This window comes from Pseudomonas sp. Eqa60, from assembly GCF_018326405.1.
GTDB lineage: Bacteria > Pseudomonadota > Gammaproteobacteria > Pseudomonadales > Pseudomonadaceae > Aquipseudomonas > Aquipseudomonas protegens.
The window spans coordinates 6,426,276-6,537,865 of sequence record NZ_AP024342.1 but is presented as its reverse complement, the minus strand read 5'-3'; the positions used below and the strand labels follow the sequence as shown (position 1 = coordinate 6,537,865).

The window sequence follows — 111,590 nt, the reverse complement described above, 5'->3', positions numbered from 1 at the left end:
AGGTGTGGGGCGGAATCCCCGTAGCCCGGCGAAACACCCGGGCGAAATGGAACGGTGACAGGTTCACCGCTGCTGCCAGTTCCTCCAGTGAAGGCGGCGCCGCCAGCTGCGAGCGCAGCAACTCCTTGGCCTGGACGATGGCCCGGTGTTCCTGCCCGGGTTCACCTGGTGCCCGCACTCCGGCGTGCCGTTGCAACAGCAACAGCAGCATTTCTCGCCATTGGGTCTGTTGTTGCAGGGCCGTGGCCGGGCTTTCCAGCAGGTGGTGCAGGCGGGCAAAACCCTGTACCAGGTCCGGATCGCGGTACAAGGTGGCGCCGAAGGCCGGCAGGCTGCCGCTGGGCAGTTCCAGTTCATCCAGCAGGCCGAATATCTGCTGGTTCTCCGGGTAGAAGGCGCGGTACAGCCAGCCGTCTTCCACGCCCTTGGCCCCGGTGTGCAGCTCGTCCGGGTTGATCAGCACCAGGGTGCCGCTGCCCGCCAAATGCTCGGCTCCGCGATAGCGGTAGCGCTGGGCACCGGCCATGATCATGCCGATCACATAGCCCTCATGCACATGGGGCACGAAACGCTGCTCGATGTAACGCGCGGCCAGCAACTCGACCCCGGCCAGGGGCGCACTCTGCCAGAAGCGGATCGATTCCCGGGCTGGCTTATCCATGGCGATCCAGGCCAGCCAACCACTGCGGGATCCGCCGCTCCAGGTAATAGCCGGGGTGTTTCAGGCTGCCGTCGACAAAACCCACATGGCCACCCTTGGCCTGCAGCTCGAACTGGGTGCTGGCGGATAGCTCGCTGGCTTCGGGCAGGCTGTGACGGAATACGAAGGGGTCGTCCGCGGCCTGGATGATCAGGGTCGGGGTGCGGATTTGCCCCAGGAAATAGCGGCTGGAGGCGCGGCGGTAATAGTCCTGGGCATCGGCAAAGCCGTGCAGCGGCGCGGTGACCCGGCCGTCGAAGTCCCAGAAGGTGCGCATCTTGGTCAGCGGCCCCAGTTGCGCCAGGGTGGCCAGGCCTTCGTGGCGGCCGTCGTGCTGGAACTGGCGCTGCTTGTCCTTGATGTAGGCCAGCATCTCGCGCATGAAGTGCGCCTGGTAGACCTTGGAAAAACCCTGGCCTATGCGATCGGCGCACTGGTCCAGGCGAAACGGCACCGACACCGCCGTGGCGCCTTGCAACGGGCTGTCGCTGCCGCTTTCCCCTAGGTATTTGAGCAGCACATTGCCCCCCAGGGAGTAGCCCACCGCATAGAGCGGCGCCTGGGGGCGCTTGGCCCGCAGGTGAGCGATGGCTGCAGCCAGGTCTTCGCTGGCCCCGGAGTGGTAGCTGCGGGGCAGCAGGTTGGGCTCGCCGGAACAGCCGCGCCAGTTTAGCGCCGCGCTGGCCCAGCCCCGGGTTGCCAGGGCCTGCTGCAGGCCGGCCACGTAAGGCGAGTTGGAAGAACCGGTCAAACCATGCAGCACCAGCACCAGGGGCGCGTCGGCGCTATGGGGGCCGTGCCAGTCCAGGTCGAGAAAGTCGCCGTCGTCCAGCCACAAGCGTTCGCGCTGGCGCTCAAGATGAGTGGTCGGGCGCCACAGCGGGCCCCACAGGGTCTGTAGGTGCGGGTTGCCAAGGCCGAAGGCGGGGGTGAAGCGATCAGGCGAGTCGGGCACGGGGAGGGTCTCGATGCAGCGGCGCGCAGCCCGGGCGGGCTGCGTACCTTGTTCCGGTCGGCTTGAGAGCCTGACTACGATCTGCTGCGCGGCTCGGGCCTGAGCGTTGCTCGCGAGGTCGTGATCAGGTTCTAGGCGACGTTGTCTGCCATACGTTGCCACAACGAGTAATACACCTGCCCGGATTTTTGTTCACGGTGCAGGCGCCAGCTTCCGGGGAGCCCCAGGGTCGATGGCGCGGTTTCGCTTTCGGTGTAGATCCAGGCGTCGTCCGCCAGCCAGCCGCACTCTTCCAGCAGGGCGCAGGCGGCGGGCAGCAGGTTCTGATTGAACGGCGGGTCGAGGAAGGCCAGGTCGAACGGCGTGGCCGGCTGGGTTTCCAGGTAGCGCAGGGCGTCGGCGGTCTGGGCCTGGCCGACGGTGCAGCGCAGGGTCCCCAGGTGCTCGCGCAGGCTGGAAATGGCCACGCTGCTGCTGTCCAGGGCCAGGCCCGTGGCGGCGCCACGGGACAGGGCTTCGAGGAACACCGCACCGCTGCCGGCGAACAGGTCGATGACCTTGGCCCCGGCCACATAGGGGGCCAACCAGTTGAACAGGGTTTCACGCACCCGGTCCGGGGTCGGGCGCAGCCCCGGCAGGTCGGGGAAGCTCAGCTTGCGGCTGCGCCATTCGCCGCCAATGATGCGCAACTGGCCCACGCCATTGTGCTGGTTGTGGACGGGTTTCTTGCTGGGACGGGCTGGACGGGCCATTAATGCTCCGGAACCCCGAGCGGCTGCTCGGCGGGTTTATCAGTGGGGGGCGGCAACGGCTTTTGCGCGACGGTGGGGCCGGCGCTGACGATGACCATCTTGTCGACATTCAGGTGCTTGTTCATGGCGGCCTTGACCTGCTCCACCGTCAGCTCCTGGGATTGACGCATGAAGTCTTCCAGGTAGCTCAACGGCAGGTTGTAGAAACCCATGGCGCCCAGCTGGCCGACGATATCGGCGTTGCTGGCGGTGGACAGCGGGAAGCTGCCAGCCAGTTCACGCTTGGCGTCGTCCAGTTCTTTCTGGGTCGGGCCGTTCTTCAGGTACTCGGCGAACACGTCCTGCACCAGCTTCAGGGTGCCTTCGCTCATTTCCGCGCGGGTCTGCAGGTTGATCATGAACGGGCCGCGGGCCTGCATCGGGGTGAAACCCGAGTAGACGCCGTAGGTCAGGCCGCGCTTCTCGCGCACTTCGCTCATCAGCCGGGTGCCGAAGCCGCCGCCGCCGAGAATCTGGTTGCCCAGGGAGACAGCGGCGTAGTCCGGGTCGTCACGGTCGATGCCCAGTTGCGCCAGCATCAGGCTGGTCTGGCTCGACGGGAACTCGATATGGCCGATGCTGGCCTTGGGTTCGGCAGGTTGCTCGATCTTCGCCAGCGCCGGGCCTTTTGGCAGGGCGGCGGAGACTTGTGCGGCAATCGCCTCGGCATCGCTGCGGGACAGGTCGCCGACCAGGGCGATCACCACGTTGCCTGCGGCATAGGCCTTGGCGTGGAAAGCCTTGAGCTGGGCCAGGGTGATCGGCGGGATGCTCTTGGCATCGCCGTCGCTGGCATGGGCGTAAGGGTGGGTGCCATACAGGCGCTTCATCAGCTCCAGGCTGGCCAGCTTGCCGGGGTTCTGCTTCTGGTATTCGAAGCCGGCGAGCATCTGGTTCTTGATCCGCGCCAGGGAGTCGGCGGGGAAGGTCGGCTTGCCCACCACTTCGGCGAACAGCTTCAGCGCCGGTTCGCGCTTATCCACAGCGCTCAGGCTGCGCAGCGAGGCCACGGCCATGTCCTTGTAGGCGCCGTTGCCGAAATCCGCACCCAGGCCTTCGAAGCCCTGGGCGATGGCGCCTACATCCTTGCCGGCCACGCCTTCGTTGAGCATGGCGTTGGTCAACAGGGCCACGCCCGGCGCGTTGCCGTCCTGGCTGCTGCCGGCGGCGAAGATCAGGCGCAGGTCGAACATCGGCAGCTCGCGGGCTTCGACGAACAGCACCTTGGCGCCTTCGGCGGTGCTCCAGGTCTGCACATTGAGGTTGCGGTGGCTGGGGGCCTTGCCATCCAGCTCGGCCAGGGATTGGAGCTTCTGGCTGGTCTTGGCGTTGTCCAGGGCCTGGCTGGCATTGGATTCGCCGGAACGCGACAGGTACAGGCCGCCGGCGGTGAGCAGGGCCACCAGGGCCAGGCCCAGCAGGACCGGCGAGGCATTCTTGCGCTTACTCATGAGCGGACTCCTCAGGCAGTACATGGGCCACGCTCATACGTTCCCGAGTGAAATAGGTGCGGGCGGCTTTCTGGATGTCTTCCGGGGTCACGCTTTGCAGTTCCGCAAGCTCGGTGTCCATCAGCTTCCACGACAGGCCGACGGTTTCCAGCTGGCCGATGGCGGTGGCCTGGCTGGTGATGGAGTCACGTTCGTAGACCAGCCCGGCGATCACCTGGGCTCGCACCCGCTCCAGTTCCTCGGCGGATGGCGGGGTGGTCTTCAACTGGTCCAGCAGGCGCCACAGCCCGGCTTCGGCCTGGGCGATGGTTTTCTTCTTCTGGCTGTTGGGGGTGGCCGAAAGCATGAACAGGCTGTCGCCCCGGGTGTAGGCGTCGTAGCTGGTGGAGCCGCCGGACAGCAGCTCTTCGCCGCGCTCCAGCTGGGTCGGGATGCGAGCGCTGTAGCCGCCGTCCAGCAGGGCCGCGGCCAGGCGCAGGGCGTTCACCGCGCGTTTGTCCTCGGCGGTGGCGATGCTCGGCACGTTGAAGGCCAGCATCAGGCTCGGCAGTTGGGTCTTGACGTGCAAGGTGATCAGGCGCTCGCCGGGCTCGGCCAGCTCCATGGGGATCTTCGCCGGTGGCACGTCACGCTTGGGGATCGCGCCGAAGTAGCGTTGGGCCAGGGTTTTCACCTCGTCCGGGGTGACGTCGCCGACTACCACCAGGGTGGCATTGTTCGGCACGTACCAGGCCTGGTACCAGTGGCGCAGTTCCTCGACCTTCATCCGGTTCAGGTCGGCCATCCAGCCGATGGTCGGCGTGTGGTAGCCGCTGGCCGGGTAGGCCATGGCCTTGAAGCGCTCGTAGGCCTTGGACATCGGCTTGTCGTCGGTGCGCAGGCGGCGCTCTTCCTTGATGACCTCGATTTCGCGGCTGAACTCGTCGGCCGGCAGGCGCAGGCTGGCCATGCGGTCGGCTTCCAGCTCCAGGGCCACGCCCAGGCGGTCGCGGGCCAGGACCTGGTAATAGGCCGTGAAGTCGTCGCTGGTGAAGGCGTTCTCTTCGGCGCCCAGGTCCCGCAGGATCAGGGAGGCCTCGCCGGGGCCGACTTTCTCGCTGCCCTTGAACATCATGTGTTCCAGGGCGTGGGACAAACCGGTCTGGCCCGGGGTTTCGTAGCTGGAGCCGACCTTGTACCAGACCTGGGACACCACCACCGGCGCGCGATGATCTTCGCGGACCACGACCTTGAGGCCGTTGTCGAGGGTGAATTCATGGGTGGGTTGAGGGTCGGCAGCCAGGGCTGCAAGGGGCAGACAAACTGTGCTGAGCAGCAGGCCTGCGGCGCGGCGGGCTAGAGCATTCATTCGTTTTTAAACCTGTTGGGCTGCCCGCTTGGTCTTAGCCTGTGCGGGCGAGGAGGTGCTAGGATACTGATCCGTTTTACTGGCGGCCACGCCTATCAGGTCTTCGCGGATCAGCATGTACTTGAGCAGGTTGTATGAGTTACCGGCAAGAAGCCCTGATTTACCAGCTAGACTTCGACTTTTCGCCGATTTTGCCGTTCCAGTCCTTTAGTAAAATCGCTCCTTGAAGTGCTTTTGGGCATTTCGACAACATGTTGCGCGTGAACAAGCTGGATGAAACACAGTCTGTTCTGCATCGAATATTTATTTACCGAGGCGCCCAGTGGCGCATCGCTACCTTGAGATAGCCGTCTCCATGTTTGGTTCCAACGACGACAAAAAGACCCCAGCCGCGGCTGGCGAGAAGAAAGGCCTGTTCGGATGGCTGCGCAAAAAGCCGCAGGAACCCGTCGTCGAACAGCCGCAAGTGCCTGCCGAGCCGGCACCGACCCCGGTCATCGAACCTGCCGCCAGCGTAGCCCCGGCCGAGCCGGTGGTGCTGCCAATGGCCGAGCCGGTGCTGCAACCGCACATCGCGCCTGAACCGGCGGCCCCCGCGGCCCCCGACCTGCCGCTGGCGCCAAGCGCCGAGCACAAGCCCTGGTTGACCCTGCCGGTGGCGGAAGAACCCGTGGCCCTGGTGGAAGACGCCCAGGCCGAGCATGTGGCTCCGCCGATTCCGGCTGTTGCCGTGCACCCTGAGCCGGTGGTCGAAGCCCCGGTGGTTAGCCCGGCTCCCGTGGTCGAGGTGCAAGCCCCGGTTGCCCCGGTATTCGTCGCCCCTGAACCTGTTGCTCCTGCTCCTGCTCCTGTAGCCGAGCCGGTTGTGGCGGCGGCAGAGCCCGAGCCTGTGACCGAGCCCGTCCGTCCCGCCGAAGAGAGCAAGATCGGCTTCTTCGCTCGCCTCAAGCAGGGTCTGTCCAAGACCAGCGCCAGCATTGGCGAAGGCATGGCCAGCCTGTTCCTGGGCAAGAAGGCCATCGATGACGAATTGCTGGAAGACCTGGAAACCCGCCTGCTGACCGCAGACGTCGGGGTTGAGGCGACTTCGGTGATCATCCAGAACCTGACCCAGAAGGTGGCACGCAAGCAGCTCACCGACTCCGATGCGCTGTATGCCTCGCTGCAGGCCGAACTCACCAGCATGCTCAAGCCGGTGGAACAACCACTGCAGATCGTCGCCCAGAACAAGCCGTTCGTGATCCTGGTGGTGGGCGTCAACGGCGCCGGCAAGACCACCACCATCGGCAAGCTGGCGAAGAAGCTGCAGTTGGAAGGCAAGAAAGTCATGCTGGCCGCCGGCGACACCTTCCGCGCCGCGGCAGTGGAGCAGCTGCAAGTCTGGGGCGAGCGCAACAAGATCCCGGTCATCGCCCAGCACACCGGTGCCGATTCGGCCTCGGTGATCTTCGATGCGGTGCAAGCGGCCAAGGCCCGTGGCATTGACGTGCTGATCGCCGACACGGCGGGGCGCCTGCACACCAAAGACAACCTGATGGAAGAGCTGAAGAAAGTCCGTCGGGTCATCGGCAAGCTCGATGCCGACGCCCCCCACGAGGTGCTGCTGGTGCTGGACGCCGGTACCGGCCAGAACGCCATCAACCAGGCCAAGCAGTTCAACCAGACGGTGCAGTTGTCCGGCCTGGCCCTGACCAAGCTCGACGGTACCGCCAAGGGGGGAGTGATCTTCGCCCTGGCCAAGCAGTTCGGCCTGCCGATCCGTTATATCGGCGTCGGTGAAGGCATCGACGACTTGCGTACCTTTGAAGCCGAACCCTTTGTCCAGGCATTGTTTGCCGAGCGGGAGCGTTCATGATTCGTTTCGAACAGGTCGGTAAGCGCTACCCCAACGGTCACGTTGGCCTGCATGAGCTGAGCTTTCGCGTGCGTCGCGGCGAATTCCTGTTTGTCACCGGCCATTCCGGCGCTGGTAAGAGCACCTTGCTGCGCCTGCTGCTGGCCATGGAGCGTCCCACCACCGGCAAGCTGCTGCTGGCCGGGCAGGACCTGGGGCAGATCAGCAATGCGCAGATCCCGTTCCTGCGGCGGCAGATCGGCGTGGTGTTCCAGAACCACCAGTTGCTGTTCGACCGCACCGTATTCAACAACGTCGCCCTGCCGCTGCAGATCCTCGGCCTGTCCAAGGCGGAAATCGCCAAGCGGGTGGACTCGGCCCTGGAGCGCGTAGCGCTGTCGGACAAGACCGATCTGTACCCCGGCGACCTGTCCACCGGTCAGCAGCAGCGCGTGGGCATCGCCCGGGCCATCGTCCACCGCCCGGCTCTGCTGCTGGCGGACGAACCCACCGGTAACCTCGACCCGCGTCTTGCGGCGGAAATCATGGGCGTGTTCGAAGACATCAACCGCCTGGGCACCAGCGTGCTGATCGCCAGCCACGACCTGGCACTGATCGCCCGCATGCGCCACCGCATGCTGACCTTGCAACGCGGACGCTTGATCGGCGACGGGGAGGCCGGCGTATGAGTGCTACACGTACCCCTAAAGTGGCGGAGCGCGTAGCGCCCAAGGCTTCCGAAGCACCACCGCCGAAGAAAAAGCGTGACGAGGACGACGGCCCGGATTTCGGCACCCTGCTGCACGCCTGGATCGAAAGCCATCGCGCCAGCCTGCTGGACAGCCTGCGGCGCCTGGGCAAACAGCCCATCGGCAGCTTCTTTACCTGCCTGGTGATGGCCGTGGCCTTGAGCCTGCCCATGGGCTTGTCGCTGTTGCTCAATAATGTCGAGCGCCTGGGCGGTTCCTGGCAGCGCGCGGCGCAGATCTCGCTGTACCTGGATCTGGGGGCTTCTGCTACCGAGGGCGAGAAGCTCAGTGAAGAGATCAAGGGCCTGCCCGGTGTGGCGGATGCCGAGTTCATTAGCAAGGAAAAGGCCCTGGAGGAGTTCCAGCAGCAGTCCGGGCTGGGCGAGGCCTTGCGCGAACTGCCCCATAACCCGCTGCCGGGTGTAGTGCTGGTCACACCGAACGAAGTGGACAAGGCGACCCTGGAAGCCCTGCGCCAGCGGTTGTCGGAAATGCCCAAGGTGCAACTGGCGCAACTGGACCTGGTATGGGTCGAGCGGCTGGCGGCGATCCTCAAGCTGGGGGACCGCTTTGTCTTCGGCCTGACGGTGCTGCTGGTTTCTGCATTACTTTTGGTGATAGGCAATACCATTCGTCTTCATATTGAAAACCGCCGCACCGAGATAGAAGTGATTAAACTCGTCGGCGGCACGGACAGTTATGTTCGTCGGCCCTTCCTCTATATGGGGGCGCTGTATGGTTTCGGCGCGGGGATCCTGTCCTGGGGTGTATTGGCGTTTGGCCTGAACTGGCTGAACGATGCGGTAATCGGTCTGGCTGGCTTGTATGGCAGCGATTTTGCCCTCGCGGGGGTGCCGGTTGCCGATGGTCTGTCGCTCTTGCTAGGGGCGGTGCTGTTGGGTTATATCGGTGCGTGGATTGCGGTGGCCCGTCACCTGAGGGAACTGGCACCGAAGTAATATCTTTTTGCTTGTATTGACCTTTCAGCATTTTTGGGAACTTGTTTCGCGGTTTCCGGTCAATTTTCGCAGTGCTGAACGGCACGAGTTATGTGAGTCGGAGGTTTTTTCGTATGACCACTTCTTTGCAACCTGCTTACGCATTGGTTCCAGGCGCAAACCTGGAGGCTTATGTGCACACGGTGAACAGCATTCCATTGCTGACACCCGAGCAGGAGCGTGAACTGGCCGAGAGTCTCTACTATGAGCAGGATCTTGAGGCGGCTCGGCAGATGGTGCTCGCCCACCTGCGTTTTGTCGTACATATCGCCCGTAGCTATTCCGGCTACGGGTTGGCCCAGGCTGACCTGATCCAGGAAGGCAACGTTGGCCTGATGAAAGCCGTGAAGCGCTTCAACCCTGAAATGGGTGTGCGCCTGGTGTCCTTTGCCGTGCACTGGATCAAGGCGGAAATTCACGAGTTCATCCTGCGTAACTGGCGGATTGTGAAGGTTGCTACCACCAAGGCGCAGCGCAAGCTGTTCTTCAACCTGCGCAGCCAGAAGAAGCGTCTGGCCTGGCTGAACAACGAAGAAGTTCACCGCGTGGCGGAAAGCCTGGGCGTGGAGCCTCGTGAAGTGCGGGAAATGGAAAGCCGGCTGACCGGCCAGGACATGGCCTTCGATCCGGCTGCGGAAGCGGACGACGACAGCGCCTTCCAGTCGCCAGCCAACTACCTGGAAGACCACCGCTACGACCCGGCGCTGCAACTTGAGGATGCCGACTGGAGCGACAACTCCACCAGCAACCTGCACGAAGCCCTGGAAGTGCTGGACGAACGCAGCCGTGACATCCTCTACCAGCGCTGGCTGGCCGAAGAGAAAGCCACGCTGCACGACCTGGCGCAGAAGTACAACGTTTCGGCCGAGCGGATTCGCCAGCTGGAAAAAAGCGCGATGAACAAGCTGAAACTGTCCATCGCCGCTTAAGCCTGAAGCGTCATGCAAAACGCCCCGATTACCTCGGGGCGTTTTTGTTTGTGCGGTTGGCGTAGGAGCCGGCTTGCCGGCGAATCCCCAGCCCAGCACCCATCTCGAACATGCTCAAGAAGAACCGGCGCAAAGCCAAATCCGGGTTACTCCGCCCAAGGCGCCCTGCGCGACTCGTTCAGCCGATTCAAGTAATCGGCTCCACCCAACTGGCTCATCTGCCGCCGAACCCAGCCCGCCCGCTGCATCACATAAGTGCTGGGACGTGCTGCGCTCCACACCCTTGGATTGGGCAGGACAGCGGCTAGCAGGCTGGCTTGCTGGCGTGACAGATTGGCCGCGCTGACGCCGAAGTGATGGCGCGCCGCGGCTTCTGCCCCGAACACCCCTTCATCCCATTCGACACTGTTGAGGTAGACCTCAAGAATCCGCTGCTTGGGCCAGAACACTTCGATCAGCGCGGTGAACCAGGCTTCCAGTCCCTTGCGCAGGTAGCTGCGGCCGGACCACAGGAACAGGTTTTTCGACACTTGCTGGCTCAGGGTACTGGCGCCACGGATCGAGCCGCCCCTTTCGTTGTGGATCAACGCTGCCTGGATTGCATCGATATCGAAGCCCCAGTGCTCGGGGAATTTCTGGTCTTCGCCGGCAATCACCGCCACCTTGAGGTTGTCGGAGATTTCATCCCAAGGCTTCCAGGTGCGCTGCAGGTCGATGGGGTCGTTGTCGACCCAGGATTCGATCTTGCGCTCTACCATCAGGGCGGTGCCCGGTGGCGGTACGAAACGCAACAGCAGCACCAGCAGGACGCTGCCGACCATGAACCACATCAAGGCTTTTACAAGACGACGAAACAGATAACGCAGCATAGAGATGGCTTGGCCGAACCCGTTGAGCGCGCCATTATACAGACCCTTTGTGCTGAATCTGACTGGAGTTCCTCATGTTGCGTGGCTTCCTGATGCTGGCCGCCTTCTTCGGTTTCACCGGGGTTGCCCTTGGCGCTTTCGCCGCCCACGGTCTTAAAAACCGCCTGAGCACGGACTACCTGGCTATTTTTCATACAGGTGTTACCTATCAACTGGTGCATGCCCTGGCGTTGTTCGGCGTCGCTTTGCTGGCGGCTCATATTCCCGGGCGGCTGGTGACCTGGGCCGGCGCTGCCTTCACCCTGGGCATCCTGCTGTTCTCCGGTAGCCTGTACCTGCTGACCCTGACAGGCACCAGCAAGCTGGGGATCATCACCCCCTTCGGCGGTGTGGCCTTCCTGGTCGGCTGGTTCCTGCTGGGGCTTGCCGCCTGGCGCCTGCAAGTCGCCGGCTGACGCTTGTAGCTGACCTTTAGGTCATGATCGGGCTAGAATGCTGGCCCCTAAAAATGATGGCGGCCTTGGCATGCGCATTCAGTTGAACGGTGAATCCTTTGAACTGCCCGACGGCTCGACCGTTGCGGCCCTGCTGAGCCATCTGGAACTCACCGGACGGCGGATCGCGGTGGAACTCAACCTGGATATCGTTCCGCGCAGCCAGCACGCCGAAACCGCCCTCAACGAAGGCGACCAGGTTGAAGTGGTCCACGCCATCGGCGGCGGCTAGTCACTGGCTTCAATAGCGCTGCTGTCCATCTGCGCAGCGCCCTGGCCCGGCTCCGGGCCCTCTCATGGACGACATGCTTTCACCGGCCCCGGATCGAGGGTCACCAGCGCCCCGGGCCTGATAAAGAATTCTGCAAGAACCTCACCCCAACAGAGGATTTCCGATGAGCAACGTTCGTAGTGACAAGCCTTTCGTCCTGGCCGGTCGGACGTACCAGTCGCGTTTGCTGGTAGGCACCGGCAAGTACCGCGACATGGAAGAAACCCGCCTGGCCATCGAGGCCTCGGGTGCCGAGATCGTCACCGTCGCCGTGCGCCGGACCAATATCGGCCAGAACCCGGGCGAACCGAACCTGCTGGATATCCTGCCGCCGGATCGCTACACCATCCTGCCCAACACCGCCGGCTGCTATGACGCGGTCGAGGCCGTGCGCACCTGCCGCCTGGCCCGTGAGCTGCTCGATGGCCACAACCTGGTGAAGCTGGAAGTCCTGGCCGACCAGAAGACCCTGTTCCCCAACGTGCTGGAAACCCTCAAGGCCGCCGAAGTGCTGGTCAAGGAAGGTTTCGACGTGATGGTCTACACCAGCGACGACCCGATCATCGCCCGCCAGCTGGCGGAAATGGGCTGCATCGCGGTCATGCCGCTGGCCGGGCTGATTGGCACCGGGCTGGGGATCTGCAACCCGTACAACCTGCAGATCATCCTTGAAGAAGCCAAGGTTCCGGTACTGGTGGATGCCGGTGTCGGTACCGCTTCCGACGCCACCATCGCCATGGAGCTGGGGTGTGAGGCGGTGCTGATGAACTCGGCCATTGCCCACGCGCAGCAGCCGGTGATGATGGCCGAAGCCATGAAACACGCAATTGTCGCGGGCCGCCTGGCGTACCTCGCCGGTCGCATGCCGAAGAAACTCTATGCCAGCGCCTCTTCGCCGCTGGATGGTCTGATCAAGTAAGAGCCATTGATGACTGAATCAAACGACACGCCAATCCAGCCGGAAGCCGGCGACGAGCGCCAACACCGCCGCATCAAGAGTTTCGTGATGCGCGCCGGGCGCATGACCGAGGGCCAGCAGCGCGGCCTGGATCAGGGCGCGCCGCTGTACGTGCTGCCCTTGGCCGACGCCCCGGTGGATTACGACCAGGTATTCGGCCGCTCGGCGCCACGCTCCCTGGAAATCGGCTTCGGCATGGGTCACTCGCTGCTGGAAATGGCGGCGGCGGCTCCGGAACAGGATTTCATCGGCGTTGAGGTTCACCGCCCGGGTGTCGGCGCGCTGCTCAATGGCGTGCTGACCCAGGGCCTGACCAACCTGCGGGTCTACGATTGCGACGCCATCGAGGTGCTCAACCGCTGCATCGCCGACAACAGCCTGGACCGGCTGATGCTGTTCTTCCCCGATCCGTGGCACAAGAGCCGGCACCACAAGCGCCGCATCGTCCAGGCTTCCTTCGCCGAGCTGGTGCGCAGCAAGCTCAAGGTTGGCGGCATTCTGCACATGGCCACCGACTGGGAGCCCTATGCCGAATACATGCTGGAGGTGATGAACGTCGCCCCGGGTTATCGCAACCTGGCCGAAGACGGCAAGTGTGTACCGCGCCCGGCCGAACGCCCGATCACCAAGTTCGAGCGTCGCGGCGAGCGCCTGGGCCACGGCGTGTGGGATTTGAAGTTCGAAAAGCTCGCCTGAGCCCCGCGGACACGCTGCTGTAGGAGCTGCCGGGCGGCGTTCCGCTTGCCAGCGAAGAGGCCTTCAAGGTCGCCTTCGCCAGCCAGCTGGCTCCTACAGGGCTTTGATGAAGCCGACCGGCACCTGGTTGGTCAGCCACACCCCATTCTCTGCCTGATAGAAGGTGAAACCCTGGGCCTGCATGGCCTGGGCGTCGATCTGCAGGATCACCACCTTGCCATAGCGCTGGCCCACGGCCCGGGCGGTGTCGATTTCCTGGGACAGGTGCACGTGGTGCCGTGAACCCGGGATCAGCCCCTTTTCGTTGATCGAATCCATGAAGCGCGTGGCGGTGCCGTGGAAGAGCACGGCGGGCGGTTGCTTTGCCTCAAGCTGCAATTGCACGGCCTTGTTGGAATGCCCCTGAACGGCACGAATCCGCCGGCTGTCAGCCGAGAGGGCGAAGCGCTTCTTGTCGTTGCCTTCGACCACCAGCTCGATCAGTTCCCGGCTCAGTTGCCGGCCGTTCTTGGCCGCACCGCTGATCAGCGCGTCGATATCGCCCCAGCCTTCGCTGTCCAGTTCCAGGCCGATGGCCTGGGGCTCGTGGCGCAGCACATAGCTGAGGAACTTACTGGTGTCCTCGATGACTTTCTTGCTCATGTTCTTCCTTGATAACGGGGGCAGCCGTTGGATTGCGTTCGCCGGCTTGGTGTAGGAGCCGGCTTGCCGGCGAAGGGGCCCTGCGAATTAACGACGATCAGCGACCACGCCAATCAGCACCAGTACCACCAACAGCACTGGCGCCAGGCTGTAGTTGTTGAACTGGCTCAGGCCGCGGACGATCCACGGTGTGGCGTAGATCAGCGCCAGGCCGCTGCCCACCATGCACAGCAGGGCCATCAGCGGTACGCGCAGGGCGCCGGCGATGCCGCCCAGGCGCTGTTCGACCCAGCCCTTGATGTCCGCGCCGAACAGCACCAGCAGGCAGCCCACCAGTGCCAGGGCGATTTCCGAGAGGTTGCTGCGACTCCAGCGGGACACGGTGGCGAGCAGGTCGAGTACCAGATCCATGTGATTTCCTTAGATCAGAAAGTATTGCAGCAGGTCATTGAGAAAAAGTTGCCCGCGGGCCGTGGCCGCCAGGCGTGACGGTTCGACCTGCAACAAGCCGCTTTGTTCGGCCTGGCGCCGGCCTTCGGCGAGGCTGCCCAGGTCCAGGCCGGTGCGTTGGGCGAACAGCGCAGCGTCCACGCCATCGGTGAGGCGCAGGGCGTTCATCAGGAACTCGAACGGCAGCTCTTCGTTGCCCAGGGCCTTCTCGCCCGCCTTGAACTGCTTGGCCGGGTTCAGGTAGTCCTTGGGCAGGCGGGTCTTCCAGGTGCGCAGGATGCGCCCGTCCGGGTGGCTGAGTTTGCCGTGGGCACCGGCGCCGATCCCGATGAAGTCGCCAAAGCTCCAGTAGTTCAGGTTGTGCCGCGCCGCGCGCCCGGGCTGGGCGTAGGCCGAGACTTCGTACTGGGCATAGCCGTGCTCGGCCAGCAGGGCCTGGCCGGCTTCCTGGATGTCCCACAGGGTGTCGTCTTCCGGCAGTACCGGTGGCTGGTTCCAGAACACCGTGTTGGGCTCCAGGGTCAGCTGGTACCAGGACAGGTGGGTCGGCTTCATCGCAATGGCCTGGCGCAGGTCGCCCAGGGCATCGTCCAGGGACTGGTCCGGCAGGCCGTGCATCAGGTCCAGGTTGAAGTTGTCGAACCCGGCCTGGCGCGCCATGCCAGCGGCGCGAATCGCTTCATCGCCGTTGTGGATGCGGCCCAGGGCCTTGAGCTTCTGTTCCTGGAAACTCTGGATGCCGATGGACAGGCGGTTGATGCCCAGGGCGCGGTAGGCGGTGAATTTTTCCTGCTCGAAGGTCCCGGGGTTGGCTTCCAGGGTGATTTCGATGTCGGGGGCAAACCGGATGCGCTGTTCCACGCCCTTGAGCAGCCGACCCAGGGCTTGGGCGCTGAACAGGCTCGGGGTGCCGCCGCCGAAGAAGATCGAGCTCAGCTCGCGACCGTGCACGGCGTGCAGGTCCTGGTCGAGGTCGGCCAGCAGGGCGTCGACGTACTCCTCTTCCGGTAGCGTCGGGCTGGCCGCGTGGGAGTTGAAGTCGCAGTAGGGGCATTTGCGTACACACCACGGGATGTGGATGTACAGCGCCAGGGGCGGCAACTGGGGCAGCGCCGCCCGGGGCGTATGCGCGCCGCCGAGAATCAGCGGCGACGCGGAGGGCTCGTGGCTCATTTCAGGCCCAGGCGTTGCCGCAGAATGGCCATGGCGCGGGCGCGGTGGCTGAGCTGGTTTTTCTCCTCGGGGCCCAGTTCGGCGCTGGAGCAGTTGCGTTCCGGCACCCAGAACAGCGGGTCGTAGCCGAAGCCGTGCTCGCCGCTGGCGGCGGTAAGGATGCGCCCGTGCCACAGGCCTTCGCAGAGGATCGGCAGCGGATCGTCGGCGTGCCGTACCAGTGCCAGGACGCAGACGAACTGCGCACCGCGCTCGGCTTGCGGGACATCCTTGAGGGCTTCGAGCAGCTTGGCGTTGTTCGCCGCGTCGCCCTGGCCGTCGGCGTAGCGGGCCGAGTAGATGCCCGGGGCGCCACCGAGGAAGTCCACTGCCAGGCCGGAGTCGTCGGCCAGTGCCGGCAAGCCGGAAATGCGTGCGGCATTGCGCGCCTTGAGGATGGCGTTTTCGACGAACGACAGGCCGGTTTCTTCCGGCTCGACGCTGCTGAACTCGCCGATCGAGCGCAATTGCACCGAAGCGCCGAGCATGGCCTGGAGTTCTTTGAGTTTGCCGGCGTTATGGCTGGCCAGTACGAGTTGCGTGAGGTTCATTATTCGCCCGGGAATAGCTCTTGGTTGAAGCTGAAGCTGTTGGTGTCACCGCCAGTCTGCACATTGATGGTGAACGTACGGTTTTCCTGCTGCTCCACCGGGAACTGGGCGATGTAGTAGATCGCGCCCTGCTCGGTGATCTGGCGGAATTTCAGCGGGATGCTCTTGCTGGTCAGGTCCTTGACCGTGCCACTGACCTGGCCGACCAGCGGCTTGCCGTCCTTGATCAGGGAAACGTTGATCACGCCCTGGTTCTTGCTGCGGACCAGCTCCGCCGCCCTGGCGATATCAGGCTGCAGGTAGGTGGAGTTGAAGGTGTTGTAGTGCACGGTGATGTCACCGAACACTTCCTGGCGTTCGCCCTTGATCGGGTCCGCCGCCAGGGCGCTGACGCTCAGGCAGGCAGCCAGTAGAAATGTAACCAGACGTCCCATGATGGTTCTCCTCGATGCAACGTGGTTTATACCGCGACCTTGTGATCTTGCAGGCCGGGACTGCTGACGCGGTAGATGCCGATCTCTCCTAAGAGATTAGGCCATAGCTTACTGGCCCACCCATGGCGGTGTTGTTGATCGACGGCAAGGCGGTTGATCACCCGGGCTTGCCGCTCGCGGCACAGTTCTTCGAAGTCCTCGAAGGTGCAGAAGTGGATGTTCGGCGTGTTGTACCAGGTGTACGGGAGGAACTCCGAGACCGGCATCCGCCCCTTGCTGGCCAGGTACCAGCGGCAGCGCCAGTGACCGAAATTGGGGAAGGTGATGATGCACTGGCGGCCGACCCGGAGCATTTCGTCGAGGATCTTGTCCGGGTAGTGCACGGCTTGCAGGGCCTGGGTCATGACCACGATGTCGAAGCTGTTGCTGGCAAAGTTGCCCAGGCCCTTGTCCAGGTCCTGCTCGATCACGTTGATGCCCTTGGCCACGCACTCGGCGATGTTGTCCGGGTCGTTTTCCAGGCCATAGCCGGTGACCTGCTTGTGCTCCTGCAGCCAGCTCAGCAGCTCGCCGTTACCGCAGCCCAGGTCGAGGACGCGGCTGCCGGCGGGGATCCATTCCTGGATGATTTCCAGATCGGCTCTCATCGTGTCCTCACAAGGTAATGCGGTTCATGTAGTGGCTGAACGCCTGCAGGTAGCGCGGGATCGGGATCAGGAAGGCGTCATGCCCCTGCGGTGCGTCGATCTCCAGGTAACAGACGTCCTTGCGCGCGGCCATCAATGCATCCACCAGTTCCCGGGAGCGGGCCGGGGAGAAGCGCCAGTCGGTGGTGAAGGACATCACGCAGAACTTGGCGGTGGCATGGGCGAAGGTCTTGGCCAGGTCGTCGTCGCAGTTGGCCGCCGGGTCGAAGTAGTCCAGGGCCTTGGTCATCAGCAGGTAGGTGTTGGCATCGAAACGCCCGGAGAACTCCTCGCCCTGGTAGCGCAGGTAGCTTTCCACCTGGAACTCGACGCTGTGGAAGTCGTAGTTGAGCTTCTCGCTCTTGAGCCCACGGCCGAATTTCTCGCCCATGGAGTCGTCGGACAGGTAAGTGATGTGGCCCACCATTCGCGCCAGCATCAGCCCGCGCTTGGGGATCACCCCCTGTTCCTGGAACGAGCCGCCGTGGAATTCCGGGTCGGTGAGGATCGCCTGGCGCGCCACTTCGTTGAAGGCGATGTTCTGCGCCGAGAGCTTGGGCGCCGAGGCGATGGCCAGGCAGTGCCGTACACGGTCCGGGTAGGTGATGGTCCATTGCAGGGCCTGCATGCCGCCGAGGCTGCCGCCGATCACCGCTGCCCACTGGTCGATGCCCAGGCGATCCGCCAGGCGCGCCTGGCTGTGTACCCAGTCTTCCACGGTAAGCACCGGGAAGTCGGCGCCGAACGGCTTGCCGGTGTCCGGGTTGAGGCTGCTGGGACCGGTGGAGCCGTTGCAACCGCCGAGGTTGTTGAGGCTGACCACGAAGAACCTGTTGGTGTCGATCGGCTTGCCCGGGCCGATGCAGCTGTCCCACCAACCGGGCTTGCGGTCGTCGACGCTGTGGTAGCCGGCGGCGTGATGATGGCCGGACAGGGCGTGGCAGATCAGCACCGCGTTGCTGGCGCTGGCGTTGAGCTGACCGTAGGTTTCGTAGATCAGGTCGTAGGCCGGCAGCGCGCGCCCGCAGGCCAGGGCCAGGGGTTCGCTGAAGTGCGCTATTTGTGGCGTGACCAGACCAACAGAATCGGGGGGAAAGGCAGTTGGCATCGACCCTGCTCTCATTTAAATGAGGCGTAAGTCTAAAGACCGCTGCCCCCAGCGGCAAGCAAAGCCCGGGGCTGTGTTTCGTTGCGGGAAATGATGTGGGAGGTTCGCTGGCAAGCCAGCTCCTGCAGTGAACATGGGGCGCAGGAGCCGGCTTGCCGGCGAATCAGGCGGGGCGAGCCAGCCCCGGCAGGTCCGGCAGCTTCTTCGGCGCTTGCAGGCGCACCCGCTTCTGCCGGTTCAGTTCGCCGCTGACCAGGCTGATGTTGCTCTTGGGAATGCCAAAGGCCTTGGCCAGGAACGCCATCAGGTGCGCATTGGCCTTGCCTTCCACTGGTGGCGCGGTGAGGCGGATCTTCAACCGCTCGCCGTGCAGGCCAGCGAACTCGTCGCTGCTGGCCTTGGGTTGCAGGTGGCAATCGAGGATCAGATCGTCACCGTCCCAGCGGTAATAACTCATGCAGGCCGCCCGGGTCAGATCAGCAGGCGCAGGATGTCCGGCATCATGGTCATGGCCGCCAGGTTGTTGATCACCAGCATGTCCAGCAGCTTGAGCACCATGAATGCCAGGATCGGCGAGATATCCAGGCCGCCCATGCTCGGCAGGATGCGACGGAACGGGGCCAGGGCGGGTTCGCAGATCTGGTTCACCAGTTCGGCGCCGGGGTTGTGGCTGCCAGGGGCGACCCAGGACAGAATCACGCTGATGATCAGGGCGAAGAAGAAGATCTTCAGGAACAGCGCGGTGACGCCGATGATCGACCAGATCAGCAGTTGCAGCGGGTTGCCGGTGGTGCCGTAGGTCAGCAGCAGGGTCAGGGCCATCAGGGCCAGTTGCACCAGGATCGCCAGCAGCAGCGAGGACATGTCCAGGCCGCCGATGCTCGGGATGACCCGGCGCATCGGCTTGAGCAGCGGCTGGGTGGCCCGCACGATGAACTGGCACAGCGGGTTGTAGAAGTTGGCGCGCACCAGTTGCAGGACGAAACGCATCAGCACGATCAGCAGGTACAGGCTGCCCAGGGTTTGCAGCACATACACCGCAGCGGTGTTCAATCCAATCATCATTGGCTCCTTATTGGCCCAGTTGTTCGGCCATTTCGGCCGAGCGGTGCGCAGCGGCACCCAATGCTTTTTCCACCAGAGCTTCAAAGCCACCGGCCTGGAACGACTTGATGGCCGCTTCCGTGGTGCCTGCCGGTGAAGTCACGCGGCGGCGCAGCTCGGCGGCGTCAACGTCACTGGAGACCGCCATGTGGGCGGCGCCCAGGGCGGTCTGCAGAGTCAGCTGGGCGGCGGTTTCCCGGGGCAGGCCGAGCTTCTCGCCAGCAGCGGTCATGGCTTCGATCAGCAGGAAGAAATACGCCGGGCCACTGCCGGAGACGGCAGTCACTGCGTCCAGTTGCTGCTCCTGGTCCAGCCACAGGGCGATACCCACGGCGGACAGCAGCGCCTCGGCCTGCTGGCGTTGCTGGGCGCTGACTTCGGCGGTGGCGTACAGGCCGCTCACACCCTGGCGCAGCAGTGCCGGGGTATTGGGCATGCAGCGCACGATGGGCTGGGCGCCGAGCCAATTGTTCATGCTCGAACAGGTGATACCGGCGGCGATGGACACCACCAGCTGTTGCGGCTTCAGGCTCGGGCGCAGGGCTTGGCACACGGCTTTCATGGCCTGGGGCTTGACCGCCAGGACGATCACGTCGACGCCTTCGATGGCCTCGGCGTTATCGGCAAATACCTGGATGCCATGTTCGGCCGCTACTTTCGCGCGGGTCTGCTCGCCCGGGTCGCTGGCGCGGATCTGCGAGGCCTCCAGGCCTTTGGCCCGCAGGCCGCCGATGAGACTGGCCGCCATGTTGCCGGCACCGATAAAAGCGATACGAGTCGTGTTCATGACAGGTCCTTACAAGAGGTCGGGGTCAGTCGCATCAGGACTGACTGTAGTCGCGGGCACCAAACAGCGCGGTACCGATCCGCACCCAGGTGGCGCCTTGGGCAATGGCCGCTTCGAGGTCGTGGCTCATGCCCATGGAAAGGGTATCCAGGGGCAGGTTGAGGCTGTCCCGCAGGTCGTTGTTCAGGCGTTGTACCGCGGCGAAGGCGGCGTCCTGGGCAGCGCGGTCCTCGGTAGGCTCGGGAATCGCCATCAACCCCCGCAGTTGCAGGCGTGGCAAGGCACCGATGGCGCTGGCCAGGGCCGGCAGGTCGGCCGGGGCGCAGCCGGACTTGCTGGCTTCGCCACTGACGTTCACCTGGATGCAGATGTTCAGTGGCGGCAACTCGGCCGGGCGTTGTTCAGACAGGCGTTGGGCGATTTTCAAGCGATCCACGGAGTGCACCCAGTCAAAATGCTCGGCAATGGCACGAGTCTTGTTCGACTGAATGGGGCCGATGAAGTGCCAACTCAAGGGCAGGTCGGCCAGTTCCTGCTGTTTGCCCAGGGCTTCCTGCAGGTAGTTCTCGCCGAAATCCCGCAGGCCGGCGGCATGGGCCTCGCGCAGGGCGGCGGCGGGCTTGGTCTTGCTCACGGCCAGCAGCTGGACGCTGTGCGGGTCGCGCTGTACGGCCTGGCAGGCGTTGCGGATGCGCTCGGCTACCTGGGCAATGTTGTCTGCTATCGTGGACATTCGATTTCGTCTCAAAAGTACCGGCGGCCCTGGCCACCGGCTGCCGCGTGAATCCACCAGACCTCGATTCTCCGCCGGCCCGAGCCACGCTCAAGGGTCGCGCCGGGCATCGTCCGCGGCCTGGCCATTGAATCTGCCAGGCGCGGGCGGGTCTGAAGCTCGCGGCATTCTACTGGAATTGGGGGGCACTATGGACATCACCGAACTCTTGCGCTTGAGCGCTTCCCGGGGCGCTTCGGACCTGCATCTGTCCGCCGGGCTGGCGCCGATGTTGCGCATCGATGGCGATATTCGCCCGCTGCCGGGCCCGGCCCTGGAAGGGCCAGAGGTGCTGGCGCTGATCCATGAACTGATGAGCGAAGCTCAGCGCCAGGCATTCGCCGCCTGCAATGACCTGGATTTCGCCCATGAACTGCCAGGTGTGGCGCGGTTTCGGGTCAATGCCTTCCGGCACGCCCGGGGCGCCGGTGCGGTGCTGCGCCTGATTCCCGCGCGGGTACAGAGCCTGGAGGAGCTGGGGCTGGGGGAAGTGTTTCGGCAGATTACCGAGGCGCCCCGCGGGCTGGTGCTGGTGACCGGGCCCACCGGCAGCGGCAAGTCCACCACACTGGCGGCGATGATCGACCACCTGAACCAGCGCCGCCAGCAGCACATCCTGACCATCGAAGACCCTATCGAATTCGTGCATCCGCAGAAAAACTGCCTGGTGCACCAGCGCGAAGTGCAGCGCGATACCCAGAGCTTCGCCACGGCCTTGCGTGCGGCGCTGCGGGAAGATCCCGACGTGATCCTGCTGGGCGAACTGCGGGACCTGGAAACCATCCGCCTGGCCCTGACCGCCGCGGAAACCGGGCACCTGGTACTGGCCACCCTGCACACCTCGTCGGCGGCCAAGACCATCGACCGGCTGGTGGACGTGTTTCCGGGGGAGGAAAAGGCCCTGGTGCGCTCGATGCTGGCCGAGTCGCTGCAGGCAGTGGTCGCGCAAGTGCTGGTGAAGAAGGTGGGCGGTGGCCGGGTAGCGGCGCACGAGATCATGCTGGGCAGCCCGGCGATCCGTAACCTGATCCGCGAGGACAAGGTGGCGCAGATGTATTCGGCGATCCAGACGGGTGGCGCCCAGGGCATGCGCACCCTGGACATGAGCCTCAAGGCATTGCTCGGGCAGGGGTTGATCAGCCGCGATCAGGCGCGGGAGCAGGCGCGGATGCCGGAGAGCTTTTGACGGGGCTGGAAATGCATTCGCCGGCAAGCCGGCTCCTACAGGTGGGTGCAGGAGCCGGCTTGCCGGCGAAGCGGGGTATCAGCGTTGCACGACCCGCAGGGGCGCGTGCTCCTTGGGCAAGACCCGCTTGGCAACCACATAGTGGCTCTGCCAGTAGGGCTTCTTCAGGGTATCGATGGTCACTGCCTTGCCGCGCCGCGGGGCGTGGATGAAGCGGTCTTCGCCCAGGTAGATGGCGACGTGGTTGACCTTGCGGCTCTTGATGTTGAAGAACAATAGGTCGCCCGGCTTCAGGTCCTTGCGCTCGACCTTCTGCCCGTGGCCGCTGGCCATGGCGTTGGAGGTGCGTGGCAGGTCCACGGCGGCGACATCGTTGAAGGCGTAGCGCACCAGGCCGCTGCAGTCGAAGCCTTTGCTTGGGCTGCTGCCGCCCCAACGATAGGGTGTACCGAGGACATTGACCGCGCGGCTGAGAACCGTGGTGCTCGGCCGGCCGGCGTTGTTGGCCACCAGCTTGCTGTCGGCCTTGCTCAGGCGGGTGGGGTGCTTGATGGTGCTCTTGTTCTTGGCGGTGACCGTCGAAACGTGCGGTTTCGGGGTGTAGCCATTAACGTTGGGAAGTCGTTGCTCACGGTTGGTGGCGTGGGCGGCCAGTGGCATTAATAGGCAAATGGTTAGCCATGTCTTGAAAAATGGACGCATTAGGCAAGGCTCTTATTGGTTAGCGCGCAACTTTATAACAGCTTTCAGGTCACTTCCGTGGCCGTTTGTCGATTCAACCTTGGGGTCAACTTCGGCAAAGAGGTGGCAACTTGACGCAGAAAACCGTCAGAAGTCAGGCAGTACAAGGCTTTGGCGGAACAGAAGGTAACATTGCCCGCACGTCGAATGCCTGTAAAAAAGTCACAAAGTTTTTAAGAATATTTATCTATCACCTGCAAAGAGGCACTTAATGAACACCTATCGTCAGGATGCATCCACCCATGACACCCACAGCAAGGTGATCGGTTACCTGTTGTGGATTTTCGGTTTTACCGGGGCCCACCGCTTCTATTACGGCAAGCCGGTGACCGGGACTATCTGGTTCTTCACCTTCGGTCTGCTGGGCATTGGCTGGCTGATCGACTTGTTCCTGATCCCGTCCATGGACCGGGAAGCGGACCTTCGCTTTACCGCAGGTCCGGTGGAATACAGCGTGGCCTGGATTCTGCTGACCTTCCTCGGGGTTTTCGGCGTGCACCGCATGTACCAGGGCAAATGGCTGAGCGGGGTGATCTACCTGTTCACCGGCGGCCTGTTCTTCCTGGGGGTGCTGTACGACTTCTGGACCCTGAACGATCAGGTATCGCTGGAGAACGCCAAGCGCCGTTGATCCCGTCATCGGCGCAGGCGGTGATGGCGCAGCCTGTAGCCACTGCCGCAGGGCGCCATCAGGAGCGGCGGCTCCTTCGGCGCCGTTCGCAGCCTGCGGCAGTGGCTACAGGGTGTTTGCCAGGCGATCAGCCCTGATAGCTGATATGCCCGTCCACCAGGGTGTAGCGCACCGCGCCCGGCAGGCTATGGCCGAGGAACGGGCAGTTTTCGCCCTTGGAGAGCCAGCGCTCGCCGGCCACGGTGGAACTGGCCGGGTCGAACAGCACCAGGTCCGCCGCACCACCGGCTGCCAGCTTGCCTGCCGGCAGGCGCAAGGCCGCGGCGGGGCCGGCACTCAGGCGTGCCAGCAGGGTCGGCAGGTCCAGCAGGCCGTCCTGCACCAGGGTCAGGGCCAGGGGGAGCAACAGCTCGACGCTGCTGATGCCCGGCTCGGTGGCGCCGAACGGCGCCAGCTTGGCGTCCCGCTCATGGGGCTGGTGATGGCTGGAAATGGCTTGCACCACCCCGGACTTCACCGCTTCGCGCAGGGCATCGCGGTCGGCCCGCGAGCGCAGCGGCGGCTGCACGTGGTACAGGCTGGAGAAGTCGATCAGCGCCTCGTCGGTCAGGATCAGCTGGTACAGCGCCACATCGGCGGTGACCGGCAGGCCGCGGGCCTGGGCCTGGGCGATCAGCTCCACGCCGCGGGCGCTGGTCAGCTGGCTGAAGTGGGCGCGCACGCCGCTCTGTTCCACCAGCAGCAGGTCTCGGGCCAGGGCCACGGTCTCCGCGCTTTCCGGGATACCCGGCAGGCCGAGGAAGCTGGCGGTGGCGCCTTCGTGGGCCAGGCCGCCTTCGGCCAGGTCGCGGTCCTGGGAGTGGAAGATCACCGTCAGGTCGAAGGTGGCGGCGTATTCCAGGGCGCGGCACAGGGTGCGGGTGCTGCGGAAACCTTCCAGGCCGTTGCCGAAGGCCACGCAACCGGCGTCACGCAATGCGATCAGCTCCGCAAGCTGCTCGCCTTCCAGGCCCTTGCTCAAGGCGCCAATGGGGAACACTTTGCTGTTGCCGGCCTCGCGGGCGCGGTCGAGGATCAGTTCGGCCACCGCCGAGGTGTCCAGTACTGGCTTGGTGCGCGGCGGGCAGCACAGGCTGGTGACACCGCCGGCGGCTGCGGCGCGGGTTTCGCTGGCAATGCTGCCCTTGCGACTGTAGCCCGGCTCGCGCAGGGCGACGCTCAGGTCCACCAGGCCGGGTGCGGCCACCAGGCCCTTGGCGTCGATGGTGGTAACGGCATTGAAGCCGCCAGGCGCGGCGCCGATGGCGACGATCTTGCCGGCTTCCAGGTGCAGATCGGTGGTTTGATCCAGGCCGCTGCTTGGATCGATGACGCGGGCGCCGAGAATGCTGAGCTTCACTGGGCGTTCTCCTGCTCGAATTGTCGCTGGGCGGTCTGCCCGCTCATGGCCATGGACAGTACCGCCATGCGCACTGCAATGCCGTAGGTCACCTGGTTGAGGATCACCGAGTGCGGGCCGTCGGCTACCGCCGATTCGATCTCCACGCCGCGGTTGATCGGGCCCGGGTGCATGACGATGGCGTCGGGCTTGGCCCCGGCCAGGCGCGCGGTGGTCAGGCCGAACAGGCGGTAGAACTCGCCTTCGCTGGGCAGCAGGCCGCCCTGCATGCGTTCACGCTGCAGGCGCAGCATGATCACCACGTCCACGTCCTTCAGGCCTTCGGTCATGTCGGTGTAGACCTTGACCCCGTACTGCTCGATGCCGATGGGCAGCAGGGTTTTCGGTGCGATCACGCGAATGTCCGGGCAGCCGAGGGTCTTGAGCGCCAGCATGTTGGAGCGCGCCACCCGCGAGTGCAGGATGTCGCCGACGATGGCCACCGAGAGGTTCTCGAAGCCGCCCTTGTGCCGGCGGATGGTCAGCATGTCGAGCATGCCCTGGGTCGGGTGGGCGTGACGGCCGTCGCCGCCGTTGATGATCGCCACCTGGGGGCACACGTGCTCGGCGATGAAGTGCGCGGCGCCGGAGTCGCCGTGGCGCACCACGAACATGTCGGCGGCCATGGCTTCCAGGTTGCGCAGGGTGTCCAGCAGGGTTTCACCCTTGCTCGCCGAAGAGGTCGAGACATTCAGGGTGATCACGTCCGCCGACAGCCGCTGGGCGGCCAGTTCGAAGGTGGTGCGGGTTCGGGTGGAGTTCTCGAAGAACACATTGCACACGGTCTTGCCGCGCAGCAGCGGGACTTTCTTCACCGCCCGGGCGCCGACTTCGAGGAACGAGTCGGCGGTGTCGAGGATTTCCGTCAGCAGCTCGCGGTTCAGGCCGTCGAGGGACAGGAAGTGGCGCAGCTGGCCCTGATCGTTGAGCTGCAGCGGGCGCTTGGCGTCTAAAGGCGTCATCGCAATGGACTCTTAAAAGGGCGAGTTAGAGGGCGAGGTCTTGGAGCTCGAGTTGAAGCGGCGCAGGACCGGACAATTTTACCCGCTCGTGGGCGGCCAGCGACAGGGTCGCGCCCACCACATTCGGACGGATCGGCAGTTCAGCGGCGTTCAGGTCCAGCAGGCAGACCAGGGTCACGCTGGCCGGCCGGCCGTAGTCGAACAGTTCGTTGAGGGCGGCGCGGATGGTCCGGCCGCTCATCAGCACGTCGTCGATCAGCACCAGGTGCTGGCCTTCGATCTCGAACGGCAGCTCCGAAGGGCGCACCTGCGGGTGCAGGCCGTTCTGGCTGAAGTCGTCGCGGTAGAAGGACACGTCCAGGGCGCCCAGGGGCGAATCGCTGCCCAGGGCTTCCAGCAGGGCCTGGGCCACCCAGACGCCGCCGGTACGGATACCGATGAAACGTGGCTCGCTGATGGCGCGCTGGGCCAGGTGGGCGTTGAGATCAGCGGCCATCTGGCTGATCAGGGCGGCGGGATTGGGCAGGCTCATGGTGGCTCCTTCGTGGGCTCGCGCCTGCTGCCGGGCAGCTGGGCGCGGGAACTTACGGCTGGTGTTGGGCCAGGAGGCGCGCAGCCCCGGGGCCGCGCATCTTCAGGATGTGGTCTCAGGTGTTCAACAGGCCGGCGTTTTCATCGAGCCAGCCTTGCAGCAGCAGGGCGGCGGCGATGGCGTCCACCGGGTTGTCGCGGTAACTGCCTTTCTGGCCGCCCCGGGCCAGGCGTTCACCCTTGGCCTCGAAGGTGGTCAGGCGTTCGTCGTGGGTATAGAAGGGCACATTGAAGCGGCCGTTCAGGCGCCGGGCGAACTTTTCGGCGCGCACGCACATGTCGCTGGGGCTGCCGTCCATGTTCAGGGGCAGGCCCACCACCACGGCGTCGGGCTTCCATTCCTTGATCAGGGCTTCCACCTGGTTCCAGTCGGGCACCCCGTTTTGCGCCTTGAGGGTGCACAGCTCCCGGGCCTGGCCGGTGATGGCCTGGCCCACGGCAACGCCGATCTGCTTGGTGCCGTAGTCGAAGCCGAGGATCAGTCGCAGGGTCATCAGGCGTGGCCCGCCTGGCTGGTGAGCAGGCTGAGGTTGACCCCCAGGTGCCGGGCGGCGGCTTCCAGGCGCAGTTCGCTGCTGGTGTTGAACAGGATGTCGGCGTCGAAGGGGCAGGTCAGCCAGGCGTTGTCCGCCAGTTCGGCTTCCAGCTGCCCGGCTTCCCAGCCGGCATAGCCCAGGGCGATCAGGCTCTTGGCCGGGCCCACGCCATCGGCGATGGCGAACAGCACGTCCTGGGACGTGGACAGGGACAGCCCCTCGAGTTCCACCGTGGCCTGGTAGACCGGGCCGTTGGGGTGCAGGACGAAGCCACGATCGGTCTGCACCGGGCCACCGCTGAAAATGGGCACGTGCTGGCACAGCAGGGACGGCTCTTGGTCAGGGCGCAATTGTTCGAGGATATCGGCCAGGTTCAGGTCCTGGGGGCGGTTGACCACCAGGCCCATGGCGCCACTGGCGTTGTGCTCGACGATGTAGGTCAAGGTCTGCGCAAAGTTCGGGTCGGCCATATGGGGCATGGCGATCAGGAAATGATGCTTGAGATAGCTTGGGCTGACATTTTTCATGAGCGCTAGTGTGGCGGTGGCGGGCCCGGCTGACAAGCTGGCGATGTGCAGCCATGGCGCTGTCGCGCGGACGATTGCCGGCCGATCAGTTGCTGGAAAGCTTGTCGCCCCGGGCGAAGCGCCAGGTGCGGATGATTTCCAGGCGGTCGATGTCCGACAGGTCGCCGGTAAAGGGGGCGAACGGCGCCGCCAGGCGCACGATGCGCTGGGCCGCCTGGTCCAGCAGCGGTTGCCCGGAGGACTCCAGCACCAGCACTTCATACAGCGAGCCGTCACGGTTGATCGAGACCATCAGCCGCAAGTTGCCGTAGATCTGCTTGCGCCGGGCTTCCTCGGGGTAGTTGAGGTTGCCGATGCGCTCGACCTTCTTGCGCCATTCGTCCTTATACCAGGCGCCCTTGTCGCGCATGGTGGAGGCGGCGCTGAGGCGGTGGATGCGCGGGCGTTTGGCATACAACTGCTGTTCATTGGCCAGCTCGGCTTCCAGGCTGGAAATCTCGCTGGACAGTTGCGAGCTGTCGAACGTCGGAGTGGGGGCCTTGGGAGTCGGGTCTTTCTTGACCTCTTCACGCTGGGTGACGGTCTTTTTCGGCTTGGGCGCGGTGGTGGCCACGGCGGCCTTGGGGGCGGTGTCCTTGACCTCGGGCTTGACCGAGGGCGGCGGCGTGACCTTCTTCACCGAGTTGTCCTGGAACGGTGCGACTTCGGTGGTTTTCGGAATGGCCTTCTTGTCCAGGGTGCCGCTGCCCTGCTGGTTGTCCTGGGCGAGGAAGTCGGCCTTCTTCGGCTTGGTCTCACTCTTGAAGGTGGCCAGGGTGATTTCCAGGGTCTTGCTGATGGCCTTGGGCTCGGCGAAGGAAAAGCCCAGGCCGAGGATCAGTGCCAGGTGCAGGAGCGCCGCGAGGAAAAGGGTAAAACCCAGGCGATCGGCCGCACGCACGCCGCTATGGGCAAGCTCGGGGGGCAGATCGGACGGGAGGCTCATCGGCAGTTCGACATCACAGGAGGCATCACAAAACCAACATCACGGTTTCACAGGCGGCGCATGATAACGCAATGTTGGTTTGTGCTTGGTTGTTCTACATCACTTGGCCTTGAGCTTCTGATCGATGGCATCCATCAGCATCGCGCCGATGTTGGTGCCGAAGGCGTTGTCGATTTCACGGATGCAGGTGGGGCTGGTGACGTTGATTTCCGTCAGATGTTCGCCGATCACGTCGAGGCCGACGAACAGCAGGCCCTTGGCCCGCAGGGTCGGGCCGACCTGGGCGGCGATCCAGCGGTCCTTGTCGCTCAGCGGGCGGGCTTCGCCACGACCGCCGGCCGCCAGGTTGCCGCGGGTTTCACCGGCAGCCGGGATGCGCGCCAGGCAGTAATCCACCGGTTCGCCGTCGATCATCAGGATGCGCTTGTCACCGTCCTTGATCGCCGGCAGGTAGGCCTGGGCCATGATCTGCTGGCTGCCGAGCACGGTCAGGGTTTCCAGGATCACCGACAGGTTCGGATCACCCGCGCGGTGGCGGAAGATCGAGGTGCCGCCCATGCCATCCAGGGGCTTGAGGATCACATCGCCATGCTGGGCCGCGAACTCGCGCAGCACGTCGGCGCGGCGGCTGACCACGGTGGGCGGGGTGCACTGGGGGAACAGCGTGGCAAACAGCTTTTCGTTGCAGTCACGCAGGCTCTGGGGCTTGTTGACCACCAGCACGCCAGCGCTTTCGGCCTGTTCCAGCAGGTAGGTGGAGTAGACGAACTCCATGTCGAAGGGCGGGTCCTTGCGCATCAGGATCACGTCCAGATCGCTCAGCGGGCAGTCGATCTCGGCGTCCAGCTCGAACCACTTCTGCGGGTTGGCGAACACCTGCAGCGGGCGCATGCGGGCCCGGGCCACGCCGGCGCCCTGGTACAGGTCGCGCTGTTCCATATAGAAGAGGGTCCAGCCGCGCTCCTGGGCGGCCAGCAGCATGGCCAGCGAGCTGTCCTTCTTGTAGGAGATGCTGGCGATAGGGTCCATGACAATCCCGACGCGAACGCTCATGGGTGGATTCCTTTAAGAAAATGAGTGGGAGCGAGGCAAAAAAAGTGGCGTCAGAGTGGCGCTGACAGGGGCCTGGGTCAAGGAAAAACCACTGCCTGGCGTGGTCCATAGATTGCAGGGGGGAGAGTGTGCTAAAAAGGCTCGCAGGCCGGGCCCAAGCCTTGAAGTTCAAGGGTTTCACCCATTGCCCGGCGGTACCGGACCAAATCATTCGCTGGGGCGATGGCAGAGCAGATATGGAACAGCATTCCAACGCCTTGAAGGTGATGGTGATCGACGATTCGAAGACGATTCGCCGCACGGCCGAAATGCTGCTGAAGAACGTCGGTTGCGAGGTCATCACCGCAGTGGACGGCTTCGAAGCCCTGTCCAAGATCGTCGACCATCACCCCGGCATCATCTTCGTCGACATCATGATGCCGCGGCTCGACGGCTATCAGACCTGTGCGCTGGTGAAGAACAACAGCGCGTTCAAGTCCATCCCGGTGATCATGCTGTCTTCCAAGGATGGCCTGTTCGACAAGGCCAAGGGGCGCATCGTCGGCTCCGACCAGTTTTTGACCAAACCCTTCAGCAAGGAAGAACTGCTGAGCGCGATCAAGGCCCATGTCCCGGACTTTGTCGCGCTTGCGCCACAGTAGACACGCACAGCGACGCCCGGCCAGCAGGCCGCGCGCCTATACCGTATGGGGAAGACCATGGCTCGTATTCTGATCGTCGATGACTCGCCGACTGAAATGTACAAACTCACCGGCATGCTGGAAAAGCACGGCCATGAAGTGCTCAAGGCCGAGAACGGTGCCGACGGCGTGGCCCTGGCCCGGGAAGAAAAGCCCGACGCGGTGCTGATGGACATCGTCATGCCCGGCCTCAACGGTTTCCAGGCGACCCGCCAGTTGACCAAGGATGCCGAGACCAGCCATATCCCGGTGATCATCATCACCACCAAGGATCAGGAAACCGACAAGGTCTGGGGCACCCGCCAGGGCGCCAAGGACTACCTGACCAAACCGGTGGACGAAGAGACCCTGATCAAGACCCTGAACAACGTCCTGGCCGGCTGACAGCCGCGCCATGAGCCAATCCCAGACCGCCTTCGAGCTGCTGCTGGAGATCGACCAGCGCTGCCGCTTGCTGGCCGCCGACCTGCCGTCCCAGGAAACCCGCCAGCACAGCTGGAGCGGCATCGGCTTTCGCCTGGGCGAGCATTGGTACGTGGCCGCCATGGGCGAGATCAGCGAAGTCCTGCACGAGCCGCGCTACACCCTGCTGCCCGGGGTCAAGCCCTGGGTCAAGGGCGTAGCCAACCTGCGCGGGCGGCTGCTGCCGATCATGGACCTGTGCGGTTTCTTCGGCCATGAGCTGTCGCCCCTGCGCAAGCAGCGGCGGGTCCTGGTGGTGGAGTACAAGGAGCTGTTCGCCGGCCTGCTGGTGGACGAGGTGGCCGGGCTGCAGCACTTTGCCCAGGACAGCCTGGAGCCCGGCATCACCGACTTTGCCGACGCCGCGGTCAACCCCTACCTGCAGGGCCAGTTCCGCCGCGATCAGGTCTGGCAGGTCTTCAGCCCCTTCGCCCTGGCCCGTTCGCCGGGGTTCCTGGAGGTGGCAGCGTGAAGGGCGCCCCGGCGCCTGGGCAACCCGTTGGCCGTGCCACGGGAAGCGCGTGTTTCCCTGGATCAACCCATGCTGCCCCGGCGTTGCGCGCGCCCCGGGCACCCGAATGCGGGACCGCCCGCTCGCCACAGGCCTGATCGATGACCAAAGCCAAAACCGGCAAGCCCCTGGAAGGCTCCCGCAGTCGCTCGCAGATCATCGTGCTGTTCATCGCACTGATCGTGTTCATCATGCTGTTGTTCGCCAACTTCGCTTACCTCAATACCCAGGCCACCTACGACAAACAGTACATCGGCCATGCTGGCGAGCTGCGGGTGCTGTCCCAGCGCATTGCCAAGAACGCCACCGAAGCGGCGGCGGGCAAGGCTGCGGCGTTCAAGCTGCTGGGGGATGCGCGCAACGATTTCGCCCGGCGCTGGGGCTACCTGAAAAAGGGTGACCCGGACACCGGGCTGCCCGGGGCCCCGGTGGCCTTGCGCCAGGAAATGCGCGCGGTGCAGCTGGACTGGGAAAAACTGCTGAAAAACACCGACGCGATTCTCGCCAGCGAGCAGACCGTGCTGTCCCTGCACCAGGTGGCGGCAACCCTGGCGGAAACCGTGCCGCAATTGCAGGTGGAGTATGAAAAGGTCGTCGAGATCCTGCTCCAGCGTGGCGCCCCGGCGGCCCAGGTGGCCATGGCCCAGCGCCAGTCGCTGCTTGCCGAGCGGATTCTCGGTGCGGTCAACACGGTGCTGGCCGGGGACGAAAACGCGGTCCAGGCCGCCGATGCCTTCGGTCGCGATGCCGCGCGCTTCGGCCAGGTGCTCAACGGCATGTTGCAGGGCAACCCGGGGCTGAAGATCAGCCAGGTGGAAGACCCGGATGCCCGGGGGCGGCTGGCGGAGATTTCCGAGTTGTTCGAGTTCGTCTCCGGCTCCGTGGACGAGATCCTCGAAACCTCCCCCGAGCTGTTCCAGGTCCGCGAGTCGGCGAGCAACATCTTCAGCCTGTCCCAGACCCTGCTGGACGAAGCTTCGCTGCTGGCCAGTGGCTTCGAGAACCTGGCCGGCAGCCGCAAGCTGGACACCATCGGCGGCTACGTCCTGGGCTTGCTGGCCCTGGCTTCGATCATCCTCATCGGCCTGGTGATGGTGCGCGAGACCAACCGCCAGTTGCGCGAGACCGCAGAGAAGAACGAGCGCAACCAGAACGCGATCATGCGTTTGCTGGACGAGATCGAGGACCTGGCCGACGGCGACCTCACGGTCACCGCCTCGGTGACCGAGGACTTCACCGGCACCATTGCCGACTCCATCAATTATTCCGTCGACCAGCTGCGTGACCTGGTGGCCACCATCAACCTCACCGCCGGCCAGGTGGCCGGCGCAGTGCAGGAAACCCAGGCCACCGCCATGCAGCTGGCCGAAGCCTCGGAGCATCAGGCCCAGCAGATTTCCGAAGCCTCCACGGCGATCAACGAAATGGCCCAGTCCATCGACCAGGTATCGGCCAACGCCGCGGAATCCTCGGCGGTGGCCGAGCGCTCGGTGGAAATCGCCAACAAGGGCAACGAGGTGGTGCACAACACCATTCACGGCATGGACAACATTCGTGAGCAGATCCAGGACACCGCCAAGCGGATCAAGCGTCTTGGCGAGTCTTCCCAGGAGATCGGCGATATCGTCAGCCTGATCGACGACATTGCCGACCAGACCAACATCCTTGCCCTCAACGCGGCGATCCAGGCCTCCATGGCCGGTGACGCCGGGCGCGGCTTTGCCGTGGTGGCCGACGAGGTGCAGCGGCTGGCGGAGCGTTCCTCGGCGGCCACGCGGCAGATCGAGACCCTGGTGCGGGCGATCCAGACCGACACCAACGAGGCGGTGATCTCCATGGAGCAGACCACCACCGAAGTGGTGCGCGGCGCGCGCCTGGCCCAGGACGCCGGGGTGGCCTTGGAAGAGATCGAAGGGGTGTCCAAGACCCTGGCGGCGCTGATCCAGAGCATCTCCAACGCGGCCCAGCAGCAGACCTCTTCGGCCGGGCAGATTTCCCTGACCATGAACGTGATCCAGCAGATCACCTCGCAGACTTCGTCCGGTTCCACCGCCACCGCCGAGAGCATCGGCAACCTGGCGAAGATGGCCAGCCAGCTGCGCCGCTCGGTGTCCGGCTTCACCCTGCCGGCCACCCGGGGCCCGGCCCCGAATGACAACCGCTGACACAAGGCTTTGACTGGAGTGGTTATGGTTGATCGGCACGACTATGTAGCCCTGGAGTGGGTCAAGGGCGAAATTGCCGAGACCCTGAAGCAGGCGCATCAGGCGCTGGAGCATCTGGCGGACGATCCCCAGGCCCTGGAGGCCATCGACCAGTGCCTGGAAGGCATTCACCTGGTCCATGGCAGCCTGCAGATGGTGGAGTTCTACGGCGCCGCGCTGCTGGCTGAAGAAATGGAAAAGCTCGCCCTGGCCCTGCAGCAGGGGCGCGTGGCCCAGCGCGACGAAGCCCTGCGCCTGCTGCGCCAGGCCATCGGTCAGTTGCCCCAGTACCTGGACCGGGTGCAGAGCGCGCGGCGCGACCTGCCGCTGGTGGTGCTGCCGCTGCTCAACGACCTGCGCAGTGCCCGGGGCGAGAGCCTGCTCTCGGAAACCAGCCTGTTCAGCCCGCAACTGCCCAGCCTGCCGCCCCTGAGCGACAAGGCCCTGGCGGCTTTGGAACCCCTGGAATTGCCCAACCAGTTGCGCAAGCTGCGACACATGTTGCAGACCGCCCTGGTGGACCTGCTGCGCGAGCAGGATGACGAGCAGAGCCTGGGCTACATGGCCAAGGTCTTCGAACGCCTGGAAGCCTTGTGCCAGGACGCTCCGCTGGCGCCCTTGTGGCATATCGCCTCGGCCCTGGTGGAGGGCATGCGCCACGACGAGATCGCCAACAGCCCGGCGGTGCGCAGCCTGCTCAAGGATGCCGACAAGGAGCTCAAGCGTCTGCTGGAACAGGGCATGGCCGGGATCAACCGGCCGGCCCCCGATGAATTGCTCAAGAGCCTGCTGTTCTATATTGCCAAGGCGCGCCATCCCACCCCATTGATGCTGACCATGAAAGAACGTTACGGACTGGATGACGCCTTGCCCGACAGCGCGGTGGTGGACGAGGAGCGCGCCCGCCTGGCCGGCCCCGACCGGGATGCCATGCGTTCGGTGCTGACTGCGGTGTGCGATGGCTTGGTGCGGGTCAAGGAACGCCTCGACCTGTTCGTGCGCAGCGACCGCCAGCACACCGACGACCTCGAAGGGCTGCTGTCGCCCCTGCGGCAGATCGCCGACACCCTGGCGGTGCTGGGTTTCGGCCAGCCGCGCAAGGTCATCATCGATCAGTTGGCGGTGGTCCAGAGCCTGGCCCAGGGCCAGCGCGCGCCGGACGACGCGGTGCTGATGGATGTGGCGGGAGCCCTGCTGTACGTGGAAGCGACCCTGGCCGGCATGGCCGGCACCGTGGAGCCCGAAAGCCGTGAGGAAAGCCGCCTGCCCACCACCGACCTGACCCAGATCCACCAGTTGGTGATCCAGGAGGCGCGGGTTTGCCTGCACCAGGCCAAGGACCTGATCGCCGAGTGCATCGAGGCCGACTGGGACGCCGAACACCTGCAGGCGCTGCCCGAGCTGCTGACCCAGGTGCGCGGCGCCCTGGCGATGATCCCGCTGCCCCGCGCGGCGGGGCTGATGCAGGCTTGCCAGCAGTTTGTCGTCGAACACCTGCTGGCGGCCCGTTCCCGGCCCGACTGGCAGCAACTGGACCACCTGGCGGATGTGCTCACCAGCCTGGAGTACTACCTGGAACGCCTGAGCGAGGACCACGAGGCGCCGGGGGAGAAGATCCTCGATGTGGCCCAGCAGGGCCTGCTCGCCCTGGGCTATGTGCCGGTGGAGCAGGTGCCGTTGCTCGATCAGCCCCTGAGCCCCAGCGAAGCCCTGGTGATGCAGGACCTGCAAGAGCTGGACGATCCCCGGGTGGCGCAGTCCCTGGCGGATGTCCTGGCGGTGCCGGTCTCGGCCCTCAACCCGCCGGCCCTGATCACCCCGGGCAGCCTGTTGCCGCCGCCAGGGGACGAGGAGCCGGTGGACGATGAACTGCGGGAAGTCTTCCTCGAAGAAACCGAGGAAGTGCTGGAGATGCTGCGCGAGTACCTGCCGCGCTGGGCCGCGGACCCCCATGGCACATCTGCCCTGAGCGAACTGCGCCGGGCCTTCCACACCCTCAAGGGCAGCGGGCGCATGGTGCGCGCGCTGGTGCTGGGGGAGCTGGCCTGGGCGGTGGAAAACCTCCTCAACCGGGTGCTGGAGCACAGCGTGGAGCCCGGTGTCGAAGCCCGGCAACTGGTGGCCGACACCCTGCAACTGTTGCCGGAACTGATCGCCGAGTTCGCCCAGCAGGCCCAGCGCCAGCGCGACGATGTCGACCGCCTGGCCGCCCGGGCCCATGCCCTGGCCAATGGCGCGCAAGGCTCGGCGCCAGTGCCGGCCGAGGCCTTGGACCCGCAGTTGCTCGAGATCTTCCGCACCGAGGCCCAGACCCACCTGGACAGCATCAACCGCTTTCTCGAGCAGGCCGCCGAACACGTACCGCTGCAGGCCAGCGACGAACTGCAACGGGCCCTGCACACCCTCAAGGGCAGCGCCTCCATGGCCGGAGTGCTGCCGATTGCCGAGCTGGCCGGCCCTCTGGACCAATTGGCCCGGGAATACCGGGCGCACTTGATCCCCCTGGACCTGGACGAGGTGGAGCTGCTGCTGGAAGCCGAAGGCCTGCTGCGCCGGGGCTTGCGGCAGCTGGACAGCGACCCGCTGGCGACCATCGATGGCGCCCGCTCCCTGGTGGGCCGCGCCCTGGCCCTGCTGGGGGAGCGCCTGGAAACCCTGCTCAGCGCCCCGGACAGCGCGCCCCGGGCCAAGCGCGACCCGCAGTTGATCAACAACTTCCTGGCCCAGGGCATGGACATCCTGTTGGATGCCGAAAGCCTGCTGCGCCGTTGGCAGCAGCACCCTGGCGAGCGTCAGGAACTCAGCGCCCTGCTGGATGAGTTGACCACCCTGGGCGAGGGCGCGCACCTGGCCGACCTGCACCCGGTGGACGAGCTGTGCGAAGCCTTGCTCGATCTCTATGGCGCGGTGGAAGAGAGCAGCCTGGCCGTCAGCGAGCGTTTCTTCCACGAAGCCGAAAGCGCCCATGATGCCTTGATCAACATGCTCGACGAGCTGGCCGCAGGCCAGGAAGTCAGCCCGCGCCCGGAACGGGTGCAGGCCTTGCGCGAGCTGCTGGATGAAGGTCTGGACCCTTCTGCCACGGGCCTGATCAAGAGCGATGGCAGCCGCGCCCTGAGCATCAGCGAACTGGGCGCGGCCACGGCTCGCCTGGAGCAGGCCGAGGCCCCGTTGCAGGCGGACGACGAAATTGTCGAGATCTTCCTCGAAGAAGCGGTGGATATCCTCGAAAGCGCCGACCAGGCCCTGCAGCGCTGGCTGGCCGACCCGGACAATGGCGCGCCACTGTCTTCCCTCCAGCGAGACCTGCACACCCTCAAGGGCGGCGCACGGATGGCCGAAGTGGCACCGGTGGCGGAACTGGCCCAGGAGCTGGAGTCGCTGTACGAGGGGCTGGTGGACCGGCGCTACAGCCACAGCCAGCACCTGGGCCTGCTGTTGCGCAGCAGCCACGAGCAACTGGCACTGCTGCTGGAACAGTTGCAGGGGCAGCATCCCCTGGACGAATCCCGGGCGCAGATCGAGGCCGTGCGGTCGTACCGGCAGCAGGCCGCCAGCACCGGCGAAGTGGCCCAGGGCACGGTCGAGGCAGACCGCGCGGCCCAGGACCCGGAGCTGCTGGAAATCTTCCTCGAAGAAGGTTTCGACATCATCGACAGCTCTGCCGCGGCCCTGGCCCGCTGGCAGGCCGAGCCCCAGGGTCGCCAGGAAGTGGAAACCCTGCTGCGCGACCTGCACACCCTCAAGGGCGGTGCGCGCATGGTGGAAATCGCCCCCATCGGCGATCTGGCCCATGAACTGGAATTTCTCTTCGAAGGCCTGTCCGCCGGCCTGCTGCAACCCAGCCCGGTGCTGTTCACCCTGTTGCAGAAGAGCCACGACCGCCTGGCCCAGATGCTCGATGCGGCCCGTGCCGGCCAGCCCATCGAGCCGGCCCAGAAGCTCATCGATGCGATCCACGACCTGAGCCATCCGCGGGTAGCGACCGGCGTTGCCGCGCAAGCTGCACTGCCCAGCACCAAGCCCGAGCCCGCTGCGCCCGCGGCGGAAGTGGCAGTGGTGGGGGACATGGTCAAGGTCTCGGCAGAGCTGCTGGACGACCTGGTGAACCTGGCCGGGGAAACCTCGATCTTCCGTGGCCGTATCGAACAGCAGGTCAACGATGCGCGCACGGCATTGGGCGAGATGGAAACCACCATCGAGCGCATGCGCGACCAGTTGCGCCGCCTGGACACCGAAACCCAGGGGCGGATTCTCAGCCGCCAGCAGGTGGAGGCCGAGCGCCTGGGCTACGAAGAGTTCGACCCCCTGGAAATGGACCGCCACTCGCAGTTGCAGCAGCTGTCCCGGGCCCTGTTCGAATCGGCTTCGGACCTGCTGGAGCTCAAGGAAACCCTGGACCGGCGCAACCACGACGCCGAGAACCTGTTGCAGCAGCAGGGCCGGATCAACACCGAATTGCAGGAAGGCCTGATGCGCACGCGCATGGTGCCGTTCGAGCGCATGGTGCCCAGGCTCAAGCGTATCGTCCGCCAGGTGGCCGAAGAGCTGGGCAAGGACGTGGAGTTCGTGGTCGGCAACGCCGAAGGGGAAATGGACCGCAACGTCCTCGAACGCATGGTCGCGCCCCTGGAACACATGCTGCGCAACGCCGTGGACCACGGCCTGGAATCGGCCGAGGCGCGCCTTGCGGCGGGCAAGCCGGCACAGGGGCGGATCAGCCTGGACCTGTCCCGCGAGGGCGGCGACATGATTTTCGACATGCGCGACGACGGCGCCGGGGTGCCCCTGGAAGCCGTGCGCAAAAAAGCCATCAAGCGCGGCCTGCTGGACCCCGAGGCGCAGCTCAGCGACCGCGAAGTGCTGCAATTCATCATGCAGCCGGGGTTTTCCACTGCCGAGAAGATCACTCAGATTTCCGGGCGCGGGGTGGGCATGGACGTGGTCCATGAAGAGGTGCGCCAGTTGGGCGGCAGCATGAGCATCGACTCGGTTGCCGGCCAGGGCGTGCATTTTCGCATTCGCCTGCCGTTCACCGTGTCGGTCAACCGCGCGCTGATGGTGCAGTGCGCCGACGAGCAGTACGCGATTCCGCTGAATACCGTGGAGGGCATTGTCCGGGTGCTGCCCGCAGAGCTGGACGGCTACTACCAGCTCGACCCACCGCGCTATGAGTACGCCGGCCAGTCTTATCAGCTGTGCTACCTGGGGGAGCTGCTGCACACCGTGCCCCGGCCGAAGCTGCTGGGCCAGGTGCAGCCGCTGCCGGTGCTGCTGGTGCACTGCAACGAGCAGCGCATCGCGGTGCAGGTGGATGCCACCGCCGGCACCCGGGAAATCGTGGTCAAGAGCCTGGGGCCGCAGTTCGCCGCGGTCCAGGGGCTGTCCGGGGCGACGATTCTGGGCGATGGTCGGGTGGTGCTGATTCTCGATTTGCTGGCGCATATCCGCGCCTTGCAGGCCCAGGCACCGCTGCCGCGCCTGGCGGGCGACGAGCCGGCCAGCGAGGTGCAACCGCCGCGGCCGATGCTGGTGCTGGTGGTGGACGACTCGGTCACGGTGCGCAAGGTCACCAGCCGCCTGCTGGAGCGCCACGGCATGAATGTGCTCACCGCCAAGGATGGGGTCGACGCCATGGCGCTGCTGGCCGAGCACACCCCGGACCTGATGCTGCTGGACATCGAAATGCCGCGCATGGATGGCTTCGAAGTAGCGATCCAGGTACGCAACGACCCGCGCCTGCAACACCTGCCGATCATCATGATCACCTCCCGCACCGGCCAGAAACACCGCGACCGGGCCATGGCCATCGGCGTCAACGACTACCTCGGCAAGCCCTATCAAGAGTCGGTGCTGCTGGAAAGCATCGCCCTGTGGAGCAAGACCCATGCTTGATCACCGCGCCAGCACTCTCACCGGGCTGCTGCTGCCCCTGGCCGACCGTACCCTGATCCTGCCCAACGTGGCCGTGGCCGAGCTGATCGACTATCAGCAGGGCACCTTCGACCTGGATTCACCGCCCTGGTACCTGGGCCGGGTGCTGTGGCGCGAGCGGCGGATTCCGCTGATCAGCTTCGAGTCGGCCTGCGGTGGCAGGACCGTGATTGGCGAGCGGGCGCGGATCGTCGTGCTCAATGCCCTGGGCGGGCGCCCGGAGCTGAAGTTCATGGCCCTGCTGGTGCAGGGCATTCCCCGCTCCTGCAAGCTCGACAGCCAGTTGAGCTATGTCGACGTGCCCCTGGCTGCGCTGGAAAAGGCCGCGGTGCAGGTGGCCGAGCAGGTGGCCAAGGTGCCGGGCCTGCTGGCCCTGGAAGAGCTGCTGGTGACGGGGCTCTAGGCCTCTTGGCCGGCAAGCCGGCCGCTACACAACACCGCCGGTAGGAGCTGGCTTGCCAGCGAAGGCAACCCCTCAGCCAATGCGCAACCTGTCCCGCACCTCCATCAGCGCATAGCCCAGCAGATTCAGGCCGCGCCACTGTTCCGGCCGGCTGGCCCTGGCGTCCTCTGCCGCCAGGCCGATGCCCCAGATCCGGTCCACCGGGCTGGCTTCCACCAGTACCTGGTCGCCTGTGGACAGCAGGTATTCACCCAGCGCCTGATGTTGGCTGAACTTGGCCAGGTTGCCCTGCACCACGATATCCAGGCGTGCTTCGGTCCAGCGGGCGTCATCGAAGCCGCGCACCTCGCGACCCAGTTGCTTCACGTCGGCGGGCGTCACGGCCTTGAGGATCCGCCCGTGGGTTTCCTGGTCGCCGAACAGCAGGGCCTTGCCGGCCATCATGAAATGCTCGGCGCTGGGGTATTGAATGCCATCGAGTTCCAGACCTGCGTCGAACCACTGGCTGAAACAGCTCTGGGAGATGCGTCCGTCCCGGGTGGGCTGGTGCCCCCAGAACATCAGGTAGTCGGGCTTCAGGCCATGCTTGAGCTGCTCCAGCAGCGCCTGGTTCGAGCGAATCGGTGTGTCCATGCTGACTCTCATCTTGGTCTGCCCAGGCCGCTCATGGGCCGGTACGGCGGGCATTGTGTACCGAGAGAGCATGAGAGTGCCATTTCTCCGCAAATCATTACGCTGAGCGTAACGATCCAACGCCGTGCTTGATTGATGCTCCTTGTTTTCACTCCTAAGGTGACTGCCACGACAGCGAACCCGTGGAGTGAGCATGACAACAATAATTTCCCCCGACGCGCGCTGGTCGCGGCGGCGCAGCGAAAAGCAGCGGCGCCTCGAGCAGGTGCGGGCCATCGCCGATGGCGTGGTGTTGCCGACCGACAAGATCGTCGCGGCCCTGGAAGCGCTGATCCTGCCCGGCGACCGGGTGGTGCTGGAAGGCAACAACCAGAAACAGGCGGACTTTCTCTCCCGCTCCCTGGCCAAGGCCGACCCGGCCAGGCTGCATGACCTGCACATGATCATGCCCAGCGTCGGCCGTTCCGAGCACCTGGACCTGTTCGAGCGCGGCATCGCCCGCAAGCTGGACTTTTCCTTTGCCGGCACCCAGAGCCTGCGCATCAGCCAGTTGCTGGAAGACGGGCTGCTGGAAATCGGCGCCATCCATACCTACATCGAACTCTATGCGCGGCTGGTGGTGGACCTGATCCCCAATGTGGTGCTCTCTGCCGGGTTCATGGCCGACCGCGCCGGCAACATCTACACCGGCCCCAGTACCGAGGACACGCCCGCGCTGATCGAGCCGGCGGCCTTCAGCGACGGCATTGTCATCGTCCAGGTCAACCAGCTGGTGGACGATGTCAGCGAGCTGCCCCGGGTCGACATTCCCGCGTCCTGGGTGGATTTCGTGGTGGTGGCCGACAAGCCGTTCTATATCGAGCCGCTGTTCACCCGCGACCCGCGCCATATCAAGCCGGTGCACGTGCTGATGGCGATGATGGCGATTCGCGGCATCTACGAAAAACACAACGTGCAGTCGCTGAACCATGGCATCGGTTTCAACACCGCGGCCATCGAGCTGATCCTGCCCACCTACGGCCAATCCCTGGGGCTCAAGGGCAAGATCTGCCGCAACTGGACCCTCAATCCTCACCCAACCCTGATTCCGGCCATTGAAAGTGGCTGGGTGGACAGCGTGCATTGCTTCGGCACCGAACTGGGCATGGAAAACTACATCGCCGCGCGTCCGGACGTGTTCTTCACCGGTCGCGACGGTTCCCTGCGTTCCAACCGGATGTTCTGCCAGCTGGCCGGGCAGTACGCGGTGGACCTGTTTATCGGCGCCACCTTGCAGGTGGATGGCGACGGCCATTCCTCCACCGTGACCCGTGGCCGCCTGGCCGGTTTCGGCGGGGCGCCGAACATGGGTCACGACCCCCGCGGGCGCCGCCACGGCACCCCGGCCTGGCTCGATATGCGCCAGGATCAGAGCGATGCACCCCAGGCCATGCTCGAACGCGGCAAGAAGCTGGTGGTGCAGATGGTGGAAACCTTCCAGGAAGGCGGCAAACCGACCTTCGTCGAAACCCTCGACGCGGTGGACGTGGCGCGCAAGAGCGGCATGCCCCTGGCGCCGATCATGATCTACGGCGATGACGTCACCCACCTGCTGACCGAGGAAGGCATCGCCTACCTGTACAAGGCCCGTTCCCTGGAAGAGCGCCAGGCGATGATCGCCGCCGTGGCCGGGGTTACCGCCATCGGCTTGCGCCACAACCCCAAGGACACCGCGCGCATGCGCCGTGAAGGCCTGATTGCCCTGCCGGAAGACCTGGGCATCCGCCGCACCGACGCCAGCCGCGAGCTGCTGGCGGCGAAAAGCGTGGCCGACCTGGTGGAGTGGTCCGGTGGCCTGTACAACCCGCCCGCCAAGTTCAGGAGCTGGTAATGCACGCATTCAACCTGCAATCACCCACCCCGAGCCTGGCCGAGCGCCTGGCGGACCTGGCGGTGGACGCGCTGATCGACGAGGCCGACCTGTCGCCCAAGCCGGCCCTGGTGGACCGCCGTGGCAATGGCGCCCACACCGACCTGCACCTGGGCCTGATGCATGCCTCGGCGCTGTCGCTGTGGCCGGCCTTCAAGGAAATGGCCGACGCTGCCCTGCTGCTCGGGGAAGTGGGCCTGCCCCTGCGTGAAGCCCTGGGGCGCATTGGCCGAGAAGGCGAGCAGGCCATGCTCGCCACCACTGGTGGGGTGAATACCCATCGCGGGGCGATCTGGGCCCTGGGGCTGCTGGTGGCCGCCGCCGCGCTGGAACCTCAAGCCACGAGTGCCGGCAGTGTCGCGCTGCGGGCCGCGCGCCTGGCCTTGCTCGAAGACCGTTATGCACCACGCCCCTTGAGCCATGGCGCCCAGGTGGCGCTGCGCTACGGCGTGCGCGGTGCCCGCGAAGAAGCCCAGCAAGGCTTTCCCGCCGTGCTGCAACTGGGGCTGCCGCAGCTCAAGCGCAGCCGCGCCCAGGGCCATGGCGAACAGAATGCCCGGCTCGATGCCTTGCTGGCGATCATGAGCCGGCTGGCGGACACCTGCGTGCTCTATCGCGCCGGTGAGCTGGGCCTGCAGGCCATGCAGCAGGGGGCCCGGGCGGTGCTCGATGCTGGTGGCAGCGCCACCCTGGCCGGGCGTCGTCGCCTGCATGAACTGGATCTGCAACTACTGACCTTGAATGCCTCGCCCGGCGGCGCTGCCGACTTGCTGGCGGCCAGCCTGCTGCTGGACCGGATCGAATCCGGCGATGCTGTTAACCAGGGAGCGAACTGATGGAAACCTTGTCCTTTGAATTCCCCGCCGGCCAGCCCGGCCGTGGCCGCGCCCTGGTGGGCTGTGTCGGCTCCGGCGACCTGGAAGTGCTGCTGGAGCCGGGGCAGCCCGGCAAATTGAGCATCCAGGTACAGACCTCGGTAAACGGCAGCGCATCGCGCTGGCAGCACCTGTTCGAGCGCATGTTCGACGGCCAGACGCCGCCGGCGCTGTTGATCGACATCCATGATTTCGGCGCCACCCCCGGGGTGGTGCGCCTGCGCCTGGAACAGGGCTTCGAGGAGATCGGCCATGACTGACAGCGCACGCTTGTTGAACAAGCACAGCTTCGTCGAGCTGGGTGCTCGGCAGCGGGCCCGGGCACTCCTGGATGCCGGCAGCTTTCGTGAGTTGCTGGACCCGTTCCAGCGGGTCATGTCGCCCTGGCTGGAGCGCCAGGGCGTAGTGCCCCAGGCTGATGACGGGGTGGTGATCGCCAAGGGCAGCATCGCGGGTTCGCCGGTGGTGATTGCTGCCATCGAAGGCGCTTTCCAGGGCGGCAGCCTCGGTGAAGTGGGCGGGGCGAAGATTGCCGGCGCCCTGGAGCTGGCCGCCGAGGACAACCGCAACGGCATCCCGACCCGCGCCGTGTTGCTGCTGGAAACCGGCGGCGTGCGCCTGCAGGAAGCCAACCTCGGGCTGGCGGCGATTGCCGACATTCATGCGGCGATTGTCGACCTGCGCCAGTACCAGCCGGTGGTCGGCGTGGTGGCCGGCAGCGTCGGCTGCTTTGGCGGCATGTCGATTGCCGCCGGTTTGTGCAGTTATCTGCTGGTCACCCAGGAAGCGCGCCTGGGGCTCAACGGCCCGCAGGTGATCGAGCAGGAAGCGGGCCTTGAGGAATACGACTCCCGGGACCGGCCTTTCATCTGGAGCCTGACCGGCGGCGAGCAGCGTTTCGCCAGTGGCCTGGTGGACCGCTACGTGGCTGACGACGTGGCACTGATCCAGGCCCAGGTCCGTGAGCTGCTGGCCCTGGGCTTGCCGTCGCGGCAACGCAGCCGCGAGGCCGAGCTGTACCTGCAACGTCTGTCCCGCCTGGACACGACGCCGCAAATCGATGCGGCGACGGTTCGCGACCTGTATCAAGGAGACCGCCCATGACTGCTAGTTCCCTGCGGGGCCTGAACTGGTTCGACGCCTTGAGTGGCGATGCGCCCCCCGTGAGCGGCCTGCCACCTTCCTTGAAAGTGGCCGACGGCCAGTTGGACGGGCAGCCGGCGCGCTTCATTGCGGTAGTGCCTGACCCCGACAACCGTTTTCCCCGCGCCCGCCAGGGCGAGGTCGGCCTGCTTGAAGGCTGGGGGCTGGCCAAGGCAGTGGATGAGGTGATCCGCGCCGATCAGGACCAGGAGCGCAAGCGGGCGCTGATCGCCATTGTCGATGTGCCGAGCCAGGCCTATGGCCGGCGCGAAGAGGCGCTGGGCATTCATCAGGCCCTGGCGGGCGCCGCCGACAGCTATGCCCGGGCCCGCCTGGCTGGGCACCCGGTGATTGCCCTGCTGGTGGGCAAGGCCATGTCCGGGGCCTTTCTGGCCCATGGGTATCAGGCCAACCGCTTGATCGCCCTGCGTGACCCGGGGGTGATGGTGCACGCCATGGGCAAGGCCTCGGCGGCGCGGGTGACCCTGCGCAGCGTCGAGGAGCTGGAAGCCCTGGCCGCCAGCGTGCCGCCCATGGCCTATGACATCGACAGCTACGCGGGCCTGGGCCTGCTGTGGGAAACCCTGTCGGTGCGGCAGATTGAGCAGCCGACGGTGGAGGATCTGGCCCGGGTCAATCAATGCCTGTTGGCGGCGATTGCCGATGTGCGGGCCAAGGGCGTCGACCTCGGCAGCCGTCTGGGCGCGGTGAACCGGGTGGCGTCGAGCCGAGTCCGGCAGTTGCTGCGGGAGCAGTGGTGAGCGGGTGCGGCCCCTGGCTGCCCCACGACCTGCTGTGGGGCATGACCCCGGCGCAGTTGCCGGGCGATGCGCCGGCCTGGGCCCATGCGGTGCTGGAGGCCGGGCAGCCGGTGGTGGTGCGCCGGGCCCTGACTGCACCGGGGCAGGTTGCGGTGGGTTTGCGCGGTGTTTCCCGGGAACAGCGCTATCCGGCGCTGCTGGATCTGCAAGCCGTGCAGCGCGGGGTGCGCCCCGAGCAGCTGTGTCATGTACCGCCCCAGGTCCCATGGCCGGCGTTGCAGGCGTTGCAGCACTTGCGCGATGAACTGGATGCCCAGGAGTGGATCTGGGGCGTGAGTGGCAGTGCCGGTTTCGAGCTGGCGAGCGGCGTGGCGGCCTTGCATCAGCACAGCGACCTGGACCTGATCCTGCGTACGCCGGAGCTTCTGCCACGGGCCCGGGCCCGTGAATTGCTGGCGCTGCTGGACGGCGCCGGTTGCCCGGTGGATATGCAATTGCAGGTGCCCGGCGGCGCCCTGGCCTTGCGCGAATGGGCCGGGCCAGCTGCCCGGGTTCTGCTCAAGAGCGCCAGTGGCGCGCGCCTGGTCAGCGACCCCTGGAACCCTCAGGAGCAGGCGGCATGAGCAGCCTGCTGGTGTTTCCGGGCCAGGGCGCGCAGCAGCCGGGGATGCTCCAGCGTCTGCCGCAAAGCCCGCAAACGCGGGCCTGCCTGCAAGAGGCCAGCGATGTATTGGGGCAGGACGTACTGACGCTGGATTCACCCCAAGCCCTGGCCAGCACCCGGGCGGTGCAGCTGTGCCTGCTGATCGCCGGCGTGGCGGCGGCGCGCACTCTGTTGCAGCCCGATACTCGGGTGAACTACGTGGCGGGCCTGTCCATCGGCGCCTATCCGGCGGCGGTGGTGGCCGGGGCCCTGGAGTTTGCCGACGCCTTGCGCCTGGTGAGCCTGCGGGGTGAGTTGATGCAGCAGGCTTATCCACAGGGCTATGGCATGACCGCATTGATCGGCCTGGAACTGGCGGCGGTGGAAGGGCTGCTGGCCCAGGTCCACAGCCCGCAGAGGCCGGTGTACCTGGCCAATATCAACGCCGACAACCAGGTGGTGATCGCCGGCAGCGATGCCGCGATGCATGCCGTGGCCGAGTTGGCCCGGGGTTGCGGGGTCGGCGTGGCCAAGCGCCTGGCGGTCAGCGTGCCGTCCCATTGCCCACTGCTGGAACAACCGGCCCAGGCTCTGGCTGCCGCCTTTGCCGAGGTACCCCTGCAACTGCCGAAGCTGGGCTACCTCAGTGGCAGCCGAGCGCGGCCCATGCGCTCCGTGGAAGCGTTGCGCGACGACCTGGCCTTCAACATGTGCCGCGTCGTCGACTGGCGCGGCACGGTGCAAAGCGCCTACGAGCGCGGGGTGCGCCTGCAGATCGAATTGCCTCCCGGCGCGGTACTGACCGGGCTGGCCCGCCGGGTGTTTGCCCAAGGGACGGTGATCGCCTTCGACGGCGCGCGCCTGGACACCCTGCAAGCCCTGTTGAGTGAGGAGGGAAGCCGCGACCGATAGAGCACCGACTCAGGCTGACGAAGCACAAGAACAACAACTTCGACGATGCACTTTGAGGACTACGACAATGATTATCTACGGTGTGGCCTTCCTGGCCTTTTGTACCCTGGTGGGTATTTTCATCGGTGAGCTGCTGGGCAAATTGATCGGCGTGCCGGCCAATGTCGGCGGGGTCGGTATCGCCATGCTGCTGTTGATCGGCCTGGGCAGTTACCTGCACAAGCGCGGGCTGTTCGCCGGCAAGTCCGAACAGGGCGTGGAGTTCTGGGGCGCAGTGTACATCCCCATCGTGGTGGCCATGGCCGCCCAGCAGAACGTCTATGGCGCGCTCAAGGGCGGTCCGATGGCGATTCTCGCCGGTACCTTGGCGGTGGTGATCGCCTTCGCCCTGGTACCGGTGCTGGTGCGCATCGGCAACAAGGCGCCTGATGCTGCCGTTGCTCAGAAAACAGTGGGGTAAGGGCCATGTACGAATCGATGATGAAGGTCATTACCGGCTACGGGCTGATCAGCGGCTTTGCGGTGATCGGGATCACCATGTGGGTGTCCTACTGGATCTCCAACACCTTTACCAAGGGCCGCCTGCACGGCTCGGCCATCGCCATTCTGCTGGGGCTGGTGCTGTCCTATGTGGGCGGTGCTTTCACCGGTGGGCAGAAGGGCGTGGTGGACATTCCGCTGCTCTCGGGCATCGGCCTGCTGGGCGGGGCAATGCTGCGGGACTTCGCGATTGTCGCCACGGCCTTCGGGGTCAGTGTCGAGGAGCTCAAGCGCGCCGGATTCGTCGGCGTACTGGCGCTGTTCGTCGGGGTCGGCTCGTCCTTTGTGGCTGGAGTCGGCGTGGCCATGGCCTTTGGGTATACCGATGCGGTGAGCCTGACCACCATTGGCGCCGGGGCGGTGACCTACATCGTCGGTCCGGTGACCGGGGCGGCGATTGGCGCCAGTTCCGAAGTCATGGCGCTGTCGATTGCCGCGGGCTTGATCAAGGCGATCCTGGTGATGGTGATGACGCCGTTCGTGGCGCCGTTGATCGGCCTCAACAACCCGCGCAGCGCGGTGATCTTCGGCGGCCTGATGGGCACCTCCAGCGGTGTTGCCGGGGGGCTGGCGGCCACCGATCCGAAGTTGGTGCCCTACGGTTGCCTGACGGCGGCGTTCTACACCGCCCTGGGTTGCCTGCTGGGGCCGTCGTTGCTGTTCCTGCTGATGCGCGGCCTGCTGGGCGCGTAGGCACCGGCCTCTAGGTACTTTGCCGGTTGGCGTACATCCGGCATTCGGCCAGGAGCGCCAACAGGTTCGGGTCGCGCTCCTTGGCCTTGAGAAACACCACGCCGATATGCTGCTGCAGGCGGTAGCGCGCCTGCAGTGGTATCAGTTTCACGCGGTTCTCATACACCGCCGCGATCCTCCCCGGCAGCAACGCATAACCGACCCCGGAGCTGACCATGCTCAGCAGGGTGAAGATGTCGTTGACCTGCATCGCCACCTTGGGTTCGAACCCCGCCTGCTTGAACACTCGCACCCCGTCCTGATGGGTGGCAAAGCCCTGGGTCAGGGTGATGAAGGTGGCGTCGCGCACGTCGGCCAGGTCCACTTCGCTCTGCTGGGCAAAGGGCGAATCGGCGGGGGTGGCGAGAAAAATGTCATCGGAAAACAACGGCAGTTGCTCGCAGTCCGGGTCATGGGCGCTGTCGTCCAGGGAAATCAGGATGGCGTCCACTTCCATGTTCTTGAGCTTGTACAACAGGTCGATGTTGGAGCCCAGGATCAGGTCGATGTTCAGCTCGCTGCGGCGCAGCTTGAGGCCCATGATCAGCTGCGGCACGGTTTTCACCGTCAGCGAGTAAAGTGCGCCGAGCTTGAAGCGTTCTGCTGAAAAGCCCGCCGCTTCGCGGGTCAGGCGCACGCTCTCGACCACGTCCTGCACCAGCTTCTGTGCCCGTTCCTCCAGGACGAAGGCGCTTTCCAGGGGCGTCAGGTTGCGCCCTTCATGCTTGAACAGCGGGCAGCGCAGGGCATTTTCCAGGGAGTGAATGGCCCGGTGCACGCTGACATTGCTGGTCTGCAACTCGGCGGCGGCGCGGGCCAGGTTGCCGGTGCGCATGAAGGCCAGAAACACTTCGAGCTTTTTCAGGGTCAACTCTTCGTCGATGAGCATGGTCCGGACTCTGCTGAGGAGGGGCTGATGATGCCCGATCGGTCAGGACGTGGCCGCTGGTTTTTTCTCGGCCGCGCCCCAATAGACATATTGCGCTTTCAAGCTGCAGGCCTGAGCCTTGCGTGTTTTTTCAATGTTTCAAGGGTGAGCGACTGATGTATCACGGAGAAAGATTCAACGCCTGGACCCACCTGCTGGGGGCAATCGCGGCGTTTATCGGCGGCATCTGGCTGGTGGTGTTGGCCAGCCTGGATGGCAGCCCGTGGAAGATCGTCAGCGTGGCGATCTATTCCTTCACCTTGCTGGTGCTCTACAGCGTGTCCACGGTCTACCACAGCGTGCGCGGACGGGCGAAGAACATCATGCAGAAGGTTGATCATTTTTCGATCTACCTGCTGATTGCCGGCAGTTACACGCCGTTCTGCCTGGTGACCCTGCGCGGGCCCTGGGGCTGGACCCTGTTCGGCATCGTCTGGGGGCTGGCGCTGATCGGCATCCTCCAGGAGATCAAGCCGCGCTCCGAGGCGCGGATTCTCTCCATCGTGATCTACGCGGTGATGGGTTGGATCGTCCTGGTGGCGGTCAAGCCGCTGCTGGCGGCCCTGGGGCCAGCCGGCTTCGCCTGGCTGGCCACGGGCGGGGTGCTGTACACCGTGGGCATCATCTTCTTTGCCCTCGACAGCCGCCTGCGTCATGCCCACGGCATCTGGCACCTGTTCGTGATCGCCGGCAGCCTGCTGCATTTCGTCGCGATCCTGTTCTACGTCCTGTAGGGGCCGGCTGGCCGGCGCAGCGGGTCCTCTGGATTAGCACCGGGCTGGCGGACGCTTTCGCTGGCAAGCCAGCTCCTACGGGGCGGGGTGTTGTGGATTGGTGTAGGAGCCGGCTTGCCGGCGAAGAGGCCCTCTGGATTAGCACCGGGCTGGCGGACGCTTTCGCTGGCAAGCCAGCTCCTGCGGGGCGGGGTGTTGTGGATTGGTGTAGGAGCCGGCTTGCCGGCGAAGAGGCCCTCTGGATTAGCACCGGGCTGGCGGACGCTTTCGCTGGCAAGCCAGCTCCTACAAGGGGCGGTCGAGCTGGGCCTGGGCCTGGCGGGCGAAGATTTCCAGCAGGCTGGCCAGGGTGTGGGGCGGCGGTTCTGCGGCGCGGGTCACGGCGTACAGGGTGATTGGCAGCGGCGGGCTCAAGGGGCGGATAGCGGTGTTGGCCGTTGAGGCGCCCAGGGCGGTGAAGGGGTCGATCAGAGCCAGCCCGGCGCCGGACTCGACCATGGCCCGGGCCAGGGAATAGGTCTGCACGGCAATGCTCACCCGCGGCGGCGGCTCCACCGACTTGAGGTAGCTGTCGAGCCGGGCCGACAACGGGTCGGCGCTGCTCAGGCCAATCAGTGGCGCGTCCGCCAGCTCCTGCAGCGCCAGGGGCTGGCCGCGGCTGTGTTCGGGCCAGAAGCCCAGCGGCGCCAGGGCCACCAGCACGCCCTGAGCCAGGGGTTGGGCGCTCAGGCCCGGGTGATCCGGGGGTTGCAGGGTCAGCGCCAGGTCGATTTCGCGCATCAGCAGGTTCTGTACCAGCTCGCGGCTATGGGCGCTGGACAGTTCGCACAGGCTGTCCGGGTAAAGGCGGGTCCATTCACTGATGGCGGGCGGCAGCAAGGCCAGGGCCAGGGCCGGTGTGGCGCCGATGCGCAGGCTGTGGCCCGGAGCCCGGCGCAGGTTCTGGGCCAGGCGCCTTACCCCTTGCAGGCTCTCGCTGACCTTGTCCACTTCCCGCTCCAGCTCCAGGGCTTCCGGGGTTGGCTGCAACTTGCCCCGCACCCGCAGGAACAACGGGAAACCCAACTGCAGTTCGGCGTGCTGCAAAACCTTGGTCACCGCCGGCTGGGAGACATGCAGCAACTGCGCCGCGCCGCTGATGGAGCCGGTCTGGCGGATGGCCTGGAAAATCTCGATATGACGAAGGCGCATGGGGCAGTCCATAACCTTTGTTTCTGGGAGGTCCATCTTTATTCATTGTCCGGCGCCTGTCACCTGCCCCTAACCTTGGGCCATCGACCAACAGGCCAGGGGCAGTCATGAGTCAGCGGGTTTGCATCATTGGAGGGGGCGTCATCGGTTTGGCCAGTGCCTACGCCCTGGTCCGCCAGGGCTTCGAGGTGACGCTGGTGGAGGCGCAGGAGTCCCTGGGCAGCCAGACCAGTTTCGCCAACGGCGGGCAGCTGTCCTATCGCTATGTGGCGCCTCTGGCTGATGCCGGGGTGCCCTGGCAGGCCCTGGGCTGGATGCTCAAGGGCGACTCTCCGCTCAAGCTGCGGCCACGCCTGGACCCGGCGCAGTGGCGCTGGCTGGCGGGGTTCCTCGGTGCTTGCCGGCACTCGGTGAACCGGCGCAATGGCGCGCACCTGCTGCGCCTGGCGCTGCTCAGCCAGAGCACCCTGCAAAGCTGGCGCGAAGAGGATGGCCTACAGGGCTTCGACTGGCGGCGCAACGGCAAGCTGGTGACTTTCCGCGAGCAAAAAAGCTTCGAGCACGCCCGGCACAACCTGGCGGACAGCGGCCAGCAACAGGTGCTTTGCGCCGCCGAATGCACGGCCCTGGAACCGGCCCTGGGGGATACGCCCTTCGTCGGCGGTATCTATACCCCGGATGAAGAAGTGGCCGACTGCCACGCCTTCTGCCAGCAACTGGCCACGCGGCTGCGCGCTTCCGGGCGCTGCGAAATCCTACTGGGCCAGCGGGTGCGGGGCATTCGCCATGGGGGAGATAAGGTCCAGGCCATCGACCTGGGGGAGCGCGTGTTGCCGGTGGACCAACTGGTGCTGGCTGCCGGGCACCGCAGCGCCGAACTGCGCCTGCCCGGGCTCCAGCTGCCGCTGTATCCGCTCAAGGGCTACAGCCTCAGCGTGCCCATCGGCCCGCAGCACCGGGCGCCGGGCATCAGCATCACCGACTACAACCGCAAGATCGTCTATGCGCGTATCGGCCAGCAACTGCGGGTGGCGGCCATGGTCGACATCGTCGGCTTCGACCCGTCCCCGGACCCGGCTCGGCTGGCCTTGATGCGGCGTCAGGCCGAGCAGACCTTCGCCGCCGCCGGTGATTATGCGGCAGCCATCGAATGGGCCGGTATGCGTCCCGCCACTCCCAGCGGCGTGCCGCTGATCGGAGCCACCGCCTATCGCAATCTGTGGCTCAACCTTGGCCACGGCGCGCTGGGATTTACCCTGGCCTGCGGCAGTGGCCAGTTGCTTGGCGAACTGATCGGCCAGCGTTCCACCAGCATCGACATGCAGGGCCTGGCGCCCCGCGTCGCCTGAATGTTCAACAGGAGTCTTCAGATGAGTATCCAGCGTATCCACAGCAACAATCGCCTCAGCGGCGCCGTCACCTTTGCCGAACTGGTGTTCCTTTCCGGCCAGGTGCCGGGCTCTAGCAGCGACATCGGCGGTCAGACCCGGGAGGTCCTGGAGAAGATCGACGCCTTGCTGGTCGAAGCCGGCAGTGACAAGGATCATCTGCTCAGCGCAACGCTCTACCTCAAGGACATCCAGGCGGACTTCGCGGCCATGAACGTGGTCTGGTCGGCCTGGCTGTCTCCGGGCCAGGCACCGGCTCGCACTACCTTGCAGGCGGCCCTGGCACGTCCGGAGATCCTCATCGAAATCAGCGTCATCGCTGTTCGCCGCTGAATCACTTCTACCCACAACGGAGAATAACAATGCATAAGATCACGTTGCTCGGCTGCACCCTGGGACTGTTGTTCAGCGCCATTTCCCACGCCAGCGAAGTGCCCCTGGACGGCACCCTGGCCAAGATCGCCAATAGCTCCACCATTACCTTGGGTTATCGCGATGCATCGGTGCCGTTCTCCTATGTTGGCGACAACAGTGGCCAGCCCATGGGGTATTCGGTGGAACTGGCGGGCAAGGTGGTGGAGCGCATCCAGCAGCAGTTGCACCTGCCCAACCTGAAGGTGAAATACAACCTGGTGACCTCGCAGACCCGCATTCCCCTGGTGCAGAACGGCACCGTGGACCTGGAGTGCGGTTCCACCGGGGTGACGGCCGAGCGGCAGAAGCAGGTGGCGTTCTCCTACGGTTTCATCTACGTCAAAGGCCAGTTGCTGACCGCCAAGGACAGCGGGATCAAGAGCTTCGCCGACCTGCGGGGCAAGAACGTGGTGACCACGGCGGGGACCACCAACGAGCGTTTTCTCAAGAGCTACAACGTCGAGCACAAGATCGACATGTTCGTGATCAGCGCCAAGGACCACGGCGAGGCCTTCCAGATGCTCCAGTCGGGGCGTGCGGCGGCGTTCTACATGGACGATGCGTTGCTGTACGGCGAGCGGGCCAAGGCCCGGGATCCGCACAACTGGGTGGTGGTGGGGGAAGAACAGTCGCGGGAGATCTACAGCTGCATGGTGCGCAAGGATGACCCGCAGTTCCTGGCCCTGGTCAATGGCGCCCTGGCGGACCTGTACCGCTCCGGGGAAATCAACGGCATTTACCAGCGCTGGTTCCAGCAGCCGATTCCGCCCAAGGGCCTGAACCTGGAATTCCCCATGACCAGTGAACTCAAAGCGATCATCGCCCAGCCCACCAGCGATCCGGTGCAATAGCCACCACCAGGAGGGGTTAGAAATCGCCCCACAGTTGCTGGGCCACGGCCAGGGCCACCACCGGGGCGGTTTCGGTACGCAGCACCCGCGGCCCCAGGCGCGCGGGGAGGAAACCGGCGCTGTGGGACAGTTCCACTTCGGCGTCTGTCAGGCCGCCTTCAGGGCCAATGAGGAACGCCAGGCTGGCAGGCTTGGCGTGGCTTTCCAGGGGCTGGGCCACGGGGTGCAGCACCAGCTTCAGGTCGGCCCGGGCCTGCTTGATCCAGTCCGCCAGCAGCACGGGTGGGTGGATCACCGGGACCTGTGAGCGGCCGCACTGTTCGCAGGCGCTGATGGCCACCTGGCGCCAGTGCAGCAGGCGCTTGTCGGCGCGTTCGTCCTTGAGCCGCACTTCGCAGCGCTCGCTGAAGATCGGGGTGATCTCGCTGACCCCAAGCTCGGTGGCTTTCTGGATCGCCCAGTCCATGCGCTCGCCCCGGGACAGGCCCTGGCCCAGGTGAATCCGCAGGGGCGATTCTGCCTGGCCGGCGAAGCTTTCATTCAGCTGGACCCGAACCCGCTTCTTGCCCACTTCCACCAGAGCCCCGCGAAACTCGGTACCCGAGCCATCGAACACCTGCAGGGCAGCACCTTCGGCCATGCGCAGTACGCGCCCGATGTAGTGTGCCTGGGCTTCCGGCAACTCGTGTTCGCCTAGGCTCAGGGGGGCGTCGATAAAGAAGCGGGACAATCTCATCTGGGTTCTCTGTTGAATGTGAATCGGTGGAAAGCGTTCTGTGGCGAGGGAGCAAGCTCCCTCGCCACAACTAACGACCTGCTCTAGCCCGGATCGCGAAAGCCGGGGTGGAAGTCCTTGGGCACCGCCACGCTGACCTGGTCGCGGGTGGCGATATCGATGCCTTCACTGGCGACTTCGGCGAGGAAGTCGATCTGTTCCGGGGTGATCACGTACGGCGGCAGGAAATACACCACGCTGCCCAGGGGACGCAACAGGGCGCCGCGTTCCAGGGCGTGCTGGAAGACTTTCAGGCCGCGGCGTTCCTGCCAGGGGTAGGCGGTCTTGCTGGCCTTGTCCTGGACCATCTCGATGGCCAGGACCATGCCGGTCTGGCGTACTTCGGCAACGTGGGGGTGGTCCACCAGGTGCGCGGTGGCGCTGGCCATGCGCCGGGCAAGCGCGTGGTTGTTCTCCACCACCTTGTCCTGCTCGAAGATATCCAGGGTCGCCAGGGCCGCGGCACAGGCCAGCGGGTTACCGGTGTAGCTGTGGGAGTGGAGGAAGGCGCGCAGGGTCGGGTAGTCGTCGTAGAAGGCGCTGTAGACATCGTCGGTGGTCATGCACGCGGCCAGGGGCAGGTAGCCGCCGGTCAGGGCCTTGGACAGGCACAGGAAATCCGGGCGGATGCCGGCCTGCTCGCAGGCGAACATCGTGCCGGTGCGGCCGAAACCCACGGCGATCTCGTCATGGATCAGGTGCACGCCATAGCGGTCGCAGGCTTCGCGCAGCAGCTTGAGGTACACCGGGTGATACATGCGCATGCCGCCGGCGCCCTGGATCAGCGGCTCGACTATGACCGCGGCCACTGTTTCGTGGTGCTCGGCCAGGGTCTGCTCCATGGCGGCGAACAGGTTCCGCGAGTGTTCTTCCCAGCTCATGCCTTCGGGCCGCAGGTAGCAGTCCGGGCTCGGCACCTTGAGGGTGTCCAGCAGCAGGGCCTTGTAAGTCTCGGTGAACAGCGGCACATCGCCCACTGACATGGCGGCGATGGTTTCGCCGTGGTAGCTGTTGCTCAGGGTGACGAAGCGCTTCTTGTTCGGTTGGCCGCGGTTGATCCAGTAGTGAAAGCTCATCTTCATCGCCACTTCGATGCATGACGAACCGTTGTCGGCGTAGAAGCAGCGGGTCAGGCCTTCGGGGGTGATCTTGACCAGGCGCTCGGACAACTCGATCACCGGCTGGTGGCTGAAGCCGGCGAGGATCACGTGTTCCAGCTGGTCCACCTGGTCCTTGATGCGCTGGTTGATGCGCGGGTTGGCGTGGCCGAACACATTGACCCACCAGGAGCTGACCGCATCCAGGTAGCGTTTGCCTTCGAAGTCTTCCAGCCAGACGCCTTCGCCTCGCTTGATGGGGATCAACGGCAGCTGTTCGTGGTCTTTCATCTGGGTGCAGGGATGCCACAGCACCGCAAGATCGCGTTGCATCCACTGGTTATTCAGGCCCATGTACAGTCTCCTGGAAGCGGCCCGCCAACGGCGCGGGCGAACAATCGGGCAAGCCTATGCAATGCATGGCCGCGGGACAACCTATTGTGCAAGGCGCGCCACGGCGTGATGCGTCAGGTGCAAAGACGCCGCCTGCAAGACCCAGGGCACGGCACGAGGGAGCAAGGAGGCTGGCTTGGCGTGAGGCTTAATCTTTTCTTAACGCGTTCGGTCCAGACTACTGATCGTATTTCTCGATATTTCAAAGCAAAAAATTCCGCTTTAATTCGATAGGTAAATCGCTAGTCTTGATCTGCGTTTCTTACAGGATGCAACTGATGCAGTTACGTAATTCTTCTTCTCGCTATGGTTGGATCAGCATTGTTCTGCACTGGGGCGTGGCCCTGGCGGTGTTTGGTCTGTTCGCCCTGGGCCTGTGGATGGTCGGCCTCGACTACTACAGCACCTGGCGCAAAGACGCGCCGGACCTGCACAAGAGTATCGGCCTGACACTGTTTGCAATCATGCTGCTGCGGGTGTTGTGGCGGTGGGTCAGCCCACCGCCGCCGGCCCCGGCCAACCATGGGCCGCTGACCCGCCTGGGGGCCAAGCTGGGGCACGCGTTCCTCTACCTCGGCCTGTTCGCGGTCATGATTGCCGGTTACCTGATCTCCACCGCCGACGGCGTGGGTATCCCGGTGTTCGGCTTGTTTGAAGTTCCTGCCCTGATCTCCGGACTACCGGACCAGGCAGATGTAGCAGGTGTGGTGCATCTGTACCTGGCCTGGGCACTGGTGATCTTTGCCGGTATCCATGGCCTGGCTGCGCTGAAGCACCACTTTATCGATCGTGATGCGACCCTTACCCGTATGCTGGGTCGCAAAGCCTGATGTTCAACCTTGACTCAAAAGGAATAGAAAGCATGTTGAAAAAGACTCTCGCCGCTCTGGCAATCGGATCTGCTGTATTGGCGGCCGGTCAAGTGATGGCAGCGGACTACGTGATCGACAAGGAAGGCCAGCATGCCTTCGTCGACTTCAAGATCAGCCACCTGGGCTACAGCTTCATCACCGGTACCTTCAAGGACCTGGACGGCAAGTTCAGCTTTGACGCGGCCAAGCCGGAAGACGCCAAGATCGAAGTCAACGTGCGCACCGCCAGCGTGTTCACCAACCACGCCGAACGTGACAAGCACATCACCAGCAAGGACTTCCTGGACGCTGGCAAGTTTGCCGACGCCAAGTTCGTCTCCACCAGCGTCAAGCCCACCGGCAAGAACGCCGACGGCAAGCTGACCGCTGACGTGGCCGGCGACCTGACCCTGCACGGCGTGACCAAGCCAGTCGTGGTCAAGGCCACCTTCCTGGGTGAAGGCAAGGACCCATGGGGCGGCTACCGTGCCGGCTTCGAAGGTACCACCAGCATCAATCGCCAGGATTTCGGCAAGATGATGGACCTGGGCCCGGCCTCCAACAATGTCGACCTGTACATCAGCTTCGAAGGCGTGAAAGCGAAGTGATGCTTCGTCTGTAGCCGCTGCCGCAGGCTGCGACAAGGCCCGCAGGGCCTTCGCGATCTCCCCCGCACAGCCCTTATAGGACTGATCGCAACCTGCGAAAGCAAAAAAACGCCCCCGACCACAAACCGGGGGCTTTTTTTATTGCCCGTCATGAAACACGGTGAGCCGGTCAGGTCCTGGCACCGGGTTCCCCGTCGTTCGCAGCCTTCGGCAGCGGCTACAGAAACGCCCTCGACCAGCCACCATGAAAAACGCCCCGGGCCTTGCGGCCAGGGGCGTTTTTCATTTCAGCGCGAGGCTCAGCGGTTGCGGGTCAGCAGCGCCGGCTTTTCGCCCCGTGGACGGCTTGGCAACTGATCCAGCTGCTCAGGCGTCGGGAAACGATCGGCCTTGGATTCCTTGTGCATGATCTTCGGCTGGTTGCCCCGAGGATTCTGCACGGCCGGTTCCTGGCGTGGCTGATCGTCACGGTTCGGGCGGCGATTGCGCGGCTCGTCGCGACGGCCCTGGCTGTCACGAGGGGCGCCGTTGCGCGGGCCGCCACTGCGCTTGGCCGGCGCGGTGCCGGTGGTGCTGCCGTTGCTGTTGCGCGGGTTGCCGGAACGACCCTGGCCACCACCGGCACCGCCGCGTGGCGGATTGCCAGCGCCCGCACCCTGGGCCGGAGCCCCTGGGCGGCGGCCGCGGCCCTGGTTGTTCTTGTTCTGGTACGGGCTGACGTAGTCAGCGCGGTTACCGAAGTTGTCCACGTCGTCGTCGAGGAACTCGTCCGGTGCGCGATCGGCACGGGGCGTCGGTTGACGCTGTTCGCGGGCCGGGGTGCCCTCACGAGGCTTCTGCTCGCGGGCCGGGCGTTCGCCACGGGCGGGTTTTTCCTTGCCGCCCTTGTCCTTGCCCTTGTCCTTGCGACCGCCACCACCGCCACCGCCGTTCGGGCCATCGCCGCGTGGGCCACGGGGATTGCGCGGGTTGCGCACATCCGGACGCTCGCGCACTTCCGGCTTCTCGGCTTCCACTGCGCTGGCATCGAAGCCCATCAGGTCACCGTCGGCGATCTTCTGCTTGGTCATGCGCTCGATGCTTTTCAGCAGTTTCTCTTCGTCCGGAGCCACCAGGGAGATGGCTTCGCCGGAGCGACCGGCACGGCCGGTACGGCCAATACGGTGCACGTAGTCTTCGTCGACGTTAGGCAGTTCGAAGTTGACCACGTGAGGCAGTTGGTCGATATCCAGGCCGCGGGCGGCGATATCGGTGGCGACCAGGATCCGCACTTCGCCGGCCTTGAAGTCGGCCAGCGCTTTGGTACGGGCGTTCTGGCTCTTGTTGCCGTGGATCGCCACAGCGCTCAGGCCGTGCTTGTCCAGGTACTCGGCCAGGCGGTTGGCGCCGTGCTTGGTCCGGGTGAACACCAGGACCTGTTCCCAGGCGCCGGCGGTGATCAGGTGCGCCAGCAGGGCACGCTTGTGGCTGGCCGGCAGGCGGAAGACCCGCTGCTCGATACGCTCCACCGTGGTGTTCGGCGGGGTCACTTCGATGCGCTCGGGGTTGTGCAGCAGCTTGCCGGCCAGGTCCGTGATGTCCTTGGAGAAGGTCGCGGAGAACAGCAGGTTCTGGCGCTTGGCCGGCAGGCGGGCGAGGACTTTCTTGACGTCATGGACGAAGCCCATGTCGAGCATGCGGTCGGCTTCGTCGAGAACCAGGATTTCCACGTGGGACAGGTCGACGCTGCCCTGGCCAGCCAGGTCCAGCAGACGGCCGGGGCACGCCACCAGCACATCGACGCCACGGGCCATGGCCTGAACCTGCGGGTTCATGCCGACGCCGCCGAAGATGCAGGCGCTGACGAACTTCAGGTCGCGGGCGTACAGCTTGAAGCTGTCATGCACTTGCGCGGCCAGCTCGCGAGTGGGGGTCAGGACCAGTACGCGGGGTTGGCGCGGGCCGTGACGCTGGGATTTGTCCGGATGACCGTTGGGAAACAACCGTTCCAGGATCGGAAGGGCGAAACCGCCGGTTTTACCAGTACCTGTCTGTGCCGCGACCATCAGATCGCGACCTTGCAACACGGCGGGAATGGCCCGCTGTTGCACCGGAGTAGGCTGGGTGTAGCCGGCGGCTTCGATGGCGCCGACTAAAGCCTCGGAGAGACCGAGGGAAGCAAAGGACATGAGTAATCCTGTTTTAGTGAGGGCTTGGCCCAAAGGGATAATCTTGCCGGGCGTGAATGGCGTTTAAGAGGACGCTATCCCGTCCGGTCCTGCTGGCCTGAAGGGTCATTCACCGGCGGCTCGCGCGGGCCGGTTGGCTGCGCAGTAGCGGGGTGGAGAGGCCTTGAACAGGGTCCAGCGTCCGGGCGTGAGCCTGGCGGGAGGCCGGAGTATAACAGAGCAATCAGTGTGCGCTGCTTTCCTGCTGCTCAACGGTTTTTTCTGACTCGCGGGTTGATGAAGACCTGACCGGCGGCAGAGCAGGTTCAGCACCGTACTTGGCGCTCAGTTGGGCGTAGGCCGGTTCGCGCTTGAAGCGCTTCAGTTCGGCGCCGAAGCGCTGTACCAGCAGGTCCATGCCGGCATTGCGGCGCACGGCCAGGTATTGGCTCTGGCGGCTGATGACAGTGGGGTTCTGGCTGACCTGGTCACGCAGCCCCAGGCTGTCCAGCAGGTGCTGGCCGACCCGTTTGTCGGTAATCAGCAGGTCGATCCGCCCCAGCAGCAGCTTGCCGAAATTGGCTTCGTGGGTGGGGGCCGGTTCGCGGTTGAACAGGGTCGAGTTGCTGAAATCGTCGCTGTACAGATAGCCGGGGGAAGTGCCGATGGTCAGGCCCTTGAGTTCGTTCAGGCGCTTGAACGGGTGTGGGCGCTGGTTGGCATAGAACATCACGAACTCCACGTCCGAGAGCGGCTCGTTGGGGTAGAGCAGGGTGCCGTCGCGCTGGTCGCTGTGGAAGATGTCCAGGGCGCCATCGGCCTGGCCGGTTTCCAGCATCGCCAGGCAGCGTTTCCAGGGCAGGAACTGCCACTGCACCTCTATGCCCAGGCGCTGGAAGACAATGGCGGTGGTTTCGTAGTCCAGGCCCTTGGCCGTGCCATTTTCCTCATAGACATAGGGCGCCCAGGGTTCGGTGACAATGCGCAGCTTCTCGCCATGGGCGGCAAGGCTCAGGCAAGTGCAGAGAAAGGTGGTCAGCAACCGGGCTATGACGGACATTGCTGGAGATTACGACGAGAGATCATGCAATTGCTAGAGGCAGTTCCGGACGCTCTAGCTCAAGGCTGCTGCAAACAAAAAGGCCCCGGTTTTCACCAGGGCCCGGAGCTTGGGTTGCAGCCTGTCAGCGTGGCAGCTGGAGGTTGCTCCAGATCGCCAGGCTCGGGTCGGCCTGGTTCAAGGTATAGAAGTGCAGTCCGGGTGCGCCGCCCTGGAGCAGGCGTTCGCACATGTCACTGATTACCTGTTCACCGAAGGCCTGGATGCTGGCGCTGTCATCGCCATAGGCTTCCAGCTGCTTGCGGATCCAGCGCGGAATCTCTGCGCCGCAGGCGTCGGAGAAGCGCGCCAGCTTGCTGTAGTTGGTGATGGGCATGATGCCCGGCACGATCGGGATGTTCACGCCCATCTTCTGCACGCGCTCGACGAAGTAGAAGTAGCTGTCGGCGTTGAAGAAGTACTGGGTGATCGCGCTGTCGGCACCGGCATTGGCCTTGCGCACGAAGTTGACCAGGTCTTCCTCGAAGTTGCGCGCTTGCGGGTGCATTTCTGGGTAGGCGGCGACTTCGATATGGAAGTGGCTGCCGGTTTCCTCGCGGATGAAGCTCACCAGGTCATTGGCGTAGCGCAGTTCACCGCTGGCCATGCCCATGCCCGAAGGCAGGTCGCCACGCAGGGCGACAATGCGCTTGATGCCGGCTGCCTGGTACTGCTGCAGCAGGCCGCGCAGGTCGTCCTTGCTGTCGCCGACGCAGGACAGGTGCGGCGCCGCAGGGACTTTAACTTCGCTCTCCAGTTGCAGCACGGTGTTGACCGTGCGATCACGGGTCGAGCCGCCGGCACCGTAGGTGCAGGAAAAGAAATCGGGGTTGTAGCCGGCCAGCTGACGGGCAGTGGCGAGCAGTTTTTCATGCCCAGCATCGGTCTTGGTGGGGAAGAACTCGAAGCTGTAGCGACGATCTTTGGACATGGAGGGGACCTCCAGTTGCAAGTAACAGGCGGCAAGCGCCAAGAAAAAGCGGAGGTGCGCTGGTTTCTTGTGCCTGCAGCCTGCTGCTTGAAACTGCTATAGCGATTAGGGCAAGCACCAGGTCAGTTGCAGCAAGCAGAGCTTTTGGCTCTTTGCTTGCCGCTGATGACTTGCCGCCTGCAGCTGCTCTTAGTAGCGGTAGGCGTCTGGCTTGAACGGGCCTTCGACGGTTACGCCGATGTATTCAGCCTGTTGCTTGGTCAGTTGAGTGACCACGCCGCCGAAGCCGCGAACCATTTCCAGGGCCACTTCTTCGTCGAGTTTCTTCGGCAGTACTTCAACAGTCAGGCGCTCGGCTTTCTGGGCCGGCGACAGGTCGGCGTACTTCTGGCCGAACAGGAAGATCTGTGCCAGGACCTGGTTGGCGAACGAACCGTCCATGATGCGGCTTGGGTGACCGGTGGCGTTGCCCAGGTTCACCAGGCGGCCTTCGGCCAGCAGGATCAGGTAGTCGTCGTTCTGTGCATCGAAATCGCCAGGGCCGGTGCGGTGGATCTTGTGCACCTGTGGCTTCACTTCTTCCCATGCCCAGTTCTTGCGCATGAAAGCGGTGTCGATTTCGTTGTCGAAGTGGCCGATGTTGCAGACCACGGCACGCTTTTTCAGGGCCTTGAGCATGTTTGCGTCGCAAACATTGACGTTACCGGTGGTGGTCACGATCAGGTCGATCTTGCCCAGCAGGGCTTTGTCGATGCTGGCTTCGGTGCCGTGGTTGATACCGTCGATGAACGGCGAAACCAGCTCGAAACCGTCCATGCAGGCTTGCATGGCGCAGATCGGGTCCACTTCCGAAACCTTGACGATCATGCCTTCCTGACGCAGGGACTGGGCCGAGCCCTTGCCCACGTCACCGTAGCCGATGACCAGCGCTTGCTTGCCGGACAGCAGGTGGTCGGTGCCGCGCTTGATGGCGTCGTTCAGGCTGTGACGGCAGCCGTACTTGTTGTCGTTCTTGCTCTTGGTCACCGAGTCGTTGACGTTGATCGCAGGAACCTTCAGCTCGCCCTTGGCCAGCATGTCCAGCAGGCGGTGCACGCCGGTGGTGGTTTCTTCGGTCACGCCGTGAACGCGGTCCAGTACCTGTGGGTACTTGTCGTGCAGCAGCTGGGTCAGGTCGCCGCCGTCGTCGAGGATCATGTTGGCGTCCCAAGGCTTGCCATCCTTGAGGATGGTCTGCTCCAGGCACCACTCGTACTCTTCTTCGGTCTCGCCTTTCCAGGCGAACACAGGAATGCCGGCAGCGGCGATGGAGGCTGCAGCCTGGTCTTGAGTCGAGAAAATGTTGCAGGACGACCAGCGTACTTCGGCACCCAGGGCAACCAGGGTTTCGATCAGCACGGCGGTCTGGATGGTCATGTGGATGCAGCCGAGGATCTTGGCGCCCTTGAGTGGCTGTTCAGCCAGGTACTTGCGGCGCAGACCCATCAGGGCCGGCATTTCCGATTCGGCGATGATGGTTTCGCGACGACCCCAGGCAGCCAGGGAGATGTCGGCGACTTTGTAGTCGGTAAAACCTGCAGGCGTGTTTACAGCGCTCATCAAGAGCCTCCATTCGTAGTGTGCGAATGGGCGCCGTTGTGCGTTTAGTGTCCATACAGGGAGCCCTGTACCAACAACGCCCCATCCGAGCCTGACAGGTCATGCCTGCTGCAGCGCCCCTCGGACAGGTGGCGGGAAAACGGTATCAAGTGCAGATGACCGTTTTGAAACGGTGGCGATTATAGCCGCCTGAGCCAGACTTCCAAAAGTGTTTATGTCACCTGGATGAAGATCGTTAATCGCGACCATAGTCGATGTTGCGTAGAGCATGACTGCCCGGTCTGCCATTATGCCGGGCATCAATTGGCAGGACGGTCAGGAGTGCATATGAATTTCCACACCCGCAAGTGGGTAAAACCCGAAGACCTTAACCCCAACGGCACGCTGTTCGGCGGCAGCCTGTTGCGCTGGATCGACGAAGAAGCGGCGATCTACGCCATTGTCCAGCTGGGCAACCAGCGAGTCGTGACCAAGTACATCTCGGAAATCAACTTCGTCAGCGCCTCGCGCCAGGGCGACATCATCGAGCTGGGTATCACCGCCACCGAATTCGGTCGTACCTCGATCACCCTGACGTGCGAAGTGCGCAACAAGATCACTCGCAAATCCATTCTCACGGTGGAGAAGATGGTCTTCGTCAACCTGGGGGAAGACGGCCTGCCGGCGCCTCACGGCCGCACCGAAATCAAATACGTCAAAGACCAGTTCAAGGATGACGCTTCCGACGCCTGATGCCTTGCGCAGAAAGGAACAGCCCCGAGCCCAGCGTGTCGTAGCTAAATGACCCGCCTGGTTCAGGAGCCTTATGGACGCGCAAAAAGATGGCAAGACCCCCGGCCTCTCTGCTCAAGAGCAGCATGAGGTCGACCATAACCAGCCGCCCCGCGCGGCGGTCCTGCATGAAATCATCCGCACCCAGGGCGACCAGGAACTGGAGCGCACTGTCGCAGCCCTCTGGTGGTCGGCCCTGGCTGCCGGCCTGACCATGGGCCTGTCGCTGATGGGCATGGGCCTGCTCAACTCCCGCCTGCCCGACGGCGAGGCCTTCAAGGTCATTGCCAGCTTTGGCTATTGCGCGGGTTTTCTGGCGGTGATTCTGGCGCGCCAGCAACTGTTCACGGAAAACACCCTGACTGCCGTGCTGCCGGTGATGAGCAAGCCGAGCCTGAACAACTTCGGGCGCTTGCTGCGCTTGTGGGGCGTGGTGCTGGTGGGCAACCTGTGCGGCACCCTGCTGGTGGCCTATGTGATGCTGCACTTGCCGATTTTCGACGGCAAGACCGATCAGGCCTTTCTGGAAATCGGCCGCAAGGTCATGGAGAACGACAGAGCGCAGATGTTCGCCAAGGGCATCATCTCCGGCTGGATGATTGCCACCATGGTCTGGATGATCCCGTCCATGGAGAGCGCCAAGCTGTGGATCATCATCCTGATCACCTATCTGATGGCGCTGGGGGATTTCACTCACATCGTGGTGGGCTCGGCGGAAGTGTCCTACCTGGTATTTGCCGGCGAGTTGCCGTGGCGGGATTTCTGGATGGTGTTCGCCGGGCCGACCCTGGCCGGGAATATCATTGGAGGCAGTTTCATCTTCGCCCTGATCAGCCATGCCCAGGTGCGTAGTGAAAGTGGCAAGCCGAACAGGAACGCGGACCGGGCACCGGCGCCCGATCCGCGGCAGATCAAGAAATGATCAGTGGGCCTCGGCCTTGGCCGCCGGGGCATCCTGGGTGACATGGCGCACCAGTTTGCCGATGGTCAGACCCTGCAGCAGGATCGACGACAACACCACGATGTAGGTGATGCTCAGCACCAGGTCACGCTCCGGCCCCAGGGGCAGGGCCAGCGCCAGCGCCACCGAGACGCCACCGCGCAAGCCGCCCCAGGTCAGCACGCGGATAGTGCCCCGGGGCACGCTGCGCCAGCGCCGCAACAGGAGGATTGCCGGGGCCACGGTGAGCACGCGAGAGAGCACGATGGCCACGGCCAGCAGGCTGGCGGCCGCCAGGTGCAGCCAGTTGAACGGCAGCAGCAACAGCTCCAGGCCGATCAGGGCGAACAGCAGGGCATTGAGCATGTCGTCGAGCAACTCCCAGAAACCGTCCAGGTAGCGCCGGGTCATGTCGTTCATCGCCAGGTTGCGTCCCAGGTTGCCGATGATCAGGCCGGCAACCACCATGGCAATCGGCGCCGAGACGTGCAGCTCGCTGGCCATCGCCGAACCACCGATGACCAGGGCCAGGGTCAGCATCACTTCGATCTGGTGCTGCTCGATGCTCTTGATCATCAGATACACCAGGTAGCCGATCAGCCCGCCGAACAGTACGCCGCCAATGGCCTCATGCACGAACAGCCAGGCCGTGGCAGCCACGGTCGGGGTTTCCCCCAGTTGAGCGATGCCCAGCAGCACGGTGAACACCACTACCGCGGTGCCGTCGTTGAACAGCGATTCGCCGACGATGGTGGTCTTCAGCGGCTTGGAAGCGTTGGCGGTACGCAGCACACCCAGCACGGCAATCGGGTCGGTGGGGGAAATCAGCGCGCCGAACAGCAGGCAGTAGAGAAAGCTCACGTGCCAGCCGAACAGGCCGAAGATCCAGTAGGCCAGGCTGCCGATGACGAAGGTGGCGATCAGCACGCCGACCGTGGCCAGCAGGCCGATGGGCCAGCGGTAGCTGCGCAGGTCGTTGAGGTTGACGTGCAGGGCGCCGGCGAACAGCAGGAACGACAGCATCCAGTTCATCAGCAGATCGCCGAAGTCGATCTTGCCAATCAATTCTTCCACATGTTCTTCCAGGCCGGGGTAGCCCAGGTAGCTCAGGCCTTGCAGCAGCAGCGAGAACAGCAGGGCGGTGACCATCACGCCGATGGTCGGTGGCAAGCCGATAAAGCGGAAGTTGACGTAGGTGAGCAGCGTCGTCAGGCAGATAAAGGCAGCGACAAGTTCAAGCATCCGGACTCCTTTGGATGATTACAGAAAAAGCGACCTGAATGCTTTCAGGCTAAGGGTTTGATGTACCGGCGTCGGCGAGGGACACAGTTTTCGCCATCGTCGCCTGACCGCAGCCATTGACCACAGCCTCGACCCGACGTTGCAGGCACTTGGGGAAAAGTACCTCGAACATGCCCATGTTGCCGAATTGGCTGCTGGCACTGCCAAATGCGCCGGTAGCCCGTGCAAGCAGGGCCGCAGGCATGCGAGGATTCCCGGCTTCTGCCCGGATGTGCGGTATCCGGCTTTTTCAGGCAACCAGGGAGTGCAAGGTGCTGGCGACAAGTCTGGTTTTGGTGGCGGCGTTGTTGCACGCAGCCTGGAACACCCTGATCAAGTTCAGTGGCGAGCGCTTGCTGGTGGTGGCCTGCATGGACACCGTGGCCCTGCTGTTCGTGGCCATCATGCTGTTTTTTCTCGAATCCCCACCACTGGAGATCTGGCCCTGGATCATCGCCTCGGCGGCATTCGAGCTCTTGTATCGATATCTGCTGATCCAGGCCTATCGCGTGGGGGATCTCGGGCTGGTGTACCCGTTGATGCGCGGACTTTCGCCATTGGTGGTGCTGGCGTTGACCCTGGTCTTCGCCGGCGAGGCGCTGAGCACTCAGCAGGTCCTAGGCATTCTGCTGATTCCCTTCGGCATGCTCTGCCTGCTCTGGCAGGGCGGCGGCGGGGCACGGTTGCCCTGGTCGATGCTGCCGGTGGTGGCGCTGATCGGCCTGTGCATCGGTTGCTACACCTATATTGACGGCCAGGCGCTGCGCCGCTGGTCGCACCCGCTGGATTATCTGACCTGGGTCACGCTGCTCAGCGCCTGGCCCTTTCCGCTGGTGGCGGTGGTCTGGAAGCGCCCGGCCTTTGCCCTGTTCTGGCGCGAGCAGTGGCGCCTGGGGCTGAGCGTCGGGTTTTGCGTGTTGTTCAGCTACGCTCTGGTGCTTTGGGCCATGCAACTGGGATCGATCGCCGAAGCGGCTGCGTTGCGTGAAATCAGTGTGATCCTGGTGGTGCTGTTCGGCATGCGCTACCTGAAAGAACCTTTCGGCCGGCCACGGCTCTTAGCCTGTGGACTGGTGCTGATTGGCATGTTGGTGATGAAGTTCTGAAGGCTCCCTAAAAACTCTAAAAAAGGATTTGCTCCATGACTGTCGCTTTCTGGTGTGTGTTGATTGCAATCATCCTGCCCTATCTCTGTACTGCCATCGCCAAGGGCGCCGGCAAATACGGGCTTCGCTACAACCATGACCCACGGGCGTTCCTGAGTACTCTGGAGGGTTTGCCCAAGCGTGCCCACAACGCGCAGCTCAACGGTTTCGAGGTGACCCCGGCATTCGCTGCGGCGGTGATCATCGCCCATGTAGCAGGTAACGCCGAGCTGGTGACGATCAACGTGCTGGCGGTGCTGTTTATCACCAGCCGCCTGCTGTACATGATCTGCTACCTGGCGGACTGGGCGATCCTGCGGTCCCTGGTGTGGTTCGTGGGCATGGGCCTGATCGCCAGTTTCTTCTTCGTTTCAGTCTGAGACACCCTTTTGCAGGAGCCGGCAAGCCGGCTCCTGCAGGGGCTCAAGGGGCGTCGGGCACTTCCGGCACCTTGGGCAGCGCTACGCCCTTGGGCCAGAGCATCCAGATCTGGCCCTGCTGCTTCATGTCTCCGGCCAGTTGCCCCGCGGCATCGCCCGTGCCCCAGAACAGATCGGCGCGCACCTCACCGGTGATTGCGCCGCCCGTGTCCTGGGCGGCTACCGGCCGTACCAGGCTGCTGCCATCCGGGCGGGTGGTGGACAACCACAGCAGGCTGCCCAGGGGGATCACCTTGCGGTCCACGGCCACGCTATAGCCTGACGTCAGCGGTACGTTCAACGAGCCCCGCGGGCCTTCATTGCTATCCGGGTTGCGGTTGAAGAACACGTAGCTGGGGTTGCTGCCCAGCAGCTCGGGAATCCGTGCCGGGTGGGCCTTGGCCCAGGCGGCAATGGTGCCCATGGTCACGTCCTCTTTCTTCAGCTCGCCCTGGTCCACCAGCCAGCGGCCGATGGGACGGTAGGGGTGGCCGTTCTGGTCGGCATAGCCGATCCGCAATTGGCGCCCGTCATCCAGCTGGATTCGCCCGGACCCCTGGATCTGCAGGAATTGCAGGTCCATGGGGTCGGTCAGCCAGGCAATCACCGGGGCCTTGGTTCCCTTGCTTTCGATGGTCGCCGCATCGTCATAGGGCTTGAGTACCCGGCCTTCGAGCCGGCCACGCAGGCGCTTGCCCTTGAGCTCCGGGTAGAGGCTGTCCAGGGCGACGATGATCATGTCCTCCGGCACGCCGTATACCGGCACATTGGCCACCTGGGTCTGGGTCAGGCTGCCGGGATAGACCGGTTCGTAGTAGCCGGTGATCAGGCCGGTACTGCTGCCGTTGCCCGAGCGCAGGCCGTAGACCTGCAGGTGCTCCTTGAGAAAGCCGCGGATGGCCTCGGGGGTTTGCGGCACCGTCGCGGCTGCGGCGCAGGTGGCGCCCCACACCGGGTCGGCCTTGAGGCGGGTGCAGGCGCTGCGCCAGGAGCCGAAACCGGCCAGCAGGTCGTTGTCGGCGACGTTGGGCAGGGCGTCCCAGGTGGCGCTGTTGTAGGTGGCCAGGGCGTGGGTGGGGGCTGGCTTGGTATTGTCGCCGCCGTTGCAGCCAGCGAGCAGCGCCAGGGCCGGCAGGGCCCAGAGCAGATGGCGAGGCCAGCGGAGCGGGCTCGGGTTCATGCTGTATTTCCTTGAGAGGCTGCCCGCCGCATTGGTGATGGGGGACAACCCATATTATTAATAGGGCTATTGGTCTTTGCCGGGGAGGCGAGGATACTGGCCGCCGTTTCCGTGACCAGACCTGAAGCCACCATGACGCTAAAAAGACTTTCTGTTGTATTGCTGGCCTGCCTGACGCTTTCCGCCTGTGGCGGTGTCGATCCCAATTCTCCCCTGGGCCAGCGCAAGGCGATCTTCAAGCAGATGCTCAAGACCGGCGAGGACCTGGGGGGCATGTTGCGTGGGCGGATTCCTTTCGACGGCGCGCGCTTTGCCGAAGGCGCGGTGAAACTCGACAGCCTGTCCCATGAGCCGTGGAAGCACTTCCCCGAGGTCAAGGAAGAGGATCACAGCAGCGCCACCGATGACGTCTGGCGCAAGCAGGCGCGTTTCCAGGAGTTGGCCCGCACCCTGGAAGCCGCCACCGGTGAGCTGGTGACGATCAGCCAGGTCCAGCCCTACAAGGCCAGCAATCTGGGGCCGGCGGTGCAGAAGGTCGAGGATGCTTGCAGCGCCTGCCACAAAGAGTTCCGCAATCACTGATTGGCGGCTCTGCTGAGCAGGGCCGCGGCATCAGGTTGCTTACTTGTCCAGTTCGTCCAGGGCTTGCTGCAGTTCCTTGCGCGACTCGGCAAGCTTGTCCTTGCGCTTGTTGATCTTCTCCGAGTCACCTTTCTTCATGGCTTTTTCCAGGTCGGCCTGGCGTCGGCTGACCTCATGCTTGGCCTCAAGCACTTTGTTTTCCCGCTCTTTCTTCAGCGAGGCGTCGGTGCAGTGGGCGGTCACTTCGCTCAGGGCGCGCTCCAGGCCGGCCTGCTGATTGCTGTTGCCGTGGGCCTTGGCCTGTTCGATCTGGTTCATGATGGCCTGGCGCTTGGCGGCGCAGCCGGTCAGCTCGGGGGCCTGCTCGGCGGCCAGCAGTGGCGCGCTCATCAGGCTGCAGAGGGTCAGGGTGGCGAGCGATGGAAAAAGTTTCATTGAAGGCTCCAGGTGAAAAAGATCAAGAAATAACCAATAAAAATACTGACTGTTGTACCGGGAATGGGCTGTTGGAGCGTATTCCGGCTTGGGTGGTTCCACGTGCCATCGGGCTAAAAACCTTCGATACCGGCGCTGTTCAGGGCGCCTTGCAAGGCCAGGACCTCTGGAGCGCGAAAAAACGCCACCAGTTGTGCGGCCCGCTCCGCTCCGATACCGGCTTCATTCTGCCAGTCCAGGCTGCTTTTCATGGCCAGGGCCTGCCATGGCCCGCTCAGGTCGGCCGAGCCACTGGGCGGGATGCCGAGGGCTTTGAGCCAGCGTGGGAAGGGCTGTTGCCTGGCGCTGTGCAGGCTCTCGAGCAAACGCTTGCTGCTGCGATCACCAAAGCCGGCAATGTTAGCAAGCTCTGCCTGATCCAGGGTCAGCCAATCCAGCAGGCCTTTGATACGGCCTGTTTCAACCAGCCGGGCCCAGGTCCGGCTGCCGATATTCTGCAGGTTCAGGCCTTGTTTGCTGCTGAGCCAGGTCAGTCGGGCCAGAAATTGTTCCTCGCAGCCGGGTGATGGCTGCCAGCAACTCAGGAAGTGAAAGTCGGCTTCTCGCGGGGGCTGGATGCTTTGGCGCAGGGTGCTTCTGAGTACCACTTCATCCAGGCGCGGGATGCTCAACCCGGCGAGACTGATGGCTACCTGATCGCCGGGAACGATATCCAGGGATCGCCAGCGTTGCAGTGAGCCGAGACTGACACGGCGGATCTGCCGGTCGTCCAGGGTCACCGGCTCGATCTCCAGCAGGGGCGTGATGCGCCCCGTGCGGCCGATACGAAAATCGACTTGACGAACGCTGGCCAGCACCTGGGCGTAGGGGTACTTCCAGGCGGCAATCCAGTATGGGGCCTTGGCCTGCCAGCGTTCGGCGGCGGGACGCCGGCTTTGCCGCAGGATGATGCCGTCACTGGCAAAGGGCAGTGGCGAGCGATACCAGCGGGCCCGCCACTGTTGTGCATCGGCGAAGCCGCCTACGGGCCGGCTGTACTCGCGGGGTTCGACAAAGCCCAGGTCTGCCAGTTGTTCCAGGCGTTCGCTCAATGTAGCCGGGCCCTGGGGCCAGTCCCAGACAAACAGCCCGATCTGCGCGGCCTCCGCCGCTGTCAGCTGTTTGCGAGCCATCCAGCCTGCCACCCGGTTGCGCGCCTTGAGGCTGCCGGAGCGAGCCTGGACATGCTGCTCCAGGCGCAGATAGAGCTCTCCTTGCAGCAACAGGTCGACGGGCCGTGGCAGTCGTTTGGGTATGGCCTCGATTTGCCAGGCTGCACGGGTCCAGTCATGGCCATGCACGCCGTCGCCACGGCTGAGTGCTTGCTGGAACTGCCCCCGGTGGTAGATCAGGGTCACCGCTACGCCGTCGACCTTGGGTTGCGCCCAGATGTCGTCGCGGCCCTTGAGCCACCCCGTCACGGCATTGGCATCGGCGAGTTTTTCCACCCCTGTGTGGGGGATGGGGTGGCGGATGCTGCCCCCGGCGCCGAGCAGGGGCTGGTCCGTTGCCCGGGGAGCCTGGGGGAAGCACTGGCGCCAGGTGAGCAGGCGCTGGCGGGCCTGATCGTAGAGCTCATCCGCCACCAGTGATCGGCCGTCACGGTAATAGCTGCTATCCCAGCGCTGCAGTTGCTGCTGCAGGGCGGTGATTTCATCGGTGGCACGGGGAACCGGCCAGTCGGGGCAGGCGGCCTGGGCGAAGAATGGAGTGAGGCTCAGCAGCACAACGGCTCTTGGCAGCATGGGGAGCATCCTTGCTCTGTGGGTCATGCGCTAAAGGCTAGAGGGGATTGGCTGACGGCCGGGACGAAGGTGGTTGCGAGGTGTTTCCCCGTCAGGGAACACCTGTGTCCTTGCTCGCTCGGCCCCGTACCAGCAGCGGTTTGCAGGATGAGCAAGAAACCTCAGGCGACAAAAAAGCCCCGCCGGGCGAGCCGGGCGGGGCTTTGGATGTTGCCAGGTGAAGCTTACAGGCCGGCAGCGGCGCGCAGGGTGTCGGCGCGGTCGGTCTTTTCCCAAGTGAAGGTGGTGAAGGTGTCGTCACCCACGGTCTTGGTTTGCGGAGCCCGGCCGAAGTGACCGTAGGCAGCGGTTTCCTGGTACATCGGGTGCAGCAGGTCGAGCATGGTGGTGATTGCGTAGGGGCGAAGGTCGAACACTTCGCGTACCAGCTTGATGATCTTGTCGTCGCTGATCTTGCCGGTGCCGAAGGTGTTCAGCGAGATCGAGGTCGGTTGGGCCACGCCGATGGCGTAGGACACCTGGATCTCGCAGCGCTCGGCCAGGCCGGCGGCAACGATGTTCTTGGCCACGTAGCGGCCGGCGTAAGCGGCGGAACGGTCGACCTTGGATGGATCCTTGCCGGAGAACGCGCCACCGCCGTGACGGGCCATGCCGCCGTAGCTGTCGACGATGATCTTGCGGCCGGTCAGGCCGCAGTCACCCACCGGGCCACCGATGATGAACTGGCCGGTCGGGTTGATGTGGAACTGGGTGTCCTTGCTCAGCAACTCGGCAGGCAGCACGTGCTTGACGATCAGCTCCATCACGCCTTCGCGCAGGTCGTTGTAGGACACCTCGGGGTTGTGCTGGGTCGACAGCACCACGGCATCGATACCCACCACCTTGCCGCCTTCGTAGCGGCAGGTGACCTGGGATTTGGCGTCCGGGCGCAGCCAAGGCAGCAGGCCCGATTTGCGGGCTTCGGCCTGGCGCTGGACCAGTTGGTGCGAGAAGGTGATCGGCGCCGGCATCAGCACCTCGGTTTCGTTGCTGGCGTAGCCGAACATCAGGCCCTGGTCGCCAGCGCCCTGATCTTCCGGCTTGGCGCGGTCGACGCCCTGGTTGATGTCGGGGGACTGCTTGCCAATGATGTTCATCACGCCGCAGGTAGCACCGTCGAAGCCGACGTCGGAGCTGGTGTAGCCGATATCGCAGATCACATCGCGAACGATCTGTTCCAGGTCGACCCAGGCACTGGTGGTGACTTCGCCGGCAACAATGGCCACGCCAGTCTTGACCAGGGTCTCGACCGCTACGCGGGCGTGCTTGTCCTGGGCAATGATGGCGTCCAGCACCGCATCGGAAATCTGGTCAGCGATTTTATCCGGATGCCCTTCAGACACGGACTCGGAGGTGAAAAGGGAGTATTCGCTCATCTTGAAGGTTTCCTAAATTTACCGATGGTGAGTGTCGCCAGCCGGTCGCTGAAAATGGCGAACCTGGATCTGGAAACCATTACGTAAGCCTACATACAGGCTTTCCCCGGGAGTCAGTCCCGCAGCGGTGGCCCAACGGGCCAAATCATCTTGTTCGAACCCTAGCCAGAGATCGCCGCAAGCCTCTTTGGCCCAACTCTGGTTGTGGCTGCACAAGTCTGTCACTAACAGGCTGCCGCCTGGTTGCAGCAATTGGGCCATCTGCTTGAGGGCCTCGGCCGGCGCGGCGAAATGGTGCAGGACCATGTTCAGCACCACGCAATCGGCCTGCAGCTGTACACCGTTCAGTGCATCGGCCAATTGCAGGCTGACGTTAGCCAATGTTTCGCGTTCGCACAGCTGGCGTGCCAGCTCCAGCATCGCCGGGCTGTTGTCCAGCGCGGTAACCCGGGCAAAGCGTCGGGCCAGCTCGGGGAGAAATCCACCGTCGCCGGGGCCGACTTCAATGGCCGTGGCCACTGGGTCGAAACTCAGTTTGTCCAGCAGCGCCAGCACACTGTCGCGATACTGGGGCAGTCCTGCGATCAGGTCCTGCTGTGCGCGGAATTTTTCCGCCACCCGGGAAAAGAAGTCCTGGCTGGCTGCAGCCCGCTGCCGGTGCACCAGGCTGATCCGGGCCTGTACCTCGCCCGGCAGGTTCAGCTGGTCGACCTCTTCCAGCAAGGCTGCGTGCAGTTTGCCGCCCAGGAGCCCGGTATGGGGCAGGGCGCGGCGATAGAAAATCGCATTGCCTTCACGGCGGGTCGCCACCAGGCTGGCCTGGGCCAGGACCTTCAGGTGGTGGCTCATGCCCGACTGGCCGATGGCGAAGATCTGCGCCAGCTCCAGCACACCAAACGAATCGTTGCTCAGCGCGCGCAATACATTCAGCCGCAGGGGGTCGCCGCCGGCCTTGCACAGGGCCGCCAGTTCGTCGCAATCGTCATGGCTGATGGCAGGCGCGGGCAGGTTCATGGGGCAGCAGTCTAGAGATGCCCGCAAATGCTCGCAAGGCCAATATCAAAAAGTTTTGATATTGGTGCCTGTAGGGGCTTTTCCAGAGCCTCTGCTTCTACAGTCAACGAGCGGCGAAGGGGTTTCATCAATGGATTGTGTCTTCAACAGGGGAAAAACATGCCTGAGTGACTATCTGTCATTGCCCCCGCCTGACGCCTGAGGGAAAATGCAGGCCTTTTTTCCGTTTCGTTTTATTCAATCCCCAGGAGATCAGCGATGCCAAGCCGTCGTGAGCGTGCCAACGCCATTCGTGCCCTCAGCATGGATGCCGTGCAAAAAGCCAACAGCGGCCATCCAGGTGCCCCTATGGGTATGGCGGATATCGCCGAAGTACTTTGGCGTGACTACCTGAAGCACAACCCGAGCAACCCATCCTTCGCCGACCGCGACCGCTTCGTGCTGTCCAATGGCCACGGCTCGATGTTGATCTACTCGCTGCTGCACCTGACCGGCTACGACCTGTCGATCGATGACCTGAAGAACTTCCGCCAACTGCACAGCCGCACCCCGGGCCACCCGGAGTTCGGTTACACCCCAGGCGTGGAAACCACCACCGGCCCGCTGGGCCAGGGCCTGGCCAACGCTGTGGGCTTTGCCCTGGCGGAGAAAGTCCTGGCGGCGCAGTTCAACCGTCCAGGCCACAACATCGTCGACCATCACACCTACGTGTTCCTGGGTGATGGCTGCATGATGGAAGGCATTTCCCACGAAGTCGCTTCCCTGGCCGGCACCCTGGGCCTGGGCAAGCTGATCGCCTTCTACGATGACAACGGCATCTCCATCGACGGCGAAGTCGAAGGCTGGTTCACCGACGACACGCCCAAGCGTTTCGAAGCCTATAACTGGCAAGTGATCCGCAACGTCGACGGCCACGATCCGGAAGAGATCAAGACCGCCATCGACACCGCGCGCAAGAGCCCGCTGCCGACCCTGATCTGCTGCAAGACCACCATCGGTTTCGGTTCGCCGAACAAGCAGGGCAAGGAAGATTGCCACGGCGCGCCACTGGGCGACGCGGAAATCGCCCTGACCCGCCAGGCGCTGAACTGGAACTATGGCCCGTTCGAAATCCCGGCCGACATTTATGCCGAGTGGGATGCCAAGGAAAAAGGGCGCGCTGCCGAAGCCGAGTGGGACCAGCGTTTCGCGGCCTATTCCGCTGCCTTCCCAACCGAAGCCAACGAACTGGTACGTCGCCTGAGCGGTGACCTGCCTGCCGACTTCGCCGAGAAGGCCGACGCCTACATCGCCGAAGTAGCCGCCAAGGGCGAAACCATCGCCAGCCGCAAGGCCAGCCAGAACACCCTGAATGCCTTCGGCCCCCTGCTGCCGGAAGTGCTCGGTGGGTCGGCCGACCTGGCCGGTTCCAACCTGACCCTGTGGAAAGGTTGCAAGGGTGTCAGCGCTGAAGATGCCAGCGGCAACTACATGTACTACGGCGTGCGCGAGTTCGGCATGACCGCCATCATGAACGGCGTTGCCCTGCACGGCGGCCTGGTGCCTTACGGCGCGACCTTCCTGATGTTCATGGAATACGCCCGCAACGCAGTGCGCATGTCGGCGCTGATGAAGAAGCGTGTGATCCATGTCTACACCCACGACTCCATCGGTCTGGGCGAAGACGGCCCGACGCACCAGCCGATCGAGCAACTGACCAGCCTGCGTACCACGCCGAACCTGGACACCTGGCGCCCGGCCGATGCCGTTGAATCGGCGGTGGCCTGGAAGAACGCGCTGGAGCGTAAAGACGGCCCTTCGGCGCTGATCTTCTCGCGTCAGAACCTGCAGCACCAAACCCGCGATGCCGGCCAGATCGCCGACATCAGCCGCGGTGGCTATGTGTTGAAGGACTGCGCAGGCGAGCCTGAACTGATCCTGATCTCCACCGGTTCGGAAGTCGGCCTGGCCGTTCAGGCCTACGACAAACTGACCGAGCAAGGCCGCAAGGTGCGCGTGGTTTCCATGCCTTGCACCAGCGTGTTCGATGCTCAGGACGCTGGCTACAAGCAATCGGTTCTGCCGCTGCAGGTCAGCGCACGTATCGCGATCGAAGCGGCTCATGCCGACTTCTGGTTCAAGTACGTGGGTCTGGAAGGTCGCGTGATCGGCATGACCACCTACGGCGAATCGGCTCCGGCTTCGGCACTGTTCGAAGAGTTCGGCTTCACCCTGGACAACATCCTGGGCCAGGCCGAAGAGTTGCTGGAAGACTAAACCCGGAAGCCGGGTTGTCTGTACTGACGCAATCGCGAGCAAGCTCGCTCCTGCAGGGATGTATACCGTCCTTGTGGGGGCGAGCTTGCTCGCGATGACGATGGCGCAGGCAGCACGAAGCTGATGGTTTCACCACCGGTCATTGAGAACCCCATGCCTCAACCGCGTCCCTACAAAGTTGCACTCAACGGCTACGGCCGGATTGGTCGTTGCGTCTTGCGTGCTCTGTTCGAGCGAGGGGCTGCGGCCGGGTTCGAGATCGTTGCCATCAACGATCTGGCCGACATGGCCAGCGTTGAATACCTGACACGCTTCGATTCCACCCACGGGCGTTTTCCCGGTGAGGTGAAGGTCGATGGCGATTGTCTGCATATCAATGGCAACTGCGTGAAAGTGTTGCGCAGTGCCACCCCCGAAGGCATCGATTGGGCGTCCCTGGGCGTCGATCTGGTGCTGGAATGCTCCGGTGCCTACCACACCCGCGAAGACGGCCAGCGTTTCCTCGACGCCGGCGCGCCGCGGGTGCTGTTCTCCCAGCCGATGGCCAGCGAGGCGGATGTCGACGCCACCATCGTCTATGGGGTGAACCAGGACTGCCTGAGCGGCGACGAACGGCTGGTGTCCAACGCCTCCTGCACCACCAACTGCGGCGTGCCGCTGTTGCGCCTGCTGGATCAGGCCATTGGCCTGGAGTACGTATCGATCACCACCATTCACTCGGCGATGAACGACCAGCCGGTGATCGACGCCTATCACCATGAAGACCTGCGGCGTACCCGTTCGGCCTTCCAGTCGGTGATCCCGGTGTCCACCGGTCTGGCGCGGGGTATCGAGCGCCTGTTGCCGGAACTTGCCGGGCGAATTCAGGCCAAAGCAGTGCGGGTGCCGACGGTGAACGTGTCCTGCCTGGACATCACCATGCAGACCGTGAGCGATACCGACGCCACCGAGGTCAACCGGATCCTGCGCGAGGCCGCCACCAGCGGTCCGCTCAAGGGCCTGCTGGCCTACACCGAGCTGCCGCATGCCAGCTGTGATTTCAATCATGATCCCCATTCGGCGATCGTCGATGCCAGTCAGACCCGTGTTTCCGGCCCCCGGCTGGTGAACATCCTGGCCTGGTTCGACAACGAATGGGGCTTTGCCAACCGAATGCTGGACGTAGCTGGGCACTACCTGCACACAGCCGCTCCACGCACTGACACTCAACTCTCTGTTTCTGAAGAACAGTAACCCAGGAATTGCGACCCATGACCGTGTTGAAGATGACCGACCTCGATCTGCAAGGTAAGCGCGTGCTGATCCGTGAAGACCTCAACGTCCCAGTCAAGGACGGTGTTGTCACCAGCGATGCGCGAATCCTGGCTTCGCTGCCGACCATCAAGCTGGCCCTGGAAAAAGGCGCGGCAGTGATGGTCTGCTCGCACCTGGGCCGCCCGACCGAAGGCGAGTTTTCCGCCGAGAACAGCCTCAAGCCGGTAGCCGACTACCTGAGCCGCGCCCTGGGTCGCGAAGTACCGCTGGTGGCCGACTACCTGGGTGGTGTCGAGGTCAAGGCCGGCGACATCGTGCTGTTCGAGAACGTGCGCTTCAACAAGGGCGAGAAAAAGAACGCCGACGAGCTGGCCCAGCAATACGCCGCCCTGTGCGACGTGTTCGTGATGGACGCCTTCGGCACCGCGCACCGCGCCGAGGGTTCGACCCATGGCGTGGCCAAGTTCGCCAAAGTGGCTGCTGCTGGTCCTTTGCTGGCCGCTGAGCTGGACGCGCTGGGCAAGGCCCTGGGCAACCCGGCCAAGCCGATGGCGGCCATCGTTGCCGGCTCCAAGGTGTCGACCAAGCTGGACGTGCTCAATAGCCTGAGCCAGATCTGCGACCAGTTGATCGTCGGTGGCGGCATCGCCAATACCTTCCTCGCCGCTGCCGGGCATCCGGTGGGCAAGTCGCTGTACGAGCCGGACCTGCTGGACACCGCTCGCGCCATCGCCGCCAAGGTCAGCGTACCGCTGCCGGTGGACGTGGTGGTGGCCAAGGAATTTGCCGAGAGCGCTGCGGCCACCGTCAAGCTGATCGCCGATGTGGCCGATGACGACATGATTCTCGACATCGGCCCGCAGACTGCCGCGCAGTTCGCCGAACTGCTGAAATCCTCCAGGACCATCCTCTGGAACGGTCCGGTGGGCGTGTTCGAATTCGACCAGTTCGGCAATGGCACCAAGGTCCTGGCCCAGGCCATCGCTGACAGCGCCGCGTTCTCCATTGCCGGCGGCGGCGACACCCTGGCAGCCATCGACAAATATGGCGTAGCCCAGCAGATCTCCTACATTTCTACCGGTGGCGGCGCCTTCCTCGAGTTCGTCGAGGGCAAGGTGCTGCCGGCGGTTGAAGTCCTGGAAGCCCGGGCCAAGGCCTGAGGCCTCGATTGGCCGGGCAAAGGAGTGTTCTGATGGTCAAGACGTTGCCACTGTTGATCGCCGTGGCGTTGCTGGCGGGCTGCTCCAGTGCCCCCAAGGCAACGCCTGCGGAGGATGCCGGCGAGGTGCAGAAAGGCTGCTACCAGGCTGACTGGCAGGCCGAGACGGCTCCGGTGATCAACAAGCGCCTGGGCCCTGAGGGCCTGGAGAAGTACGAGACGCCGTCAAAGGCCAGGGAACAGGGTTGCCCTTGACGGGTCAGATGGGTTAACGCAACGCGCCGGGGCCTGTTGGCCGCCCGCCGAGGAACATTGATGAAAGGTTTGATCGCCGTGGCGATGCTGGGCTTGTTGGCAGGTTGTGCCAACCTGAACCTGCTCAAGTCGCCGACCACTGACAACTGGACCACCTGGACCTGCGACAGCCAGGCCCAGGTGCTCTGGCGCTACACCGACGACAGCCGCAAGGCCGTCGACGTGCGCCTGGGGGGCGACGACCAGGTACGCCGCCTGAAGCTTGAGCCCAGCGGTTCGGGCTCGCTGTACAGCGACGACATGCTGGCGTTTCACGTCAAGGGCGAGGAGGGCCTGGTCTACTGGGTCGCCACCAATGACCTGATCGGCCGCGGCTGCAAGGCCATGTAGGGGCTGGCTTGCCAGCGGAGGCGGCCTCCAGACCTGTGCAAGGTTCAAGGCCCCTTTCACCGGCGAGCCGGCTCCTGCGTGGCTGTAGAGATTTGGTTTTAACGAATGGAACAGAGCGGGTTGACCCCCGATCTGCAATCACTTGAATAGCAGTCGCCGCTACGGCAGGCTTGCACGATTAACGACCCTCGACCGGGAGAGACACACACAATGGCACTCATCAGCATGCGCCAGATGCTGGACCACGCAGCCGAGTTCGGCTACGGCGTTCCAGCTTTCAACGTCAACAACCTTGAGCAGATGCGCGCCATCATGGAAGCCGCTGACAAGACTGACTCCCCGGTGATCGTCCAGGCTTCGGCCGGCGCCCGCAAATACGCCGGCGCGCCTTTCCTGCGTCACCTGATTCTGGCTGCCATCGAAGAGTTTCCGCATATCCCGGTGTGCATGCACCAGGACCACGGCACCAGCCCTGACGTCTGCCAGCGCTCCATCCAACTGGGCTTTTCCTCGGTGATGATGGACGGCTCCCTCGGTGAAGACGGCAAGACCCCGACCGACTACGAATACAACGTCCGTGTTACCCAGCAAACCGTAGCCATGGCTCACGCCTGCGGCGTGTCGGTAGAAGGCGAACTGGGCTGCCTGGGTTCGTTGGAAACCGGCATGGCCGGTGAAGAAGACGGTATTGGCGCCGAGGGCGTGCTGGACCACAGCCAGATGCTGACCGACCCGGAAGAAGCCGCGGACTTCGTCAAGAAGACCCAGGTGGATGCCCTGGCCATCGCCATCGGTACCAGCCACGGCGCCTACAAGTTCACCAAGCCGCCTACCGGCGACGTACTGGCCATCGACCGTATCAAGGAAATCCACAAGCGCATCCCCAACACTCACCTGGTGATGCACGGTTCCTCTTCGGTGCCGCAAGAGTGGCTGGCGATCATCAACCAGTACGGTGGCGACATCAAGGAAACCTACGGCGTGCCGGTTGAAGAAATCGTCGAAGGCATCAAGTACGGCGTGCGCAAGGTCAACATCGACACCGACCTGCGCCTGGCGTCCACTGGTGCCATGCGCCGCCTGATGGCCACCAACCCCAGCGAGTTCGACCCGCGCAAGTTCTTCGGCGCCACCGTGACCGCCATGCGCGATGTCTGCATCGCCCGTTACGAAGCCTTCGGCACCGCCGGCAACGCCTCGAAGATCAAGCCGATCTCCCTGGAAGCCATGTTCCAGCGTTACCTCAAGGGTGAGCTGAACGCCAAGGTCAACTGAGCCTAAGCGTCGAACGAAGAAGCCCGCAGCGATGCGGGCTTTTTTGTATTCGAAGCTCTTGCCTTCGTAGGCGCTGGCTTGCCCGCGAAGAGCGCCTTTGGGCGGATGCCGGGCTCAAGGGCGCCTTCGCCGGCAAGCCAGCTCCTACGCAGGGAGGGGGGTCAGGTCTTGTTGTGGTCGATGTCCAGCTTGGAAAAGGTCACCTTGCCGCCTTCGCTGGTATAGCCGGTGTTGTCCTGCACATAAACCCCGGCCTTGAAGTACAGCGGCTTGTCGCGCCAGGTCGCGCTCAACTGGCTGTCCCACTGATAGCCGGCAGCGCTGACGCCCAGGGCGCCGCCCGGGCTCAGGTGGATCAGGTAGGAAAACTCCCGGTCCATGGGCACGTTCTCGGCAATGGTGATGACACGGCCTTCCTCGTCGTCCGGGTGCAGGCGCACCTTGGCAACGATGTTGCCGCTGCCCTTGCTGGCCTTGTACTGGTACTCGACCTTCACCAGCGGCTTGGTGCTGTTGTAGGCGTGGATCTGGCCGATGACGATCTTGCCTGAGGAGGGCACCTGGTTCACCGCCAGGGTCGCGTATAGCAGGTTGTCCGCTTCGGGGTAGGTCCAGTTGCGCAAGGTGCCATTGGAGTAGGTCTCGCGCAGCTCGGTGCGCGGGTAGATGGCGTTCTCGGTTTTCGAGCCGGTCACCGGCGACCAGAAGAACAGGGTGCCGGTATCGGAGTGGAAGTACTGGTCCTTGAACCCCTTGACCAGTGTCGGGGTGTCGATGGTCGCCGGCGGGCTGCCGACGGGAACGCTGAGGTTCCAGGTTGCCAGGTCGATCATGGTGGTTTTCCGCAAGGCATGACTGATGCAGGTGGCCGAAGGCTTTAGCCTGCGCTTCTTAGGGGGTCTTTATAGCGCAGAAGCGGCGCTTGGCGAGGCCCGTATGGCGGATATATGGCGTCAGCAAAATGTCGAAATGCCATCTATCCCGGTTCTTATGCGGCAACTCTGTGACCGTTAGTCGGGAGCTGCGGCCATTGGCGAAGTGATGGCGTGCTGACTGCTTCTGCTTTTGAGGATCCGGGTCTAGAGTGAAACCTCAGGTTTTACCGGGTTTTTAAATCCGTTCAGTCTTATTACAGACAAGAGAAGCAGCATGGAATGCGTGCAACCAGAGGCAGCCGAAGGCCACTCCACTCTTCTGATCGTCGATGACTATCCTGAAAACCTCCTCAGCATGCGTGCTCTGTTGCAGCGCCAGGACTGGCAGGTGATGACCGCCGCCTCGGGGGTCGAGGCCCTGGGCGTGCTGCTCGAACATGAAGTGGACCTGGTGTTGCTCGATGTACAGATGCCCGGCATGGATGGTTTCGAAGTCGCCCGCCTGATGCGTGGCAGCCAACGTACCCGGCTGACCCCGATCATCTTTCTCACCGCCAACGAACAGTCTCAGGACGCTGTGATCAAGGGCTATGCCAGTGGCGCCGTGGACTACCTGTTCAAGCCGTTCGACCCACAGATTCTCAAGCCCAAGGTCCAGGCCCTGCTGGAGCATCAGCGCAACCGCCGGGCCCTGCAGCACCTCAGCCACGACCTGGAGGTGGCACGGGCCTTCAATGCCTCGGTGCTGGACAACGCTGCCGAGGGCATCCTGGTGGTGGACGAGGGCGGGTGCGTGCGTTTCGCCAATCCGGCGGTCTCGCGCCTGCTCAATGCCCAGGTCAAGGAACTGGAAGGCTCGCCCTTTCTCGACTACCTGCAAAAGCCCCACGTTCCCGACTGGAGCGGCTCCGAGCTCTACGCCTGTTATCGCCGGGGCGAAACCTATCGCCTGCACGACGCTCAGATGCGCACCGTGCCCGGCCAGTTGATCAGCGTGGCCTTGTCCTGTGCGCCCTTGCCCAGTGACCAGAAAGCAATGGTGGTCACCCTGCTGGACATGTCCGAAGTGCGTCACCTGCACCAGCAACTGGAATACCAGGCCGTGACCGACCCGCTGACCGGCCTGCTCAACCGCCGCGGCTTCTATCAGACGGTGGAAAACATCCTGCTGCGCAGCGACCGCTCGGGAAAGTCCCTGGTCCTGCTCTACCTGGACCTCGACGGCTTCAAGCGGGTCAACGACTCCCTGGGGCACGACGCCGGCGACCGGGTGCTGCGCTGGGTTTCCGAACAACTGAAGGACTGCCTGCACTCCTTCGACATTCTCGGGCGCATGGGCGGCGACGAATTCACCGCGCTGCTGGAGCTGAGCTTCCCCGAGCAGGCGGCGAAGATCGCCGAGAAGCTGATCGAACGCCTGTCCATCAACCAGCAGATCGATGGCCTGGAGGTGGTGCTGGGGGCGAGTATCGGCATCGCCATCTACCCCGACTGCGGCTCCAACCTGGACGGCCTGTTGCGGGCGGCGGACATCGCCATGTACGAAGCCAAGCGCGCCGGCCGCCAGCAGTACCGCTACTACGATCACGAGATGAATGGCCGCGCCCGTTCGCGGCTGATGCTCGAGGAAAGCGTGCGCAGCGCCGTGGAGCGCAAGGAATTCACCCTGGTGTACCAGCCCCAGGTGGCCATTGCCGACGGGCGCCTGCGCGGTTTCGAAGCCTTGCTGCGCTGGCGTCATCCGAGTGTGGGCGACGTGCCTCCGGGGCTGTTCCTGCCCCTGCTTGAGGAGGCACGGCTGATCAGCCGCCTGGGCAGTTGGATCTATCAACAGGGCGCGGCCCAGCGCAAGGACTGGGAGCAGGTGTTCAGCCCCGACCTGGTGCTGGGCGTCAGCCTCAGTGCCACCCAGTTCAACATGCCCAACCTGGTGGCCGAGCTGCGCCAGGTGCTGTCGCGCCATGGCCTGCAACCGCGCCAACTGGAGGTGGAGGTTACCGAGGCCGCCTTGACCCAGAACCTGGATGACACCCGCAAACAGTTGCAGCTCCTGCGTCAGCTGGGGGTGCGGGTGGCCCTGGATGACTTCGGCTCGGGCAGTTGTTGCCTGGCCTACCTGCGTGACCTGCAACTGGACACCCTCAAGCTCGATCGCCACCTGATTGCCCGCCTGCTGACCTCGCCAAGGGATGCCGCCATTGCCCGCTGCGTGATCGACCTGTGCAAGCAGTTCGACCTGCTGGTGATCGCCGAGGGTGTGGAAACCCTCGAGCAATACCAGTGGCTCAAGGCCAATGGCTGCGAGTATGTGCAAGGTTTCCTGGTGGCTCGGCCGCTGACCGCCAGTATCGCCAGCCAGTTTGCCCAGCCCTTTGACTGGAGCGCGCTACAGGCCTGAATTCGCTACACTGGCGCCTTTTATGCCCTGCGTTGCCCCTTCATGACCGCACTCAAATACCTCCAGGCCTATCCTGTTGCCTTGCAGCAGCAAGTGCGCCAGTTGATCGATGAACAGCGCCTGGGCGGCTACCTGAGCCAGCGTTACCCGGGCCGGCACGCCGTACAGAGCGACAAGGCGCTGTACAGCTACGCTCTGGAGCTCAAGCAGGAATACCTGCGCAATGCGCCGGCCATCGACAAGGTGCTGTTCGACAACCGTCTGGACCTGACCCACCGTGCCCTGGGCCTGCATACCACGGTTTCCCGGGTGCAGGGCGGCAAGCTCAAGGCCAAGAAAGAGATCCGCATCGCTTCGCTGTTCAAGGAGGCGGCGCCGGAATTCTTGCGGATGATCGTGGTGCACGAGCTGGCCCACTTCAAGGAGTCGGATCACAACAAGGCGTTCTACAAGCTCTGCGAGCATATGCTGCCGGGCTATCACCAGCTGGAGTTCGACCTGCGGGTCTACCTGACCTGGCGCGACCTGCAAGGCAAGGCGGGAGCGCCGGATTAACCCCTGAAGGCAAGGAGTGGGCGATGGATGTGAGCAAGACCAAGAGCAGTTTCTACCGCCGCCTGTATGTGGCGTACCTGATCGACAGCGGCCTGGCCAGCAGCGTGCCGGCGCTGACCGAGGTCACCGGCATGCCGCGGCGCACCGCCCAGGACACCATCGCGGCCCTGGCGGACCTGGACATCCTCTGCGAGTTCGAGCAGCAGGACGGCGCGCGCAACCATGCCGGGCGTTACCGGATCCACAACTGGGGCGCCATCGACAAGGGCTGGATCGAGCCCAACCTCCGGCAGATCAAGGCCGTGCTGGGCTATCCCTGAGGCTCAGGAGCGACGCATGCCGATGTGAGGAATACCGTCCTCCAGGTATGCTTCGCCCGCCACCACGAAACCGTAGCGGCCGTAATAGGCCTGCAGATGAGCCTGGGCCGAGAGGTAGATCGGCGTTTGCGGCCAGTGTCGCTCGGCCTGCTTCAGCGCCTGCTCCATCAGGGTGTGGCCCAGGCCCTGGCCACGGGCCTGTTCAGCGATGACCACGCGGCCGATGACTACGTCGCCGCCCTGGGAAGTCGGGTCCAGCAGGCGCAGGTAGGCCAGCAACTGGTCGCCGTCCCAGGCCATCAGGTGGCAGGTATCGCCTTCAAGGTCGCGGCCGTCGACTTCCTGATAAGGGCATTTCTGTTCCACCACGAAGACTTCGGTGCGCAATTGCAGAATCGCGTACAACTGTTCCTTGCCCAGGTCGGTGTGGTGTTTGCAGACCCATTCGATGGTCATCTTCATATCCTGTATTGAGTGCTGCGCGAAATAGTAAGCACATCGCCACGGGATGTCTTGCCGGTTGTCACGCAGAGATTGTTTCTGTGAGATGGGTCAAAATGCCACTACTGAGATCACTGGTATTTGTCTTCTTTGTGTAATCTGTTTTCAAGACCTGTGCATGGGTTCTGATGAGCTAATGTTAGGAGCTGGGCCGACCTGTGCCGCACAGGCCGCGACCCTGGGGTATGGGTTGGAACGCGCTGGGCCCAGGGCCCGCTAAGGATCTATTAGCATGCTGCGACTGCATCGAGCTTTGGCTTTGATCGGATTGCTGTTGCTGGGCCAGAGCGCTTTTGCCGAAAGGCTGCGGCTGGTCGCCGATGCCTGGCCACCCTTTACCGACGCGACCCTGGTCAATGGCGGCGTGGCCACCGACATTGTCAGCACCGCCCTGTCCCGCGCCGGCTATTCCAGCGAATTCGAGCAGGTGCCCTGGGCCCGGGCCCTGCTGGGCATCGGCGAGGGGCGCTACGACGTGCTGGTGAATGCCTGGTACAACGAAGAGCGCACCCAGTTGGGGCAGTTCTCCGCGGAATACATGGTCAACCGCGTGCGCTTCATCAAGCGCAAGGACGCGCCGCTGGAATACAGCAACCTCAAGCAGCTGCATGAGTACCCGGTGGCAGTGGTGCGTGGCTACGCCTATTCCCCCGAATTCGACAATGACCCCGACCTGCAGAAGGTGCCGGTGCACAACTTCGCCATGGCGGTGCGCATGCTGGCGGCGGATCGGGTCAAGCTGACCCTGGAGGACGAATACGTGGCCCGCTACTACTTGGCCCGGGAGTCACCGCGGGTACGCAATGCGGTGGAGTTCCTGCCCAAGCCCCTGAGCGAGAACAGCCTGCATATCCTGGTCAGCCTGAAGAACCCCGAGCATGCGCAGATCGTGGCCAGGTTCGACAAGGAAATCGCTGCCATGAAAGCTGACGGCAGCTACGACCGCCTGCTGCGCCAGCACGGCATGTAACCGAAGATGCAGGAGCTGGCTTGCCAGCGAAAGCGACTCCGGACCGTGCATGAGTCGTGCGGCCCCTTTCGCCGGCAAGCCGGCTCCTACGGTTTTGCGTTGTCGCTGGTGTCCTTGATCAGATGCGCCGCCATGGTCCGCAACGGGCCCAGCTGACGGCAGATCAGCGCCAGTTGGGTCTGCACCAGGCGCTGGCCTTCGTCGACCTCGTCGGGCATCTGCTCCAGCTCATTGGCCAGGGCTTCTTCGGCATCGCTCTGGATATCGATCGGGGTCTTGTTGGCCAGACCCTGGGCAATCTCGTCGATGCTGGCCGCCAGGCTGACCCCGGCGCCTTCGATCAAGTGCTCGCGAACCTCGTCCGGCAGCCGGGTCTCGCGGTGTGCGCCCAGGCCCGAGAGGTAGCTGAGCAAGGTGTGGGACAGCACCAGGAAGCGGAAGCCCACGTCCGCTTCCTTACGGAAATGCCCGGGTTCCATGAGCATGTTGGCCAGGGTGGTGGACAGCGCGGCGTCGGCGTTGTGGGCGTTGCGCCGGGCCAGGCGGTAGGCCAGGTCGTCGCTCTTGCCGGCGGCGTACTGCTGCATGATCTGGCGCAGGTAGATGCTGTTGCAGGTCAGGGTGTTGGCCAGCACCTTGTTCAGGCGCCGGCCCTGCCAGTCCGGCAGGAACAGGAACACCGCCAGCCCGGCGATCAGGCTGCCCAACAGGGTATCGAACAGCCGCGGCAGGAACAGCCCATAACCGTCGCCCACCTGGTTGAAGCAGAACAGCACCATCAGGGTGATGGCCGCCGTGGCCAGGGTGTAGCGGGTGGTGCGGTTGGTGAAGAACACCACCCCGGCGGCAATGGCGAACAGCGACTGCACCAAGGGGCTGGGGAACAGGTCGAACAGCGCCCAGGCAATGGTCAGGCCGATGGCGGTGCCGATGATCCGCTGGCCCAGCTTGCGCCGGGTAGCGCCGTAGTTGGGCTGGCAGACGAACAGGGTGGTGAGGATGATCCAGTAACCCTGGGAAGGGTGGATCAAATGCACCATGCCGTAGCCGATGCTCAGCGCCAGGGGCAGGCGCAGGGCATGGCGGAACAGCAGCGAGGTTGGCGTCAGCTGGGTGCGCAGGCGGGTCCAGACATCCTTGAAGTTGCGTGGCGAACGGTCCAGCAAGCTGCTGTCGGTGGCGTCCGCCAGGGCGTCGGGGTTGCTGGCGTCGCTGAGCAGGCGGTCGAGGGTGCCGAGGTTGGCCGCCAGGGCTCGCAATGAGCGCAACAGCCCGCGCCAGGCCGGGTTGCTCTGGATCCGCAGGTGTTCCAGGGAAGCGTGTAGGTCGCCCAGGGCCTCGGCGAAGGTGGCGTCATAGACGAACGGCTGGCGCAACTGGATGGATTCGGCCAGGGCACGGCAGGCCTTGCCCTGCTGGCGCAGCAGGCGCTGGCAGCGGAACAGCACGTCGCTGTGGAAAAACGCCTCGGTCAGGGCGTTGTACGGGTAGTGGGAAGAGCTGGCGCGCTCGTGAATGTCCTGGGCCAGGAAGTACAGCTTCAGGTAGCGGCTGACCTTCGACCCCGGCCGGCCGTTGCCCACCCGGTGCAGGATGATTTCCTTGGCGACGTTGAGGGCCGCCACCACCTTGCCGTTCTGCTTGGCCAGTTCCAGGCGCCGGGCCTCCACGTCCAGCTGGCGGATGGGCTCGAACAGCGAGGACTTGAGCTTGAGGTAGTAACCCAGTTCGCGAAACAGCCGGGCCAGGCTCTGCTGCACCGGCTGGTTGGAAAACAGCGCCTGCCACAGCACCGACAGCAGGCCGTACCAGGCGGCGCCGGCCACCAGCAGCAGCGGCTCGTGCCAGAAATCGATCACCGCGCCGCCGCGCTGGTCGACGCCGATCATGGTGTAGACCGAGAGGATCAGGGTCGCCGAGGCGATGGCGCCATAGCGTTCGCCCAGCGCCCCCAGCATGGTCAGGCCGAAGCTGGCCAGGGCCAGGGCGATGGCGAAGATCCAGGGGTAGGGGAACAGCAGTTCCACCGACAGCGCGGCAATGCTGAAGCACACCAGGGTTACGGCCAGGGAATTGAGCCGGCCTTGCCAGCTGTCGTCGGTTTCCGCCAGGGCGCTGGCGATGATGCCGAGGAACAGCGGGATCAGCAGGGCCATTTCATCCTGATACCAGCACAGCGCCATGCTGCCGGTCAGGGCGATGAACACCCGCACGCTGTAGCTGAATTTATCCAGCGCCCAGAGGCGGCGCAGGGATTGGCGAAAAGAGGTCGAGGACATGGAGTAGGGCAGGCCTTCCGGGGCGATGCAGCTAAATTGAGCCAGTATTGACGACGGCGCAATGCCGTCGTCACATCGGCCGGCAAATTCTGTTGCCGTTGCCGGTCGGACACCTGTAGCCGCTGCCGCAGGCTGCGACAGGTCCGCAGGACCTCAGCGGACATCGGATCGCCGCGCCCCTTCGGGTCGTTCGCAGCCTGCGGCAGCGGCTACAGGGAGACGCAGCGGCTCAGACGTATTGGGCCGCCGCGTAGCCCGAGGCCCAGGCCCACTGGAAGTTGAAGCCGCCCAGGTGGCCGGTGACGTCCAGCACTTCACCGATGAAATACAGCCCCGGGCTCTTCAGCGATTCCATGGTCTTGGACGAAACTTCCCGGGTGTCGACGCCGCCCAGGGTCACTTCGGCGGTGCGGTAGCCCTCGGTGCCCGCCGGTACCAGTTGCCAGCTGCCGAGTTTCTGCGCCACGTCCGCCAGCTCCGCCGGGGTGTACTGCTTCATCGGCTTGGAGACGAACCAGTGGTCGGCCAGCAGGCCGGCCATCTTCTTGGTGAAGATCTCCCCCAGGAGGGTCTTGAGCTCGCTGTTGGGGCGCTCGGCCTGCTGCTGTTGCAGCCAGCCCAGGGCGTCGTGGTCCGGCAGCAGGTTGATCTCGACGCTGTCGCCGGGCTGCCAGTAGGAGGAAATCTGCAGGATCGCCGGGCCGCTGAGGCCGCGGTGGGTGAACAGGATGTTCTCGCGAAAGCTCTGGTCGTTGCAGCTCACCAGGCAATCCACCGAGGTCCCCGACAGCTCGCTGCACAGTTCCTTGAGCTGGTCGGTGATGGTGAACGGCACCAGGCCGGCACGGGTCGGCAGCAGTTCGTGGCCGAACTGTTTGGCCACCTGATAACCGAAGCCGGTGGCGCCCAGCGTCGGGATCGACAGCCCGCCGGTGGCGATCACCAGCGATTGGCACTGAACCTGGCCGAGGGTGGTGTCGAGCAGGTAGCCGCTTTCGACCTTTTCGATGGTCTGGATCGAGGTGTCCAGGCGCAGCTCCACGCCGACCTGATCGCACTCGTCGAGCAGCATGCCGAGGATGTCGCTGGACTTGTTATCGCAGAACAGCTGGCCGAGTTTCTTCTCGTGGTAGGGCACGCCGTGCTTGGCCACCAGGCCGATGAAATCCCACTGGGTGTAGCGCGCCAGGGCCGATTTGCAGAAGTGCGGGTTCTGCGACAGGAAGTTGGCCGGCTCGGTGTACATATTGGTGAAATTGCAGCGACCGCCGCCGGACATCAGGATTTTCTTGCCGGCCTTGTTGGCGTGGTCCAGCAGCAACACCTGGCGGCCCCGGCCGGCCGCGGTCAGGGCGCACATCAGGCCGGCGGCGCCGGCGCCAATGATCACGACTTCGGTAGAACGCAAAACGGTGTCCTCATTAGGAGCGAACGACCCAGCGGCAGCGGCTACAGGTCAAGCAGTGGGGTTAGAGGACGCGCACGCGCAGCGAACGGCCCTTGATCTTGCCGTTGTTCAGGCGCTGCAGCGCCTGCATGACCACGGTGCGCTCAACCGCCACATACGACTGGAAGTCGAAGATCGCGATCTTGCCGACCTGGGCGCCCGGGATGCCGGCGTCGCCGGTCAGTGCGCCGAGAATATCCCCCGGACGTACCTTGTCCTTGCGCCCGCCGGCGATGCACAACGTGCTCATCGGTGGCTGCAGCGGGGCGCCGCCCTGGGACTTGAGGTTATCGACCTGATCCCAGTTCAACGGGGCTTTCTGCAGTTGTTCGATGGCTTGCGCGCGATGGGCTTCGGACGGTGCGACGAGGCTGACCGCGATGCCTTTCTCGCCAGCGCGACCGGTACGGCCAACGCGGTGAATGTGGATTTCCGAATCGCGGGCCAGCTCGACGTTGATCACCATGTCCAGCGCATCGATGTCCAGGCCACGGGCGGCAACGTCGGTGGCGACCAGTACCGATGTGCTGCGGTTGGCAAACATCGCCAGCACCTGATCGCGGTCACGCTGCTCCAGGTCGCCGTGCAGGCCGACAGCGGAGATGCCTTTGGCGGTCAGGTGATCGACGGTTTCCTGCACTTGCTGCTTGGTGAAGCAGAACGCCACACAGGAGGCCGGGCGGAAGTGGTGCAGGACTTTGGTCACTGCGCTCATGCGCTCTTCCGGTGAAATCTCGTAGAAGCGCTGCTCGATCTGCGTATCGTCGTGGAACGCTTCGGCTTTCACCGTTTGCGGATCGCGCATGAATTTCGACGCCAGTTGCTTGATGCCCACCGGGTACGTGGCGGAGAACAGCAGGGTCTGGCGGCGCGACGGGGTCTTTTCGATGATGTCTTCGATGGCGTCGTAGAAGCCCATGTCGAGCATGCGGTCGGCTTCGTCGAGCACCAGCGTGTTCAGGCCGTCGAGCACCAGCGAACCCTTGCGCAGATGCTGCTGGATACGCCCTGGGGTGCCGACGATGATATGCGCACCGTGCTCCAGGGAGGCGATCTGTGGCCCGAACGACACGCCGCCGCACAGGGTCAGGACCTTGATGTTGTCTTCGGCGCGAGCCAGCCGGCGCACTTCCTTGGCCACCTGGTCGGCCAGCTCGCGAGTCGGGCAGATCACCAGGGCCTGGCAGCCGAAGTAGCGCGGGTTGATCGGGTTCAGCAGGCCGATGCCGAAGGCCGCGGTCTTGCCGCTGCCGGTCTTGGCCTGGGCGATCAGGTCCATGCCCTTGAGGATCACCGGCAAGCTCTGCGCCTGGATCGGCGTCATCTGGGCATAACCGAGGGAGTCGAGGTTAGCCAGCATGGCGGGAGACAGGGGCAAAGTATTAAAAGCGGTGGCAATGGTGGTCACGGGACTGGCCTGCAAAACAAAATGTCGCGCAGTGTATCAGTCCCGCTCCCACAACCTGCAAATTCTGGACGAGCAGCCGTGCAGGGGCGGTTTTGTGTAGGCGCTGGCTTGCCAGCGAAAGCGGCCGCGAGGTTGGCGCAGGGCCCGGGGGCCTCTTCGCCGGCAAGCCGGCTTCTACGGGGTGAGGTGCGTGGGTTCAGTGTTCGATGTGCTGCTCCTCGAGCTTGCGCGCGCGCCGGCCATCGGTGGGCGACAATTGGAGGAAGATCGCCGCCGCCAGCATCGCCATGATGCCTACCGTGAGGAAGGTCAGTTGGAAGGCGCCGAGCACGGTGTCCACGCCATCGTTGCCCAACTCAGCGGTAAAGCCGCCCAGCAGCGCGCCGGCACAGGCCACCCCAAGGCTCAGGGACAGTTGCGCCACCACCGACAGCAGGCTGTTGCCGCTGCTGGCGGCGGCATCGTCGAGGTCGATCAGGGTCACGGTGTTCATCGCCGTGAACTGCAGCGAGTTGATCGCCCCCAGCACCGCCAGCATGCCCAGCAGCAGCGGGTAGGGCGTCTGTTCGCTGACCAGCCCCATGCTGGCCAGCATGATGCCCAGGGCCAGGGTGTTGCCGGTGAGCACGATGCGGTAGCCCAGGCGCTCGATCAGTGGCCGGGCGATGGATTTGGCCAGCATTGCCGCGGCCGCCAGGGGCAGCATGCTCATCCCCGCCTGGGACGGTGAATAGCCCAGGGCCACTTGCAGCAGCAGGGGCACCAGGAACGGCAGGGCGCCGCTGCCCAGGCGGGCGAACAGGTTGCCCAGAATGCCCACGGCAAAGGTCCGCACCTTGAACAGTGACGGGGCGAACAGCGGGTTGTCGGTGTGCACGGCCCGCAGCCAGTAGGCCGCCAGGCAGGCCAGCCCGCCGAACAGCAGCAACATCACCCGCAAGTGCGGCAGGTGCAGTTCCCCCAGGCCTTCCATGGCGATGGTGATCAGCACCATCGCCGCGCCGAACAGCACAAAGCCCAGGCTGTCGAAGCGTGTGCGCTCGCTGCCGCGCAGGTCGGGAATGAAACGCCACACCGCATAGCAGCCAACGGCGCCTACCGGCAGGTTGATCAGGAAGATCCAGTGCCAGGTCAGGTACTGCACCATCCAGCCGCCCATGGTCGGGCCGATCAGCGGCCCCAGAAGCCCGGGAATGGTGATGAAGCCCATGATCCGCACCAGTTCCGAACGCGGGTAGGCACGCAGCACCACCAGCCGTCCCACCGGCAGCATCAGCGCACCGCCCAGACCCTGGATCACCCGGGCGCCAATCAGCTGGGTCAGGGTGTTGGACAGGGCGCAGAGCAGGGAACCGATGCTGAACAGCAAGATGGCGCCGAAGAAGATCCGCTTGGTGCCGAAGCGGTCGGCGATCCAGCCCGAGGCCGGGATCAAGAGGGCCACAGTGAGCATGTAGGCGATGATCACCCCCTGCATGCGCAGGGGGTTTTCCGCCAGGTCCTGGGCCATGGCCGGCAGGGCGGTATTGAGGATGGTGCCGTCCAGGGACTGCATGAAGAAGGCGATGGCCACCACCCAGGGCAGCCAGCGGGCGGTGGTGGCATCGAGTGGCGCGCGTTCGGGCATGGGACCTCTGGGTGAGTTCAGGTTTGAGGGCGGTTTCTACAGGGTCAGGGTCAGGCGGCTGACCAGCGCTCCGGGCAAGTGCATCGAAGCGGTCTGGCGCTGGCCGTAGGTACTGGCCGACAGCAGCAGCTCGCGTTGCTCGGTCAGGGCCTCCAGCTGCGAGCCCAGCAGGCTGTAGACGCTGTCATCGAAGCGCATGGTGCTCACGGGCGCCTGGATCTCGCCGTTCTCCACCCAGAAGGTGGCGAAGCGGGTCATGCCGGTCAGGCGCGCCGCCGGCAGGTCCGAGTAGTTCAGGTACCACAGGTTGCTGATGTACAGCCCGGTGCCCAGCTGCTTGAGGATCTCCTGCTGGGACAACTGCCCCGCGGCCATGTTCAGCGCGCTGGGGTACTCGCCGCTGCCGGCACCATTGGTGGTCAGGCCGTATTCGGCGGCGCTGCGGGAGTTGATCAGTTGGGCATTGGCGCTGCCCGCGGCGATCAGTGACAGGTCGCTGCGCGGGTAGCCTTCGTCGGAAAACGCCGGGCTCAGGGAGCCACTGACCTGTTCGTCGAGCGACACCAGCGGGTTCAGCGCGGCATCACCGGCATAGAGCTTCTGCAGCGGGCTGTGCTTGCTGGCGATCGACTGGGCCGAGAAGCCGCCCCAGGCCAGCATGCCCATGATCTCCTCCAGGGCCGCCGGCGCCAGGTAGGCCCGGTACTGCCCGGGCGCCAGGGTGCGCAGTGGCCGGCCAAGGAATTCCAGTTGTTCCCGGGCCTGCTGGAAGCGCAGGGCGAAGGCCTGGCTGTCCCAGGCGTGCCCGGCGTAGCTGGCCTTCACCGCCTCGCCGTTTTCGTGGAACAGGCTGAAATCGAAGTTGAAGCTGTTGGCCTGGTGCCAGCCGAAGGCCCCGCCGGAACTGGCGAAGCCACGGCTGATGGGGCCGGCAGCGTAGATGCCCACCAGGTCCAGGCCGGCGCCGGCGCGACCGATTTCTTCCACCACCTGCTCACTGCCGGGCAGCGGCTGGTCCTGCACGTGATGGCTTTGCCAATGGGTGTGGTTGAGCATCAGGTACGGGTCGGCCGGCAGCAGCGGCAGGGTCTCGCGCAGTTGTTGCAGGCCATCGGCCAGGCGCTGGCAATCCACCTCGGGGTCATTGCTCAGGGTGATGCTGAGGTCGGCGTGGCGGCCATTGTCGATCAGCTTGAAATGCACGCTGGCCTGTTGCACCTGCCCGGCCTGGCGCACCTTGGCGTGGTTGAAGCGAATGAACTCCGAGGCTTCGGCGGCGTAGCTCAGGGTGAACTGCTCGGTCTCGCGCAGCGCGTCTTTGAGCCACTGCACCAAGGCCTTGAATGGCTGGGCCTGATCGGCTGTCCTGGTCATCAGGCGTCTCCTCCAAATACATCAATCTTGCTGAATACGCAGGCCGGCGAAGCATGGCCGACGCGAATCACCTGGTTGGGCTCGCCCTTGCCGCAGTTGGGTGTGCCCAGCACCTGGAAGGTGCTGCGGTCGCCGACCGCGCTGAGGTTGCGCCAGAACTGCGCGGAAATCCCCCGGTAGTTGGGGTTCTTGACCACGCCCCGGAGTTCGCCGTTCTCGATCAACTGGCCCCATTCGCAGCCGAACTGGAACTTGTTGCGCGCATCGTCGATGGACCAGGAACGGTTGGTGGACATCAGGATGCCGTGCTCGATGTGCCCGATCATTTGCTCCAGGGGCTGGTCGCCGGGCTCGATGTTGAGGTTGGCCATGCGGTCGATCGGTGCACGGTTCCAACTGCTGGCGCGGCTGTTGGCAACGCCGTCGAGGCCGCTGCGGTATTGCGACAGGGCGCTGCCCAGGGGGCGTACCAGCAGGCCCTCGCGAATCAGGAACTGCTTGCTGGCCGCGGTGCCGTCGTCGTCGTGACTGTAGCTGGCCAGTTCCTCGGGGATCTGCGGGTCGAAAGTCACGTTGAGCAGCGAGGAGCCGTATTGCAGATGGCCGAAATCCTGCTGTTTGACGAAGCTGGTGCCGGCGTAATTGCGCTCGTCGCCGAGAATGCGGTCCAGCTCCAGGGGATGGCCGATGGATTCGTGGATCTGCAGCATCATCTGGTCCGGCATCAGCAGCAGGTCCCGCGGGCCCTGGGGGGTATTGGGCGCCAGCAGCAGTTGCAGGGCCTGGTCGGCGACCCGCGGTGCGGCCCCCAGCAGGCCGCAGCGGCTGATCACATCGCCGGCGCCCTGCTGGCCGAAGTTCTCCCGGCCTAGGCTGCGGGTCTGGCTGTCGCTGCCGTCGTAGGCGGTCACGTCCAGGCCCGGGTAGACAAAACGCTGGGCCTGGCGCAGCTCGGCGCCGGCGCTGTTGAGGTAGATCTGTTCGACCTGGGTCACGCCGATGCCCACCTGCCAGTTCACCAGGCGTTCATCCTTGGGCACCGAGGCCGACTCATCGCCCAGCAGCTGATAGCAGTCGCTGAGGGAGGGGAAGGGCTGCTCCAGGTTGGGCGAGAAATAGTCCGCGCGGTGGCTGGAGACCGGTTGCTCACGCAGGTCCAGCAGGGCATGGGCGGCGATGACCCGGGCCTGCTGCTCGGCGCGGTCCAGGGCGGCCTGCAGGCCGCTTTGCGACAGGTCGTTGGTGGCGGCGTAGGCTTCCACGCCGCGCACCCGCACGGTCAGCATCGCCCCTTCGTCTCGGCCCAGGCTTGGCGGCTCGGCGACGTTCTTGCGCACCGACAGGTACTGGTCCGATTCGCGGACATAACGCAGGGAAAAGAATTCGGCGCCCGTGCGCAAGGCAGCGAAGCGCTGCTTGAGCTGGGGGTGAAAGTCGAACATGGAGGACCTCCTTGTGAGGCGCGATAGCGGGTCGACGCGTTTCGCCAGCAAACGGAACACCGCCCGGCGGTTCCTACAGGTATAGGTGCTGATGGGCGCGGGGGCGAAAGGGGATGTGCAAGTTGCAGAACTGTAGCCGCTGCCGAAGGCTGCGATCAAGGAAGTAGTTCTGAAGGAATGAAGGGAAGAGAAAAAGGGCGCCGACCCTTGCGGTCGGCGCCCGTCAGGCTTACTGCGCGGCGGGAGTCACATCGCGCATCGGCTTGCCACGTACCGGGGCTTCACCGGCTACGTAGTAGGCCGCGGTGCTGCGTGGCAGTGGCTGGCGGCCACGGATCTTGTCGGCGATTTTCTCGGCCATCATGATCGTCGGCGCGTTGAGGTTGCCGGTGGTGATGATCGGCATGATCGAGGCATCCACCACGCGCAGGCCTTGCATGCCATGCACGCGACCCTGGCCATCCACTACAGCCATGTCGTCGGTGCCCATCTTGCACGAGCAGGATGGGTGGAAGGCGGTCTCGGCGTGCTCGCGGACGAACTTGTCCAGTTGCTCGTCGGTCTGCACCTCGATGCCCGGGCTGATCTCGCGGCCGCGGAAAGGGTCCAGGGCCGGCTGCTGCATGATTTCACGGGTCAGGCGGATGCCGTCGCGGAATTCCTGCCAGTCCTGCTCGGTGGCCATGTAGTTGAAGAGGATGCTCGGGTGCTGGCGCGGGTCCTTGGACTTGAGCTGCACGCGGCCACGGCTCGGCGAGCGCATGGAGCCCATGTGCGCCTGGAAGCCGTGCTCTTTCACACCATTGCTGCCGTTGTAGTTAATCGCTACCGGCAGGAAGTGGTACTGGATGTTCGGCCATTCGAACTCTTCGCGGGTACGGATGAAACCGCCGGCTTCGAACTGGTTGCTGGCGCCGATGCCGGTGCCGTTGAACAGCCACTCGGCACCGATGGCCGGCTGGTTCCACCACAGCAGCGATGGATACAGCGACACCGGCTGGGTGCAGGCGTACTGCAGGTACAGTTCCAGGTGGTCCTGAAGGTTCTCGCCCACGCCCGGCAGGTCGTGAACCACCGGGATGTCCAGGCTTTCCAGGAGGGCGCGGGGGCCTACGCCGGAACGTTGCAGCAATTGCGGCGACGCGATGGCGCCGGAGCTGACGATGACTTCCTTGCGCGCACGGGCTTCCACGCGCTCTTCAGTGCTGCCTTGCAGGTAGCTCACGCCCACTGCGCGCTTGCCTTCGAAGAGGATCTTGTCGGTCAGGGCGTGGGTGACGATGGTCAGGGTCGAACGCTTTTTCGCGGTGTCCAGGTAACCGCGGGCGGTGCTGGCGCGACGACCTTTAGGGGTGACGGTACGGTCCATCGGACCGAAGCCTTCCTGCTGGTAGCCGTTCAGGTCTTCGGTACGCGGGTAACCAGCCTGCACGCCGGCTTCGACCATGGCGTGGAACAACGGGTTGTTGCCGGCCTTGGGCGTGGTCACGCTGACCGGGCCTTCGCCGCCGTGGTAGTCGTTGGGGCCGATGTCACGGGTTTCCGCTTTGCGGAAATACGGCAGGCAATCCAGGTAGGTCCAGTCTTCCAGGCCTGGCAGCTTGGCCCAGCCGTCGTAGTCCATGGCGTTGCCGCGGATGTAGCACATGCCGTTGATCAGCGACGAGCCGCCCAGGCCCTTGCCGCGACCGCATTCCATGCGACGACCGTCCATGTGTGGCTCTGGATCGGTCTCGTAGGCCCAGTTGTAGCGACGGCCTTGCAGTGGGAAGGCCAGTGCCGCCGGCATCTGGGTACGGAAGTCGAAACGGTAGTCCGGGCCACCGGCTTCCAGCAGCAGGACGGTGACGCCTTCGTCTTCAGTCAGACGGGTCGCCAGGGTGTTACCGGCCGAGCCGGCACCCACAATGATGTAATCGTATTCTTGGGCCATTGGAGCCTCCGTGGAGAGCTGCAAGCCTCAAGCTTCAAGCTGCAGGGAAAGCAGCGAAGCGGGCTTGGCATTGAATGGGGAGCAGGCGGCAAGCCAGGCTGTTGCCTGGGCCTGCCGCTTGTAGCTGACAGCTGCTTAGAACACCGAGGCGTAGTCGCCCAGCTCGACCTGCACCGACTTGATGCGGGTGAAGTTGTTCAGCGAGCTGATGCCGTTCTCACGGCCCACGCCCGACTGCTTGTAGCCGCCAACCGGCATCTTGGCGTCGGACTCGCCCCAGGCGTTGATCCAGCAGATACCGGCTTCGAGCTGATGAATCACGCGGTGAGCGCGGTTCAGATCCTTGGTGACCAGGCCGGCAGCCAGGCCGAAGTCGGTGTCGTTGGCGCGGCGGATCACTTCTTCTTCGGTTTCGTAGGTCAGGATCGCCATGACCGGGCCGAAGATTTCTTCACGGACGATGGTCATGTCGTCGGTGCAGTCGGTGAACACGGTCGGTGCAACGAAGGCGCCCTTGGCGAATTCGCCGTCGGTCAGGCGCTCGCCGCCGCACAGTACACGGGCACCTTCTTCTTTACCCTTGGCGATGTAGCCCAGCACGCTTTCCATGTGCGGGAAGCTGACCAGCGGGCCGAAGTTGGTGTTTTCGTCTTCCGGGTTGCCGATGCGGATGCGCGCAACGCGCTCGGCGATCTTGGCTTCGAAAGCGGCTTTCAGGTGGCTCGGTACGAACACGCGAGTACCGTTGGTGCAGACCTGACCGGAGCTGTAGAAGTTGGCCATCATGGCGGTGTCGGCGGCGCGATCCAGGTCGGCGTCGTCGAAGATGATCAGTGGCGACTTGCCGCCCAGTTCCATGGTCACGTCTTTCAGCGAGGAGCTGGAAGCGCTGGCCATGACCTTCTTGCCAGTGTCGGTGCCGCCGGTGAAGGAGACCTTCTCGATGCGCGGGTGCTCGGTCAGCCAGGTGCCGACTTCGCGGCCGCTGCCGGTCAGGACGTTGAACACGCCATCCGGCAGGCCGGCTTCGGTGTAGATCTCGGCCAGTTTCAGGGTGGTCAGCGAGGTCACTTCGCTCGGCTTGAAGATCATCGCGTTACCGGCCGCCAGGGCCGGTGCGGATTTCCACAGGGCGATCTGGATCGGGTAGTTCCACGCGCCGATACCGGCCACTACGCCCAGGGGCTCGCGACGGGTGTAGACGAAGGAAGTGGTGCGCAGCGGGATCTGCTCGCCTTCGATGGCCGGTACCAGGCCAGCGTAGTATTCCAGCACGTCGGCGCCGGTGACGATGTCCACGTACTTGGTTTCGGAGAAGGCCTTGCCGGTGTCCAGGGTTTCCAGGGCGGCCAGTTCGTCGTTGCGCTCGCGGAGGATTTCCACGGCGCGACGCAGGATGCGTGAACGCTCCATGGCGGTCATGGCGGCCCAGATCTTCTGGCCTTTCTCGGCGCTGACCACGGCGCGTTCAACGTCTTCCTTGGTCGCACGCTGCACTTGTGCGAGAACTTCACCGTTGGCCGGGTTGATGGCATCGAAAGTGGCGTCGCTGCCGGCATCGGTGTAGCCGCCGTCGATGTAGAGTTTTTGCAGTTCGAAACGGGCCATAGTGTCCTCGCAAGTGCATTAAGTAGTGGGCTTGACCACCGGGCATGCCCCTAAGTTCGGGGCGCGCTGATCAGTGGTGGTTCAGGGGCCGAGCGTCTCTTTTGTGCTCTAGCGCTCCTGCTTAGCCAGTTGTAGATCCATGTATTCGTAAGCGATCCGTATCGCCTGGTCGGTGTCGAATGCATCACCCGACAAGGCACCACGCAGCCACAAACCGTCGATCAAGGCCGCCAGGCCGCGGGCTGCCTTGCGCGCATGGTAGAGCGGCAGGGCACGGCGGAACTGGCAACACAGGTTGGAATACAAGCGGTGGTCGTTGATCCGCTGCAACCTGTGCAAATCGGGCTGGTGCATGCTGGAAGCCCAGAAGGCCAACCAGGTTTTCATTGCCGGGCCGTTCACCTGGCTGGCATCGAAGTTGCCCTCGATGATCACTTTCAGATGAGCGCGCGGGCTGTCGTCCGTCAGGGCCTGGCGGCGTGCTCTGACGCCTTCGTTGAGCATGCTCATGATGTAACCCATCGTCGCTGCGATCAGGCCGTTCTTGTCCCGAAAGTAGTGACTGATGATGCCGTTCGAGACACCGGCCAAACGGGCGATCAGCGCAATGCTGGCGTCCCCCATTCCGACCTGATCGACCGCTTGCAGCGTGGCTTCGATCAATTGCTGGCGGCGTATGGGTTGCATACCGACCTTGGGCATCTGATACCTCTCCTTAGGCCTGTCGATTGGCGTATGACGCCCGTCGACTTGTGGGCCAGTCTATTTTGTTTTGATTGAACGTTCAATCAACAAAGAATAAGATCTGCGACAAATCGTCGCTGCCTGGGGAGTTTCTCCTGCTCGCAGATGGCGGAAAAACGACCTCCGAAAACGCCCGAAACTTACACGCGGCATAGCGTGGACCGGCAAGAGAGCACACGTGTTGAAGGGGCAGGACGCTCCGGGTTCCAGGCGACGAACTGCAGGTTCGTCACCGGCCCCGGATGCGGTTGCGCAACGCGGCTTTTGCGGTTTCGGGTGTTTTCGGGGTGTCTTTATAACACCCGATGATCGGCTGCCAACTAACCGATTGGTCGGGTGCCGTGTTGCCTTGTGTCCTTCTCTCGCACTGCCCGGAGCATCTGCGCAATGAGTTCTGCCTCTCTTATAAAGACCCCACCGGAGAAGGTGCGGGTCAACGGTTGGGTGTTCTACACCTCCACCGCGCTGATCCTGTTGTTGACCGCCATTCTGATCATTGCCCCGCAAGAGGCCGGCCGACTGCTGGGCATTGCCCAGGCCTGGTTGTCCCGCAGCTTCGGCTGGTACTACATGGTGGTGATCGCCGCCTACCTGGTGTTCGTGGTGGGCCTGGCGTTCTCCTCCTACGGCAAGCTCAAGCTGGGGACCAAGCAGGACACCCCGGACTTCAGCTACGGCGCCTGGGCGGGGATGCTGTTTTCCTCCGGCATCGGCATCTCGCTGCTGTACTTCGGTGCTTCCGAGCCGCTGGACCACTACTTCAACCCGCCGGAAGGCGTACCGGGCAGCAACCTGGCCGCACGCCAGGCGCTGCAGCTGACGTTCCTGCACTGGGGCCTGCACGGCTGGGCCATCTATGCCCTGGTGGGCCTGGCGGTGGCGTACTTCGCCTATCGGCATAACCAGCCACTGGCACTGCGTTCGGCGTTGTACCCGCTGGTGGGCGAGCGCTGGGTCAAGGGCGCGGCCGGCCACGCGGTGGACGGCTTCGGCATGTTCGTGACCCTGCTGGGCCTGGTGACCAACCTCGGGATTGGTTCGATGCAGGTGTCTTCCGGCCTGGAAAACCTGTTCGGCATGGAGCACAGCAACACCAACCTGCTGATCGTGATCATCGTCATGAGCACGGTGGCCACCATCGCCGCGGTGTCCGGCGTGGAAAACGGCATCCGCCGCCTGTCCAACCTGAACATCGTGCTGTTCAGCGGCCTGCTGATCTTCGTCCTGCTGTTCGGCCCGACCCTGCACCTGCTCAACGGCTTCGTGCAGAACATCGGCGACTACCTGAACGGTGTAGTGCTCAAGACCTTCGACCTCTATGTGTATGAGGGCGACAGCGCCAAGTCCGATCGCTGGCTGGGCCTGTGGACCCTGTTCTACTGGGCCTGGTGGATTTCCTGGGCGCCATTTGTAGGCATGTTCATCGCGCGTATTTCCCGTGGTCGCACCGTGCGTGAACTGGTGGCCGGCGTACTGCTGATTCCCCTGGGCTTCACCCTGGCCTGGCTGTCGATCTTCGGTAACTCGGCCCTGGATCTGGTGGTCAATCAGGGAGCCGTGGAGTTGGGCAAGACGGCGTTGGAACAGCCGTCCATGGCGATCTACCAACTGCTCGAGCACTACCCGGCCTCGAAGATTGTCATCGGTGTGTCGATCTTCGTCGGCTTCGTGCTGTTCCTGACCCCCGCCGACTCCGGGGCGGTGATGATGGCCAACCTTTCGTGCAAGGGCGGCAACGTCGACGAAGACGCCCCGCACTGGCTGCGGATCTTCTGGTCGGTGGTGATCACCCTGGTGACCATCGGCCTGCTGTTCGCCGGCAACTTCGAAGCCATGCAGACCATGGTGGTGCTGGCCGGCCTGCCGTTCTCGGTGGTGCTGATCTGCTTCATGTTCGGCTTGCACAAGGCCATGCGCCAGGACGTGCAGATCGAGCAGGAGCAGGCGCAACTGGCCGAGCGTGGCCGCCGCGGTTTCAGCGAGCGCCTGAGCCAGCTGGACCTGCAACCGACCCAGTCGGTGGTGCAGCGCTACATGGACAAGCACGTCAGCCCGGCCTTGCAGGAAGCGGCGGCGCAGTTGCGCAACCTGAGCCTGGAAGTGCAGACCAACCTGGGCAAGTCGAAGAACCTGCTGGGCCTGCGCGTGGAAATGGATGAAGGCAATCCCTTCGTCTATGAAGTGAGCCTGGACGGCTACCTGGCGACGCCTAGCGAATCGACCCAGCCGGAAGGGGCCGACAGCGAAGTGCGCAGCCGTTTCTACCGCGCCGAGGTGTATCTGCACAACGGCAGCCAGGAATACGACTTGATGGGCTTCACCCAGGAGCAGATCACCCGGGATGTGCTCGATCAGTTCGAAAGCCATCGGCAGCTCCTTGGCCGTGTCTATAGCTGAGTGAAGTCACGGGCCGCTCCCGCGGGGGGCGGTTCCAGCCGCTGTAGGAGCCGGCTTGCCGGCGAAGGCGTCCTCAAGGGCACTGCAAGGCTTCAGGGCCTGTTCGCTGGCAAGCCAGCTCCTACAGAAGGGGGTGTGTCGTCAAAGCAAAACGCCGCGATTGCTCGCGGCGTTTTTGTGTCTGCTGCTTAACCCAGGTTCTTGCCGAGCAGCGCGTGGTAGAGCTCGCTGTCGCCAAGGATGCCCACCACTTTCTGGTTGTCGTGGAGCACCAGTTTGTTGCCGGTCTGGTAGCGGATCTGCAGGGCATCGCGCATGCCGATGCTGGAGTCCACCAGGGTCGGGCGTCGGCCCAGTTCTTCCACGGCTTGCCCCGGAACCCAGTTCTGCAGGTCCAGCTGCGAGCCGTTGCGGCGTGCGCCCTTGATGGTGTTGCCTTCGGCCAGGTCGAGCCAGGAATCGCCGCCCGGGTCCAGGCATACCGAGCCGTTGACCCGCTTGCAGTTGTCCAGGCTGCGCATCAGGCTGCGCCCGCACAGTACGTTCAGTGGGTTGGTGTGGGCAACGAAAGTCCGTACATAGTCGTCCGCCGGGTTGAGCACGATTTCTTCCGGGTTGCTGTACTGGATGATCCGTCCGTCTTTCATGATGGCGATGCGGCTGCCCAGCTTCAGGGCCTCATCCAGGTCGTGGCTGACGAAGACGATGGTCTTGCTCAGCTTGCGCTGCAGCTCCAGCAGTTCGTCCTGCAGGCCCTGGCGGATCAGCGGGTCGAGGGCCGAGAAGGGTTCGTCCATCAGCAGGATATCGGCGTCCATGGCCAGGGCACGGGCCAGGCCCACGCGCTGCTGCATGCCTCCGGAGAGTTCGTCGGGCTTCTTGTTGCGCCACTGGGTCAGGCCCACCAGCTCAAGCTTCTCGTCCACCAGCTTGCGCCGTTCCTTTTCCGGGCGGCCCTGCATTTCCAGGCCGAAGCTGATGTTTTCGCGCACGGTCAGCCAGGGCATCAGGGCGAACTTCTGGAACACCATGGCGATGCGCTTGGTGCGCATCATCTTCAGCTCGGCGGGGCTGCAGGAGGCGATGTCGATCTGCTTGCCTTCATGCTCGACGAACAGCTTGCCGCGGCTCACGGTGTTCAGGCCGTTGATGCAGCGCAGCAGGCTCGACTTGCCGGAACCGGAGAGGCCCATCAGCACGCAGATCTCGCCTTTCTCGATGTCCAGGCTGGCATTCTCGACGCCGACGATCTGCCCGGTCTTCTTCAGGATCTCGTTGCGGGTCATGCCCTGGTCCAGCAGCTTGAGGGGCTCGCGCGGGTCCTTGGAGAAAATCACGTCGACCTTGTCGAAGCGGATAATGCTCATGCGTCACCTCCTACTTTGGCTTCGGGTTGCTTGCAGATGCGGTCGAGCATGATCGCCAGCAGCACAATGGCCAGGCCGGCTTCGAAGCCCAGGGCGATATCAGCGGTATTGAGGGCGTTGACCACCGGCTTGCCCAGGCCATCGGCGCCCACCAGGGCGGCGATCACCACCATCGACAGCGATAGCATGATGCATTGGGTAATGCCGGCGGCGATGCTCGGCATGGCGTGGGGCAGTTCAATGCGCGACAACAACTGACGGCGCGAGCAGCCAAAGGCCTTGCCGGCGTCCATCAACTCTTGTGGAACATCGCGAATGCCCAGGTAGGTCAGGCGGATCGGCGCGGCGATGGCGAACACCACCGTGGAAATCAAGCCGGGTACCACCCCCAGGCCGAACAGGGTCAGGGTCGGGATCAGGTAGACGAAGGTGGGCACGGTCTGCATCAGGTCCAGCACCGGCCGCATCATGGTGTAGAACAGCGGCTTGTGCGCCGCGACTATGCCCAGCGGTACGCCGATGAGCACGCAGACCAGGGTGGCGAACAGCACCTGGGCCAGGGTTTCCATGGTTTCCTGCCAGTACCCCAGGTTGAGGATCAACAGGAAGGACAGCACGACAAAGGCGGTCAGGCCCCATTTGCGCTGGATCAGGTGCGCCAGCAGGGCAATCAGGCCGATCAGGGCCAGGGGGTTGAACCAGGTCAGCGCGAACGTCACGCCGTGGATCATGGTTTCCAGGGTGGTAGCGATCGCGTCGAAGGTGCTGGCGCCGTGCTTCGTCAACCACTCGACGAAAGCCGCGATGTACTGGCCCAGGGGGATTTTCTGATCAGTGAGCATGGTATTGAACGTCCGCATGCAAGGGAAAAACAGCCCGGGCGGGCGAGCCCGCCCGGCGTAAGCGCACTACTTAATTTGAAGCTTGTGCAAGCTTGGCTTTCACGGCCTCCAGGCCAGGTTTACCGTCAATGGTGGTCACGCCGGCGAGCCAGGTATCGAGCACCTGAGGGTTCTGCTTCAGCCAGGCCTTGGCGGCCGCCTCAGGCTTCATCTTGTCGTCCAGCACGTTGCCCATCAGGGTGCTTTCCATGTTCAGGGTGAACGACAGGTTCTTCAGCAACTGGCCGACGTTGCTGCACTCTTCGGCATAGCCCTTGCGGGTGTTGGTGTAGATGGTGGCCTGGCCGAAGTTGGGGCCGAAGAACTCGTCGCCGCCGGTCAGGTACTTCATCTTGAAACGGGTGTTCATCGGGTGCGGTTCCCAGCCCAGGAACACCACCGCAGTGTCACGGCGCTGTGCGCGCTCGACCTGGGACAGCATGCCTGCCTCGCTGGATTCCACCACCTTGAAACCGGCGTCCTTCAGGCCGAAGGCATTCTTGTCGATCATGGTCTGGATGGTGCGGTTGCCGTCGTTGCCCGGCTCGATGCCGTAGATCTTGCCGTCCAGTTCCTTCTTGAACTTGACGATGTCGGCGAAGTCCTTCAGGCCCTTGTCGTACAGCGACTCGGGCACCGCCAGGGTGTATTTGGCGTTTTCCAGGTTGGCCCGCAGGGTGGCCACGGTCCCGGCGTCGCGGTAGGGCTTGATGTCGTTTTCCATGGTCGGCATCCAGTTGCCGAGGAACACGTCCATGTTCTTGCCGTCGGCCAGGGACTTGTAGGTCACGGGCACGGAAATCATGGTGGTCTTGGTCTTGTAGCCCAGGGCGTTGAGCACGACGCTGGTGGTGGCGGTGGTCACGGTGATATCGGTCCAGCCGACATCGGAGAAGTTTACGGTGCTGCATTGTGCCGGTTCTGCGGCTTGTGCCAGAAGCGGCAGACTCAGCATGGCGGCCAACAACAACGACGGGGAACCTTTCATAGGGGGGACTCCTGGATGTTTTTTTGGCGGCGTTTGGACCGCGCTTATAAGTGTGGCGGTTGGTGTGTCGGGAACAGCTCTACCACCGTGCCTTGCAATCGAGTCGAGACTGATCATGTACCAGTGAAAATCTGTCGCCTACAGGGTGCGTCGTATCCAGTACAGGGAGGGTCGCATCCAGTGTCGGTGAGGTCGCTTACAGTGTTTTCGAGCGATTTTTCCTACAACTGAGCCGCAAAAAACGCCCAAAACCCCTGCGTTGCGCCTGGCGGCGTTAGTGGGCATGAGTGAGTCGGTGTCAGACGTCGCGGGCCTTGGCAAAAGCCTGATGATGCGCCCTTCTCGGCGGATTGCAGCTTGAGCGTAGCAGCTCCGTCAGAGGGCGTTTCCGGCGCCCGGACAGTGCTCAACCAGGAGTTACGCAGCAATGGCTATCAGTGTTTTCGACCTGTTCAAGATCGGCATCGGCCCCTCCAGTTCCCACACGGTCGGGCCCATGCGCGCAGCGGCTTTGTTCGTCCAGGTGTTAAAGGAAAGGCAACTGTTGGAGCAGGTACGCCGGGTCGAGGTGCAGCTCTTCGGTTCGCTGTCCGCCACCGGCATCGGCCATGGCAGCGATAACGCGGTGATCATGGGCTTGATGGGGGAGTGGCCGGACGCGATCGACCCGTCGCTGATCGGCACGCGCATCGAGCTGCTGCGGGAAACCGACACCCTGTTGCTGGACGGGCGGCTGCCAGTGCCTTTCATCTGGGCCCGGGACATGCAGCTGGTGGACCGCAACCTGCCATTCCATCCCAACGCCATGACCCTGGTGGCCGCGGGCGAAGAGGGTGAGCTGCACCGCGATACCTACTATTCGGTGGGCGGCGGTTTTGTCGTCGACCAGGCCCAGGCCGACAGCGGTGTGGCGGACCTGGACCGCAGCGAGCTGCCTTACGATTTTTCCAGTGCGGTGGAACTGCTGGGCCTGTGCCAGAAGCACAACCTGCGGGTCGCCGAACTGATGCTGGCCAACGAGAAGGTCTGGCGTTCGGAAGAGGAAATTCGCAGCGGCCTGATGGCGCTCTGGCGTGCCATGCAGGACTGCGTGGAACAGGGGCTCAAGCACGAGGGCATCCTGCCTGGCGGGCTCAATGTGCGTCGCCGCGCGGCCAAGTTGCACCGTAGCCTGCAGGAACTGAACAAGCCCAATGTGATCGGCTCCACCCTCAGCGCCATGGAGTGGGTCAACCTGTTTGCCCTGGCGGTGAACGAAGAGAACGCCGCCGGCGGACGCATGGTCACCGCCCCCACCAACGGCGCGGCGGGGATCATTCCGGCGGTGCTGCATTACTTCATGAAGTTCAGCGAAGACGTCACCGACGCCAACGTGGTGGATTTCTTTCTCGGCGCGGCGGCCATCGGCATCCTGTGCAAGAAGAACGCCTCCATCTCCGGTGCCGAAGTCGGCTGCCAGGGTGAGGTGGGTTCGGCCTGCGCCATGGCGGCGGCCGGGCTGGCGGAAATTCTCGGGGCGACCCCTGAGCAGTTGTGCAACGCCGCGGAAATCGGCCTGGAGCACAACCTCGGCCTGACCTGTGATCCGGTGGGCGGGCTGGTGCAGGTGCCGTGCATCGAGCGCAACGCGATTGCCGCGGTGAAGGCGATCAATGCCGCGCAAATGGCCTTGCGCGGCGATGGCCAGCATTTCATTTCCCTGGACCGGGTGATTCGCACCATGCGTGATACCGGCGCCGACATGCACGACAAATACAAGGAAACCTCCCGTGGCGGCCTGGCGGTCAGCGCCGTGGAGTGCTGATTGCCGGCGCGCACAAATCGCTCACATGCCCAGGGGCGCGCCACCTTTTAGCGCGTCGTGAATAGACAAGTCGCCAACCGGGCCGGGCAGCCCCCGTGCCCGTGGCCCGGTTGTGCTTTGAGTGACACTCGCCCGCCCCTGTGCGAAGTGCTTGCCGCGCAAGTGCTACCTAACTGCTCACAGCTCTCTGGGCCTGGCCACCGCACGCCGACGGCGGCGCTTCTTATCCGCACATTGACAAGGGCTATGTAGACACGTCGCGACGTCGTTTTCAGGAGTTATTGAATGCCCATTCAACTTTAGGCATGGCAATTGCTCTGTGAATATCAAGCCCGTCTCCCTTGAGGAACAGGGCACATAAAAAGAGCCTCCGCCTGAGGCCATCACCCGCTTTGTGTGAGGAGATATCGCGATGACGTCGTTCAACTCCGGGGCCCAACCCCAGAACCGTGCGCCTCAATCCATCGGCTTTCTGCTGCTGGACAATTTCACGCTGATTTCCCTGGCCTCCGCAGTCGAACCCCTGCGCATGGCCAACCAACTGTCCGGTCGCGAGCTGTATCGCTGGACCACCCTCAGCGTCGATGGTGGCCAGGTCTGGGCCAGTGACGGTCTGCAGATCACCCCCGATGCCGCGATGCACAAAGCCCCCAGCCTCGATACCGTGATTGTCTGCGGCGGTATCGGCATCCAGCGCACCGTCACCCGCGAACATGTGTCCTGGCTGCAGAGCCAGGCCCGCCAGTCGCGCCGTCTGGGCGCGGTATGTACCGGCAGTTGGGCCCTGGCCTGCGCCGGCCTGCTGGACGGCTTCGATTGCAGCGTGCACTGGGAATGCCTGGCGTCGATGCAGGAAGCCTTTCCCCGGGTGGCCATGAGCACCCGCCTGTTCACCCTCGACCGCAACCGCTTCACCAGCTCCGGCGGCACCGCGCCGCTGGACATGATGCTGCACCTGATCAGCCGCGATCATGGCCGCGAGCTGTCGGCGGCGATCTCGGAAATGTTCGTCTACGAGCGCATCCGCAACGAGCAGGATCACCAGCGCGTACCCCTCAAGCACATGCTGGGCACCAACCAGCCCAAGCTGCAGGAAATCGTCGCCCTGATGGAAGCCAACCTCGAAGAGCCGATCGACCTCGACGAACTGGCGGTATACGTCGCCGTGTCCCGGCGACAGCTGGAGCGGCTGTTTCAGAAGTACCTGCATTGCTCGCCGTCGCGCTACTACCTCAAGCTGCGGCTGATCCGCGCCCGGCAACTGCTCAAGCAGACTCCCATGTCGATCATCGAAGTGGCGTCGGTCTGTGGTTTCGTCTCCACGCCGCACTTCTCCAAGTGCTACCGCGAGTACTTCGGCATTCCACCGCGTGACGAGCGCATCGGTTCCAACACCACCCAGCAGGTGGCGATGATGCCGTTGCCGCAAGCCATGGTTTTGGCGCCGCTGTCCGGGCCATTGTCGGCCCTGAGCCAGGCACGCAACGAATCGACCTTCGCCAGCGTGCGCCTGTAGTCACAGGCGTTTCTTGAAATACACCACGCGCTCGGTTTCCTCGAAACCCAGCGCGTGGTGCAGATCCTGGCTGGCCAGGTTGTCGAGGCTGGTGTCCGAGGCCATTTCCACGCATCCCCGTTGTTGCCCCCAATAGGCGACCTGCTCGATCAGGCGCTGGGCAATGCCCTGGCGACGATGCCCGGGGGCCACATAGATGCCTTCAAGAAAGACCACGGGGGAGCTGTCGGTGCCGTTGACGTAGTCGTGGCGCAATGCAGCCTCGGCCAGGCCCACGGCCTCACCGTTCTCGGTGCAGGCCAGCCAGCAGCCGTAGCGCTGGGGCTCGGCCAGAATCTGCTGGATTTCGGCCTGGTGTTCATCCTGCGGGCAATCGGGCCATAGGCCCTGGCGCAATTGCAGCCACCCGCCAGCGTTGGCGGATGAACCAGGTTCAATGGGGGTCATGAGCGGGCCTGTGGTTTGTGGAGGAAACCCACTTTAGCAACCCGCCCGGGCCCCGGGGGCGTTCACGCGCGTTTTTGCTGCTGGTACTCGGCCAGGGCCGGCAGTAGTTGGCGGTCGATGGCCTGGCGTACGGCAGGCAGGATGGTCGCATTGCCGGTGAGCATCTGCTCGACCATGCCCTTGAGCGCCTTGGCCCGTGCATCGCTCAAGCCCCTTACCGCACATTCGCAGGCCTGCTCGGCGCTGGCGCCTGCGGGCATTTCGAAACCCAGTGCCCGGAGTTGTCCCAGCAGGTCGTCCTGGTCAATCAGATCCGCGTGCATCATGACTCTTATCCTTGTTCAGGGAGCGTGGTCGTGAGCCGATTCTGGTAGGGCGTCCGGGTGGCGGCAAGGGCAGATTGTCGCGATGGCCCGTTTACCTATGAACAGGTCGTTTTCGGCTAAGTCGATGGCCATGGCCGGTTGCCACAGCGTTGGGAAAAGGCGGCGCAATCAAGTCTTGCGGCGCCTGCTTGTGAGGCCTCGGGCTTGCCTGAAGGGTGGGGTAATGAGCGCTCCTGCCGCGCAAAGACACTCTGTGCAAGCGCTGGGTGTTCGGTAGGATGGCCGCCGAGTGGCAAACCATGGAGCTGGAGTGGATGAAAGTGATGTTCAGAATGGGGTTCGCCTGTTTGTTGTTGATGGTTTCCGGCGCTGCTCTGGCAGCTCCCGAGTGTGGCGATTTTCTGAAGGCCATGACCGATCCACCGAAGTCCCTGGAGTTTTTCCGTTGTGAGTCGAAGCCCCAGGATCAGGGCGCACCGCTGACCGCCAGTTACCGGGTCAAAGGTCAGGATGCCCATGAGGTAGAGCGCTATCTGCAGCGGGAGTTGGGGGTTCAGGAGGGGCTCAGGTTTGTCTGCTGCGGCTGGGAAACGAAGGGTTTCATTTCCTATAGGGATAAAAAGACCGGGCGTAATTACCAGATTGGCATGGGCTCTGAAGAGACGCCCTACAACCAGCGCCAGGATTGGCACAAGATCGGCTATTTCTATGTGACGGTGGTGCTGTATACCGAGGACATCTGAAGGCGTGGCAGTGGCCCTATTACCTATGAGCAGGTCGCTCTCGGCTAACTCGCGGGAAGGCAGAGTGGGCAGACTGAAACCAGCTCGCGTCGTGTCGGTTTGGTCACCTTCTCACCGCAGCTCCTCAGAAGTAGTCCCTGCCTCGATCCTGTCACGGCTTGATCGGGGCTTTTTTTGCCTGTGCAAAGCTCTCCGGCAAGTTTCGCCGGCAAGCCGGCTCCTACAGGGGAGCCGGGGGCGGGAGGGGTGAGGATCAGCGCTGCAGCACCAGGATTCTGGAGAGCAGTTCGTCGCGGTCGATGTAGCAGCCCTGGAAGTGCCGGGCGCCGCTAGCCGGGTCGAAGGCGTTGCGCGCGTGCAGGGTGCGGCGGTTGTCGAAGCACCAGAGCTGGCCCGGGTCCAGGCGGCGAATGACCCGGAACCGGGCTTCGCGAGTCAGGGCGATAAAGCGCCGGTAGGCGCGGTACAGCCGGGGCATCTGTTCTTCCGTGGTGTCGAAGGGGCCACGCAGGAAATTGGCCATGCGGATTTCCGCGACCTGGCCCCGGGCATCCAGGGCGATGACCGGCGCCAGGCAGCGGTAGTCGCTGTGGCGGTCCTTGTTGCGAAACTCCACGGGGATTTCGCACAGGGCGCGGAACGCCTCGGGGTCTTCCCGGCGCAGGGCGTCGGCAATGGCGAAGCCGTCGACGAAAATGCTTTCGCCGCCTACCGCGTCATTCACCAGACAATGCAGGAATTGCAGCCCCGGTTGCAGCTCGCGGGTCGGCAGGTCGCTGTGCAGCGGCAGATTGAAGGCGGTGTAGGCGTTGCTGTCGGCATCGGCCTTGGACTGCACGTTGAACAGCACGCCGAAATTGCTTTCGCGGATAAACGAAATACGCCGCGCAATCAGGGCCAGCGAGCCGGGTTCGGTGGGAGCGCCACGGACCTGGGTCAGGCCGGTATCGCGCAGGGCCAGCAGCCATTGCAGCAGCACCTGGGGGTCCTCCATCAGCGCCTGGTACTGGAACTCGGGCAGTTGCAGGCTGGCGTCCCACAGCGAGTGCCGGGCCTTGGCGGCCTGCCGTTCTTCGCGCGACTGTCGATCATAGGCATGGGCCCGCAGCCAGCCGGGGTCGAAGCGGCTGCGGTGGCCGTCCGCCCAGTCGAGGTTCAGGCAGCCGTCGGCATCAATGCGTGCGGCGTTGCACTCGAGGTCTTCGGCAACATCGACGATTTCCAGCACCTGTTCGCGGGTCACGCTGTAGACGCATTGCGGGCAAGGGCAGTTGTCCCGCAGCCATTGATGGTGAAAA

108 protein-coding genes and 1 riboswitch (2 of these 109 cut by a window edge) are annotated in these 111,590 nt (G+C 64.1%); of the genes, 50 read left to right on the top strand and 58 right to left on the bottom strand.

Annotation, left to right across the window (positions count from 1 at the left end; all coding sequences use genetic code 11):
• From KI242_RS29720 to KI242_RS29700, 5 genes are all read right to left on the bottom strand, one after another.
• Positions 1-661 carry the 5' portion of an AraC family transcriptional regulator gene (locus KI242_RS29720; protein WP_041120263.1) on the bottom strand. It extends 167 nt beyond the left edge of the window, so 661 of the gene's 828 nt are visible here — the first part of the coding sequence; its start codon is at positions 659-661; its stop codon lies beyond the left edge, outside the window.
• Complete coding sequence (locus KI242_RS29715; RefSeq protein WP_019095297.1) at positions 654-1,655, bottom strand: hydrolase; 1,002 nt, start codon at positions 1,653-1,655, stop codon at positions 654-656. Before KI242_RS29715 ends, KI242_RS29720 begins: the two co-directional genes overlap by 8 nt.
• Before the next feature lie 131 nt (positions 1,656-1,786).
• On the bottom strand, positions 1,787-2,407 hold the full coding sequence (gene rsmD, locus KI242_RS29710; protein WP_015637375.1) for a 16S rRNA (guanine(966)-N(2))-methyltransferase RsmD: 621 nt from the start codon (positions 2,405-2,407) through the stop codon (positions 1,787-1,789).
• Positions 2,407-3,897: a pitrilysin family protein gene (locus tag KI242_RS29705; protein ID WP_011064033.1), complete on the bottom strand. Its 1,491-nt coding sequence runs from the start codon at positions 3,895-3,897 to the stop codon at positions 2,407-2,409. Before KI242_RS29705 ends, rsmD begins: the two co-directional genes overlap by 1 nt.
• Positions 3,890-5,245, bottom strand: a complete 1,356-nt coding sequence (locus KI242_RS29700; protein ID WP_011064032.1) for a pitrilysin family protein — start codon at positions 5,243-5,245, stop codon at positions 3,890-3,892. The genes KI242_RS29705 and KI242_RS29700 overlap by 8 nt, the downstream gene beginning before the upstream one ends.
• 355 nt (positions 5,246-5,600) lie before the next feature.
• On the opposite strand from KI242_RS29700, the gene ftsY reads away from it, so the two are divergent.
• From ftsY to rpoH, 4 genes are all read left to right on the top strand, one after another.
• Complete coding sequence (gene ftsY, locus KI242_RS29695) at positions 5,601-7,100, top strand: signal recognition particle-docking protein FtsY (protein WP_212805768.1); 1,500 nt, start codon at positions 5,601-5,603, stop codon at positions 7,098-7,100.
• Entirely contained in the window at positions 7,097-7,768 is a 672-nt protein-coding gene (ftsE, locus tag KI242_RS29690) for a cell division ATP-binding protein FtsE (RefSeq protein ID WP_011064030.1), read from the top strand. Before ftsY ends, ftsE begins: the two co-directional genes overlap by 4 nt.
• A complete protein-coding gene (gene ftsX / locus KI242_RS29685; RefSeq protein ID WP_015637373.1) occupies positions 7,765-8,787 on the top strand; it encodes a permease-like cell division protein FtsX in 1,023 nt (340 codons plus the stop codon). Before ftsE ends, ftsX begins: the two co-directional genes overlap by 4 nt.
• A 113-nt stretch (positions 8,788-8,900) precedes the next feature.
• Entirely contained in the window at positions 8,901-9,755 is an 855-nt protein-coding gene (rpoH, locus tag KI242_RS29680) for an RNA polymerase sigma factor RpoH (protein WP_011064028.1), read from the top strand.
• A gap of 146 nt (positions 9,756-9,901) precedes the next feature.
• Here rpoH and mtgA read toward each other — a convergent pair whose 3' ends face one another.
• On the bottom strand, positions 9,902-10,624 hold the full coding sequence (gene mtgA / locus KI242_RS29675) for a monofunctional biosynthetic peptidoglycan transglycosylase (RefSeq protein WP_011064027.1): 723 nt from the start codon (positions 10,622-10,624) through the stop codon (positions 9,902-9,904).
• A gap of 74 nt (positions 10,625-10,698) precedes the next feature.
• Here mtgA and KI242_RS29670 point away from each other — a divergent pair, with 74 nt between their 5' ends.
• The 4 genes from KI242_RS29670 to trmB all read left to right on the top strand — a co-directional run bounded on the left by KI242_RS29670 (position 10,699) and on the right by trmB (position 13,043).
• Positions 10,699-11,079 carry a DUF423 domain-containing protein gene (locus KI242_RS29670; RefSeq protein WP_011064026.1) on the top strand — a complete coding sequence of 127 codons (381 nt, stop codon included), beginning with the start codon at positions 10,699-10,701 and terminating at the stop codon, positions 11,077-11,079.
• Positions 11,080-11,149: 70 nt separating this feature from the next.
• The gene (gene thiS / locus KI242_RS29665) at positions 11,150-11,350 is read left to right on the top strand and encodes a sulfur carrier protein ThiS (protein ID WP_011064025.1); all 201 of its coding nucleotides are present in this window, start codon (positions 11,150-11,152) and stop codon (positions 11,348-11,350) included.
• 163 nt (positions 11,351-11,513) lie between these two features.
• On the top strand, positions 11,514-12,308 hold the full coding sequence (locus tag KI242_RS29660) for a thiazole synthase (RefSeq protein ID WP_011064024.1): 795 nt from the start codon (positions 11,514-11,516) through the stop codon (positions 12,306-12,308).
• 9 nt (positions 12,309-12,317) lie between these two features.
• On the top strand, positions 12,318-13,043 hold the full coding sequence (gene trmB / locus KI242_RS29655; protein ID WP_011064023.1) for a tRNA (guanosine(46)-N7)-methyltransferase TrmB: 726 nt from the start codon (positions 12,318-12,320) through the stop codon (positions 13,041-13,043).
• 93 nt (positions 13,044-13,136) lie between these two features.
• On the opposite strand, the gene KI242_RS29650 is transcribed toward trmB, so the two are convergent.
• The 11 genes from KI242_RS29650 to KI242_RS29600 form a co-directional block, all read right to left on the bottom strand.
• Positions 13,137-13,685, bottom strand: coding sequence for an RNA 2'-phosphotransferase (locus KI242_RS29650; RefSeq protein ID WP_053160325.1), 549 nt, complete (start codon positions 13,683-13,685; stop codon positions 13,137-13,139).
• 87 nt (positions 13,686-13,772) lie between these two features.
• On the bottom strand, positions 13,773-14,096 hold the full coding sequence (locus KI242_RS29645) for a DUF3392 domain-containing protein (RefSeq protein ID WP_011064021.1): 324 nt from the start codon (positions 14,094-14,096) through the stop codon (positions 13,773-13,775).
• A 9-nt stretch (positions 14,097-14,105) separates the two neighbouring features.
• Complete coding sequence (gene hemW / locus KI242_RS29640) at positions 14,106-15,308, bottom strand: radical SAM family heme chaperone HemW (protein WP_072443572.1); 1,203 nt, start codon at positions 15,306-15,308, stop codon at positions 14,106-14,108.
• Positions 15,305-15,901: an RdgB/HAM1 family non-canonical purine NTP pyrophosphatase gene (rdgB, locus tag KI242_RS29635; protein WP_026020234.1), complete on the bottom strand. Its 597-nt coding sequence runs from the start codon at positions 15,899-15,901 to the stop codon at positions 15,305-15,307. The genes hemW and rdgB overlap by 4 nt, the downstream gene beginning before the upstream one ends.
• On the bottom strand, positions 15,898-16,332 hold the full coding sequence (locus KI242_RS29630; RefSeq protein WP_011064018.1) for a DUF4426 domain-containing protein: 435 nt from the start codon (positions 16,330-16,332) through the stop codon (positions 15,898-15,900). The genes rdgB and KI242_RS29630 overlap by 4 nt, the downstream gene beginning before the upstream one ends.
• A gap of 26 nt (positions 16,333-16,358) precedes the next feature.
• The gene (gene metW / locus KI242_RS29625) at positions 16,359-16,979 is read right to left on the bottom strand and encodes a methionine biosynthesis protein MetW (RefSeq protein WP_011064017.1); all 621 of its coding nucleotides are present in this window, start codon (positions 16,977-16,979) and stop codon (positions 16,359-16,361) included.
• 7 nt (positions 16,980-16,986) lie between these two features.
• Positions 16,987-18,126 (bottom strand): homoserine O-acetyltransferase, encoded by a 1,140-nt coding sequence (locus tag KI242_RS29620; RefSeq protein WP_041752663.1) that lies wholly within the window; start codon positions 18,124-18,126, stop codon positions 16,987-16,989.
• 163 nt (positions 18,127-18,289) lie between these two features.
• Positions 18,290-18,583 (bottom strand): DUF167 domain-containing protein, encoded by a 294-nt coding sequence (locus tag KI242_RS29615; protein WP_019095290.1) that lies wholly within the window; start codon positions 18,581-18,583, stop codon positions 18,290-18,292.
• 14 nt (positions 18,584-18,597) lie between these two features.
• Positions 18,598-19,188 carry a YggT family protein gene (locus KI242_RS29610; RefSeq protein WP_011064014.1) on the bottom strand — a complete coding sequence of 197 codons (591 nt, stop codon included), beginning with the start codon at positions 19,186-19,188 and terminating at the stop codon, positions 18,598-18,600.
• 10 nt (positions 19,189-19,198) lie between these two features.
• Complete coding sequence (gene proC / locus KI242_RS29605) at positions 19,199-20,017, bottom strand: pyrroline-5-carboxylate reductase (protein ID WP_053160323.1); 819 nt, start codon at positions 20,015-20,017, stop codon at positions 19,199-19,201.
• Between the two features lie 34 nt (positions 20,018-20,051).
• Positions 20,052-20,750 carry a YggS family pyridoxal phosphate-dependent enzyme gene (locus tag KI242_RS29600; protein ID WP_123431082.1) on the bottom strand — a complete coding sequence of 233 codons (699 nt, stop codon included), beginning with the start codon at positions 20,748-20,750 and terminating at the stop codon, positions 20,052-20,054.
• A gap of 190 nt (positions 20,751-20,940) precedes the next feature.
• Here KI242_RS29600 and KI242_RS29595 point away from each other — a divergent pair, with 190 nt between their 5' ends.
• On the top strand, positions 20,941-21,975 hold the full coding sequence (locus KI242_RS29595) for a type IV pilus twitching motility protein PilT (protein WP_015637368.1): 1,035 nt from the start codon (positions 20,941-20,943) through the stop codon (positions 21,973-21,975).
• A gap of 78 nt (positions 21,976-22,053) precedes the next feature.
• On the opposite strand, the gene KI242_RS29590 is transcribed toward KI242_RS29595, so the two are convergent.
• Complete coding sequence (locus KI242_RS29590; protein WP_011064010.1) at positions 22,054-22,677, bottom strand: C40 family peptidase; 624 nt, start codon at positions 22,675-22,677, stop codon at positions 22,054-22,056.
• A 250-nt stretch (positions 22,678-22,927) separates the two neighbouring features.
• On the opposite strand from KI242_RS29590, the gene KI242_RS29585 reads away from it, so the two are divergent.
• Positions 22,928-23,347, top strand: a complete 420-nt coding sequence (locus KI242_RS29585; RefSeq protein WP_011064009.1) for a TM2 domain-containing protein — start codon at positions 22,928-22,930, stop codon at positions 23,345-23,347.
• Positions 23,348-23,474: 127 nt separating this feature from the next.
• Here the strand turns inward: KI242_RS29585 and KI242_RS29580 are convergent, their stop codons facing one another.
• From KI242_RS29580 to gshB, 7 genes are all read right to left on the bottom strand, one after another.
• Positions 23,475-24,746 carry a dihydroorotase gene (locus KI242_RS29580; RefSeq protein ID WP_011064008.1) on the bottom strand — a complete coding sequence of 424 codons (1,272 nt, stop codon included), beginning with the start codon at positions 24,744-24,746 and terminating at the stop codon, positions 23,475-23,477.
• On the bottom strand, positions 24,743-25,747 hold the full coding sequence (locus tag KI242_RS29575) for an aspartate carbamoyltransferase catalytic subunit (RefSeq protein ID WP_011064007.1): 1,005 nt from the start codon (positions 25,745-25,747) through the stop codon (positions 24,743-24,745). The genes KI242_RS29580 and KI242_RS29575 overlap by 4 nt, the downstream gene beginning before the upstream one ends.
• A 25-nt stretch (positions 25,748-25,772) precedes the next feature.
• Positions 25,773-26,279 (bottom strand): bifunctional pyr operon transcriptional regulator/uracil phosphoribosyltransferase PyrR, encoded by a 507-nt coding sequence (gene pyrR / locus KI242_RS29570; RefSeq protein WP_210457927.1) that lies wholly within the window; start codon positions 26,277-26,279, stop codon positions 25,773-25,775.
• Between the two features lie 115 nt (positions 26,280-26,394).
• Positions 26,395-26,832 (bottom strand): Holliday junction resolvase RuvX, encoded by a 438-nt coding sequence (gene ruvX, locus KI242_RS29565; RefSeq protein WP_015637366.1) that lies wholly within the window; start codon positions 26,830-26,832, stop codon positions 26,395-26,397.
• A complete protein-coding gene (locus KI242_RS29560; protein ID WP_011064004.1) occupies positions 26,832-27,401 on the bottom strand; it encodes a YqgE/AlgH family protein in 570 nt (189 codons plus the stop codon). Before KI242_RS29560 ends, ruvX begins: the two co-directional genes overlap by 1 nt.
• 85 nt (positions 27,402-27,486) lie before the next feature.
• Positions 27,487-28,386, bottom strand: a complete 900-nt coding sequence (locus KI242_RS29555; protein ID WP_011064003.1) for an energy transducer TonB — start codon at positions 28,384-28,386, stop codon at positions 27,487-27,489.
• Positions 28,387-28,485: 99 nt separating this feature from the next.
• A complete protein-coding gene (gshB, locus tag KI242_RS29550; protein ID WP_011064002.1) occupies positions 28,486-29,439 on the bottom strand; it encodes a glutathione synthase in 954 nt (317 codons plus the stop codon).
• A 236-nt stretch (positions 29,440-29,675) separates the two neighbouring features.
• On the opposite strand from gshB, the gene pilG reads away from it, so the two are divergent.
• The 6 genes from pilG (at position 29,676) to KI242_RS29520 (ending at position 39,633) form a co-directional block, all read left to right on the top strand.
• Positions 29,676-30,080, top strand: a complete 405-nt coding sequence (pilG, locus tag KI242_RS29545) for a twitching motility response regulator PilG (RefSeq protein WP_011064001.1) — start codon at positions 29,676-29,678, stop codon at positions 30,078-30,080.
• A 57-nt stretch (positions 30,081-30,137) separates the two neighbouring features.
• Positions 30,138-30,503, top strand: coding sequence for a twitching motility response regulator PilH (gene pilH, locus KI242_RS29540; protein WP_011064000.1), 366 nt, complete (start codon positions 30,138-30,140; stop codon positions 30,501-30,503).
• Positions 30,504-30,513: 10 nt separating this feature from the next.
• Positions 30,514-31,053, top strand: coding sequence for a chemotaxis protein CheW (locus tag KI242_RS29535; protein ID WP_011063999.1), 540 nt, complete (start codon positions 30,514-30,516; stop codon positions 31,051-31,053).
• 140 nt (positions 31,054-31,193) lie between these two features.
• Positions 31,194-33,257 (top strand): methyl-accepting chemotaxis protein, encoded by a 2,064-nt coding sequence (locus tag KI242_RS29530; protein WP_011063998.1) that lies wholly within the window; start codon positions 31,194-31,196, stop codon positions 33,255-33,257.
• A gap of 24 nt (positions 33,258-33,281) precedes the next feature.
• Positions 33,282-39,191 (top strand): Hpt domain-containing protein, encoded by a 5,910-nt coding sequence (locus KI242_RS29525; protein ID WP_212805767.1) that lies wholly within the window; start codon positions 33,282-33,284, stop codon positions 39,189-39,191.
• Positions 39,184-39,633 carry a chemotaxis protein CheW gene (locus tag KI242_RS29520; RefSeq protein WP_212805766.1) on the top strand — a complete coding sequence of 150 codons (450 nt, stop codon included), beginning with the start codon at positions 39,184-39,186 and terminating at the stop codon, positions 39,631-39,633. Before KI242_RS29525 ends, KI242_RS29520 begins: the two co-directional genes overlap by 8 nt.
• Before the next feature lie 72 nt (positions 39,634-39,705).
• On the opposite strand, the gene KI242_RS29515 is transcribed toward KI242_RS29520, so the two are convergent.
• A complete protein-coding gene (locus tag KI242_RS29515) occupies positions 39,706-40,266 on the bottom strand; it encodes an NADAR family protein (RefSeq protein WP_041120239.1) in 561 nt (186 codons plus the stop codon).
• A 193-nt stretch (positions 40,267-40,459) separates the two neighbouring features.
• On the opposite strand from KI242_RS29515, the gene mdcA reads away from it, so the two are divergent.
• From mdcA to madM, 9 genes are all read left to right on the top strand, one after another.
• Positions 40,460-42,136 (top strand): malonate decarboxylase subunit alpha, encoded by a 1,677-nt coding sequence (mdcA, locus tag KI242_RS29510; protein WP_041120237.1) that lies wholly within the window; start codon positions 40,460-40,462, stop codon positions 42,134-42,136.
• On the top strand, positions 42,136-43,011 hold the full coding sequence (locus KI242_RS29505; RefSeq protein ID WP_015637357.1) for a triphosphoribosyl-dephospho-CoA synthase: 876 nt from the start codon (positions 42,136-42,138) through the stop codon (positions 43,009-43,011). Before mdcA ends, KI242_RS29505 begins: the two co-directional genes overlap by 1 nt.
• Positions 43,011-43,310 (top strand): malonate decarboxylase subunit delta, encoded by a 300-nt coding sequence (locus KI242_RS29500; protein ID WP_015637356.1) that lies wholly within the window; start codon positions 43,011-43,013, stop codon positions 43,308-43,310. Before KI242_RS29505 ends, KI242_RS29500 begins: the two co-directional genes overlap by 1 nt.
• Positions 43,303-44,154: a biotin-independent malonate decarboxylase subunit beta gene (locus KI242_RS29495; protein ID WP_011063991.1), complete on the top strand. Its 852-nt coding sequence runs from the start codon at positions 43,303-43,305 to the stop codon at positions 44,152-44,154. The genes KI242_RS29500 and KI242_RS29495 overlap by 8 nt, the downstream gene beginning before the upstream one ends.
• Positions 44,151-44,954 carry a biotin-independent malonate decarboxylase subunit gamma gene (mdcE, locus tag KI242_RS29490; RefSeq protein ID WP_212805765.1) on the top strand — a complete coding sequence of 268 codons (804 nt, stop codon included), beginning with the start codon at positions 44,151-44,153 and terminating at the stop codon, positions 44,952-44,954. The genes KI242_RS29495 and mdcE overlap by 4 nt, the downstream gene beginning before the upstream one ends.
• Positions 44,951-45,577: a malonate decarboxylase holo-ACP synthase gene (locus KI242_RS29485; protein WP_053154330.1), complete on the top strand. Its 627-nt coding sequence runs from the start codon at positions 44,951-44,953 to the stop codon at positions 45,575-45,577. The genes mdcE and KI242_RS29485 overlap by 4 nt, the downstream gene beginning before the upstream one ends.
• Complete coding sequence (gene mdcH, locus KI242_RS29480; protein ID WP_212805764.1) at positions 45,574-46,509, top strand: malonate decarboxylase subunit epsilon; 936 nt, start codon at positions 45,574-45,576, stop codon at positions 46,507-46,509. The genes KI242_RS29485 and mdcH overlap by 4 nt, the downstream gene beginning before the upstream one ends.
• A gap of 67 nt (positions 46,510-46,576) precedes the next feature.
• A complete protein-coding gene (gene madL / locus KI242_RS29475; RefSeq protein WP_060841513.1) occupies positions 46,577-46,969 on the top strand; it encodes a malonate transporter subunit MadL in 393 nt (130 codons plus the stop codon).
• A gap of 5 nt (positions 46,970-46,974) precedes the next feature.
• Positions 46,975-47,742 carry a malonate transporter subunit MadM gene (gene madM, locus KI242_RS29470; RefSeq protein ID WP_016968745.1) on the top strand — a complete coding sequence of 256 codons (768 nt, stop codon included), beginning with the start codon at positions 46,975-46,977 and terminating at the stop codon, positions 47,740-47,742.
• Between the two features lie 10 nt (positions 47,743-47,752).
• Here madM and KI242_RS29465 read toward each other — a convergent pair whose 3' ends face one another.
• Positions 47,753-48,670, bottom strand: a complete 918-nt coding sequence (locus KI242_RS29465) for a LysR substrate-binding domain-containing protein (RefSeq protein WP_077934903.1) — start codon at positions 48,668-48,670, stop codon at positions 47,753-47,755.
• Between the two features lie 155 nt (positions 48,671-48,825).
• Here KI242_RS29465 and KI242_RS29460 point away from each other — a divergent pair, with 155 nt between their 5' ends.
• Positions 48,826-49,443, top strand: a complete 618-nt coding sequence (locus KI242_RS29460; RefSeq protein WP_011063984.1) for a hemolysin III family protein — start codon at positions 48,826-48,828, stop codon at positions 49,441-49,443.
• Between the two features lie 285 nt (positions 49,444-49,728).
• On the opposite strand, the gene KI242_RS29455 is transcribed toward KI242_RS29460, so the two are convergent.
• Entirely contained in the window at positions 49,729-50,634 is a 906-nt protein-coding gene (locus tag KI242_RS29455) for a LysR family transcriptional regulator (RefSeq protein WP_047338046.1), read from the bottom strand.
• A gap of 107 nt (positions 50,635-50,741) precedes the next feature.
• On the opposite strand from KI242_RS29455, the gene KI242_RS29450 reads away from it, so the two are divergent.
• From KI242_RS29450 to KI242_RS29440, 3 genes are read left to right on the top strand one after another with little or no spacing between them, the layout of a single operon-like run.
• Positions 50,742-51,983: a D-amino acid dehydrogenase gene (locus tag KI242_RS29450; RefSeq protein WP_041120223.1), complete on the top strand. Its 1,242-nt coding sequence runs from the start codon at positions 50,742-50,744 to the stop codon at positions 51,981-51,983.
• Positions 51,984-52,004: 21 nt separating this feature from the next.
• The gene (locus tag KI242_RS29445; RefSeq protein WP_015637347.1) at positions 52,005-52,355 is read left to right on the top strand and encodes a RidA family protein; all 351 of its coding nucleotides are present in this window, start codon (positions 52,005-52,007) and stop codon (positions 52,353-52,355) included.
• A 29-nt stretch (positions 52,356-52,384) separates the two neighbouring features.
• The gene (locus KI242_RS29440; protein ID WP_212805763.1) at positions 52,385-53,287 is read left to right on the top strand and encodes a transporter substrate-binding domain-containing protein; all 903 of its coding nucleotides are present in this window, start codon (positions 52,385-52,387) and stop codon (positions 53,285-53,287) included.
• Between the two features lie 16 nt (positions 53,288-53,303).
• On the opposite strand, the gene KI242_RS29435 is transcribed toward KI242_RS29440, so the two are convergent.
• Both KI242_RS29435 and KI242_RS29430 read right to left on the bottom strand, forming a co-directional pair.
• Positions 53,304-54,023 carry a 16S rRNA (uracil(1498)-N(3))-methyltransferase gene (locus KI242_RS29435; RefSeq protein WP_019095274.1) on the bottom strand — a complete coding sequence of 240 codons (720 nt, stop codon included), beginning with the start codon at positions 54,021-54,023 and terminating at the stop codon, positions 53,304-53,306.
• An 83-nt stretch (positions 54,024-54,106) separates the two neighbouring features.
• A complete protein-coding gene (locus KI242_RS29430) occupies positions 54,107-55,513 on the bottom strand; it encodes an adenosylmethionine--8-amino-7-oxononanoate transaminase (RefSeq protein ID WP_210672420.1) in 1,407 nt (468 codons plus the stop codon).
• A gap of 317 nt (positions 55,514-55,830) precedes the next feature.
• On the opposite strand from KI242_RS29430, the gene KI242_RS29425 reads away from it, so the two are divergent.
• A complete protein-coding gene (locus tag KI242_RS29425) occupies positions 55,831-56,382 on the top strand; it encodes a cytochrome b (RefSeq protein WP_210672421.1) in 552 nt (183 codons plus the stop codon).
• A 32-nt stretch (positions 56,383-56,414) separates the two neighbouring features.
• Positions 56,415-57,011 carry a YceI family protein gene (locus KI242_RS29420; protein WP_011063976.1) on the top strand — a complete coding sequence of 199 codons (597 nt, stop codon included), beginning with the start codon at positions 56,415-56,417 and terminating at the stop codon, positions 57,009-57,011.
• Between the two features lie 299 nt (positions 57,012-57,310).
• Here KI242_RS29420 and KI242_RS29415 read toward each other — a convergent pair whose 3' ends face one another.
• The 4 genes from KI242_RS29415 to ahcY form a co-directional block, all read right to left on the bottom strand.
• On the bottom strand, positions 57,311-59,179 hold the full coding sequence (locus KI242_RS29415) for a DEAD/DEAH box helicase (RefSeq protein ID WP_011063975.1): 1,869 nt from the start codon (positions 59,177-59,179) through the stop codon (positions 57,311-57,313).
• Positions 59,180-59,402: 223 nt separating this feature from the next.
• Positions 59,403-60,218, bottom strand: coding sequence for a transporter substrate-binding domain-containing protein (locus KI242_RS29410; RefSeq protein WP_011063974.1), 816 nt, complete (start codon positions 60,216-60,218; stop codon positions 59,403-59,405).
• 124 nt (positions 60,219-60,342) lie between these two features.
• Positions 60,343-61,188: a methylenetetrahydrofolate reductase [NAD(P)H] gene (gene metF / locus KI242_RS29405; RefSeq protein WP_123431072.1), complete on the bottom strand. Its 846-nt coding sequence runs from the start codon at positions 61,186-61,188 to the stop codon at positions 60,343-60,345.
• A gap of 189 nt (positions 61,189-61,377) precedes the next feature.
• Positions 61,378-62,787, bottom strand: coding sequence for an adenosylhomocysteinase (gene ahcY, locus KI242_RS29400; RefSeq protein WP_011063972.1), 1,410 nt, complete (start codon positions 62,785-62,787; stop codon positions 61,378-61,380).
• A gap of 21 nt (positions 62,788-62,808) precedes the next feature.
• Positions 62,809-62,915, bottom strand: a riboswitch (S-adenosyl-L-homocysteine riboswitch).
• A 199-nt stretch (positions 62,916-63,114) separates the two neighbouring features.
• On the opposite strand from ahcY, the gene KI242_RS29395 reads away from it, so the two are divergent.
• Complete coding sequence (locus KI242_RS29395; RefSeq protein WP_011063971.1) at positions 63,115-63,519, top strand: hotdog domain-containing protein; 405 nt, start codon at positions 63,115-63,117, stop codon at positions 63,517-63,519.
• Between the two features lie 73 nt (positions 63,520-63,592).
• Entirely contained in the window at positions 63,593-64,480 is an 888-nt protein-coding gene (locus tag KI242_RS29390) for a formate/nitrite transporter family protein (protein ID WP_123472663.1), read from the top strand.
• Here the strand turns inward: KI242_RS29390 and KI242_RS29385 are convergent, their stop codons facing one another.
• Both KI242_RS29385 and KI242_RS29380 read right to left on the bottom strand, forming a co-directional pair.
• Positions 64,481-65,740, bottom strand: a complete 1,260-nt coding sequence (locus tag KI242_RS29385; RefSeq protein WP_011063969.1) for a sodium:proton antiporter — start codon at positions 65,738-65,740, stop codon at positions 64,481-64,483. It lies immediately after the preceding gene.
• Between the two features lie 49 nt (positions 65,741-65,789).
• On the bottom strand, positions 65,790-65,984 hold the full coding sequence (locus KI242_RS29380) for a hypothetical protein (RefSeq protein ID WP_015637339.1): 195 nt from the start codon (positions 65,982-65,984) through the stop codon (positions 65,790-65,792).
• A gap of 67 nt (positions 65,985-66,051) precedes the next feature.
• On the opposite strand from KI242_RS29380, the gene KI242_RS29375 reads away from it, so the two are divergent.
• Both KI242_RS29375 and KI242_RS29370 read left to right on the top strand, forming a co-directional pair.
• Positions 66,052-66,885, top strand: a complete 834-nt coding sequence (locus KI242_RS29375) for an EamA family transporter (RefSeq protein WP_011063968.1) — start codon at positions 66,052-66,054, stop codon at positions 66,883-66,885.
• A 35-nt stretch (positions 66,886-66,920) separates the two neighbouring features.
• A complete protein-coding gene (locus KI242_RS29370) occupies positions 66,921-67,304 on the top strand; it encodes an MAPEG family protein (RefSeq protein WP_011063967.1) in 384 nt (127 codons plus the stop codon).
• 43 nt (positions 67,305-67,347) lie between these two features.
• Here the strand turns inward: KI242_RS29370 and KI242_RS29365 are convergent, their stop codons facing one another.
• A complete protein-coding gene (locus tag KI242_RS29365; RefSeq protein ID WP_015637337.1) occupies positions 67,348-68,523 on the bottom strand; it encodes an MltA domain-containing protein in 1,176 nt (391 codons plus the stop codon).
• Positions 68,524-68,655: 132 nt separating this feature from the next.
• On the opposite strand from KI242_RS29365, the gene KI242_RS29360 reads away from it, so the two are divergent.
• Positions 68,656-69,105, top strand: coding sequence for a cytochrome c (locus KI242_RS29360; protein ID WP_011063965.1), 450 nt, complete (start codon positions 68,656-68,658; stop codon positions 69,103-69,105).
• Positions 69,106-69,144: 39 nt separating this feature from the next.
• On the opposite strand, the gene KI242_RS29355 is transcribed toward KI242_RS29360, so the two are convergent.
• The 4 genes from KI242_RS29355 to KI242_RS29340 all read right to left on the bottom strand — a co-directional run bounded on the left by KI242_RS29355 (position 69,145) and on the right by KI242_RS29340 (position 73,753).
• The gene (locus KI242_RS29355; RefSeq protein WP_011063964.1) at positions 69,145-69,540 is read right to left on the bottom strand and encodes a DUF1090 domain-containing protein; all 396 of its coding nucleotides are present in this window, start codon (positions 69,538-69,540) and stop codon (positions 69,145-69,147) included.
• A 113-nt stretch (positions 69,541-69,653) separates the two neighbouring features.
• A complete protein-coding gene (ligB, locus tag KI242_RS29350) occupies positions 69,654-71,324 on the bottom strand; it encodes an NAD-dependent DNA ligase LigB (RefSeq protein ID WP_077934899.1) in 1,671 nt (556 codons plus the stop codon).
• A gap of 224 nt (positions 71,325-71,548) precedes the next feature.
• On the bottom strand, positions 71,549-72,739 hold the full coding sequence (gene metK, locus KI242_RS29345; protein ID WP_015637335.1) for a methionine adenosyltransferase: 1,191 nt from the start codon (positions 72,737-72,739) through the stop codon (positions 71,549-71,551).
• Between the two features lie 18 nt (positions 72,740-72,757).
• Complete coding sequence (locus KI242_RS29340; RefSeq protein ID WP_011063961.1) at positions 72,758-73,753, bottom strand: metalloregulator ArsR/SmtB family transcription factor; 996 nt, start codon at positions 73,751-73,753, stop codon at positions 72,758-72,760.
• 258 nt (positions 73,754-74,011) lie between these two features.
• Between KI242_RS29340 and tkt the strand changes: the two genes are divergently transcribed.
• The 6 genes from tkt to fba all read left to right on the top strand — a co-directional run bounded on the left by tkt (position 74,012) and on the right by fba (position 80,342).
• On the top strand, positions 74,012-76,009 hold the full coding sequence (tkt, locus tag KI242_RS29335; RefSeq protein ID WP_011063960.1) for a transketolase: 1,998 nt from the start codon (positions 74,012-74,014) through the stop codon (positions 76,007-76,009).
• Positions 76,010-76,162: 153 nt separating this feature from the next.
• Positions 76,163-77,242, top strand: coding sequence for an erythrose-4-phosphate dehydrogenase (epd, locus tag KI242_RS29330; protein WP_011063959.1), 1,080 nt, complete (start codon positions 76,163-76,165; stop codon positions 77,240-77,242).
• A gap of 17 nt (positions 77,243-77,259) precedes the next feature.
• Positions 77,260-78,423, top strand: a complete 1,164-nt coding sequence (locus tag KI242_RS29325; protein ID WP_011063958.1) for a phosphoglycerate kinase — start codon at positions 77,260-77,262, stop codon at positions 78,421-78,423.
• 32 nt (positions 78,424-78,455) lie between these two features.
• Entirely contained in the window at positions 78,456-78,677 is a 222-nt protein-coding gene (locus KI242_RS29320; protein ID WP_011063957.1) for a hypothetical protein, read from the top strand.
• Positions 78,678-78,737: 60 nt separating this feature from the next.
• On the top strand, positions 78,738-79,067 hold the full coding sequence (locus KI242_RS29315) for an MliC family protein (RefSeq protein WP_011063956.1): 330 nt from the start codon (positions 78,738-78,740) through the stop codon (positions 79,065-79,067).
• A 210-nt stretch (positions 79,068-79,277) separates the two neighbouring features.
• Positions 79,278-80,342: a class II fructose-bisphosphate aldolase gene (gene fba, locus KI242_RS29310; RefSeq protein ID WP_003229012.1), complete on the top strand. Its 1,065-nt coding sequence runs from the start codon at positions 79,278-79,280 to the stop codon at positions 80,340-80,342.
• A gap of 161 nt (positions 80,343-80,503) precedes the next feature.
• On the opposite strand, the gene KI242_RS29305 is transcribed toward fba, so the two are convergent.
• Entirely contained in the window at positions 80,504-81,175 is a 672-nt protein-coding gene (locus KI242_RS29305; protein ID WP_041120202.1) for a polysaccharide lyase family 7 protein, read from the bottom strand.
• A gap of 316 nt (positions 81,176-81,491) precedes the next feature.
• Here KI242_RS29305 and KI242_RS29300 point away from each other — a divergent pair, with 316 nt between their 5' ends.
• Genes KI242_RS29300 through KI242_RS29290 form a run of 3 tightly spaced genes read left to right on the top strand, consistent with a single transcriptional unit; the run spans position 81,492 to position 84,490 of the window.
• On the top strand, positions 81,492-83,615 hold the full coding sequence (locus KI242_RS29300; RefSeq protein WP_212805762.1) for an EAL domain-containing protein: 2,124 nt from the start codon (positions 81,492-81,494) through the stop codon (positions 83,613-83,615).
• A gap of 42 nt (positions 83,616-83,657) precedes the next feature.
• The gene (locus KI242_RS29295; RefSeq protein ID WP_212805761.1) at positions 83,658-84,170 is read left to right on the top strand and encodes a M48 family metallopeptidase; all 513 of its coding nucleotides are present in this window, start codon (positions 83,658-83,660) and stop codon (positions 84,168-84,170) included.
• A 23-nt stretch (positions 84,171-84,193) separates the two neighbouring features.
• Entirely contained in the window at positions 84,194-84,490 is a 297-nt protein-coding gene (locus KI242_RS29290; RefSeq protein WP_011063952.1) for a winged helix-turn-helix domain-containing protein, read from the top strand.
• A gap of 3 nt (positions 84,491-84,493) precedes the next feature.
• Here the strand turns inward: KI242_RS29290 and KI242_RS29285 are convergent, their stop codons facing one another.
• Positions 84,494-84,946 carry a GNAT family N-acetyltransferase gene (locus KI242_RS29285; protein WP_212805760.1) on the bottom strand — a complete coding sequence of 151 codons (453 nt, stop codon included), beginning with the start codon at positions 84,944-84,946 and terminating at the stop codon, positions 84,494-84,496.
• 277 nt (positions 84,947-85,223) lie between these two features.
• On the opposite strand from KI242_RS29285, the gene KI242_RS29280 reads away from it, so the two are divergent.
• Positions 85,224-85,961, top strand: a complete 738-nt coding sequence (locus KI242_RS29280) for a transporter substrate-binding domain-containing protein (RefSeq protein WP_011063950.1) — start codon at positions 85,224-85,226, stop codon at positions 85,959-85,961.
• An 86-nt stretch (positions 85,962-86,047) separates the two neighbouring features.
• Here the strand turns inward: KI242_RS29280 and yccS are convergent, their stop codons facing one another.
• From yccS to betI, 9 genes are all read right to left on the bottom strand, one after another.
• On the bottom strand, positions 86,048-88,240 hold the full coding sequence (gene yccS / locus KI242_RS29275) for a YccS family putative transporter (protein ID WP_212805759.1): 2,193 nt from the start codon (positions 88,238-88,240) through the stop codon (positions 86,048-86,050).
• 229 nt (positions 88,241-88,469) lie between these two features.
• Positions 88,470-89,648, bottom strand: a complete 1,179-nt coding sequence (locus tag KI242_RS29270; protein WP_011063948.1) for an NAD(P)/FAD-dependent oxidoreductase — start codon at positions 89,646-89,648, stop codon at positions 88,470-88,472.
• Between the two features lie 61 nt (positions 89,649-89,709).
• Positions 89,710-91,047: an ATP-dependent RNA helicase DbpA gene (gene dbpA / locus KI242_RS29265; RefSeq protein WP_230493580.1), complete on the bottom strand. Its 1,338-nt coding sequence runs from the start codon at positions 91,045-91,047 to the stop codon at positions 89,710-89,712.
• A 244-nt stretch (positions 91,048-91,291) separates the two neighbouring features.
• Positions 91,292-92,722 carry a multidrug transporter subunit MdtD gene (gene mdtD / locus KI242_RS29260; RefSeq protein ID WP_015637327.1) on the bottom strand — a complete coding sequence of 477 codons (1,431 nt, stop codon included), beginning with the start codon at positions 92,720-92,722 and terminating at the stop codon, positions 91,292-91,294.
• A 36-nt stretch (positions 92,723-92,758) separates the two neighbouring features.
• Positions 92,759-94,096 carry a TldD/PmbA family protein gene (locus KI242_RS29255; protein WP_053160282.1) on the bottom strand — a complete coding sequence of 446 codons (1,338 nt, stop codon included), beginning with the start codon at positions 94,094-94,096 and terminating at the stop codon, positions 92,759-92,761.
• Positions 94,096-95,538: a TldD/PmbA family protein gene (locus KI242_RS29250; RefSeq protein WP_072451780.1), complete on the bottom strand. Its 1,443-nt coding sequence runs from the start codon at positions 95,536-95,538 to the stop codon at positions 94,096-94,098. The genes KI242_RS29255 and KI242_RS29250 overlap by 1 nt, the downstream gene beginning before the upstream one ends.
• Positions 95,539-95,767: 229 nt before the next feature.
• Positions 95,768-97,471, bottom strand: a complete 1,704-nt coding sequence (betA, locus tag KI242_RS29245; protein ID WP_053154303.1) for a choline dehydrogenase — start codon at positions 97,469-97,471, stop codon at positions 95,768-95,770.
• Between the two features lie 135 nt (positions 97,472-97,606).
• Entirely contained in the window at positions 97,607-99,079 is a 1,473-nt protein-coding gene (gene betB, locus KI242_RS29240; RefSeq protein ID WP_011063942.1) for a betaine-aldehyde dehydrogenase, read from the bottom strand.
• Between the two features lie 108 nt (positions 99,080-99,187).
• The gene (gene betI, locus KI242_RS29235; protein ID WP_011063941.1) at positions 99,188-99,781 is read right to left on the bottom strand and encodes a transcriptional regulator BetI; all 594 of its coding nucleotides are present in this window, start codon (positions 99,779-99,781) and stop codon (positions 99,188-99,190) included.
• A 486-nt stretch (positions 99,782-100,267) separates the two neighbouring features.
• Here betI and KI242_RS29230 point away from each other — a divergent pair, with 486 nt between their 5' ends.
• Positions 100,268-102,220 (top strand): BCCT family transporter, encoded by a 1,953-nt coding sequence (locus KI242_RS29230; RefSeq protein WP_225368821.1) that lies wholly within the window; start codon positions 100,268-100,270, stop codon positions 102,218-102,220.
• Between the two features lie 188 nt (positions 102,221-102,408).
• Here the strand turns inward: KI242_RS29230 and choV are convergent, their stop codons facing one another.
• The 3 genes from choV to KI242_RS29215 form a co-directional block, all read right to left on the bottom strand.
• Entirely contained in the window at positions 102,409-103,587 is a 1,179-nt protein-coding gene (choV, locus tag KI242_RS29225) for a choline ABC transporter ATP-binding protein (protein WP_011063939.1), read from the bottom strand.
• On the bottom strand, positions 103,584-104,429 hold the full coding sequence (gene choW, locus KI242_RS29220) for a choline ABC transporter permease subunit (RefSeq protein WP_019095263.1): 846 nt from the start codon (positions 104,427-104,429) through the stop codon (positions 103,584-103,586). The genes choV and choW overlap by 4 nt, the downstream gene beginning before the upstream one ends.
• A gap of 70 nt (positions 104,430-104,499) precedes the next feature.
• Positions 104,500-105,456, bottom strand: coding sequence for a choline ABC transporter substrate-binding protein (locus KI242_RS29215; RefSeq protein ID WP_011063937.1), 957 nt, complete (start codon positions 105,454-105,456; stop codon positions 104,500-104,502).
• A gap of 427 nt (positions 105,457-105,883) precedes the next feature.
• Between KI242_RS29215 and KI242_RS29210 the strand changes: the two genes are divergently transcribed.
• Together KI242_RS29210 and KI242_RS29205 are read left to right on the top strand one after the other, a co-directional pair.
• Positions 105,884-107,260: an L-serine ammonia-lyase gene (locus tag KI242_RS29210; RefSeq protein WP_011063936.1), complete on the top strand. Its 1,377-nt coding sequence runs from the start codon at positions 105,884-105,886 to the stop codon at positions 107,258-107,260.
• Between the two features lie 412 nt (positions 107,261-107,672).
• A complete protein-coding gene (locus tag KI242_RS29205; protein WP_011063935.1) occupies positions 107,673-108,776 on the top strand; it encodes a GlxA family transcriptional regulator in 1,104 nt (367 codons plus the stop codon).
• Here KI242_RS29205 and aac(6') read toward each other — a convergent pair whose 3' ends face one another.
• Positions 108,777-109,223, bottom strand: a complete 447-nt coding sequence (gene aac(6') / locus KI242_RS29200; protein ID WP_041120185.1) for an aminoglycoside 6'-N-acetyltransferase — start codon at positions 109,221-109,223, stop codon at positions 108,777-108,779.
• A gap of 62 nt (positions 109,224-109,285) precedes the next feature.
• Entirely contained in the window at positions 109,286-109,549 is a 264-nt protein-coding gene (locus tag KI242_RS29195; RefSeq protein WP_015637320.1) for a hypothetical protein, read from the bottom strand.
• A 278-nt stretch (positions 109,550-109,827) separates the two neighbouring features.
• Between KI242_RS29195 and KI242_RS29190 the strand changes: the two genes are divergently transcribed.
• The gene (locus KI242_RS29190; RefSeq protein WP_236187006.1) at positions 109,828-110,292 is read left to right on the top strand and encodes a DUF4952 domain-containing protein; all 465 of its coding nucleotides are present in this window, start codon (positions 109,828-109,830) and stop codon (positions 110,290-110,292) included.
• A gap of 253 nt (positions 110,293-110,545) precedes the next feature.
• On the opposite strand, the gene KI242_RS29185 is transcribed toward KI242_RS29190, so the two are convergent.
• Positions 110,546-111,590, bottom strand: partial view of a gamma-butyrobetaine dioxygenase gene (locus tag KI242_RS29185; RefSeq protein ID WP_065365102.1) — the 3' portion only. Its footprint extends 116 nt past the window's final position; the window shows 1,045 of its 1,161 coding nt (coding positions 117-1,161); its start codon lies beyond the right edge, outside the window; it ends in the stop codon at positions 110,546-110,548.

Bases quoted from the DNA above. Each gene is read 5' to 3' on its own strand.
- rsmD (WP_015637375.1), bottom strand. From the start codon at position 2,407: ATGGCCCGTCCAGCCCGTCCCAGCAAGAAACCCGTCCACAACCAGCAC.
- KI242_RS29705 (WP_011064033.1), bottom strand. From the start codon at position 3,897: ATGAGTAAGCGCAAGAATGCCTCGCCGGTCCTGCTGGGCCTGGCCCTG.
- KI242_RS29700 (WP_011064032.1), bottom strand. From the start codon at position 5,245: ATGAATGCTCTAGCCCGCCGCGCCGCAGGCCTGCTGCTCAGCACAGTT.
- ftsY (WP_212805768.1), top strand. From the start codon at position 5,601: ATGTTTGGTTCCAACGACGACAAAAAGACCCCAGCCGCGGCTGGCGAG.
- ftsE (WP_011064030.1), top strand. From the start codon at position 7,097: ATGATTCGTTTCGAACAGGTCGGTAAGCGCTACCCCAACGGTCACGTT.
- ftsX (WP_015637373.1), top strand. From the start codon at position 7,765: ATGAGTGCTACACGTACCCCTAAAGTGGCGGAGCGCGTAGCGCCCAAG.
- rpoH (WP_011064028.1), top strand. From the start codon at position 8,901: ATGACCACTTCTTTGCAACCTGCTTACGCATTGGTTCCAGGCGCAAAC.
- mtgA (WP_011064027.1), bottom strand. From the start codon at position 10,624: ATGCTGCGTTATCTGTTTCGTCGTCTTGTAAAAGCCTTGATGTGGTTC.
- KI242_RS29670 (WP_011064026.1), top strand. From the start codon at position 10,699: ATGTTGCGTGGCTTCCTGATGCTGGCCGCCTTCTTCGGTTTCACCGGG.
- thiS (WP_011064025.1), top strand. From the start codon at position 11,150: ATGCGCATTCAGTTGAACGGTGAATCCTTTGAACTGCCCGACGGCTCG.
- KI242_RS29660 (WP_011064024.1), top strand. From the start codon at position 11,514: ATGAGCAACGTTCGTAGTGACAAGCCTTTCGTCCTGGCCGGTCGGACG.
- trmB (WP_011064023.1), top strand. From the start codon at position 12,318: ATGACTGAATCAAACGACACGCCAATCCAGCCGGAAGCCGGCGACGAG.
- KI242_RS29650 (WP_053160325.1), bottom strand. From the start codon at position 13,685: ATGAGCAAGAAAGTCATCGAGGACACCAGTAAGTTCCTCAGCTATGTG.
- KI242_RS29645 (WP_011064021.1), bottom strand. From the start codon at position 14,096: ATGGATCTGGTACTCGACCTGCTCGCCACCGTGTCCCGCTGGAGTCGC.
- hemW (WP_072443572.1), bottom strand. From the start codon at position 15,308: ATGAGCCACGAGCCCTCCGCGTCGCCGCTGATTCTCGGCGGCGCGCAT.
- KI242_RS29630 (WP_011064018.1), bottom strand. From the start codon at position 16,332: ATGGGACGTCTGGTTACATTTCTACTGGCTGCCTGCCTGAGCGTCAGC.
- metW (WP_011064017.1), bottom strand. From the start codon at position 16,979: ATGAGAGCCGATCTGGAAATCATCCAGGAATGGATCCCCGCCGGCAGC.
- KI242_RS29620 (WP_041752663.1), bottom strand. From the start codon at position 18,126: ATGCCAACTGCCTTTCCCCCCGATTCTGTTGGTCTGGTCACGCCACAA.
- KI242_RS29615 (WP_019095290.1), bottom strand. From the start codon at position 18,583: ATGAGTTATTACCGCTGGGACGGTGACGATCTGATCCTCGATTGCCAC.
- KI242_RS29610 (WP_011064014.1), bottom strand. From the start codon at position 19,188: ATGATTGGATTGAACACCGCTGCGGTGTATGTGCTGCAAACCCTGGGC.
- proC (WP_053160323.1), bottom strand. From the start codon at position 20,017: ATGAACACGACTCGTATCGCTTTTATCGGTGCCGGCAACATGGCGGCC.
- KI242_RS29600 (WP_123431082.1), bottom strand. From the start codon at position 20,750: ATGTCCACGATAGCAGACAACATTGCCCAGGTAGCCGAGCGCATCCGC.
- KI242_RS29595 (WP_015637368.1), top strand. From the start codon at position 20,941: ATGGACATCACCGAACTCTTGCGCTTGAGCGCTTCCCGGGGCGCTTCG.
- KI242_RS29590 (WP_011064010.1), bottom strand. From the start codon at position 22,677: ATGCGTCCATTTTTCAAGACATGGCTAACCATTTGCCTATTAATGCCA.
- KI242_RS29585 (WP_011064009.1), top strand. From the start codon at position 22,928: ATGAACACCTATCGTCAGGATGCATCCACCCATGACACCCACAGCAAG.
- KI242_RS29575 (WP_011064007.1), bottom strand. From the start codon at position 25,747: ATGACGCCTTTAGACGCCAAGCGCCCGCTGCAGCTCAACGATCAGGGC.
- pyrR (WP_210457927.1), bottom strand. From the start codon at position 26,279: ATGAGCCTGCCCAATCCCGCCGCCCTGATCAGCCAGATGGCCGCTGAT.
- ruvX (WP_015637366.1), bottom strand. From the start codon at position 26,832: ATGACCCTGCGACTGATCCTCGGCTTCGACTACGGCACCAAGCAGATC.
- KI242_RS29560 (WP_011064004.1), bottom strand. From the start codon at position 27,401: ATGAAAAATGTCAGCCCAAGCTATCTCAAGCATCATTTCCTGATCGCC.
- KI242_RS29555 (WP_011064003.1), bottom strand. From the start codon at position 28,386: ATGAGCCTCCCGTCCGATCTGCCCCCCGAGCTTGCCCATAGCGGCGTG.
- gshB (WP_011064002.1), bottom strand. From the start codon at position 29,439: ATGAGCGTTCGCGTCGGGATTGTCATGGACCCTATCGCCAGCATCTCC.
- pilG (WP_011064001.1), top strand. From the start codon at position 29,676: ATGGAACAGCATTCCAACGCCTTGAAGGTGATGGTGATCGACGATTCG.
- pilH (WP_011064000.1), top strand. From the start codon at position 30,138: ATGGCTCGTATTCTGATCGTCGATGACTCGCCGACTGAAATGTACAAA.
- KI242_RS29535 (WP_011063999.1), top strand. From the start codon at position 30,514: ATGAGCCAATCCCAGACCGCCTTCGAGCTGCTGCTGGAGATCGACCAG.
- KI242_RS29530 (WP_011063998.1), top strand. From the start codon at position 31,194: ATGACCAAAGCCAAAACCGGCAAGCCCCTGGAAGGCTCCCGCAGTCGC.
- KI242_RS29525 (WP_212805767.1), top strand. From the start codon at position 33,282: ATGGTTGATCGGCACGACTATGTAGCCCTGGAGTGGGTCAAGGGCGAA.
- KI242_RS29520 (WP_212805766.1), top strand. From the start codon at position 39,184: ATGCTTGATCACCGCGCCAGCACTCTCACCGGGCTGCTGCTGCCCCTG.
- KI242_RS29515 (WP_041120239.1), bottom strand. From the start codon at position 40,266: ATGGACACACCGATTCGCTCGAACCAGGCGCTGCTGGAGCAGCTCAAG.
- mdcA (WP_041120237.1), top strand. From the start codon at position 40,460: ATGACAACAATAATTTCCCCCGACGCGCGCTGGTCGCGGCGGCGCAGC.
- KI242_RS29505 (WP_015637357.1), top strand. From the start codon at position 42,136: ATGCACGCATTCAACCTGCAATCACCCACCCCGAGCCTGGCCGAGCGC.
- KI242_RS29500 (WP_015637356.1), top strand. From the start codon at position 43,011: ATGGAAACCTTGTCCTTTGAATTCCCCGCCGGCCAGCCCGGCCGTGGC.
- KI242_RS29495 (WP_011063991.1), top strand. From the start codon at position 43,303: ATGACTGACAGCGCACGCTTGTTGAACAAGCACAGCTTCGTCGAGCTG.
- mdcE (WP_212805765.1), top strand. From the start codon at position 44,151: ATGACTGCTAGTTCCCTGCGGGGCCTGAACTGGTTCGACGCCTTGAGT.
- mdcH (WP_212805764.1), top strand. From the start codon at position 45,574: ATGAGCAGCCTGCTGGTGTTTCCGGGCCAGGGCGCGCAGCAGCCGGGG.
- madL (WP_060841513.1), top strand. From the start codon at position 46,577: ATGATTATCTACGGTGTGGCCTTCCTGGCCTTTTGTACCCTGGTGGGT.
- madM (WP_016968745.1), top strand. From the start codon at position 46,975: ATGTACGAATCGATGATGAAGGTCATTACCGGCTACGGGCTGATCAGC.
- KI242_RS29465 (WP_077934903.1), bottom strand. From the start codon at position 48,670: ATGCTCATCGACGAAGAGTTGACCCTGAAAAAGCTCGAAGTGTTTCTG.
- KI242_RS29460 (WP_011063984.1), top strand. From the start codon at position 48,826: ATGTATCACGGAGAAAGATTCAACGCCTGGACCCACCTGCTGGGGGCA.
- KI242_RS29455 (WP_047338046.1), bottom strand. From the start codon at position 50,634: ATGCGCCTTCGTCATATCGAGATTTTCCAGGCCATCCGCCAGACCGGC.
- KI242_RS29450 (WP_041120223.1), top strand. From the start codon at position 50,742: ATGAGTCAGCGGGTTTGCATCATTGGAGGGGGCGTCATCGGTTTGGCC.
- KI242_RS29445 (WP_015637347.1), top strand. From the start codon at position 52,005: ATGAGTATCCAGCGTATCCACAGCAACAATCGCCTCAGCGGCGCCGTC.
- KI242_RS29440 (WP_212805763.1), top strand. From the start codon at position 52,385: ATGCATAAGATCACGTTGCTCGGCTGCACCCTGGGACTGTTGTTCAGC.
- KI242_RS29435 (WP_019095274.1), bottom strand. From the start codon at position 54,023: ATGAGATTGTCCCGCTTCTTTATCGACGCCCCCCTGAGCCTAGGCGAA.
- KI242_RS29430 (WP_210672420.1), bottom strand. From the start codon at position 55,513: ATGGGCCTGAATAACCAGTGGATGCAACGCGATCTTGCGGTGCTGTGG.
- KI242_RS29425 (WP_210672421.1), top strand. From the start codon at position 55,831: ATGCAGTTACGTAATTCTTCTTCTCGCTATGGTTGGATCAGCATTGTT.
- KI242_RS29420 (WP_011063976.1), top strand. From the start codon at position 56,415: ATGTTGAAAAAGACTCTCGCCGCTCTGGCAATCGGATCTGCTGTATTG.
- KI242_RS29415 (WP_011063975.1), bottom strand. From the start codon at position 59,179: ATGTCCTTTGCTTCCCTCGGTCTCTCCGAGGCTTTAGTCGGCGCCATC.
- KI242_RS29410 (WP_011063974.1), bottom strand. From the start codon at position 60,218: ATGTCCGTCATAGCCCGGTTGCTGACCACCTTTCTCTGCACTTGCCTG.
- metF (WP_123431072.1), bottom strand. From the start codon at position 61,188: ATGTCCAAAGATCGTCGCTACAGCTTCGAGTTCTTCCCCACCAAGACC.
- ahcY (WP_011063972.1), bottom strand. From the start codon at position 62,787: ATGAGCGCTGTAAACACGCCTGCAGGTTTTACCGACTACAAAGTCGCC.
- KI242_RS29395 (WP_011063971.1), top strand. From the start codon at position 63,115: ATGAATTTCCACACCCGCAAGTGGGTAAAACCCGAAGACCTTAACCCC.
- KI242_RS29390 (WP_123472663.1), top strand. From the start codon at position 63,593: ATGGACGCGCAAAAAGATGGCAAGACCCCCGGCCTCTCTGCTCAAGAG.
- KI242_RS29385 (WP_011063969.1), bottom strand. From the start codon at position 65,740: ATGCTTGAACTTGTCGCTGCCTTTATCTGCCTGACGACGCTGCTCACC.
- KI242_RS29380 (WP_015637339.1), bottom strand. From the start codon at position 65,984: ATGCCTGCGGCCCTGCTTGCACGGGCTACCGGCGCATTTGGCAGTGCC.
- KI242_RS29370 (WP_011063967.1), top strand. From the start codon at position 66,921: ATGACTGTCGCTTTCTGGTGTGTGTTGATTGCAATCATCCTGCCCTAT.
- KI242_RS29365 (WP_015637337.1), bottom strand. From the start codon at position 68,523: ATGAACCCGAGCCCGCTCCGCTGGCCTCGCCATCTGCTCTGGGCCCTG.
- KI242_RS29360 (WP_011063965.1), top strand. From the start codon at position 68,656: ATGACGCTAAAAAGACTTTCTGTTGTATTGCTGGCCTGCCTGACGCTT.
- KI242_RS29355 (WP_011063964.1), bottom strand. From the start codon at position 69,540: ATGAAACTTTTTCCATCGCTCGCCACCCTGACCCTCTGCAGCCTGATG.
- ligB (WP_077934899.1), bottom strand. From the start codon at position 71,324: ATGCTGCCAAGAGCCGTTGTGCTGCTGAGCCTCACTCCATTCTTCGCC.
- metK (WP_015637335.1), bottom strand. From the start codon at position 72,739: ATGAGCGAATACTCCCTTTTCACCTCCGAGTCCGTGTCTGAAGGGCAT.
- KI242_RS29340 (WP_011063961.1), bottom strand. From the start codon at position 73,753: ATGAACCTGCCCGCGCCTGCCATCAGCCATGACGATTGCGACGAACTG.
- tkt (WP_011063960.1), top strand. From the start codon at position 74,012: ATGCCAAGCCGTCGTGAGCGTGCCAACGCCATTCGTGCCCTCAGCATG.
- epd (WP_011063959.1), top strand. From the start codon at position 76,163: ATGCCTCAACCGCGTCCCTACAAAGTTGCACTCAACGGCTACGGCCGG.
- KI242_RS29325 (WP_011063958.1), top strand. From the start codon at position 77,260: ATGACCGTGTTGAAGATGACCGACCTCGATCTGCAAGGTAAGCGCGTG.
- KI242_RS29320 (WP_011063957.1), top strand. From the start codon at position 78,456: ATGGTCAAGACGTTGCCACTGTTGATCGCCGTGGCGTTGCTGGCGGGC.
- KI242_RS29315 (WP_011063956.1), top strand. From the start codon at position 78,738: ATGAAAGGTTTGATCGCCGTGGCGATGCTGGGCTTGTTGGCAGGTTGT.
- fba (WP_003229012.1), top strand. From the start codon at position 79,278: ATGGCACTCATCAGCATGCGCCAGATGCTGGACCACGCAGCCGAGTTC.
- KI242_RS29305 (WP_041120202.1), bottom strand. From the start codon at position 81,175: ATGATCGACCTGGCAACCTGGAACCTCAGCGTTCCCGTCGGCAGCCCG.
- KI242_RS29300 (WP_212805762.1), top strand. From the start codon at position 81,492: ATGGAATGCGTGCAACCAGAGGCAGCCGAAGGCCACTCCACTCTTCTG.
- KI242_RS29295 (WP_212805761.1), top strand. From the start codon at position 83,658: ATGACCGCACTCAAATACCTCCAGGCCTATCCTGTTGCCTTGCAGCAG.
- KI242_RS29290 (WP_011063952.1), top strand. From the start codon at position 84,194: ATGGATGTGAGCAAGACCAAGAGCAGTTTCTACCGCCGCCTGTATGTG.
- KI242_RS29285 (WP_212805760.1), bottom strand. From the start codon at position 84,946: ATGACCATCGAATGGGTCTGCAAACACCACACCGACCTGGGCAAGGAA.
- KI242_RS29280 (WP_011063950.1), top strand. From the start codon at position 85,224: ATGCTGCGACTGCATCGAGCTTTGGCTTTGATCGGATTGCTGTTGCTG.
- yccS (WP_212805759.1), bottom strand. From the start codon at position 88,240: ATGTCCTCGACCTCTTTTCGCCAATCCCTGCGCCGCCTCTGGGCGCTG.
- dbpA (WP_230493580.1), bottom strand. From the start codon at position 91,047: ATGCTGGCTAACCTCGACTCCCTCGGTTATGCCCAGATGACGCCGATC.
- mdtD (WP_015637327.1), bottom strand. From the start codon at position 92,722: ATGCCCGAACGCGCGCCACTCGATGCCACCACCGCCCGCTGGCTGCCC.
- KI242_RS29255 (WP_053160282.1), bottom strand. From the start codon at position 94,096: ATGACCAGGACAGCCGATCAGGCCCAGCCATTCAAGGCCTTGGTGCAG.
- KI242_RS29250 (WP_072451780.1), bottom strand. From the start codon at position 95,538: ATGTTCGACTTTCACCCCCAGCTCAAGCAGCGCTTCGCTGCCTTGCGC.
- betA (WP_053154303.1), bottom strand. From the start codon at position 97,471: ATGGCCCAAGAATACGATTACATCATTGTGGGTGCCGGCTCGGCCGGT.
- betB (WP_011063942.1), bottom strand. From the start codon at position 99,079: ATGGCCCGTTTCGAACTGCAAAAACTCTACATCGACGGCGGCTACACC.
- betI (WP_011063941.1), bottom strand. From the start codon at position 99,781: ATGCCCAAGGTCGGTATGCAACCCATACGCCGCCAGCAATTGATCGAA.
- choV (WP_011063939.1), bottom strand. From the start codon at position 103,587: ATGAGCATTATCCGCTTCGACAAGGTCGACGTGATTTTCTCCAAGGAC.
- choW (WP_019095263.1), bottom strand. From the start codon at position 104,429: ATGCTCACTGATCAGAAAATCCCCCTGGGCCAGTACATCGCGGCTTTC.
- KI242_RS29215 (WP_011063937.1), bottom strand. From the start codon at position 105,456: ATGAAAGGTTCCCCGTCGTTGTTGTTGGCCGCCATGCTGAGTCTGCCG.
- KI242_RS29210 (WP_011063936.1), top strand. From the start codon at position 105,884: ATGGCTATCAGTGTTTTCGACCTGTTCAAGATCGGCATCGGCCCCTCC.
- KI242_RS29205 (WP_011063935.1), top strand. From the start codon at position 107,673: ATGACGTCGTTCAACTCCGGGGCCCAACCCCAGAACCGTGCGCCTCAA.
- KI242_RS29195 (WP_015637320.1), bottom strand. From the start codon at position 109,549: ATGATGCACGCGGATCTGATTGACCAGGACGACCTGCTGGGACAACTC.
- KI242_RS29190 (WP_236187006.1), top strand. From the start codon at position 109,828: ATGGCCGCCGAGTGGCAAACCATGGAGCTGGAGTGGATGAAAGTGATG.